General features: G+C 57.5%; 104 protein-coding genes and 2 tRNA genes (2 of these 106 running past the window's edge). 36 read left to right on the top strand and 70 right to left on the bottom strand.

Going from position 1 to position 115,343, the window contains the following annotated elements:
• The 4 genes in view from ACLI1L_RS09765 to ACLI1L_RS09780 are tightly spaced (at most 9 nt apart) and all read right to left on the bottom strand, a layout consistent with a single transcriptional unit that may run on beyond the window.
• Nucleotides 1-38, bottom strand: partial view of a sulfite exporter TauE/SafE family protein gene (locus ACLI1L_RS09765; RefSeq protein ID WP_086587984.1) — the start only. The gene continues 1,012 nt to the left of window position 1, outside the view; the window shows 38 of its 1,050 coding nt (coding positions 1-38); it begins with the start codon at nt 36-38; its stop codon lies off the left edge, out of view.
• Entirely contained in the window at nt 32-718 is a 687-nt protein-coding gene (locus tag ACLI1L_RS09770) for a sirohydrochlorin chelatase (protein ID WP_086587983.1), read from the bottom strand. Before ACLI1L_RS09770 ends, ACLI1L_RS09765 begins: the two co-directional genes overlap by 7 nt.
• Before the next feature lie 9 nt (nt 719-727).
• Entirely contained in the window at nt 728-979 is a 252-nt protein-coding gene (locus ACLI1L_RS09775) for a hypothetical protein (RefSeq protein ID WP_023020766.1), read from the bottom strand.
• A complete protein-coding gene (locus ACLI1L_RS09780) occupies nt 976-2,652 on the bottom strand; it encodes a nitrite/sulfite reductase (protein WP_411707462.1) in 1,677 nt (558 codons plus the stop codon). The genes ACLI1L_RS09775 and ACLI1L_RS09780 overlap by 4 nt, the downstream gene beginning before the upstream one ends.
• A 251-nt stretch (nt 2,653-2,903) precedes the next feature.
• Between ACLI1L_RS09780 and ACLI1L_RS09785 the strand changes: the two genes are divergently transcribed.
• The gene (locus ACLI1L_RS09785) at nt 2,904-4,259 is read left to right on the top strand and encodes an FAD-dependent oxidoreductase (protein WP_411707463.1); all 1,356 of its coding nucleotides are present in this window, start codon (nt 2,904-2,906) and stop codon (nt 4,257-4,259) included.
• On the opposite strand, the gene ACLI1L_RS09790 is transcribed toward ACLI1L_RS09785, so the two are convergent.
• Entirely contained in the window at nt 4,256-5,623 is a 1,368-nt protein-coding gene (locus ACLI1L_RS09790; protein ID WP_340439817.1) for a phosphomannomutase/phosphoglucomutase, read from the bottom strand. The two genes, ACLI1L_RS09785 and ACLI1L_RS09790, sit on opposite strands and share 4 nt — an antisense overlap.
• A 54-nt stretch (nt 5,624-5,677) precedes the next feature.
• Entirely contained in the window at nt 5,678-6,145 is a 468-nt protein-coding gene (locus ACLI1L_RS09795; protein ID WP_086587979.1) for a DUF3499 domain-containing protein, read from the bottom strand.
• Between the two features lie 95 nt (nt 6,146-6,240).
• Between ACLI1L_RS09795 and ACLI1L_RS09800 the strand changes: the two genes are divergently transcribed.
• A complete protein-coding gene (locus tag ACLI1L_RS09800; protein WP_023020761.1) occupies nt 6,241-6,711 on the top strand; it encodes a metallopeptidase family protein in 471 nt (156 codons plus the stop codon).
• 80 nt (nt 6,712-6,791) lie between these two features.
• On the opposite strand, the gene ACLI1L_RS09805 is transcribed toward ACLI1L_RS09800, so the two are convergent.
• The 3 genes from ACLI1L_RS09805 to ACLI1L_RS09815 all read right to left on the bottom strand — a co-directional run bounded on the left by ACLI1L_RS09805 (nt 6,792) and on the right by ACLI1L_RS09815 (nt 9,702).
• Entirely contained in the window at nt 6,792-7,040 is a 249-nt protein-coding gene (locus ACLI1L_RS09805; RefSeq protein ID WP_005528147.1) for a WhiB family transcriptional regulator, read from the bottom strand.
• A 567-nt stretch (nt 7,041-7,607) separates the two neighbouring features.
• Nucleotides 7,608-8,702: a sugar phosphate nucleotidyltransferase gene (locus tag ACLI1L_RS09810; RefSeq protein WP_086587978.1), complete on the bottom strand. Its 1,095-nt coding sequence runs from the start codon at nt 8,700-8,702 to the stop codon at nt 7,608-7,610.
• A 100-nt stretch (nt 8,703-8,802) separates the two neighbouring features.
• Complete coding sequence (locus ACLI1L_RS09815) at nt 8,803-9,702, bottom strand: glycosyltransferase family 2 protein (protein WP_086587977.1); 900 nt, start codon at nt 9,700-9,702, stop codon at nt 8,803-8,805.
• A 124-nt stretch (nt 9,703-9,826) separates the two neighbouring features.
• On the opposite strand from ACLI1L_RS09815, the gene ACLI1L_RS09820 reads away from it, so the two are divergent.
• The 7 genes from ACLI1L_RS09820 to ACLI1L_RS09850 all read left to right on the top strand — a co-directional run bounded on the left by ACLI1L_RS09820 (nt 9,827) and on the right by ACLI1L_RS09850 (nt 16,872).
• Entirely contained in the window at nt 9,827-11,458 is a 1,632-nt protein-coding gene (locus tag ACLI1L_RS09820) for an LCP family protein (protein ID WP_086587976.1), read from the top strand.
• A 25-nt stretch (nt 11,459-11,483) separates the two neighbouring features.
• Complete coding sequence (locus ACLI1L_RS09825; RefSeq protein WP_086587975.1) at nt 11,484-12,149, top strand: TIGR03089 family protein; 666 nt, start codon at nt 11,484-11,486, stop codon at nt 12,147-12,149.
• Nucleotides 12,150-12,192: 43 nt separating this feature from the next.
• The gene (locus ACLI1L_RS09830) at nt 12,193-12,930 is read left to right on the top strand and encodes a sulfite exporter TauE/SafE family protein (RefSeq protein ID WP_411707464.1); all 738 of its coding nucleotides are present in this window, start codon (nt 12,193-12,195) and stop codon (nt 12,928-12,930) included.
• A 503-nt stretch (nt 12,931-13,433) separates the two neighbouring features.
• On the top strand, nt 13,434-14,825 hold the full coding sequence (locus ACLI1L_RS09835; RefSeq protein ID WP_086587973.1) for a hypothetical protein: 1,392 nt from the start codon (nt 13,434-13,436) through the stop codon (nt 14,823-14,825).
• A gap of 89 nt (nt 14,826-14,914) precedes the next feature.
• Nucleotides 14,915-15,043, top strand: a complete 129-nt coding sequence (locus ACLI1L_RS09840) for a glycine betaine ABC transporter substrate-binding protein (protein WP_394286332.1) — start codon at nt 14,915-14,917, stop codon at nt 15,041-15,043.
• A 161-nt stretch (nt 15,044-15,204) separates the two neighbouring features.
• On the top strand, nt 15,205-16,524 hold the full coding sequence (locus ACLI1L_RS09845; protein ID WP_394286333.1) for an amino acid permease: 1,320 nt from the start codon (nt 15,205-15,207) through the stop codon (nt 16,522-16,524).
• Nucleotides 16,525-16,581: 57 nt separating this feature from the next.
• A complete protein-coding gene (locus ACLI1L_RS09850) occupies nt 16,582-16,872 on the top strand; it encodes a YrhK family protein (protein WP_394286334.1) in 291 nt (96 codons plus the stop codon).
• Between the two features lie 258 nt (nt 16,873-17,130).
• Here ACLI1L_RS09850 and ACLI1L_RS09855 read toward each other — a convergent pair whose 3' ends face one another.
• The 3 genes from ACLI1L_RS09855 to ACLI1L_RS09865 all read right to left on the bottom strand — a co-directional run bounded on the left by ACLI1L_RS09855 (nt 17,131) and on the right by ACLI1L_RS09865 (nt 21,892).
• Nucleotides 17,131-18,450, bottom strand: a complete 1,320-nt coding sequence (locus tag ACLI1L_RS09855; protein WP_086587972.1) for an MFS transporter — start codon at nt 18,448-18,450, stop codon at nt 17,131-17,133.
• Between the two features lie 399 nt (nt 18,451-18,849).
• Nucleotides 18,850-20,124, bottom strand: a complete 1,275-nt coding sequence (locus ACLI1L_RS09860; protein ID WP_411708373.1) for a threonine/serine exporter ThrE family protein — start codon at nt 20,122-20,124, stop codon at nt 18,850-18,852.
• Nucleotides 20,125-20,674: 550 nt separating this feature from the next.
• Complete coding sequence (locus ACLI1L_RS09865; protein ID WP_086587971.1) at nt 20,675-21,892, bottom strand: amidohydrolase; 1,218 nt, start codon at nt 21,890-21,892, stop codon at nt 20,675-20,677.
• A gap of 259 nt (nt 21,893-22,151) precedes the next feature.
• On the opposite strand from ACLI1L_RS09865, the gene ACLI1L_RS09870 reads away from it, so the two are divergent.
• The 6 genes from ACLI1L_RS09870 to ACLI1L_RS09895 all read left to right on the top strand — a co-directional run bounded on the left by ACLI1L_RS09870 (nt 22,152) and on the right by ACLI1L_RS09895 (nt 29,068).
• Nucleotides 22,152-23,132, top strand: a complete 981-nt coding sequence (locus ACLI1L_RS09870; RefSeq protein ID WP_244169512.1) for a carbohydrate ABC transporter permease — start codon at nt 22,152-22,154, stop codon at nt 23,130-23,132.
• 26 nt (nt 23,133-23,158) lie between these two features.
• Entirely contained in the window at nt 23,159-24,004 is an 846-nt protein-coding gene (locus tag ACLI1L_RS09875; protein WP_034656258.1) for a carbohydrate ABC transporter permease, read from the top strand.
• Between the two features lie 80 nt (nt 24,005-24,084).
• Complete coding sequence (locus ACLI1L_RS09880; RefSeq protein WP_049359450.1) at nt 24,085-25,407, top strand: ABC transporter substrate-binding protein; 1,323 nt, start codon at nt 24,085-24,087, stop codon at nt 25,405-25,407.
• 47 nt (nt 25,408-25,454) lie between these two features.
• Nucleotides 25,455-26,576 (top strand): ABC transporter ATP-binding protein, encoded by a 1,122-nt coding sequence (locus ACLI1L_RS09885; RefSeq protein ID WP_411707465.1) that lies wholly within the window; start codon nt 25,455-25,457, stop codon nt 26,574-26,576.
• Between the two features lie 175 nt (nt 26,577-26,751).
• Nucleotides 26,752-27,369, top strand: coding sequence for a hypothetical protein (locus ACLI1L_RS09890; RefSeq protein ID WP_411707466.1), 618 nt, complete (start codon nt 26,752-26,754; stop codon nt 27,367-27,369).
• 625 nt (nt 27,370-27,994) lie between these two features.
• The gene (locus tag ACLI1L_RS09895; protein WP_239206889.1) at nt 27,995-29,068 is read left to right on the top strand and encodes an IS30 family transposase; all 1,074 of its coding nucleotides are present in this window, start codon (nt 27,995-27,997) and stop codon (nt 29,066-29,068) included.
• Nucleotides 29,069-29,111: 43 nt separating this feature from the next.
• Here ACLI1L_RS09895 and ACLI1L_RS09900 read toward each other — a convergent pair whose 3' ends face one another.
• A complete protein-coding gene (locus ACLI1L_RS09900; RefSeq protein ID WP_086588296.1) occupies nt 29,112-29,690 on the bottom strand; it encodes a TetR/AcrR family transcriptional regulator in 579 nt (192 codons plus the stop codon).
• Between the two features lie 331 nt (nt 29,691-30,021).
• Here ACLI1L_RS09900 and ACLI1L_RS09905 point away from each other — a divergent pair, with 331 nt between their 5' ends.
• Nucleotides 30,022-30,864, top strand: coding sequence for a DNA adenine methylase (locus tag ACLI1L_RS09905; protein ID WP_023020956.1), 843 nt, complete (start codon nt 30,022-30,024; stop codon nt 30,862-30,864).
• Entirely contained in the window at nt 30,857-32,209 is a 1,353-nt protein-coding gene (locus tag ACLI1L_RS09910) for a type II restriction enzyme (protein ID WP_411707467.1), read from the top strand. The genes ACLI1L_RS09905 and ACLI1L_RS09910 overlap by 8 nt, the downstream gene beginning before the upstream one ends.
• Here the strand turns inward: ACLI1L_RS09910 and ACLI1L_RS09915 are convergent.
• The 23 genes from ACLI1L_RS09915 to ACLI1L_RS10025 form a co-directional block, all read right to left on the bottom strand.
• On the bottom strand, nt 32,206-32,853 hold the full coding sequence (locus ACLI1L_RS09915) for a LysE family translocator (protein ID WP_411707468.1): 648 nt from the start codon (nt 32,851-32,853) through the stop codon (nt 32,206-32,208). The two genes, ACLI1L_RS09910 and ACLI1L_RS09915, sit on opposite strands and share 4 nt — an antisense overlap.
• Nucleotides 32,850-33,239, bottom strand: a complete 390-nt coding sequence (locus ACLI1L_RS09920; RefSeq protein ID WP_411707469.1) for an ankyrin repeat domain-containing protein — start codon at nt 33,237-33,239, stop codon at nt 32,850-32,852. Before ACLI1L_RS09920 ends, ACLI1L_RS09915 begins: the two co-directional genes overlap by 4 nt.
• A gap of 10 nt (nt 33,240-33,249) precedes the next feature.
• Nucleotides 33,250-34,227 (bottom strand): DNA polymerase III subunit delta, encoded by a 978-nt coding sequence (gene holA, locus ACLI1L_RS09925; protein ID WP_411707470.1) that lies wholly within the window; start codon nt 34,225-34,227, stop codon nt 33,250-33,252.
• A gap of 1 nt (nt 34,228) precedes the next feature.
• Nucleotides 34,229-35,641 carry a ComEC/Rec2 family competence protein gene (locus ACLI1L_RS09930; protein WP_411707471.1) on the bottom strand — a complete coding sequence of 471 codons (1,413 nt, stop codon included), beginning with the start codon at nt 35,639-35,641 and terminating at the stop codon, nt 34,229-34,231.
• An 18-nt stretch (nt 35,642-35,659) separates the two neighbouring features.
• On the bottom strand, nt 35,660-36,346 hold the full coding sequence (locus ACLI1L_RS09935; RefSeq protein ID WP_411707472.1) for a helix-hairpin-helix domain-containing protein: 687 nt from the start codon (nt 36,344-36,346) through the stop codon (nt 35,660-35,662).
• Nucleotides 36,347-36,445: 99 nt separating this feature from the next.
• The gene (locus ACLI1L_RS09940) at nt 36,446-37,321 is read right to left on the bottom strand and encodes a DegV family protein (RefSeq protein WP_411707473.1); all 876 of its coding nucleotides are present in this window, start codon (nt 37,319-37,321) and stop codon (nt 36,446-36,448) included.
• Nucleotides 37,321-38,019: a histidine phosphatase family protein gene (locus ACLI1L_RS09945; RefSeq protein ID WP_411707474.1), complete on the bottom strand. Its 699-nt coding sequence runs from the start codon at nt 38,017-38,019 to the stop codon at nt 37,321-37,323. The genes ACLI1L_RS09940 and ACLI1L_RS09945 overlap by 1 nt, the downstream gene beginning before the upstream one ends.
• 6 nt (nt 38,020-38,025) lie before the next feature.
• On the bottom strand, nt 38,026-38,469 hold the full coding sequence (gene rsfS, locus ACLI1L_RS09950) for a ribosome silencing factor (protein ID WP_179387589.1): 444 nt from the start codon (nt 38,467-38,469) through the stop codon (nt 38,026-38,028).
• A 146-nt stretch (nt 38,470-38,615) separates the two neighbouring features.
• Nucleotides 38,616-39,233, bottom strand: coding sequence for a nicotinate-nucleotide adenylyltransferase (gene nadD / locus ACLI1L_RS09955; protein WP_023020946.1), 618 nt, complete (start codon nt 39,231-39,233; stop codon nt 38,616-38,618).
• 9 nt (nt 39,234-39,242) lie between these two features.
• Nucleotides 39,243-40,184, bottom strand: a complete 942-nt coding sequence (locus ACLI1L_RS09960) for a cutinase family protein (RefSeq protein ID WP_411707475.1) — start codon at nt 40,182-40,184, stop codon at nt 39,243-39,245.
• Between the two features lie 11 nt (nt 40,185-40,195).
• Complete coding sequence (locus ACLI1L_RS09965) at nt 40,196-41,464, bottom strand: glutamate-5-semialdehyde dehydrogenase (protein WP_411707476.1); 1,269 nt, start codon at nt 41,462-41,464, stop codon at nt 40,196-40,198.
• 72 nt (nt 41,465-41,536) lie between these two features.
• Entirely contained in the window at nt 41,537-41,848 is a 312-nt protein-coding gene (locus ACLI1L_RS09970) for a hypothetical protein (protein WP_411707477.1), read from the bottom strand.
• Nucleotides 41,848-42,753 (bottom strand): D-isomer specific 2-hydroxyacid dehydrogenase family protein, encoded by a 906-nt coding sequence (locus tag ACLI1L_RS09975; RefSeq protein WP_411707478.1) that lies wholly within the window; start codon nt 42,751-42,753, stop codon nt 41,848-41,850. The genes ACLI1L_RS09970 and ACLI1L_RS09975 overlap by 1 nt, the downstream gene beginning before the upstream one ends.
• A complete protein-coding gene (locus ACLI1L_RS09980) occupies nt 42,753-43,682 on the bottom strand; it encodes a D-isomer specific 2-hydroxyacid dehydrogenase family protein (RefSeq protein ID WP_411707479.1) in 930 nt (309 codons plus the stop codon). The genes ACLI1L_RS09975 and ACLI1L_RS09980 overlap by 1 nt, the downstream gene beginning before the upstream one ends.
• Nucleotides 43,683-43,715: 33 nt before the next feature.
• On the bottom strand, nt 43,716-44,948 hold the full coding sequence (gene proB, locus ACLI1L_RS09985; protein WP_086588279.1) for a glutamate 5-kinase: 1,233 nt from the start codon (nt 44,946-44,948) through the stop codon (nt 43,716-43,718).
• A 60-nt stretch (nt 44,949-45,008) separates the two neighbouring features.
• A complete protein-coding gene (gene obgE / locus ACLI1L_RS09990; RefSeq protein WP_411707480.1) occupies nt 45,009-46,541 on the bottom strand; it encodes a GTPase ObgE in 1,533 nt (510 codons plus the stop codon).
• Between the two features lie 84 nt (nt 46,542-46,625).
• On the bottom strand, nt 46,626-47,498 hold the full coding sequence (locus ACLI1L_RS09995; protein WP_411707481.1) for a class C sortase: 873 nt from the start codon (nt 47,496-47,498) through the stop codon (nt 46,626-46,628).
• 65 nt (nt 47,499-47,563) lie between these two features.
• The gene (locus ACLI1L_RS10000) at nt 47,564-48,985 is read right to left on the bottom strand and encodes a hypothetical protein (protein WP_411707482.1); all 1,422 of its coding nucleotides are present in this window, start codon (nt 48,983-48,985) and stop codon (nt 47,564-47,566) included.
• Nucleotides 48,986-49,129: 144 nt separating this feature from the next.
• Nucleotides 49,130-50,626 (bottom strand): SpaH/EbpB family LPXTG-anchored major pilin, encoded by a 1,497-nt coding sequence (locus ACLI1L_RS10005; protein WP_086588275.1) that lies wholly within the window; start codon nt 50,624-50,626, stop codon nt 49,130-49,132.
• A 438-nt stretch (nt 50,627-51,064) separates the two neighbouring features.
• Nucleotides 51,065-56,977 carry a DUF5979 domain-containing protein gene (locus ACLI1L_RS10010; RefSeq protein ID WP_411707483.1) on the bottom strand — a complete coding sequence of 1,971 codons (5,913 nt, stop codon included), beginning with the start codon at nt 56,975-56,977 and terminating at the stop codon, nt 51,065-51,067.
• A gap of 575 nt (nt 56,978-57,552) precedes the next feature.
• Nucleotides 57,553-57,831 (bottom strand): 50S ribosomal protein L27, encoded by a 279-nt coding sequence (gene rpmA, locus ACLI1L_RS10015; RefSeq protein ID WP_005324079.1) that lies wholly within the window; start codon nt 57,829-57,831, stop codon nt 57,553-57,555.
• 42 nt (nt 57,832-57,873) lie between these two features.
• Nucleotides 57,874-58,179, bottom strand: coding sequence for a 50S ribosomal protein L21 (gene rplU / locus ACLI1L_RS10020; RefSeq protein WP_005324077.1), 306 nt, complete (start codon nt 58,177-58,179; stop codon nt 57,874-57,876).
• A 226-nt stretch (nt 58,180-58,405) separates the two neighbouring features.
• Nucleotides 58,406-62,242, bottom strand: a complete 3,837-nt coding sequence (locus ACLI1L_RS10025; RefSeq protein WP_411707484.1) for a translation initiation factor IF-2 N-terminal domain-containing protein — start codon at nt 62,240-62,242, stop codon at nt 58,406-58,408.
• 202 nt (nt 62,243-62,444) lie between these two features.
• Between ACLI1L_RS10025 and ACLI1L_RS10030 the strand changes: the two genes are divergently transcribed.
• Entirely contained in the window at nt 62,445-63,212 is a 768-nt protein-coding gene (locus ACLI1L_RS10030) for a hypothetical protein (protein ID WP_086588272.1), read from the top strand.
• Here the strand turns inward: ACLI1L_RS10030 and arsB are convergent.
• On the bottom strand, nt 63,209-64,273 hold the full coding sequence (gene arsB / locus ACLI1L_RS10035; RefSeq protein WP_086588271.1) for an ACR3 family arsenite efflux transporter: 1,065 nt from the start codon (nt 64,271-64,273) through the stop codon (nt 63,209-63,211). The two genes, ACLI1L_RS10030 and arsB, sit on opposite strands and share 4 nt — an antisense overlap.
• A gap of 122 nt (nt 64,274-64,395) precedes the next feature.
• Between arsB and ACLI1L_RS10040 the strand changes: the two genes are divergently transcribed.
• Complete coding sequence (locus ACLI1L_RS10040) at nt 64,396-64,746, top strand: metalloregulator ArsR/SmtB family transcription factor (protein ID WP_411707485.1); 351 nt, start codon at nt 64,396-64,398, stop codon at nt 64,744-64,746.
• A gap of 268 nt (nt 64,747-65,014) precedes the next feature.
• On the opposite strand, the gene ndk is transcribed toward ACLI1L_RS10040, so the two are convergent.
• From ndk to ACLI1L_RS10070, 6 genes are all read right to left on the bottom strand, one after another.
• Nucleotides 65,015-65,425: a nucleoside-diphosphate kinase gene (gene ndk, locus ACLI1L_RS10045; RefSeq protein ID WP_005324068.1), complete on the bottom strand. Its 411-nt coding sequence runs from the start codon at nt 65,423-65,425 to the stop codon at nt 65,015-65,017.
• 76 nt (nt 65,426-65,501) lie between these two features.
• On the bottom strand, nt 65,502-65,813 hold the full coding sequence (locus tag ACLI1L_RS10050) for a hypothetical protein (protein ID WP_086588270.1): 312 nt from the start codon (nt 65,811-65,813) through the stop codon (nt 65,502-65,504).
• Between the two features lie 46 nt (nt 65,814-65,859).
• Nucleotides 65,860-66,342 carry a DUF4233 domain-containing protein gene (locus ACLI1L_RS10055; RefSeq protein ID WP_049361638.1) on the bottom strand — a complete coding sequence of 161 codons (483 nt, stop codon included), beginning with the start codon at nt 66,340-66,342 and terminating at the stop codon, nt 65,860-65,862.
• The gene (gene folC, locus ACLI1L_RS10060; RefSeq protein WP_411707486.1) at nt 66,339-67,874 is read right to left on the bottom strand and encodes a bifunctional tetrahydrofolate synthase/dihydrofolate synthase; all 1,536 of its coding nucleotides are present in this window, start codon (nt 67,872-67,874) and stop codon (nt 66,339-66,341) included. Before folC ends, ACLI1L_RS10055 begins: the two co-directional genes overlap by 4 nt.
• The gene (locus ACLI1L_RS10065) at nt 67,874-70,594 is read right to left on the bottom strand and encodes a valine--tRNA ligase (RefSeq protein ID WP_411707487.1); all 2,721 of its coding nucleotides are present in this window, start codon (nt 70,592-70,594) and stop codon (nt 67,874-67,876) included. The genes folC and ACLI1L_RS10065 overlap by 1 nt, the downstream gene beginning before the upstream one ends.
• An 80-nt stretch (nt 70,595-70,674) precedes the next feature.
• Complete coding sequence (locus ACLI1L_RS10070; RefSeq protein WP_411707488.1) at nt 70,675-71,625, bottom strand: malate dehydrogenase; 951 nt, start codon at nt 71,623-71,625, stop codon at nt 70,675-70,677.
• A 369-nt stretch (nt 71,626-71,994) separates the two neighbouring features.
• Between ACLI1L_RS10070 and ACLI1L_RS10075 the strand changes: the two genes are divergently transcribed.
• Complete coding sequence (locus ACLI1L_RS10075) at nt 71,995-72,759, top strand: TetR/AcrR family transcriptional regulator (protein WP_023020926.1); 765 nt, start codon at nt 71,995-71,997, stop codon at nt 72,757-72,759.
• A 16-nt stretch (nt 72,760-72,775) separates the two neighbouring features.
• On the opposite strand, the gene clpX is transcribed toward ACLI1L_RS10075, so the two are convergent.
• Nucleotides 72,776-74,071: an ATP-dependent Clp protease ATP-binding subunit ClpX gene (gene clpX, locus ACLI1L_RS10080; RefSeq protein ID WP_023020925.1), complete on the bottom strand. Its 1,296-nt coding sequence runs from the start codon at nt 74,069-74,071 to the stop codon at nt 72,776-72,778.
• Nucleotides 74,072-74,297: 226 nt separating this feature from the next.
• Between clpX and fabG the strand changes: the two genes are divergently transcribed.
• Nucleotides 74,298-75,065, top strand: coding sequence for a 3-oxoacyl-ACP reductase FabG (gene fabG, locus ACLI1L_RS10085; RefSeq protein WP_411707489.1), 768 nt, complete (start codon nt 74,298-74,300; stop codon nt 75,063-75,065).
• Between the two features lie 98 nt (nt 75,066-75,163).
• On the opposite strand, the gene ACLI1L_RS10090 is transcribed toward fabG, so the two are convergent.
• From ACLI1L_RS10090 to ACLI1L_RS10115, 6 genes are all read right to left on the bottom strand, one after another.
• Complete coding sequence (locus tag ACLI1L_RS10090) at nt 75,164-75,418, bottom strand: hypothetical protein (protein WP_411707490.1); 255 nt, start codon at nt 75,416-75,418, stop codon at nt 75,164-75,166.
• Between the two features lie 170 nt (nt 75,419-75,588).
• Complete coding sequence (locus ACLI1L_RS10095) at nt 75,589-75,879, bottom strand: hypothetical protein (protein WP_023020922.1); 291 nt, start codon at nt 75,877-75,879, stop codon at nt 75,589-75,591.
• 3 nt (nt 75,880-75,882) lie between these two features.
• Nucleotides 75,883-77,181, bottom strand: a complete 1,299-nt coding sequence (locus tag ACLI1L_RS10100) for an inorganic phosphate transporter (RefSeq protein WP_023020921.1) — start codon at nt 77,179-77,181, stop codon at nt 75,883-75,885.
• A gap of 321 nt (nt 77,182-77,502) precedes the next feature.
• Nucleotides 77,503-79,005 (bottom strand): peptide MFS transporter, encoded by a 1,503-nt coding sequence (locus tag ACLI1L_RS10105; protein ID WP_200288730.1) that lies wholly within the window; start codon nt 79,003-79,005, stop codon nt 77,503-77,505.
• A 235-nt stretch (nt 79,006-79,240) separates the two neighbouring features.
• Nucleotides 79,241-79,864 carry an ATP-dependent Clp protease proteolytic subunit gene (locus tag ACLI1L_RS10110; RefSeq protein WP_005324052.1) on the bottom strand — a complete coding sequence of 208 codons (624 nt, stop codon included), beginning with the start codon at nt 79,862-79,864 and terminating at the stop codon, nt 79,241-79,243.
• A gap of 20 nt (nt 79,865-79,884) precedes the next feature.
• Nucleotides 79,885-80,484 carry an ATP-dependent Clp protease proteolytic subunit gene (locus tag ACLI1L_RS10115; RefSeq protein ID WP_049361647.1) on the bottom strand — a complete coding sequence of 200 codons (600 nt, stop codon included), beginning with the start codon at nt 80,482-80,484 and terminating at the stop codon, nt 79,885-79,887.
• Between the two features lie 138 nt (nt 80,485-80,622).
• On the opposite strand from ACLI1L_RS10115, the gene ACLI1L_RS10120 reads away from it, so the two are divergent.
• The 6 genes from ACLI1L_RS10120 to ACLI1L_RS10145 all read left to right on the top strand — a co-directional run bounded on the left by ACLI1L_RS10120 (nt 80,623) and on the right by ACLI1L_RS10145 (nt 86,087).
• Nucleotides 80,623-81,303, top strand: a complete 681-nt coding sequence (locus ACLI1L_RS10120) for a metal-dependent transcriptional regulator (RefSeq protein ID WP_308767234.1) — start codon at nt 80,623-80,625, stop codon at nt 81,301-81,303.
• Between the two features lie 115 nt (nt 81,304-81,418).
• On the top strand, nt 81,419-81,886 hold the full coding sequence (gene nrdI / locus ACLI1L_RS10125) for a class Ib ribonucleoside-diphosphate reductase assembly flavoprotein NrdI (RefSeq protein WP_005324049.1): 468 nt from the start codon (nt 81,419-81,421) through the stop codon (nt 81,884-81,886).
• A gap of 50 nt (nt 81,887-81,936) precedes the next feature.
• Nucleotides 81,937-84,132: a class 1b ribonucleoside-diphosphate reductase subunit alpha gene (gene nrdE / locus ACLI1L_RS10130; protein WP_086588263.1), complete on the top strand. Its 2,196-nt coding sequence runs from the start codon at nt 81,937-81,939 to the stop codon at nt 84,130-84,132.
• A 52-nt stretch (nt 84,133-84,184) separates the two neighbouring features.
• Nucleotides 84,185-85,210: a class 1b ribonucleoside-diphosphate reductase subunit beta gene (gene nrdF, locus ACLI1L_RS10135; RefSeq protein ID WP_023020918.1), complete on the top strand. Its 1,026-nt coding sequence runs from the start codon at nt 84,185-84,187 to the stop codon at nt 85,208-85,210.
• An 85-nt stretch (nt 85,211-85,295) separates the two neighbouring features.
• The gene (locus ACLI1L_RS10140; RefSeq protein WP_005329175.1) at nt 85,296-85,466 is read left to right on the top strand and encodes a hypothetical protein; all 171 of its coding nucleotides are present in this window, start codon (nt 85,296-85,298) and stop codon (nt 85,464-85,466) included.
• Nucleotides 85,467-85,505: 39 nt separating this feature from the next.
• Nucleotides 85,506-86,087: an NADPH-dependent FMN reductase gene (locus ACLI1L_RS10145; RefSeq protein ID WP_005324045.1), complete on the top strand. Its 582-nt coding sequence runs from the start codon at nt 85,506-85,508 to the stop codon at nt 86,085-86,087.
• A 173-nt stretch (nt 86,088-86,260) separates the two neighbouring features.
• Here the strand turns inward: ACLI1L_RS10145 and tig are convergent, their stop codons facing one another.
• The 3 genes from tig to ACLI1L_RS10160 all read right to left on the bottom strand — a co-directional run bounded on the left by tig (nt 86,261) and on the right by ACLI1L_RS10160 (nt 88,733).
• Nucleotides 86,261-87,619, bottom strand: coding sequence for a trigger factor (tig, locus tag ACLI1L_RS10150; RefSeq protein WP_411707491.1), 1,359 nt, complete (start codon nt 87,617-87,619; stop codon nt 86,261-86,263).
• 90 nt (nt 87,620-87,709) lie between these two features.
• Nucleotides 87,710-87,783 (bottom strand) — tRNA-Pro (locus ACLI1L_RS10155).
• A 134-nt stretch (nt 87,784-87,917) separates the two neighbouring features.
• On the bottom strand, nt 87,918-88,733 hold the full coding sequence (locus tag ACLI1L_RS10160; RefSeq protein ID WP_200288728.1) for a DUF1542 domain-containing protein: 816 nt from the start codon (nt 88,731-88,733) through the stop codon (nt 87,918-87,920).
• A gap of 122 nt (nt 88,734-88,855) precedes the next feature.
• On the opposite strand from ACLI1L_RS10160, the gene ACLI1L_RS10165 reads away from it, so the two are divergent.
• Nucleotides 88,856-88,930 (top strand) — tRNA-Gly (locus ACLI1L_RS10165).
• A 122-nt stretch (nt 88,931-89,052) separates the two neighbouring features.
• Here the strand turns inward: ACLI1L_RS10165 and ACLI1L_RS10170 are convergent.
• Entirely contained in the window at nt 89,053-90,264 is a 1,212-nt protein-coding gene (locus tag ACLI1L_RS10170) for an IS1249 family transposase (RefSeq protein ID WP_411707357.1), read from the bottom strand.
• Between the two features lie 225 nt (nt 90,265-90,489).
• On the opposite strand from ACLI1L_RS10170, the gene ACLI1L_RS10175 reads away from it, so the two are divergent.
• From ACLI1L_RS10175 to ACLI1L_RS10185, 3 genes are all read left to right on the top strand, one after another.
• The gene (locus tag ACLI1L_RS10175; protein ID WP_200288727.1) at nt 90,490-91,182 is read left to right on the top strand and encodes a nitroreductase family protein; all 693 of its coding nucleotides are present in this window, start codon (nt 90,490-90,492) and stop codon (nt 91,180-91,182) included.
• Between the two features lie 179 nt (nt 91,183-91,361).
• Nucleotides 91,362-91,994 carry a hypothetical protein gene (locus tag ACLI1L_RS10180; RefSeq protein WP_200288726.1) on the top strand — a complete coding sequence of 211 codons (633 nt, stop codon included), beginning with the start codon at nt 91,362-91,364 and terminating at the stop codon, nt 91,992-91,994.
• Between the two features lie 18 nt (nt 91,995-92,012).
• The gene (locus tag ACLI1L_RS10185) at nt 92,013-92,846 is read left to right on the top strand and encodes an aldo/keto reductase (protein ID WP_086588476.1); all 834 of its coding nucleotides are present in this window, start codon (nt 92,013-92,015) and stop codon (nt 92,844-92,846) included.
• 86 nt (nt 92,847-92,932) lie between these two features.
• On the opposite strand, the gene ACLI1L_RS10190 is transcribed toward ACLI1L_RS10185, so the two are convergent.
• Entirely contained in the window at nt 92,933-93,406 is a 474-nt protein-coding gene (locus tag ACLI1L_RS10190; RefSeq protein ID WP_023020911.1) for a ribose-5-phosphate isomerase, read from the bottom strand.
• Nucleotides 93,407-93,522: 116 nt separating this feature from the next.
• Between ACLI1L_RS10190 and ACLI1L_RS10195 the strand changes: the two genes are divergently transcribed.
• Nucleotides 93,523-93,927, top strand: coding sequence for an MFS transporter (locus ACLI1L_RS10195; protein WP_411707492.1), 405 nt, complete (start codon nt 93,523-93,525; stop codon nt 93,925-93,927).
• On the opposite strand, the gene ACLI1L_RS10200 is transcribed toward ACLI1L_RS10195, so the two are convergent.
• Nucleotides 93,924-94,547 (bottom strand): disulfide bond formation protein DsbA, encoded by a 624-nt coding sequence (locus ACLI1L_RS10200; RefSeq protein WP_411707493.1) that lies wholly within the window; start codon nt 94,545-94,547, stop codon nt 93,924-93,926. The genes ACLI1L_RS10195 and ACLI1L_RS10200 overlap by 4 nt on opposite strands.
• A 98-nt stretch (nt 94,548-94,645) precedes the next feature.
• On the opposite strand from ACLI1L_RS10200, the gene pepN reads away from it, so the two are divergent.
• A complete protein-coding gene (pepN, locus tag ACLI1L_RS10205; RefSeq protein ID WP_411707494.1) occupies nt 94,646-97,162 on the top strand; it encodes an aminopeptidase N in 2,517 nt (838 codons plus the stop codon).
• On the opposite strand, the gene ACLI1L_RS10210 is transcribed toward pepN, so the two are convergent.
• From ACLI1L_RS10210 to ACLI1L_RS10240, 7 genes are all read right to left on the bottom strand, one after another.
• Nucleotides 97,159-97,938: a GntR family transcriptional regulator gene (locus ACLI1L_RS10210; RefSeq protein WP_411707495.1), complete on the bottom strand. Its 780-nt coding sequence runs from the start codon at nt 97,936-97,938 to the stop codon at nt 97,159-97,161. The two genes, pepN and ACLI1L_RS10210, sit on opposite strands and share 4 nt — an antisense overlap.
• Nucleotides 97,939-98,012: 74 nt before the next feature.
• Nucleotides 98,013-98,723, bottom strand: a complete 711-nt coding sequence (locus ACLI1L_RS10215) for an SDR family oxidoreductase (RefSeq protein WP_394287055.1) — start codon at nt 98,721-98,723, stop codon at nt 98,013-98,015.
• Between the two features lie 55 nt (nt 98,724-98,778).
• Nucleotides 98,779-99,996, bottom strand: coding sequence for an alkylhydroperoxidase domain protein (locus ACLI1L_RS10220; protein WP_411707496.1), 1,218 nt, complete (start codon nt 99,994-99,996; stop codon nt 98,779-98,781).
• A 30-nt stretch (nt 99,997-100,026) separates the two neighbouring features.
• On the bottom strand, nt 100,027-101,649 hold the full coding sequence (locus ACLI1L_RS10225) for a dipeptide ABC transporter ATP-binding protein (RefSeq protein WP_411707497.1): 1,623 nt from the start codon (nt 101,647-101,649) through the stop codon (nt 100,027-100,029).
• Complete coding sequence (locus ACLI1L_RS10230; protein ID WP_411707498.1) at nt 101,649-102,461, bottom strand: ABC transporter permease; 813 nt, start codon at nt 102,459-102,461, stop codon at nt 101,649-101,651. The genes ACLI1L_RS10225 and ACLI1L_RS10230 overlap by 1 nt, the downstream gene beginning before the upstream one ends.
• A complete protein-coding gene (locus ACLI1L_RS10235) occupies nt 102,458-103,465 on the bottom strand; it encodes an ABC transporter permease (protein ID WP_086588467.1) in 1,008 nt (335 codons plus the stop codon). Before ACLI1L_RS10235 ends, ACLI1L_RS10230 begins: the two co-directional genes overlap by 4 nt.
• Nucleotides 103,466-103,468: 3 nt before the next feature.
• Nucleotides 103,469-105,124 carry a TIGR04028 family ABC transporter substrate-binding protein gene (locus ACLI1L_RS10240; RefSeq protein WP_167371303.1) on the bottom strand — a complete coding sequence of 552 codons (1,656 nt, stop codon included), beginning with the start codon at nt 105,122-105,124 and terminating at the stop codon, nt 103,469-103,471.
• 202 nt (nt 105,125-105,326) lie between these two features.
• Here ACLI1L_RS10240 and ACLI1L_RS10245 point away from each other — a divergent pair, with 202 nt between their 5' ends.
• Nucleotides 105,327-107,195: an FAD/NAD(P)-binding protein gene (locus ACLI1L_RS10245; RefSeq protein ID WP_411707499.1), complete on the top strand. Its 1,869-nt coding sequence runs from the start codon at nt 105,327-105,329 to the stop codon at nt 107,193-107,195.
• Between the two features lie 50 nt (nt 107,196-107,245).
• Here the strand turns inward: ACLI1L_RS10245 and ACLI1L_RS10250 are convergent, their stop codons facing one another.
• Complete coding sequence (locus tag ACLI1L_RS10250; RefSeq protein WP_086588464.1) at nt 107,246-108,403, bottom strand: cystathionine gamma-synthase; 1,158 nt, start codon at nt 108,401-108,403, stop codon at nt 107,246-107,248.
• A 142-nt stretch (nt 108,404-108,545) separates the two neighbouring features.
• On the opposite strand from ACLI1L_RS10250, the gene ACLI1L_RS10255 reads away from it, so the two are divergent.
• Both ACLI1L_RS10255 and ACLI1L_RS10260 read left to right on the top strand, forming a co-directional pair.
• A complete protein-coding gene (locus tag ACLI1L_RS10255; protein ID WP_086588463.1) occupies nt 108,546-109,556 on the top strand; it encodes a mechanosensitive ion channel family protein in 1,011 nt (336 codons plus the stop codon).
• Nucleotides 109,557-109,940 (top strand): globin, encoded by a 384-nt coding sequence (locus ACLI1L_RS10260; RefSeq protein WP_086588462.1) that lies wholly within the window; start codon nt 109,557-109,559, stop codon nt 109,938-109,940.
• A 101-nt stretch (nt 109,941-110,041) separates the two neighbouring features.
• On the opposite strand, the gene ald is transcribed toward ACLI1L_RS10260, so the two are convergent.
• From ald to ACLI1L_RS10290, 6 genes are all read right to left on the bottom strand, one after another.
• Nucleotides 110,042-111,133, bottom strand: coding sequence for an alanine dehydrogenase (gene ald, locus ACLI1L_RS10265; RefSeq protein WP_411707500.1), 1,092 nt, complete (start codon nt 111,131-111,133; stop codon nt 110,042-110,044).
• Between the two features lie 290 nt (nt 111,134-111,423).
• Nucleotides 111,424-112,062 (bottom strand): hypothetical protein, encoded by a 639-nt coding sequence (locus ACLI1L_RS10270; RefSeq protein ID WP_086588460.1) that lies wholly within the window; start codon nt 112,060-112,062, stop codon nt 111,424-111,426.
• 42 nt (nt 112,063-112,104) lie between these two features.
• Nucleotides 112,105-112,521: an acyl-CoA thioesterase gene (locus ACLI1L_RS10275; RefSeq protein WP_411707501.1), complete on the bottom strand. Its 417-nt coding sequence runs from the start codon at nt 112,519-112,521 to the stop codon at nt 112,105-112,107.
• Between the two features lie 25 nt (nt 112,522-112,546).
• On the bottom strand, nt 112,547-114,217 hold the full coding sequence (ettA, locus tag ACLI1L_RS10280; protein WP_204611117.1) for an energy-dependent translational throttle protein EttA: 1,671 nt from the start codon (nt 114,215-114,217) through the stop codon (nt 112,547-112,549).
• 119 nt (nt 114,218-114,336) lie between these two features.
• Nucleotides 114,337-114,978, bottom strand: coding sequence for a single-stranded DNA-binding protein (locus ACLI1L_RS10285; protein WP_086588458.1), 642 nt, complete (start codon nt 114,976-114,978; stop codon nt 114,337-114,339).
• Nucleotides 114,979-115,160: 182 nt separating this feature from the next.
• Nucleotides 115,161-115,343, bottom strand: partial view of a cytochrome c oxidase assembly protein gene (locus tag ACLI1L_RS10290; protein WP_411707502.1) — the end only. It continues 1,869 nt past the right edge of the window; 183 of the gene's 2,052 nt are visible here — the last part of the coding sequence; the start codon falls outside the window, past its right edge; its stop codon occupies nt 115,161-115,163.

The raw sequence follows: 115,343 nt of genomic DNA on the forward strand, positions 1-115,343 counted from the left end.
GCCGCGCCGGCGAGGGCGATAAGAATGAGAGTTAGCATGGCGCGAATACCTCCTGTGCGCCGCGGCGTGCATGATGAAAACGGTCTGCGACGAGGCCTGAAAGATCAGTGCCGAGCGGGTGTTCAACGGTCGCGGGAACACCCGCCAATCGGTCTAGGAGCAGCCCCTCGGTGACAAAGAGCGGTATGACGCGCACGCGCTTAGGTGCCGCATGCTCGCGGCACAGGCGCACGATCCCCTCGCGACCACCACGGGTAGCAAATTCCACCGTCGCGGGTACGCCGGTGAGCGCGAAGGTGCGGTGGGCGAGCTCACGGATGGCATCATTCGCCGCTGAATCGGAAGAACCAACGGAATAGATGACCACGTGGGCGTCGCCGGGCCGGGTACGTGAGGCGAGCACATGGGCGAGGTCCTCGCCAGTGCCGAGGCCTGCGGCGAGGTGGAGGGACAAGTGTGAGGTCTGGGAGGCTGCGGCAAGCGCGCGCGGAACATCAACGCGCTGGTGGTAACCCTGGGTGAAAAGCAGGGGAACCACAATTGCCTCGGTCTCCCCCACCTGGGCAAGCTCGAGCGCGGCCGCGGTGAGGTCGGGCTCGTTGAATTCCAGGTGCGCCGCACGAGCTGGACGCAGGCCCGTGGCCTGGGTCAAACGCTCAATTCCGGCCGCAGCACCCGGATGCCGTGAACCGTGAGACAGGGTAATGAGTGCGGGCATGGGGCATCCTTAAGCCTTTGGCGCCGTGGTGTGGCCGCGGCGGGCAAGCGAGCGCTTCAGTGCTTCGTTGGAGGACACGGCCGGTGCAGGAGCTACCGGGGCATCGTCCTGGCCGTGGAAACGCACGGAGAAAATCCGCAAGCATTCCTGGCATTTCCAGGCAAAGTCGTCTTCCTCGTCCGGAAAGAGGTCGGTTCCGGCGCAATACGGGCAGAAGCTGGGATGGTTGCGGTTGGGATTGGGCTGGCGGCGAAAATTCACTGCAAGTCCTCCTCAGCTGCGCGCAAGACCCAGTGGCGGAACTGCTCACCTTCCTCGCGCTGTTCCTTGTATTTGTTGACCAAGCGAATGACGTACTCAGGCACCTCATCGGCCACGACCTTGTGGCCACGCAGCTTGCGGCCCCAGTCCGGAGACAGGCCAAGGGCGCCGCCTAGATGGACCTGGAAACCCTCGACGCGGTTGCCCTCGGAATCAGTGACAATCTGCCCCTTCAGGCCAATGTCTGATACCTGCGAACGCGCACAGGCGTTGGGGCAGCCATTAAGCGCGATCGAAATCGGCACATCCAGATCACCCAGGGTGTCTTCCAGGATGTCCACCAACTCGATGGCGCGGGCCTTGGTGGTCACGTGCGCGAGCTTGCAAAACTCCAGCCCAGTGCAGGAGATGACGCCACGACGAAACTCGGATGGCTGGGAATACAGGCCGGTCTCGTCGAGCGCACGGGATAGGCTCGGGATGTCCTCTTCATCGACGTCGAGGAAAAGCAGCTCTTTCATCGGGGTAGTGCGAATACGGCTAATCCCGAATTTCTCAGCCACGTCTGCGATAGCGATGAGCTGTTCGCCGGTGGCATGGCCCACGGTAGGCTTCACGCCCACGTAGAACTTGCCGTCCTTTTGGCGGTGCACACCAAGATGATCGCGGGAGCCGGACTCAACCTCCAACGGAAGGCCATCCAATAGCGGCCTATCTAGGTATTCCTCTTCCAACACCTGGCGGAACTTTTCAATGCCCCACTTAGCCACCAAGAACTTCAGGCGGGCGCGGTTACGATTACGGCGGAAGCCGTAGTCACGGAAGATGCCGACCACACCGGCCCACACCTCAGGCACACGCTCTAGGGGAACCCATGCACCAAGGGACTGCGAGAGCATCGGGTTAGTGGAAAGGCCCCCGCCAACAAAGCAATCGAATCCGGGGCCGTACTCCGGATGATTCACGCCTACGAAGGCGACGTCTTGAATCTCGTGCGTGACGTCCTGACGGGAGTTGCCAGAGATGGCGGTTTTGAATTTGCGCGGTAGGTTATGGAACTCCTCACGCGGCAGGTAAGTATTTTTGATCTCTTCAATGGCCGGGGTGGCATCGATAATCTCGTCCTCTGCCACGCCCGCGACAGGCGAGCCCAGGATAACGCGGGGCACGTCGCCACACCCCATAAGCGTGCTCAGCTCCACCGACTCAAGCTTGTCCCAAATGGTGGGGACATCCTCGATGCGAATCCAGTGCAGCTGGATATTTTGGCGGTCGGTAAAATCCGCGGTGGAGCGGGCATAATCGCGCGAGATTTCACCCACGGCGCGCAGCTTGGCAGGATCGGCGCGGCCGCCATCGAAGCGCACGCGCATCATGAAGTACTCATCCTGCAGCTCAGCGTTAGAAAGCTTAGCGGTCATCTCGCCGCCCAAGTTCTGGTTGCGCTGGGTATAAAGGCCCAACCACTTGAACCGAGGAGCTAGGTCATCAGAAGGGATCGAGGAAAATCCTTGTTTGGAATAGATATCGATGACGCGCTGCTTGGCAGAAAGCCCACCATCCTCCTGCTTAATTACCTCATCGTTATTGAGGGGCTTGGTACCGTCAATCTTCCATTGGCCTTCGGGCTTCTTGGCGCGGGGTGTGCGCTTGGTATTAGTCGCGGTGGTCATGGTGTAGATCTCAACCTGCCTTTCCTAAGTATTGAAAGACAACCTACCTGTCTAAATCAGGCAGACAAAGCGGTCTTTTTTATTTTCAAGTAAAAATCGCCATAACCTGCACAAAAGTCAGAATATTTTTAGAAACTAATTCATAGCCTTGCCGCAACCTAGACCAGACGGTTCAATTGCCAGAAGAATAAGGCAAAGAAAATGAACCCAGCGGTCTAGCCCCGCAGGAAAGAGAAAGGCATTCGCGTAGCATGAATCAGCCCTTAAAAGTAGCCGTTATCGGTGCCGGCCCGGCCGGCATCTATGCCTCCGACATCTTGGTAAAAAAGACCGGTGGTGAGGTACAGATTGACCTCATTGAACAGATGCCCGCCCCCTTTGGCCTCATCCGTTACGGCGTAGCACCGGACCATCCGCGCATTAAAGGCATCATTAAATCCCTCCACCGCGTACTCGATACGGAGCAGATTCGCCTGCTGACCAACGTGCACATCGGCCGGGATATCACCGTCGATGAGCTGCAGCAGCATTATGATGCCGTGATCTTTGCCACCGGCGCCGTGGGCGACCGCCACCGCGATATCCCCGGCGCGGACCTCGACGGCGTACATGGTGCCGGCGAGTTCGTGGGCTTCTACGATGGCAACCCGCGCTTCGAGAGGGACTGGGATCTTTCTGCCAAGGAGGTTGCAGTCATCGGCGTGGGTAACGTGGGCCTTGATGTCTCCCGCATCCTGTCCAAGACCGGTGACGAGCTCAAGGTGACCGAAATCCCCGATAATGTCTACGATTCCCTGGCCCAGAACCAGGCCGAGACTGTGCGCGTCTTCGGCCGCCGCGGCCCGGCTCAGGCCAAGTTCACCCCGCAGGAGCTCAAGGAGCTGGACCATTCCGAGTCCATTAATGTCGTGGTCTCCCCCGAAGACATTGACTATGACGAGGCTTCGCTAACCGCGCGCCAAGAAAGCAAGTCCACTGACTTGGTGTGCCAGGTGCTCGAGCAGTACGCTATCCGCGATCCGAAAAAGGCACCGCACACCCTGCAGATTCACCTTTTTGAGCAGCCGGTGGAGATTATGGGTAAGGACGGCAAAGTCAGCGGGATTAAGACCGAGCGCACCGCCCTTAATGGAGATGGCAACGTGCACGGTACCGGGAAGTTCACCGAGTGGCCGGTCCAGGCGGTCTATTTCGCCACCGGCTACCGCTCCGATGCAGTCGATGGCGTGCCCTTTAACGAGGACAAAAACGTCATCAATAATGATGGCGGCCATGTCATCGATGCGGCCGGCGAAGTAGTTCCGGGCCTGTACACCACCGGGTGGATTAAGCGCGGGCCAGTGGGGCTCATTGGCAATACCAAGTCCGATGCCACGGAAACGATTGGCATGCTGCTTGCCGACGCCGCCTCCGGCACCCTCCCCTCCCCTTTCAGCGCCGCAGATATCACCGAGGTTCTTAGCGAGCGGGGAATCGAATACCTGACGTGGCAGGACTGGCAGCGTTTGGACGCGGCCGAGCGCGCACTGGGCGAACGCGAGGGCCGCGAACGCAAGAAGTTCGTGGAGTGGGAGGACATGGTCTCCCACTCGCGCGCCGAGGTTTAACGGCGGATGATGGCGAGGACTTCGTCGACGATGGACTGAACCTCGTCGGCGGTCTTTGCCTCCACATTAAGACGCAGCAGCGGCTCCGTATTGGAGGCACGTACGTTAAACCAGGCCTCGGTTCCCTTGAGCTCGACAGTCACACCATCCAACTCATCGACGGACTCAATTTTATCCGCCAGCTCATCCAGCACTGCCTGGGTAGCGGCCTTCTGGTCCTCCACGGTGGAATTGATCTCACCAGAGGCTTCATAGCGGGAGTATTCTGCCATGAGCTCGCTCAGCGGTTTATCGGACTGGCCGAGCGCTGCCAGCACGTGCATAGCGGCAAGCATGCCGGAATCAGCATTCCAAAACTCTTGGAAGTAATAGTGCGCGGAATGCTCACCGCCGAAGGCGGCCTTGTGCTCAGCCATCTGGGCCTTGATGAAGGAGTGACCCACGCGGGTGCGCACTGGGGTGCCGCCCTTTTCCTTGATGAGCTCCGGCACGGTCTTAGAGGTAATCAAGTTGTGGATGATGGTAGCGCCGGGGAACTTATCCAAGTAGCGCCCTGCCACCAACGCGCAAATGGCAGACGGGGAAACCGGCTGGCCTTTTTCATCCACGACGAAGCAGCGATCCGCATCGCCATCGAACGCCAAGCCAATGTCGGCTTTCTGTTCCACGGTGAACTTCTGCAGATCCACTAGGTTCTTCGGGTCCAGCGGATTAGCCTCGTGGTTCGGGAAGGTACCGTCAAGTTCGAAGTACAAATCGCGAACCTCGAAAGGCAGGCCATCGAAGACAGCCGGCACGGTGTGGCCACCCATACCATTGGCGGCATCTACAGCCACGACGAGAGGCTTGGAATCCTCCAACGGCACCAGCTTGCGGAGGAAGTCCGCATAGCCAGCCAGGATCTCCTGCTCTGCAATCGCACCTTCAGTGCCGGTGTACTCCGGGGTGCCTTCAATAAGCATCTGCTTAATCTGCCCCAAACCAGTCTCCTGGCCCACAGGCACTGCGCCGGCACGACAGAGCTTAATTCCGTTGTACTTGGCTGGGTTGTGGGAGGCGGTAAACATAGCGCCCGCGCACTCCAGGGAACCAGCGGCGTAGTAAAGCTCGTCGGTAGAGGTCAGCCCCAACAGGGTCACATTGAGCCCCTGCGAGGTCACACCCTCAGCGAAGGCGCGCGCCAAAGACGGTGAGGAGGGACGCATATCGTGGCCGACGGCCACGGTATTTTCGCCTTCCTCACGCAAGATGGCGGCAAACGCAGCGCCCGTATCGCGCACGAAGTTTTCATCGATATCTTCGCCCACCACGCCACGGACGTCATAGGCCTTAATTACTGCATCAAGCTGCTCACGAGTTCGCATACCCAGCAATAGTACTCTCGCCCGCAGGGAAACTACCGCACTGCGGGGTCCGTGTCAGTCCAGTTCCGATTCCGCCGGCGTTGTTTCATCGGGTACAACCGAAAGGTGGGCACGGCGGGCCTTTTTGGCATAAGCCACGCGACGGGTACGAAAGACCGGGTGATTCGAATTAGCTGGGTCAGCGCCATCAAAGGTCGCGGAATAGTCGATAGGGTCTGCCCCCGAACCGGCGCTACCGTCATCGACCAAGCCGGTGGTCACGCGGCCGTCTTCCTTGACCGCCTCTGCCAGGGCCATCAAATCGTCTTCCTCATCCAGCTCGATGCGATCGACGCGCACCAGCTCCCAGCCCACCGGAGCCGAGATGCGATCGCGGTGCGTGGCGCACAGGTCCCAACTGTGCGGGTTCTCTTCTTCCGCCAGCGGGCCGACCACGGCCGTCTGGTCCGCGTACGCATAGGTCAATGTCGCCACGGCGGGGCGGCCGCAGCCTGGGCGGGAGCAATGGCGAGAAATAGTCACAGCGCATAAGTCTAAACCCTTAGTTGAGATTTAGATAGTCTTCGCCCCGGCGTGGCTCCGCTAAATCCAGACCACCTGCGACTTAGAATCAGGGCATGACCGCCGCTCGCCCGCATATCCGCCCCGCCCGCGACCGACACGGCCACGGCATGCGCGGACCCCTCCTCCCCCAGCAGACCCCGCGCTACCGCAGCGCGCGCGAGCACTTCGACATGGCCGTCTTGGAGGCCTATGCCCCCATCCAAAACTCCTTCGCCCCGCAATTGCGTGGCCTCGACCTAGCCGTAGACACCATTCCGCGCATGCGACTCTCACCCGATATGACCGTGCTCCCGGATGAGATTATCGCCGATGGGCCGGTCCCCCTCGGGCGCGTGGTTCCTGCCGGCGTAGACTCCGCAGGCCACCCCACGCGCGCCCGGTTGGTCATTTTCCGCATGCCCATCGAGCAGCGCGCTTCCACCCCGTCCGAGCGTTCTGAGCTTCTAGGTACGGTTATTACCGCGCTCGTGGCGAATTATCTCAACTTGGATCCGGAGGAAGTGGATCCACGCTATAGCTGGTAGCCACCTTCACGATATGACCTAGCAGAAAGGCCCCGGGCCGCACGTCATGTGCTTGCCCGGGGCCTTTCTGGACACCTTAATTATCCAATCTCGCGCTTGAGGCGGCGGCGCTCACGGTCCGAAAGCCCGCCCCAAATACCGAAGCGCTCGTCGTGCTCCAGCGCGTACTCCAAGCATTCATCACGCACCGCGCAGGCCTGGCAAATGCGCTTAGCCTCACGGGTAGAACCTCCCTTTTCAGGGAAGAATGCTTCAGGGTCCGTCTGTGCGCACAGCGCTTGGTCCTGCCACTCCTGCTCGACGGCACCGAAGAGTTCATCGAGTGACATCTCTGCAGCAGCACCGCCACGGAGAATGGCGTTGTTATTAGCCATTTTGTCCACGCCTTTTCCTTTCTCCGAGGTTGGGTAATTCTAATCAGTGCAACCGACCGTACACCACATTCCCTTTGGGTAACCCCGCCGGGCCGGTGTGGAAGTAACGGCGTCGGCCGCTGTTTCTTTCACTGATGTAATTTCACACCGGATCACTAAATATCGTCAACCCGAATTAGTGGCTTCTTCGCACTTTTCAGCAAAAACGCAGCACACGATCCCCACACGTCACATCTGTAACAACTACGCCCCACCGGGGGTGTGGGTAGGGGGTACTACATGTAGTGGTACCCCGTTTTTCTGTCAACAATTTTCAGAAAATTCCGGCGTGTCGCGCGCACAATCTCTCAAAGAAGGGATCTACGTACTCAGCAACGCTGCACAGATTTCGCATTATGGTGGCAACCTTAGAAGGACGGACTGAGTAATTCCGCATGAAAAAGGCCGAACCAAAGACGCATTGTCCTCAGTTCGGCCTGTCCTGGTTGGACTTATCGCAGTGCCTAGCCCACGGCAGGAGCGTTAAGCATCGGAGCTAAAACGCACTCCAGCGTCCGGGATGGAAACGCCGGGGAAGACACGCATGCCGTCGAGAAGCTCGCAGCGCGCTCCGATGTGGGCACCCTCGCCAATGACGCAGTTTTCAATGACCGCGTTGGCGCCAATATGAGCGCCGGAGGCAATAATGGAGTTATGAATGATGGCACCTGGCTCAATGCGCACGCCATCGAAGACGACGGTGCCCTCGAGGCGAGATCCGGCGCCTACCTCGGAGCCACGGCCCACGGCAGTACCGGACAGCAGCAGCACGCCACCAGCGATGCCGGCCGAAGGATCCACCAACGACTCGCCGGTCTTGCCTTCAATCAGCGGGGAAGGCGCAATGCCGCGCACCAAGTCCGACGATCCGCGAGTGAAGTCATCTGGGCGGCCCATGTCGCGCCAGTAGGAGTTGTCCACGTGACCGACGACGAGGCGGCCTTCTGCCAGCAGTCCCGGGAAAGTCTCGCGTTCGACAGAGACGACGCGATTGGCCGGAATAGACTCGATGACCGAACGCTTGAATACGTAGCAGCCGGCGTTGATCTGGTTGGTCGGCGGGTCCTCAGTCTTTTCCAAGAAGGCGGTTACCCGTCCATTGGAATCGGTAGGCACGCAGCCGAAGGCCCGAGGATCAGCCACGTTGAGCAGATGCATGGTGACATCGGCATCCTTGTCATGGTGCGTGGTGAGGATTCCCTCCAGGTCCATGCCGGACAGCACATCGCCGTTGAAGACCATGACGGTGTCATTGCGCAGCTTGTCGTAGACATTACGGATACCGCCGCCGGTACCGAGTGCGGTCTCTTCCACCACGTACTCAATCTCCAGGCCGAGGTCCGAACCGTCGCCGAAGTACTCCTCAAAGACCTCAGCCTTATATGAGGTAGACATGACCACGTGCTCGATGCCGGCGGCCTTGATGCGGGCGAGAAGATGCTGCAGGAACGGATAGTTGGCCGTCGGCAGCATCGGCTTCGGTGTACCGATGGTTAGTGGACGCAGGCGGGTACCGCGACCGCCAACGAGAATCACTGCATCCGTGCTGGCACCGTGGGTGGTGACTGCTTCAGTCATAGTCTTCCTTATGTATGCGGACAGTTTTATTCGGTGATTTTCTGAGGGACAGTGTAGAGCTTAAAAGCGCAATCTAGGTCAACGGCACGCGCACCGCGGCCTAAGAACCTGCCGATGCCGAGGCAATTAACCCACGCACCCGCAGCCCCAGCCACAGTGCACCACGCAATGGGGCCTGCCACCAGGCGGGGTGGCGGTCTGCTTGGAAGCGATAGGCGGAGTTGTGGTGAGCGCGTAGCATGGCGCCGGCGTGCGCTTGTGTGGAATGTCCCTTGGCGTGACTGATGACTGCTTCTGGGCAGAAAATGTTTTGGTAGCCGGCACGCGCGAAGCGATCGCCTAGATCTACATCTTCGAGGTACATGAAGTAACGCTCATCAAATCCGCCGATGGCCTCGAAAGCATCCCAACGCACAAGAAGGCAGGAACCAGATAACCAACCAGCCGGCCGCTGCGTAGTCATATCGGTTTCATTGCGATAAGCGCGCGACCACGGATTAGAGGGCCAGATCGAGGAAAAGAGGGCGTGCCCAATGCCGGTCGCTACGGTGGGCACGGCACGCGCAGAGGGGTAATTGGTGCCGTCCGGCTCTACTATGCGCGGGCCCACGGCCGCGGCGTCCGGCCACTGGCGGGCACACTCGATGAGCCGATCGATAGATCCCGGTCTAAAAGCAACATCCGGGTTGGAAATCAGGAAAAATTCCTCATCTACTCCGCCGCGCTCGCGGGCAAAGCGGGCACCGGCATTCATGCCAGCGCCGTAGCCGATATTCCCGCCGGTATCGAGGAAATCTACCCCGGCGCGCTCGCGGGCGGCAGCCTCGGGAACACCGTCGGTAGAGCCATTATCCGCAAGCACCACCTTGGTGCCGCGGGCGTACGCACTCGGCAGGGAGTCTAAAAAACTACCGAGGTATTGTCCGGGACTATAAGTCACGGTGATCACGGCCAGAGGGAGTTGAGTTGGAGTAGTCACAATGGCCACGAGCTTAGTCACAAGCACTCCTCGCGCTGGGCAGGGACACTGCCCGAACACGCGAAATCGGACGCGGATCACTAATTTTTTAACGTTCTGCCCTAAACTGTCTCCAGATCCCCACCAATCTAGAAAGCCTCCACTTGTGACTTCTGAGAACACTCGCCGGGCGCGCACCATTCAGCCGGCGCCCTCTGCCGCTAGTGCGGTAAAGCAAAAAGGTTCCACGGCCATAAAGACGATCGTTGCCCTGCTATCCGCCCTTATCCTGGTGGTATCTGGCGTGGGTTATGCCACCGTCGGCCGGCTTGATAATGGTATGTCTTCTGCCAAGGACTTGTCCTTAGGCGGCAAGGGGCTTTCCGGTGACTCACTCGATGGCGCGGTGGATATCTTGCTGGTGGGCAAGGATTCGCGTACCGATGCAAAGGGCGATCCCCTCTCCGATAAGGAACTAGCAGACCTGCACGCCGGCGTGGCCGATGGTGAGGAAAATACCGACACCATGATGCTCATCCGCGTTCCGGAGGATGGTTCCCGTGCTACCGCCGTGTCCATTCCGCGCGATACCTATGTTAAGGATCCGGAGTACGGCAATATGAAGATGAATGCTGTCTTCGCCTCTCACAAGAACGCCAAGGTGGACGAGCTCAAGCAAGAAAACGCAGAGGCTGAAGCAAAGGGCAAAAAGAAGCCGCACTCGGATAAGGACATCGAAAAGCAGGGCGTCGAGGCCGGCCGCGAAGGGTTATTGGCCATGGTGCGGTCCTTGACCGGTGTGTCCATCGACCACTACGCGGAGGTGGGCCTGCTGGGCTTTACCCTGCTTACCGACGCCGTCGATGGTGTCGAAGTCTGCCTCAATGATGACGTCAATGACGATATGTCTGGCGCTAAGTTCAGCAAGGGCAAGCAGACCCTCGATGGCGCCAAGGCCCTAGCCTTTGTGCGCCAGCGCTACAACCTGCCGCGCGGCGACCTCGACCGCATCGTGCGCCAGCAGGCTTTTATGGCTTCCCTGGTCAATAAAATCCTGGACAATGACACCCTGGCTAATCCCTCCAAGCTTTCCAAGATTGCCAAGGCGGTGGAACGCTCCGTAGTCATCGATGAGGGCTGGGACATCATGGGCTTTGTTACCCAGCTTGCCGGCTTGGCGGGCGGCAATGTCACCTTCACCACCATCCCGGTTACCTCCATCGACGGCCAGGGCGATTATGGCGAATCTATCGTCACTATCGACGCCGCCGAGGTTCACCGTTTCATGGACGATTTGGCTAAGTCCCACGATGAAGCCACCGATGAGGCCAAGGCCGAGGATAAGGACAAGCAGAAAAAGGCGGACAAGGACAAGGACGTCGATCCTAATATCAATATCCACGTCCTCAACGCCGGCAATATTGACGGCCTAGCTTCCGGCATCGGCTCTTGGCTTGAGGGCAAGGGCTATACGGTAGAGCGCTCCGCTAACGCGCAACCGGGCATCTACAGTGAGTCGCAAGTGGTAGCCGCTGATCCGACGAGCAAGGAGGCGAAAGCCCTAGCCAAGAAGCTGGGTGGCCTGCCGGTGGCAGAGAACCCGCAGCTCGATAATGACACCCTCATCGTCGTGGCTACCGATGACTACCAGGGCCCCTCCGATAAGGAGGCCAGCGCCCAAGAGCCGGAGGAAGACAAGTCCAGCCAGCCGGTAGGCACCCCGGGCGATGACTTCGGTACCGCCAAGGTTTCCCCAGAAATCGACGCCGGTGGCGATGGCCCGCGCTGCGTGAACTAGCACTTCTCCCCTACGATGGGCGAGTATGGAACTACTCGCCCATCTTCTGCATGCCGATGCCGCCTCTCCGCGGCTTACCGTATATAACGAGACCACCGGCGCACGCATGGATTTTTCCGGGCAAACGCTCGACAATTGGGTAGCGAAAATCGCCAATATGCTGGAAGAAGAGCTCGACTTAGAGGCAGATTCCACCATTGCCATCGATCTGCCCTCCTCGTGGCAAGCGGCCGTTGTGGCCTTAGGTGCGCTCGCCTCCGGCCCTTCCTATAGCTTTGGCGAGTCTGCCACGCTTGCCGACGTCGTTTTTACCTCCCCCTCCCGCTACCCCGCCGCCCATGAACGCCAACCCCAAGCCGATATCGTGCTCATCAGCGAGGACCCCTTTGGCCGCGGCGTCGTAGAATCCGGCGGCGATCTACCCACCGGCGCTATTGATTTCGGCCCCACCGTGCGCTTCTACGGCGATCAGTACTTTGGTGAAACCCAGCCACTGCCGCAACTCGTCAATACACCTGCGAGCGCCGAGCGCCTGCTATCTACCGGCTGGTCTGATAATGAGTCTTTTTCCCGCGCCGTGCTCGAGCCCCTCGCCGCGGGAGGTTCCGCCGTCATCGTTGCCGGCGTGTGCCCAGCAGAGCGGTTGGAGGAAATCGCCTCCAATGAGAAAGTGACAGCTCGCCTTTCCTAGGTTTAGCCGGCAGGATTGAGCCCAGATACACTTAGCACTCGTTATGTTTCTGGGAATCTCCGCGGACGCATGGTCCTATATCTTCATCGGCCTCCTCATCCTTGCCGGCACCATCACTCAAGGCGCCATCGGTTTTGGTTTAGGGACCATTGTCACACCCATCATCGCGCTCATTCGACCTGAGCTCCTACCCACGCTCATTCTGTTGCTCGCGTTGTGCATTTCTAGCTATACGTTATCGCGCTCCTACCGCGAGACTTCTTGGCGCGTGGTGGGAATCTCTTCTCTTGCCCGCATCCCCGGTTCCTTAATAGGCGCTTGGGCAATCGCGAGTCTGTCCCCCGATGGATTATCCATCTTCATCGGTTGCGCCGTACTCTTTGCCATGACCCTATCCAGTTTGGGATGGAGCCCGCGGCCAACCACCCTCAATACGCTCATCGCCGGCGTAGCCTCCGGTATCCTGGGCACCTCTACTTCCATAGGCGGCCCGCCCATGGCGTTGATTATGAAGCGTTTTGATCCGAACCGTACCCGCGGCACTTTGGCGGGCACCTTCGTCCTCGGAACCTTAATTTCTCTTATAATTTTGACGCTCAATGGACAGATCAGCAGCACCCAAGTAACCGCTGCGGCGGCCTATTTCCCCCTTATTGTCATTGGACTTATCGCAGCGAACTACCTCAACCGATTTATAGATAGGAAACTGCTCAACCGCATCGTCATCATTGTGGCCATCTCTGCAGCCCTCATGCTCATCATTGAAGCTGCCCTAATCTAGCCCTGCTTCTCACCCCTCAGCGGAAGGCCCCAATAAGCTCCTGTTGCGAAACACTCCAACCTCTGCCATGTAAACACCTATAACGTATGTCACGTAACATTCACGCGCAGGCATTTTATAACCCCCTTTCACCCGCTTAAATGCAGCGTACGACGCATATAGTGGCACGCCCATAATTTCACCACAAGACTCGCACGTCACTTTAGAAAAGAGTCAAATACCCCCATATAGGGGGTATTCCAATTCGCGCCAAATAGGCAATGTATAGACATCTATCCATCAATAATTTTTGACGCACTATCGGCCGCTTAGCGGGGACAAGATCCAATAAACCACTTAGTCTATATAAAAAATACCTACCTTCCAGCAGCGCAGATATATAGACATCTAAGAGATGAATTAACTCTAAGCCTGTTTTAGCGTTTTCTTAGCGCAACATCGAGAGTTGCTGGATTTCATTCATAAGTTCATTCATTTTCTACCTGCATTAGGAGAAGTTCTATATGTCGATTCGTCGTCGCATGACCGGCCTGACCGCCGGCCTCATCGTCGCCGGCACCGCATTCGCGGCACCGCTGGCTGGCGCCACCACCCAGACCGAGTCCTACCCGGAAACCCCGGCGCTGAACCCGGATCTGCCAATCATCCACACCACCCACGGTTCCGACCACATGAAGGCGAACGTTCTGAACCCTCGCCCGGTATGTAACCCGTGGGAGGACCACCGCACCGTGGTCTACAAGGTTTCCGATCGCTTCCTGCCGGCCGGCACCATCTCCACCACCAACCAGACCAAGAAGGACATCCCGCTACAGCAGAATCTGTCCAAGTCCCAGTCCATCTCCGTTTCCGTCAACGGTGACCGCACCGAGACCACGTCCATGAACCTGGGCGGCAAGGGCTCCGGCAAGAATGCCGAAGGCTCCGCAGGCATCTCCCACGAGATCGCAACCAAGATTGGTGCTAGCGCCTCCTACTCCCTGTCTTGGGAGGCTGGCCAGTCCATCGGACCTTACGACGTTCCGCCAAACCACACCGGTGAAGCTACCTACGGCTTCCGCGTGCTGAACATGACCGGTACCCAGCAGTACTGCAAGCCAAACGGCACCTGGTCCACCCCGACCGCTTGGAATGCAATGCAGCCGGTTAAGAACGAAGTTCGCGTCAAGCTGTACGACAAGCTGTCTGACTCCTACGCTCCTAACAAGGACGCCCAGAACACCACCGACGTCAACGACCCGAAGGTTGTGGAAGAGGACAAGAACCTCGAGGCTGACGCTGAGGTAATCAAGGACTCCGAGGGCAACGCCAAGGAAGCAACCGAGAAGGTATCCGAGGCAGAGGGCAAGAACGAAGAGGCTGCTGACAAGAAGAAGCAGGAAGAGGTTGATGCCAAGGAGGACAAGAAGGACTCCAAGCACAAGCTCGACCTCGAGCCTTACATGACCGTTTCCGGCGCTAAGCACGCTGGCTTCGCAGGCACCGTTGCAGTCCGCGCCAAGAACGTTGGCTCCGAGCGCTACTACGGTGAGTTCCCAGCTACCCAGTTCCGCGTTGATGTAAAGACCGCTAAGGGTCCGAAGGGCGTTGACCGCCTCATCACTCCGCGTTCCTCCAACGGCGCTCACATCCGTGACCTGGGCTTCAACGAGAAGACCTCCACCCGCTCCTTCGAGGTAACCCTGGCTAACCCGATTAACGCTGGCGAAGAGGCTCGCATTGCGAACCTGGACTTCGGCGATGGCAAGACCAAGGAAGGCCGCCTCATCAATAACATCGAGGTAACCCAGACCTCCCGCATCAAGGGTGATGACTCCAAGCACAACGACCAGAACGTTGACTCCCGCGAGCACACCTTGAAGGACACCGGCAAGAAGGCTGAGGGTCTGTTCTAAGAACTCCTACTTCTTCCCTAGGAACATAGTTTCCTAGCCAGTCTCAAAGAGAAGGCCGCTGCACCACTGATGGTGCGGCGGCCTTCTTCTTGTTCGTTTCACAGCTGCTTAACAACGAAAAGATGCAGGAACTCAATGCCCGCGTCGACGTCGGCGGTGAGGACTACACCACCGTGGCACTCGATTTTTTGAAGGAAGAAAACCTGATCGCGGACTAGTTGCCAAGCCTTAGCAAGATTCCCAAAGACCGTTACACCACCCTCGGTGCGGCGGTCTTTAATATTTATTTAACTTAGATCACACTTTTACTTTCGTTCGCCAAAACCCTCAGATAGATTGTTTATGTTGTCTTATTCACACGTACTGAAGGATGAATTCTATGTCTCACACGACTGCGAATGCGCCTGCTTCACCGGCCAGTTTACCCACTACCGGCGGCGCAGACACCCCAAGCGGCAGCCAGGTGACTACCAATAAGGCCGTCAATAGCCAGTGGACCATCACGCTCTTCGGCACTGCCGTGGGCGCAGGTATCCTCTTCTTGCCGATTTCCGCCGGCAGCTTCGGCTTCGTCCCGCTACTGGTAGCCACCCTGCTCATCTTCCCGATGACCTACCTGGCCCACCGTGCTTTCTCCTGGATCATTAGCTATTCGCCGCTGCATGGCGAAGACGTCCTTGCAGTACTCACCCACTTCTTTGGCCGGGGCAACGGCATCATCCTCGCGATTATCTACTGGTTCACCATCTTCCCGGTGGTGCTCATTTACGGCGTATCGATTACTAATACGGTCGATAGTTTCATCGTCAACCAGCTAGGTGGGCCGGAAATTTCTCGCTATATCTTGGCACCGCTGTGCGTAGGACTGATGACGCTGGCACTTGCCTTTGGCAATGCCATCATGTTGAAGATTGCTCAGTTCGTGGTTTATCCGCTCATCGTGGCGCTGGCAGCAGTATCGCTCTACCTCATTCCGCAATGGGACCTCGGCTCCTTCATGGAGGCCGGCGATCACACCGCTGGCGGGGTTATCAAGGCCATTATCCTTATCCTTCCCGTCTTGGTATTCTCCTTCTCCTTCGTTGCTGCGATTTCCCAATTCTCGCTGGGCATGGAAAAGGAATACGGAGCGGACCACCACGCACAGTCCGATAAGGTTATCCGCAATTCCGCCATCTTGCTGACCGTCTTCACCATGTTCTTTGTCTGGTCCTGCGCACTGGCCATGGGCGCAGACGGCATGCAGGAGGCAAATGACAAGAACCTGCCGGTACTTTCCTACTTCGCCAACGAAACCGGCACCCCATTTATGGCCTACATGGCACCCATCGTGGTTATTTGTGCAGTGGCTTCTTCCTATTTCGGCCATGCCCTTGGCACCATCGAGGGCACCCAGTACCTCTTCAACCTGGCCGCGCCGAAAGCCACAAAGAAGATGTCTGCCCGCACGCTTGACCTATGGACCTACCTCTTCATCTTCATCGCCACGTCACTGGTAGGAATTTTCAACCCCTCCATCCTGGACATGATTTCTGTCGTGGGCGGCGTCTTCTTCGCCTTCATGACCTACCTGCTTCCCATCTGGGTCATTTACCGAGTGGACGCCCTAGCCCGCTTCCGCGGCAAAAAGACCAACTATTTCGTGGCGGTCATGGGCTTTATCGTGCTCTTTGCCACCATCTGGGGAATGTTCCAATAATCCCACCAAAAGGTGGTTCGACAAGGACTTTTCCTGTCTGACAAGGTGGGAGGCATCATGTCAGAACAGGAAAAGGACCCCGACCTAAAAATCAAGCTCGGGCAGAATAACGAAATCAAAATTAAAAACAAATACGAGACGTTTTCCATCGCCAATGACATCGCCATCTCCGTGGTGTTTATCCTCGGCTCGGTGCTAACGCTTGCCGGCTTGTCGATGGTCGCTACCGTCTTCTACCTCCTGGGCAGCCTCGGCAGGGCAGCCCGCCCGGCCATCCGCTTAAAACGCCGCACACACCTGCAACGCATTGGCGCAGATGCAAATACTGCCGAAAGTTATGACTACTAAGCCACAAATGGGCTAGCAGTAAACTTTCAGCAACTAGCAGGGACCTATCAGGCACAATCCATTGTGGTAGCAGCCCCGTGCCCCATACTTAAATCATGCGTTTGAGAGAGCGCATACGAGAGAGATAGAGAGAACCCCTCAGTTTCCAGAGGGCGGCTAAAGCCGATACATGGAAACACCTTGTAGAGAGACGCCTGCGGCCCTCGGTTCCTTCCGGTTCCGAGGGCCGCAGGCGTTTTATCCTTTTATAGCGAAACGCTACTGGTGCAGCTTATTCTTTTTCGACGCGAATAGCACCGCGGTTCCAGTCACCAGCGCCGCAGCCACCAAATAGAAAGCAGGGGCAAGCTGCAGACCAGTGACATCAATAAGCCAGGTGGCAATCATCGGAGCGGTACCGCCAAAGATAGCATTGGCCGTATTAAACGTCAGCGCGAAGCCGGACAGGCGCACGTGCGTGGGGAACTGCTCGGAAAGGAAGGAAGGCAGGACGCCATCGTTAAGCGCCAGCACGCCACCCAAGCAGACTTGAATGATAATGACGAGGAGGATTCCGGCGCCGTCGAGAAGCATAAAGGCCGGAATGATAGTCACGCCCATAAAAGCTGCGGCGCACAGCATGGTCGTGCGGCGGCCCAGGCGGTCCGAAAGCATGCCGGTAAGCAAGGCAAAGCCCACATAAAATGCGGAGGCAACAGAGGATGCTATAAACGCCGGGGTTGCGGCCATACCCAGCTCTTCTGAGAGGTAGGTGGGCAGGTAGGTCAAGATGACGTAGAAGCCAATGGCGTTGAGCACCGCACCAGCAAAGGCAATGGCCAAGGCCTTGGGGTACTTGAGCACCTCACGCAGCGGAGATTCTTCCGGTTCATCCTGATCCTCAAAGTGGGAGGACTCCTCCGTATGACGGCGAATCCACAGACCGTACATGCCCAAAGGCAGCGCAATCAAGAAAGGCACGCGCCAGCCCCAGGAATCCAAGGCAGCATCGTCGAGCACGCCCGTCAGAAACGCCGCAATGAGCGAGCCCAGCAACAAGCCGGAAGCCGTAGCGGACGGCACCACCGCGGAATATATGCCGCGCTTGCCGGCCGGAGCGATCTCGGCCAAGTGCGTGGCCGCGCCTGCATACTCACCGGCTGCCGAAAAGCCCTGCACCATGCGGCACAGCAGCAGCAAAAGGGACGCGGCGAAGCCGATGGTGACATAGCCGGGAAGGAAACCGATGCACGCGGTAGCCAGGGACATCATCACAATGGAGACCGTTAGGGTCTGGATGCGTCCGTGTTTATCACCGAAGTGACCCCATACGATGCCACCCAAAGGCCGTACCAAAAATGACAGCGCAAAGAGTGCAAACGTCATAATCAGGGCACGGCGGCCTTCCATCTCTGGGAAAAAGACCCGGGAGATAATCGCGGACATATAGATATAGGCCGCGTAATCGAACCACTCAATGAAGGTGCCTATAAACGCTGCCTTTATGGCCGAGCGATGCTGGCGTTTTGTTTCTTCTGTATCTTCCACCTGTGCCGGCACGGCATCATTGGCTGGGGGTTGGGAAGTGAGAGGAGACATGCTCCTCACCTCAATTCTGTAGCTATACAAGCAGTTGAAAACGGCGCAGGCCCGCTGCGCGCATGCCCTCAACCCTACAGAATCAACTTATGGTGTACGTCACTTTTATGCGCCAATATTGCGCTCCCTCACAATTGTTACGCTTGTCAGCGCCTTATCCATCCTTTCCCAGCCATTAACAGCCACCCAACAGCCGAGCCTCATGGAGGCTACAGCACAGTGCCCCATACTGAGATCGTGCGCTTGAGAGAGCGCATACGAGAGAGATAGAGAGAACCCCCTGCAGTTTCCACAGGGCGGCACATGCCGATATATGGAAACAGTGAGAGAGACGCCTGTGGCTCCCAGTTCCGAAAGGAAGTGGGGGCCACAGGCGTTTTCCCAGTTAAGACCCTAACTTCATGCTGTAGAGGGCTTCTGCGGAATCTTTTTATCAAAATCAATAAGTCGGCCCAATGCCCAATCCTTATCAGTTAGCAGGCGAGAAAACACCAATCCGGCGCCAATGGAGCCAACCACCATCATTCCTGTCGCAACGTTTGCCAAAGCTTGATCCATTTGACCGTCATTCAAATAAAACACTGCTCTAAACATTGTCACCCCCGGAATCATGATCACTGCAGCCGGAACGGTCGTTGTAATACGAGGAAGGCGGGCCTTTTTAGAAGCAACCGCACCTAGCAGCCCAATCAATAGCCCTCCCACGAATGCCGCAAAGAAAATAGTTGTACCAGCGTGAATGAGGATCAAACGGAGCTCGTTTGCCACCGTTCCGACACACGCTGCGACCAAAACCATGCGGCGGGAAGAGTTGAAAAGAAAGGCAAAGCCAGCAATTCCCAGAAAACTTGCGACCGGCGCCAACAAAAACCACCTCATATCCTGTGCAGGGGCGGGTGGATCAGGGGTAAGTTGTGTCAACCAGCTAACCATCGAGACCGTGAAAGTCGCTGTAAATATAACAGTGAAGGCGTACCCTAACCTGACTATTCCTGCGTCCAAATCAAAACGCGCAATATCGATCAAAGCAGAGAAAAGAGGAAATCCGGGAATCAAGAATAAAACCGCTGCTACCACGCCCGAGGACAATTCACTCGGATCCACTGAGCCTATCGCGCCAAAAAATTCCGTTAAAAGGAAGAAAACGATACTTGCCGTTGTCCCGCCAGCAATTACTCCCCCGATTTGATGGACGTGCCGGTGGAGAACCGTGTACCGCACAAACTGGCCTGCAAACGCCGCTAGAGCCACCAACCCCACCGCTTCTAGCGGGAAAAAGTTAAGATACGCAAACGCCGCGCACGCGATCGCGGCGGCAAAAGAAAGAACTAAACCACTCCAGCGCTTTTTGACACCAAACTCAATAACATCCAGCATTGCCGCCAGCTCTTGGGCAGTAATCCCTGCATAGAGACGATTATGGGTCAGGTCTTCTAAGGCTTCTATCCGCGAAGCATCAACCGCAGGAGAATGTTGCCGGGCAATCACTGTCCTGAAATATTCCCCGCGGTGGAACGTACAAGTAATCTGCGTCAAACCCACTGTGGCATCTAAGTGGTCAAACCCCAAAGCTCGCGCACTGCGTTTCATCCCCCTTAAAACACGGTAGCCAGAAGTGCCGGCACCCATTAGGAGCATTCCCACCCGCAAGACAACATCCGCTTCCACGCCCATTTGCCGGTGCAATTCTGGATCAAATTGTTGCGACACATCTCCTCCTCTGACACGGTTTTAGCGCCTATTTAAAGGCTTCTCGACCCCAACCGAAGCCCGAGAACACACTTTTAGTTTTACCTAGAATCCTACGCAGAACCGCACCCCTATGAATAGTTCTTCATCGGCCTAGAGGTCGCCGCCTTTTACACCGTGGGCGGGTTTGCGCGTCTATTAGCCGATTTCCACCCCATTACCACAATACTCACAGGTAAAACGCAGGCCTGTAGCAGGCTAGGGAGTTATCTTAAGTTCATGCGTTTGAGAGAACGCAAGAGAGATAGAGAGAACCAGTTCCAGCGCCCTGCGGCCCCAAGTGAGGCCCGGGCGTTGGAGCTGTTTTAGGGGTCTGCCGGTTAATTGCACTAAGAAGCGCGGTGAACACAGGAATACCTTGCATAGAGAAAACTCACCAGACCTGGCGGCTATGTACTACTCCCCCACAGCCCGGATGCCAGCAGCATTGGCCGCACATCTTTTAAAAACCGTGCGGCCATGTACAGTTTCCCGCTTAGTCGTTGCCCAAATAGCTCAATGCAGCGGCAGCAAGTGCTTCGGTGCCAGTGCGCAATGTGGGTTGGAGCCGTGGGGCGAAGTGCGGGCTGTGGTTGGGAACATCCTTTCCTTCTTCGCGGCCGGAAAATACCCAGAAGCAATAGGGAACCCCATAGGCTCGCGCAATGGTGGAGAAATCCTCGCTGGCTGTTAGGGGCTCTGCGGTGAGAACGCGGTCGGCGCCGAAGTAGGATGTGAAGGCTTTCTGGAGCCGCGCCGTGGTCTCGTCATCATTGCTGGTAAGCGGGTAGGCATCGTGATAGTTAAATTCAGCAGGCTGAGGGCTACCGGCAGCCTGGCACTCAGCGTTGACGATGCGCTCGATGGCGTCGGAGATTTTGTCGCGTACTTGCTCACTATAGGCACGCACGTTGATCTTCAGGTTAGCCTCAAAGGGAATGATATTTGCCTTCGAACCGGCATTGATAGCACCCACGGTCAACACACCAAACTCGGAAGGGCTTAGTTCGCGGGAAATGACTGTCTGAAGGCGCATCACAATGGAGCTGGCCAGCACCACTGGATCGACGCTGAGGTGTGGCATGGAGCCGTGCGAGCCTTGGCCATAAACCTTGACATCCAGACTTACCGCGGTGGACATGAAGGGTCCTGCGGCAAGAGCAACGGTGCCAGCAGGAAATTGGCTAGCAAAAACATGTTGACCTAGGACAACATCGGGAGTTGCTACCTTATCTACCAGACCGTCATCCACCATGGACTGGGCACCGGCGGCGATTTCCTCGCCCGGTTGGAAAATTAGTTGCAGGGTGCCGGACCACTGGTCGGTGGCCTGCGCCATGAGCGCACCCATGCCCAGCAGGCTGGCCACGTGCGAATCGTGACCGCAGGCGTGCATGACGGGTATGGGGTTTCCATCCGGGTCAAGGGCGGTATCGGTGGAGGCATAATCCAGGCCAGTGTCCTCCTTGACTGGTAGGCCATCAAAATCCGCGCGCAGCATGACAGTTGGCCCGGCACCATTTTCTAAAATGCCAACCACGCCACCGCCTACATCCACTTGTTCAAACCCGAAGTCAGCAAGCTTGCCCTTGATGATGCCAAGCGTGCGCTCCTCCTGCATTGATAGCTCTGGGTGCTGATGCAGGTCCTTATAAAGTGGCTCCTGCCAAACTTTGACGGAGTCATAGTTACTGCAGACAGTGCGGACAGACATTGCTTCCTCCTTGTGGAATCGCGGTGGAATATGGGTGCCAGTGTAGAAGGGTGGGAGGAAGGTGGGCGTCGGCAAGCAAGGCATTTTTGTAATGCCAGCCATAGTTTTATGGTAAAGAGACAGACGCCATGGCCCGCTGAGCTGGAGTTTTTTAAAGGATCAATGACGCATCCACTTTTAACCCATCGGACATTAATAATTCACTGATTGTTTGTTTTCCATGTATCTGGGCTTCACCCGTCCACCCTAGATTGACCGGGTGACCTTTCAGGAAGACTCTCTCAGTGGCGGCAACTCAGGCACTACCATCGCCCGTCCCGCCCACACGGAAAACCCCAGTGATTCTGCGGCACTGGTGCGCAAAGCAGCGCGCAATCGCCACAAGGAATGGCTGCTGGCCGCAGCGCTATTAGCACCGAACCTGATCCTGCTGGCTGTGTTTACTTACCGGCCGCTGCTAGATAATATCCGGCTATCCTTTTTCAATTGGAATATTTCCAGCCCTACCTCCACCTTTGTAGGCTTGGACAATTATGTGGAGTGGTTTAGCCGCGAGGATACGAAGACCATCGTGCTCAACACTTTGGTATTCACGTTCTTTGCGGTCATAGGCTCCATGGTCATTGGTCTAGCGCTGGCATTACTGCTCAACCAGAACATTAAGGGCCGCAACTTTGCACGCTCGGTGGTCTTCGCGCCCTATGCCATCTCTGGCGCGGCCATTGGTATCGCCTTCCAATTCGTCTTTGACCCGAACTTTGGCCTCATCCAGGACATGCTGGGCTGGTTCGGCATCGACTCCCCGAATTTCTATGCCGTGCCAGGCTGGGCGATGTTCATGGTGACGTTCACCTTCGTGTGGAAAAACCTTGGATATACCTTTGTCATTTATCTAGCCGCGCTCCAAGGCCTAGACAAGGAACTGGATGAAGCCGCCGCTATCGACGGCACCGGACGCTGGCGCAAATTCTGGCGTGTGACCATGCCGCAGCTGCGCAATACGACCTTCTTCCTTTCCATCACGGTGCTTCTTAACTCCGTGCAGGTCTTCGACATCATCAACGTCATGACCCGTGGCGGCCCGCAGGGCAATGGCACGCAGACGTTGGTTTTCCAGATTTATAACGAGACCTTCGTCAACTTCCGCGCCGGCTACGGTGCGACTGCCGCCACCATCTTGTTCCTGATCCTGCTCATCATCACCCTGATCCAGGTACGCATCATGGATAAGCGAGGTTAACCCACATGGCTACTTCAACCCTTCACATGGTCACGGATGAATCCCCCACCACCCGTCGCGCGAAGCTCGTAGGCGGCTATTTGGGCATCCTCGCGGTACTGCTCCTTATTGGTCTCCCGCTCTTTTGGATCCTCATGACCTCTTTCAAGGCCAAGGGCGATATTTATACGGATCCGGTTAACTGGCTGCCGCCGGTATGGGAGACTGAGAATTACTCCGATGCCACCACCCGCGTGCCTTTCTGGACCTACCTGCGCAACTCGGTAGTAATTACCGCAGTGCTGTCCATCATCAAGATTGTGCTTGGTGTCATTTCTGCCTATGCGCTGGCCATCCTGCGCTTCCCAGGCCGCCATCTGGTGTTCTTATTGGTCATTTCCTCACTCATGGTGCCCAGCGAGATCACCGTCATTTCTAACTACGCCTTGGTCAATTCCTTGGGCTGGCGCAATACCTTCGTGGGCATCATCGTGCCGCTGGCCGGCGTGGCTTTCGGCACCTTCCTCATGCGCAACCACTTTTTATCCCTGCCCTATGAGCTGGTGGAAGCCGCCCGTATGGACGGCGCCGGCCCCATCCGCCTGCTCACCAAGGTGCTCCTGCCGGTCTCTTGGCCAACGCTGACCGCGTTTTCCGTCATCACCATGGTCAATGAATGGAATACCTACCTGTGGCCATTCCTCATGGCCGATACTGAGGACGTTGCCCCACTGCAGGTGGGTCTGACCATGCTGCAAAACAACGATGGCGTAACCAACTGGGGTCCGGTTATGGCCGCCACCATCCTCACCATCATCCCGATGGTGATCATCTTCCTAGCCTTGCAAAAGTACATGATTCAAGGCCTGACCACTGGCGCCGTCAAGGGATAGAAGGACTTCTACCCCACCCACGCTCGCCGTTTCCACATATTTTATTTCCCCCCTTAACCAGGAATTTTCAGGAGAACTACATGCTACGCCGCACATTCCTCGCCCTTGCTACCACAGCCGCATCTGCTACCACTCTCGCCGCTTGCGCCGGCACCTCTTCTACTAACCCACAAGGCGGTAAAGACAAAGGCGGCGATGGTGAAGTCACCGAACTGACCTGGTGGTCCAACCACCCGGGCACGTCTAAGGACATTGAGAAGGAAATCATCTCCCGCTTTGAAAAGGAGAATCCTGATATCAAGGTCAACCTCGTTGATGCCGGCAAGAACTACGAAGAGGCTGCACAGAAATTCAACGCCGCGCTCACCGGCCAAGATCTACCGGACATCGTGGTGCTTTCCGACGTCTGGTGGTACAACTTTGCCATCAACGGCCAGATCGCCAACGTGGATGACCTAGCGAAGGAAGCCGGCATCGACCTGTCTACCTATGTGCAGCCCCTCTACGAGGATTACAACTACGACGGCGGCCACTTTGCGCTTCCTTTCGCTCGTTCCACGCCGTTGTTCTACTACAACAAGGACGCGTGGAAGAAGGCCGGTCTGCCAGACCGCGGTCCGAAGTCCTGGGATGAGATGGACGAGTGGTCCAAGAAGCTCGCCGCGGCCGATTCCAAGATGAAGCCATTTGGCTGGGGCGATGCCGTGGACTACCTGGGCTGGATCTTCCAAGGCCCACTGTGGTCCAAGGGCGGTGCCTACTCCGATGAGTGGGACTTGAAGTTCACCGATGACAAGACCATCAAGGCCGTCGAGTGGCTCAAAGACATCACCGATGAAAAGAAGGGCTACTCCTACGTGGGCAATGACATGGCCATGGAGTTCGGCACCGGCCGCGCAGCCGCGACTGTGCTGTCCACCGGTGACCTGGCAGGCCTGACCGATACCGCTAAGTTCGAGCTCGGTACTGCCTTCCTGCCTAACCCGACTGGCGACGGCGCCTGCCCCACCGGTGGTGCTGGCCTTGCCATCCCAGCTGGCATCAGCAAGAACCGCCAGTTGGCTGCAATTAAGCTCATCGACTTCATCACCAATGAGGAAAACACCTGCTACTGGTCCCAGAACGTGGGCTATATGCCGGTGCGCTCCACCGCGGTAGACAACAAGGACCAGAAGAAGTTCATGGAAGAAAACCCGAACTTCGAAACCGCCATCAAGCAACTTCCGGAGACTCGCCCGCAGGATAATGCCCGTGTCTTCCTGCCCGGCGCGGACCAGGAGATTGGTGGTGCTTTCGAAAAGATTGTCACCAACCGCGATGACGTCACCAAGGTGCTTACAGACCTGCAAAAGACCCTGCAGTCCATTTATGACAACCAGGTCAAGACCGTCATCAATAAGTAGGCTCCCCTAGGCGCCCTCCTCCCCTCACTACATTCTGAAAGGTAACCATGGCTACTGTCACCTTCGATGGCGCAAGCCGCATCTACTCCAAGGATGCTAAACGCCCCGCCGTTGACCGCCTCAACCTCGATATTGCTGATGGCGAATTCTTGGTCCTTGTCGGCCCCTCCGGCTGCGGTAAGTCCACCAGCCTGCGTATGCTCGCCGGCCTCGAGCCCACCGACCGCGGCTCTATTCGTATCGGTGGTAAGGACGTCACTGGGGTGAGCCCCTCGGACCGCGACGTGGCCATGGTCTTTCAAAACTATGCGCTCTACCCCAATATGTCCGTAGCGCAGAACATGTCTTTCGCACTGGAAAACCGCAAGGTTCCTAAAAGCGAGATTAAGTCTCGCGTGCAAGAGGCCGCGAAAATCCTGCAGATGGAAGATCTGCTGGACCGCAAGCCCGCCAATCTTTCCGGCGGCCAGCGCCAGCGCGTGGCCATGGGACGCGCCATCGTGCGTGAGCCAGCCGTATTCTGCATGGACGAGCCCTTGTCCAACTTGGATGCCAAGCTGCGCGTATCCACCCGCGCGCAGATCTCTAACCTGCAGCGCCGCCTTGGCACCACCACCGTCTACGTCACCCATGACCAGACGGAGGCGATGACCATGGGTGACCGCGTCGCAGTTCTCAACGCCGGCGTCCTACAGCAGGTGGATACCACCCGTACCATTTATGACCGCCCGCAGAACGTCTTTGTCGCCGGTTTCATTGGCTCCCCGGCGATGAATATCTACGACCTCTCCCATAACTCCTCGGAGCTGCGTATCGGCTCTACCCGCATCAACTTGGCCAATTACAACTTCGATGGCGTTGAGACTGTCACCGTGGGCATCCGCCCTGAAGACTGGCAGCTAAGCGATACCGGCAATGGTGGGGCGAAGTTCACCGTCGCGCATATCGAGGAGCTGGGCAACCAGACCTACGTTTATGGCGACCTTAACGACGCCGCGGGCAGCAGCTCCGCCGATGGCATCCTTAAGTCCTCTACCCGCATGGGCGGTCAGACCGGCATCCTGGTCAATGCCCGCGGCCGTTACGCGGTGGGCGATACTTTCTATGTTTCCCCCGACCCGGACCGAGTGCATCTGTTTGGCACCACCACCGGGCAGCGCCTGAACTAGAAGCAGCGAATAGGCAGCTGACACCTTAGATTCTTATTTTTCCCTTTGCAGAAGATAAGAAACTGATATATGCTCGCACGCATAAGATGCCCATGCAGTGCCGTTTACCACGGATATTGCTGGGAATATTGCACTCAGCGAACCTTAAAATCAACCGAAAGGTAATTCACTGCCTATGCCTTCTTTCAAGAAGCTATCTGCCGCCACTTTGGCTGCAACAGCCATCCTCGGCACCGTCGCCGCACCGGCCGCCAGCGCCAAGAGCGACCCAGTTCGCTCCCTCATTTCTCCAGGCACCTGCAAGACCATCACCAAGTTGGCCAACGATGGCAAGCCAGTCCCGGATCCTTCCATCCTCCACGATGAAGACTCCGTAAAGCCGTACTTCAAAGATGGCGTGCTGGAGTACAAGGTGGTTGAAAACTTCCCGTACCGCAAGCAGCTGGATGCCGCGGTTGCCGAGTGGAACAAGGCCCTCAAGGGCAAGGCTTCCCTGAAGGAAGTTAAGCCTTCTGAGGCTGACGATGACACCATCGCCATCATCTTCAAGCCCGACCCAAATGGCTACGTCCAGGGTGCCGCTTACCCGGATCACAAGATGGTCTTCATCAAGATTCCTAATGCCCAGTACCCAGAGGCAATCCAGGGCACCATCGCTCACGAGCTGGGCCACATGATGGGCGCCGGTCACTCCTGCGCCGGCGCGCTCATGGCCGGTGCTAACCAGAACCCCATCTCCTACCACGTGACCCCACTGGATGCGGCGGCCATTATCCAGGGCCAGTTCGACTAAAACCCTGACGTCTCCTTTCCCCTAGGCCCAGTACGGTGCCTAGGGGATTTTTCTGTCTTCATCCGGCTTGATTTCTAGTGGTCGTGGAAACACCTGACATGGGTTAGGTGATTGTGTGGAGTCGAAATGGGTTCCGGATTCTGTTGTTGTGGCGCGGTTTGCGTCGTTGGTTCGGGCTGGTAGTTCAATACGGGCGGCTGCTGGGGTGGTTGGTTTAGCGCGTTCGGTGGCGTATCGGCTTGCTGGTGAGTTGGACTTGCCGCGCAAGCGCCGCAGGACTACTAGCTCGGATGACAGTCAGGAAATAGCTCGCCTGTGGCTGGAAGGTGTGGCACCGATGGATATTGCGCGCCAGCTTTCTATAGGCTCTTCTCCGGTGTACCGCATCGGTATTGAGCTTGGTTTGTGGAAGCGCAATCCATATGGCCGCAAAGCTGCGGCAACAACTGGCCGATGTAGCTATCTGCAACTGCGTGCGAATGCTTTAGGGCGCAAAGATGCAGCTTTAGCCTGTGGCATTCATCCGCGTAATGCTGCTGATATAGACAAAGGTGTCATTAAGCTTTCTACCGGGCGTGTGCCTTTTGTCCCGGCTGGCCCGGATGTGGCGCTGTATAACAGGCTTATGCAGGTAATTGAGTACGTTGATGGTCGCCAAGCAGTTCCAGTCCAGGTTATTCCGCAACAGCGTATCGATAGGCGTATTTCTTCGCGCTACTTGTCGGTAGAAGAGCGCGAGCTCATCTTTGATCTTGACCGGCAAGGCAAAGGCGTACGTGAGATAGCTCGGCGTCTTGCCCGCTCTGCTGGCACTATCAGCAAGGAGCTTAAACGCAACCGGGATGAATTTGGGGTGTATCTTCCCACGTATGCGCACCGTAAATCGGTGTTGCGTAGGTTTAGACCGAAAAAGCGCAAGATTGATGCCAATCCACGTTTGCGCACGGTGGTCTGGGCGATGGTGAAAGATAGGTACTCGCCAGAGCAGATTTCTGGGAGGTTGCGCAGCTGCTATCCCGGTGATGAGACTATGTACGTGTGTCCTGAAACGATTTATCAGTCTTTGTATTTCCAGGCTAAAGGCGAGTTGAAAAAGGAAGTCGCTGCTGCACTGCGTCGCGGTCACGCCCAACGTCGACCTCGTGGCACGCGCAGTGCCCGCAAGCGGTTTGTTGACCCTATGGTGATGATTTCCGACCGCCCAGCAGAAGTAGACGACCGGGCAGTACCAGGTCATTGGGAAGGCGACCTCATTCTAGGCGCGGGTAATAAGTCCGCAATTGGAACGCTAGTAGAGCGAACCACGCGCTATGTCATCTTGCTGCATTTACCGAATGGGCATAGTGCTACCGAAGTAAATGAAGCACTTACAAAAGCGATTGCTACCTTGCCAGATCATCTCAAAGGATCACTTACCTGGGATCAGGGAAGTGAAATGGCCTGCCATAAGGCCTTTTCTGTAGCTACAAACTGTCCCGTGTTTTTCTGCGATCCTGGTTCGCCGTGGCAGCGAGGCACCAATGAAAACACCAATGGACTACTAAGACAGTACTTCCCTAAAGGGACAGACCTCAACGTCCATAGTGCAGCGGACCTAGAATTCGTCGCCATGCAACTCAACCGCCGACCCCGCAAAACCCTGGGCTTTCAAACACCAGCCGAGAAAATGGCCGCACTGATAAACTCAACCGAAACATAGGAAGTGTTTCCACGACCACTAGAATCTGCCCGAGCGGGGAGGCTTAGGCCAGTTCGTCGTTGAAGTAATCTTCGAAGATGGCACCGGCGTTGCGGAAGGCTTCACTAAGCGAAGTTCCACCACGGGTTTCCACAAAAATCTCGAAGGCGGTCAGGAACTGGGTGTGGATGATGTTGACGGTCGGCGTGAGGCGCGAATCGGAGGATTTCCAGCCCTCACGGGCTTGCACGGCTTGGCGGAGGCGCTCAATAGTGCGGCTATTGCGCTGGTAATACAGGGCACGCAGCTTCGTATCCTTAGCTAGCGCCTGGGCCGTCAGCTGGGAAATTTCGGGGAAGAACTCATCACCCACGGCGCGGTCAAATACGGCTTTGGCCACGATTTCAGAATCTTCGCGCAGGCTTCCGGTGGGCAGTCCGGCGGCGAAATTCTGAAATTGGTGCTCTAGTTCCTCCGAAAATTCGGGACCTAAAACTGCCGATTCTTTGTCTTTTATGTAATTAAAAAGGGTACGGCGGGAAACGCCTACCTTTTGGGCGAGTTCCTCCATAGTGAACCCGCCGTATCCGGCTTCGATGACGAGGTTGAGCGCAGCGACTCGGATTTGTGATATACGCGGCATAAATGCCCCTTTCTGTCCCGACGCTCTAAGGGCCTTACTTTCGTTTTCTAAACCCTTAAATCTTTAGGTGAAAATGGTATTTCCCTACAAACTAAGGCGTTTGGGGTGATTTTATTACCTCATATTCAACTATGGAAACAGCCGTGCGCACGGGAAGAATTTACTACCGGCACGGCCGTACGTTTAGGCCCGTCATAGAACTATTTAACAAAGCTGTGATGTTAGACAACCACAGTATCTGTGCGGCCAGCCATCCGCTCCAATTATCCGCCCGCACGTTCGAAAGCCCAATGGTGCTCGTGTCGGGTAGGGCCGCTAAGATGAGTCAACGATGAAAAACGTTAAGCCACTGGTGAAATGGGCGGGCGGGAAGCGCCAGCTCTTGCCACATATCCACGCCGCCCTACCGGCGGATGTCCCGCGGCGGTTTTATGAGCCCTTCATCGGTGGCGGCGCGGTGCTTTTCTCTCTCCAACCAGCCAGCGCACGGGTCAATGATCTCAATGCTGAGCTCATCAACCTATATGAGGTGGTACGCGGCGGCGTCGACGAGCTCATTGCAGAGCTCGTGAGCTATCCCAATGAGGCGGAGTTCTTCTATGCGCTGCGCGCAGTGGACAGGGATGCGAAGCGGTTTGCCGCCCTCTCCCCCATCGAGCGTGCTGCACGAACGCTGTATCTCAACCGCACCTGCTATAACGGCCTGTATCGCGTGAATACGGCAGGTCAATTTAATGCGCCGTTCGGGCGCTATAAGAATCCCACCATTTGCGATGAAGACACGCTGCGTGCGGTGCACCGCTATTTTGCGGAAAATGAGGTGATCTTTTCCCAAGGCGATTTCGCCGCGGCGGTGGCAGAAGCAGGCGAAGGCGATTTTGTCTATTTCGACCCGCCCTATGACCCCGTCAATGTGACGAGCTCGTTTACCGGCTATCAAAAGGGTGGCTTTGACCGCGCGGAGCAAGAACGGCTCAAAGAGGTCTGCGATGAGTTGGACGAACGCGGGGCAAAGTTTTTGCTGTCGAATTCGGCCACCGAGTTCATTCGAGAGCTCTATGCGGATTATGAGGTAGGCATCGTGGGAGCAACGCGGGCGATCAATTCCGTCGCTTCGAAGCGCGGCAAGGTCGATGAGGTACTGGTGCGCAATTATGAGGTCAGTGGTGACTAGCGGACCGAAGGCGCACGCGGGGCGGGAGCTGCAGGAGGAGCTGCGGGCACGTTTTGGCGTGCCGGAGTCGGTGAAGCTAGGCGTTAATGACTGGGGTTGGCTGCGCATCTTGGCGGCTGGCTACGGCGAAGAATTGGAACGGCGAGGGTATTTTTTCATCAGCGCGCGGGAAGTGGAGAAAATCTCTGCTCGGCAGCCACGGTTGATGGCCAAGCATGATTTTTCCACCTCGCGGCCTTGGATCTTTCAGCGCCTACAGCTCGGCATCGTGCCGGTAAGCCGCAGCGAATACTTGGTGGGCCGGTTCAACCTCTACGAGAAGTTTCCGCAGGCACAGCGCGGGGAGGTACGTACGCTGCAGCTGCCAGCGGGTCTAGATACCCTCTCGTTGGAGGGGGTGAGCTCGGAGGCGGTGGCGTTAAATGGGGCGTCGGCAAGCGGGATGCTAGAAGACTTTCTGGCCTGCGGGCCTTTGCAAGCTACGGTGGCAGGCCGCATGTCCACGCGCGAGATGCAGGTGCGGCTGCCAGACCTGGGCGTGGAGGTGGCGGTGGACCGCGCACAGATGGAAATCGACGGCGGATTTGAATCGCTCGAGCATCTAGTGCTGGTGGAGGCGAAAAATCATCTCTCGGATGATTTCAATATCCGGCAGCTATATTTTCCCTACCGGCGCTTCCAACAGCGCCTGGCCAAGGAAGTGGTACCGGTTTACCTGGTGTATTCCAATGGCATTTTCCACCTATACCGCTATGAATTTAGGGATCCGGCCGATTTTCGCAGTATTGCGCTGGTCGATAGCGCCCGCTACGCACTGTCGGCCTCGCACCTTGATGCGCAGGCGGCTCTGGATATCGTTCGGGCAGTGGAGCCTGTCGTCGAGCCGGAGGTGCCCTTTCCGCAGGCCAATAACTTTGAGCGGGTGGTCAACCTCTTGGAGCTCATGGCGCTGCAGCCGCTGAGTAAGGCAGAGATTACTCAGCGCTATGATTTCGATCCGCGGCAGGCGGACTATTATGCCAACGCCGCGCGCTACCTGGGGTTGGCGGTGCAGGTGGATGAGGCCTGGGAGCCCACCGAGCGCGGGAGGAGAATTATCGAGCAGCCGCAGCGCGATGCCCGAAATGCGGCGCTCATACGGACGTTGGCGGCGCGGCGGGTATTTCGCGAGGTGCTCGAACTCAGCTTGGCTCGCGGCGCGGTCGCCAGCACCGCGGAAATTATTGCGGCGATGGAGGACCTGGGCCTGAGCTTGGCGACGTCCCGGCGGCGCGCCTCCACCGTCGCCCGCTGGATCCAGTGGGTGCTCGATACGGTGGCGGAGGGAATGCCGCGGCTGTTTTAGTGCATTAGGTTCTGCGCACCGGAGACGATGAGGACGATGCCGGCGACAAGGAAAAACAGGCCCGAGCCGATATCGATCCACGGACCAGCGGCGATGAGCTTGCGGCGCACGGCGTTGGTAGAAATTACCGTGGCAACGACGAGGAAAAAGAGGAAGGCCGAAAGCGATAAGGACAGCGTCAGCCCGATGGCCAACCAGATGGGCGGGCTGGCGGGAAGCAGCGGGGCGATCATCGCGGCGAGGAAGAGCACAATTTTCGGGTTGGACATATTCGTCGCCAAGCCGACCTTGAAGGCAGAGCGTAGGCGCCCGAGTTGCGCGGCGGCGTCTTCCAGATCCACCGGCGGGTTGGCGCGCTGGGCGATGCCACTGCGCAGCGCGCGAGTGCCCATAAACACGAGGAAACAACCGCCGATGGCCTGTACCGCGCCGAGGATTTCTGGGAAAGCCGTCAGCAGCGCTGCGGCGCCGAAAACGGTGGCGGTACACCAAAAGAGCACGCCGATTTGGATGCCGGCGGCTGCGGCTATGGCGTGGCGCCGCGAGCGGGTGGCGTAGCGGGTCACCAAAATAATGTCGGGTCCGGGCGAAGCAACGCCCACCAGATTCATCAATAAGAGGGTGAAAAAGGACGTCCAGGTCACTCCCCTGCCTCGCTTTCTAGGCGCGGGATGAGGTCCTCGCGGCCAAACATGCGGGCGGAATCCAGCGCGGAGGGATGGCCAGCGGCAGGGTCGGCGTGGGCGGCCAAGAGGGCGTCAATTACCGCATCTTCCTTTTTGAAGATGGCACCGGCCAGGGGTGATTGGCCGCGGTCATTGAGCAGATTAACGTCCGCGCCGGCGCGAGCAAGTGCGGTAACCAGCTCGGCGTGGCCGTGATAGGCCGCGAGCATGAGAAAGGACTGGCCGTCCTGGTTCACGAGGTCAATATTCACGCCGTGGTCGATATAGGCCAGGAGGTCCAAGCTGCCCTCGCGTGCCATGTCAAAGAGCCGACCGGCGAATTCCTGCACTTGCGTCTCAGACATAGCTTCTAGCTTATCGCGCCAGTTCCGCGACTCGTTTGACGGCCGCCTCTATGGCGAATTCGGGCTCACCGCCCTGGCCTTTAACGGCGGCATCAAGTTCCGAAACCAAGATGACGGCCCGGGTGACATTATTGGCGGACCAGCGGCGAGCGACCGGCTGGGTCATCTTGATTACGTAGGGTGCTAGGCCGGTTTGGCTAGCTAAAGAATACTGGTCCCCGCGGGCGGAATACAGGCGGGCTACGGCTCCGACCTTATTGGCTAGCGCCGCGGCAATCGCCACGGGACTGGCGCCAAGCTGCAGGGCACGGCGGCAGGTGGACACGGCGGCTTCGACGCGGCCGGCAACAGCGGCATCGGCAATATCCCAATTGGCAACCTCGGCCACGCCGACGTAGTAGTTCTGCACGGCCTCGCGGGTGACGTTGCCGCCGGTATCGGACACCAACTGGGAGATGGCAGAGGCCAGCTCGCGCAGGTCAGAGCCCACACCTTCGAGCACGGCATGGATGACGTCCGGGGTCGGGCGCACACCATGGGAGGAGAATTCGCGGGTGGCCCACTGCCCCAGCTCATTGGGATAGAGCGAAAAGACTTCGTGAACCTCGGCAATCTTACGCAGCTTAGCCACCAGTTCAGGCTGCTTCTTCTTTTTCTTTAGGGTCTTGGCCGTCACGGAGTAAATGATGACCATGGTCATGCCCGGCGCGGGGTTCGCGCAGGCACGCAGGATGATATCGACTACTTCCTTGCCGGCTCGCTCGCAGTCACTGATGACGATGACGCGGCTATCTCCAAAAAGAGAGGGGCTAGTGGCCTCAAGGATTTCGCCCTCGGAGACTTCGGAAGCTTTAAGCTTGGTCAGCTCGGGGCGAGCACCGGTTGGGCCGCTCTCCTCGGCCGCGGCACGCTGAATCTGCAGGCGGGCGCGTTCGGTGAGGAATTCATCGTCGCCGAGGATGAGGTGTACTGGAGGCATGCCCGCCATTCTAACCTGCCGCCACACCGAGCCAGGCGATGCCCGCTAGCGTCAGCGCCAGAGTCAGCCAAGGGCGCTGATAGAGGAGGCCGGCAATGATCCAGGCGTAGGCCAACAGCGTAAAAAGCGGGTTGGCGGGGATGGTGACCACCGGAAGGTGGGCCACGCCGTGGGCGATGGTATTTATCCACCACGAAAAGGGTTCTATAAGGCGCAGCAGGCCCGCGCCTAGCACATCGAGCGGACCGAGCTGGGCGAAGACGGCGGCGATAAGCCCCACGATGGTAATTGGCACGGTGGCAGGCTCAACCAGGATATTGGCCAACACGGAGACCACGGAGACCTCGCCGGACATAAGCGCCACCAGCGGCAGGGTAACGATATCGGCGGCAATGGCCACAGCGACCACGCGCAGAAAGATGGCAGGCCAGCCGGTTGTGGCCAAGTGTTTATAGATGAGCGGGCTAAGCGCCACGATGCCGAGCGTCGCCGCGCAGGAAAGGGCGAAGCCAAAGTGCACGGCGAGGTCGGAATCCACGAAGAGCAGGGCGATGATGCCGAGGCTTAAGGCGTGGATGGGCTCCATGCGCGTGGAATTGAGCACGGCGAGCAGGCCCACCAGCCCAGTCACGGCCGCGCGCTGGACGGAGGGTTCAAAACCCACGAGCACAACATAGGTGGCCAAGGCACACAGAGAGGCAGCCACGCGGGCGCGTGGCCCCAGCGCGAAAGCGGCGCAGACCATGGCTGCGGCGGAGCACACGATGGCGACATTGGCACCGGAAACTGCGCTTAAGTGCGAAAGACCGGTGATGATATACAGGTCGCGCTCGGCGGAGCTTTGCAGCGCGGTATCGCCGAGCACCATGCCGGGTATGAGCCCCTGGCTGGAAGGGCCGACGGTATCTACAACCAGCACGCGAAATGTGTCGGACACGTGGGCCGCCCAGCCGGCTAGGCCCTCAGGCTCACCGATTACCTGCACATCCGTGGCAGTGGCGCTGAGCTTTCCGACGCCCACCCTATCCGACTCCCCCACCTTCACCCTGGCCGTGAGTTCGGCGCCTGCGGCGGCTGGGACCGGTTCCGAGCTAAAGACCGGCAGTTGAGTCGGATACCCTGGCACCTTGAGCTTGAGCAGCCAGCCGCCCGTGCTGGTCTGCGTCGGCGCGGTGATCAGGCGGCCGGTAACCTCGGTGCCGAGGTCGAACGCAGCGGCGCGGGCCTGGCGCACCGCGGCGACCAGCGCCGCGGCTGTCGCGACCATTCCGGAAAATAGCGCTTGGCCCCATTGGCGAGCGATCAGGCAGAACCCGACGACCGCCGCAATGATAAAGATTGCCCAGCCACGGCCGCCTAGCAGCACAGCGATGACAGCCAGCCAAGCGGTGGCCGCGCCGGGGACGAGCCGCAGTTCTCGCATCGCGCGCTCGTACTCAGCCTAGAGCTGGACCTGGTCTTTAAGCTGCGCTAGCTTTGCCGGTCCGATGCCGGAGACCTCGAGTAATTCCTCGATATCCTGGAAGCCGCCATGCTCCTCGCGGTAGGCCACGATAGCTTGCGCGGTCACCTCGCCAACGCCCTTGAGTTCTGTAAGTTCCTCCGCGGTGGCGTTATTCAGGCTCACGCCGCCGGTACTGATGCCGTTGCCGCCGGCTGGGGCTGGTTCGCCAGGTGCGGGAGGTGGGGCGGCGCCGGAGGGAAGGATGTGGAGCTGCTGGCCGTCGGAAAGCCGCTGGGCATGGTTGAGCGCGATTGTGTCTGCACCGGGAAGGGGTTGAGCGGCGTCGAGGGCATCGGCGACGCGCGCGCCGGGCTCGAGGGTCTGCAAGCCGGGCTCGGCCACCTCGCCAATGACAGAGACGATGATTTCGCTGGGCTCTGCACTGGGTGCGGCGCCGGATTCACCGCTTATTGCCGCGGGCTCGGGCATGCCCGAGGATTCATCGGAGCGGGCGTTGATGCCAAGCCACGCCACCAAGCCGACGACGAGAATGACCGCCACCGCGCAGGCTTGCCAAGGGCTGATTCGCAATCGCGGGCGCGGGTAATCGACGGAGAGGAGCTCTTCCTCGCCGGTGGGTTGAGTAAATTCGCGGAGTCGTTCGCTGATTTTTGGTGCCGCCATGGCGCTGAGACTAAGCGCAAGCGCACACAGGCGGTAGGTAGTGCGGAGTCTGGCTGTGGATAACTTGTTGTAGGCGTCAAAGAACCCGGCGTGGTAGGGCTAGTTATCCACAGAACGGCGCGGTGGGAAGGCGCGGGGTCGACCGCGCGTGTGAAGATGCGCCGGTTCAGCGGGCGGCGCGGAGCTAAACACGGCGGATACACCGATGGCGGAGGGGCCGGTGTGGACCGAGAGGACGTCGTTAAGCGGGGTGCAGATGAAGGACGAGCCCTGCGGCAGGGCTGCTGCAAGGAGCTCTTCCAATTTGGCGGCCGCGCCTTCAACGTGGCTGTGCTGGATGGCGACGAAGGCCGGCTCCCCGTTGGCGCGGGAGGCGATGAGGTCCACCAGCTTGGTAAAAGCCTTGGTCTGGGTGCGGGTCTTGCCCACCAGCTCCAGCTTGCCCCGGGTAATCGACATGATCGGCTTAGTAGCCAACAGCGCCGTAGACAGCACTGCCGTGGCCGGCGAAAGTCGGCCGGATCGGCGCAGATCCTCCGTGGAGTGCAGGTAAACCCAGGTAGCCGCGCGTTTGAGGGTATCGATGGCCGCGGCGTAGCACTCGTCCAAGCTGGCGCCGCGCGAGGCGAGCTTCGCCGCGGACATGGCGGCCGCCCCCATGGCCATGCCGGCCGTGCCGGAATCAATGACCCGCACCGTGTGCGGAAAAACGCCGGAGGCCGATACCGCGGCGAAATAGGTGGAAGATAGCTCTTTGGACAGGTGAATGGCTACCACGCCATCATCTTGGGCGCGCTCCATTTCGCGGCCGTAGGCGGCGGCCAGCTCCAGCGCGCTCAAGCCCGAGGTGGAATGTTCCAGACCATCCTTGCCGTGGCTTTCCATGAGGTGTAAGTCAATGACGGTGATGGATAGCTGCTCCGCCAACTCTGGCGGCAGGCCCGCGGAGGAATCCGTAATGACGCGAACCGTCACTAGATATCCGCCCCGCCGTCCCCGGTGACCTCGCCGCCCATATTCCAGCCGTCGAAATACCACTGGGCGCTGCCCACATTCTCTGGGGTGAAATCCAGCGAGGACAGCGGCGTCTCCGGGTTGAAATCAGGGCGGGCCGTCAGCTGTGACCAGTGGGTATTTTTCAATCCGGAAAGGATTCCGTACTGCGCATGGTCAAGGCCCAGCAGGTGGCAGGTAAGCGCCGAGATGGCCCCGCCATGGGCCACGATGAGGACGGGGCCGGCGTCCCAGCCGGCAAAGTCTTCCATGAGCTCATCGATGACGGGTCGGGCACGCTCAGCCACATCCACGCGAGACTCCCCCTCCGGTGGGGCCCAGGTGGGATCGTGGCGCCAAATGGCGCGCGCTCCTGGAAACTCCGCATCTACCTCAGCAGAGGTTCTGCCCTGCCACTGACCTAAGTGGGTCTCGCGCAGGCGGGCATCCGTGGTGAAGTCCACGCCAAGACTTTCAGCGACAACGCGGGCGGTTTCCCGCGCGCGGATGAGATCGGAGGCAACGATTTTAGAAACGCCCTGATCCTGCAGCAGGCGCGCGGCGGCGCGGGCCTGCTCATAGCCCAGCTCGGACAGCTCGGTATCCAAGTGGCCTTGCATGCGGCCGGTGGCGTTATAGGTAGTTTGTCCGTGGCGGATCAGGATCAGGCGGCGACTCATATGGGTTTAAAGCTCCTCGTCCTCACCTGGGACCTTATCGGCCAGTGGGAGCTCGTCGATGGAATCTACCTCACGCGGGTTGACGCCATTGGTCCATTCACCCGGGCGCTCCGGGGCTTCGATGCCCTCAATCTCCAGTGCCGGGCAATCATGGTAAAGGCGGTCCAAGCCGTAGAACTCGCGCTGGTCATTGCGCTGGACGTGGACGACGATATTGCCGTAATCCAGCAGCACCCAGCGATTTTCGCGGTTGCCTTCACGGCGCTGCGGTTCAAAACCCTGCTTGGTCATCTCATCTTCGACTTCATCCACAATGGAGCCCACCTGGCGCTCGTTATCTGCAGAAGCCAGCACGAAGACCTCAGTAATTGCGAGGACATCGGAGACATCAATAGCCGCGATATTGGTGGCTAACTTTTCTTGCGCCGCGTGTGCCGCGGTTTCTGCCATGCTGCGGGCGAGATCAGAAGTAGACAATGTGTATAAATTCCCTTTTCGCGTCTGAGTGCATTCGATATGGACTATCTCTAGTGAGAATCTATTCTTGCACGTTTAGCAGGCCCGTGCCCAAAATCCGGGAAAGGCCGTGAAAGTTTCTACAGGGGCTTATCCGGATTGGGACCGTAGAGATTGTTTTTGGTGATGTACTGCACCACCCCATCCGGTACGAGGTACCACACTGGCTGGCCTTGGGCAGAGCGCTCGCGGCACGCGGTGGAGGAAATGGCCATGGCGGGGATATCGATGAGGTCAATATCCTCTTGCGCATCGGCGGGCAGCATATCAGCGCTTAATTCGTATCCTGGGCGGGTAACCCCCACGAAGTGGGCCATCTCCAGCATCTCTTCCCAGTTATGCCAGCTCATAATAGAGGCCAGCGAATCGGCGCCGGTAATGAAATAGAACTCCGCTTCTGGGAAAAGCTTACGCAGATCCCGCAGCGTATCGATGGTATAGGTAGGCCCCTCGCGGTCAATATCTACCCGCGAGACGGTAAAACGCGGATTGGATGCGGTAGCCACCATCGTCATCAAGTAGCGGTGCTCGGCCGCAGTGACCTCGCGGTGAGACTTCTGCCAAGGCTGACCTGTGGGCACAAAGATGACGCTATCGAGGGCAAAGCGATGCGCGGCCTCACTGGCGGCTACCAAGTGACCATTGTGGATGGGGTCAAAGGTGCCACCCATGATGCCGATGCGCTGTGGGCTAGTCATGGGTGGTGATTATAGTCCCCCGGCCGAGGAGGGAGTGAGCAAAGTGGCGAGGGAGTCGGCAAAAGCGGCGTCGCCAAGCGAGGGCTCTACAAAATAAGAAGCATGGCGAGCCGCCTTGGTAGCCAACGCGTCGTGGGCGGAGGCGAGGTTCAGGTCGCAAACAAAGTCTCCGTCCAAGCAATAGTTAAACCGGCGCGATTCCGGCAATGCCGCAGGTTGTAAGAGCAAACGCTGCGGTAGCCAGCCCGCCATACCGTGGGGACGGCTGAGGGGATTACCCAGGTAAACTGCCCCCGCGAGCTTGCCTCGTTGTGCAAGGTAGCGCTCCGCGCTGGTAGCGACAATGGCGCCTTGGGAGTAGCCAGCCGTAATATAGCGCGGCTGGCAGCCTGTTTCGCGCTCATACTTTTCCACCACGCGCGGAGCATTGGCCATGCCGGTGCGCAAACTATGTACAAAACCAACGGTGACCGAATACGCCAGCTCGTGCAACGGATGCTCCATCACTACCCCACCGAGGCGGCGAATAAGCTGGAGCGGATTCAACTGCTCACCTTCCTGCGCCAGCGGCGGCAGGTTCATTGATGCCGGGTATGCCTGGGGGTCAAGGGCGAGGACATGGACTTTATCCATCGTGCCGGGATGGCGTTTTTCCACTAGATGAAAAAGCGCGGAGAGGTTTGCCCCTTCATAGCCATTCGACGGCGCGGCATGCGGCGAATACTGCTGCGGTCCGAAATACTCGCCGTATTCCTCATTCTGGTCGGAGCCACGAGCAGCCAAAACGACGAACTCGGGACACCCAGCAGGCTGCGGCGATGGGGCGGATTGTGCCGCTGCCTGGGGCACGACGGGGGCAGCATTCGCGGTGGCGGCGGGGGCTATAGAAACGGCAAGCGCCGCCGAGGCGCTTAGGGCGACGGCGGTACGGAAGAAAGCAGATCGAATCATGGCGGGGAGAATTATGGACGGGTCTGACCGGTACCCTGCAGGATCCACTTAGAAGAGGTGAGCTCCGGCAGCGCCATTGGGCCACGGGCGTGCAGCTTCTGGGTGGAAATGCCGATTTCGGCGCCCATGCCGTAGACCTCGCCATCGGTGAAGGCGGTCGAGGCATTGAGCATCACCGCGGCGGCATCCACCTCGTTGCCGAACTTCACTAGGACATCGGCGTCTTGCGCGGCGATGGCCTCGGTGTGGCCAGTGGTGAACTCGGTGATATGCGCGATGGCGCCATCTACGCCGTCGACCACCTTGGCGCAGATATCCATAGATAGTGACTCCTCGCGCCAGTCTTCATCGGTGGCCTGCACGGCATCCTTGACGCCGAAGGCCTCGAGCTCGGCGACGTCGCCGTGGATGGTCACGCCAGCATCCTGCAGCGCGGCGATGATGCGGAGCTTGACGGAGTCATCCAAAGCGGCGTCGATTAGCACGCACTCCGTAGAGTTGCACACGGAGGTGCGGCGGGTCTTTCCGTTGATGACCATGTCGATGGCCTTCTCAATGTCTGCAGAAGCATCCACGTAGAAGTGGCAATTGCCGGTGCCGGTCTCAATGGCGGGGACGGTGGCGCCGGTAACGACGGCCTCAATAAGCTTTGCGCCACCACGCGGAATAACCAGGTCCACCAGACCACGGGCGGTGATGAGGTCCTGGACGGAATCGTGCGTCTCGCACGGCAAAAGCTGCACGGCCTCGCGCGGCAGGTCAAACTCGGCGAGGGTATCCTGCAAAATTTCTACCAGCTTGGCGTTGGAGTTGCGGGCGGACTTGGAACCACGCAATAGCGGCACATTGCCGGACTTGATAGCCAGACCGAAAGCATCCACGGTGACGTTCGGGCGGGCCTCATAGACCATGCCCATGACACCGAGCGGCACGCGCACCTGTTTCATCTGGATTCCGTTATCCATGGTGCGGCCCTGCAGGATCTCCCCTACTGGGTCCTGCAGGCCGGCTACCTGGCGCAGGCCGCCGGCAATGCCTTCCACGCGCGCGGCGTCGAGAGACAGGCGGTCAATAAGGGACTCGGACATGCCGCGTTCGCGGCCGGCATCGATATCCTGCTTATTGGCGGCGAGAATGGCTTCGGTGTGGGCAATGAGGTTGTCGGCTGCGCGCTGCAAGATCTCATTCTTGCGCGGCGTGGACAGCTGCGCCACGACGGGCGCCACTTCCTTGGCAGCACGGGCTTTGGACAGAACTTCTTCGCGTTCAGTGTTGCTCATGCCATACCAGCTTAACGAAAGGCCACGCGCATTTCAGCCAGTTGGGCGGCAAGCACCCGCACGGTGGTCTGCTTATTGGCCGAGCTCGCGGCGGCGCTTCTCGTCCTTCCGCTCGAACATGAGGTATTCCTCTTCGTAATAGCTCAAGTTATAAACGTGGCGGGCTCCGGCCGAGCATATAAAACAGAAAATCGGGATAACCCAAAAATAGGACCAGTGGAAGAAGAAATAGCCGAGCACGACGGAAAGGATGGTGGCCGCCCAGGCAGCATAATCGACCGCCTGTACCTTCTTCCGGCGTTCCTTCATATCCGCGACCTCGGCTTCGGTGGGATTAAAAGAGCTCCCTTGATAAGAACCGTCTTGTGAGGCGGCGTTGTCCATTAATAACCCGCCTGAATATCGACTTCCGTGGGGATTGCTTCACCTGCGGAGTAACGCTCCATGACCTGTACTGTATGCGAGCCGATGCGCCGGCGCACCGAATAGGGAGGGTTGGCCAGGTGCGGGGTGATGACCACGTTAGGCATGTCCCACAGTGGGTGCCCATCGGGCAGCGGCTCGGGGTCGGTAACATCCAAGCCAGCGCCGGCGATATGGCCGGCACGAAGAGCGTCAACAAGGGCCTCGGTGTCCACGAGCGGACCGCGGCCGACGTTAATTACCACTGCGTGGTCGGGCATGGCGCGGAAGGCAGCAGCATCGAAAAGCTGGTGGGTCTCTTCCGTTAGCGGCGCAAGTGCCACAAAATAATCGGCGGCCGGCCACACGCGCTCAATATCGGTGGTGGCAAAGGTTTCATCGGCGCCTTCCACTGGATTGCCGGAGCGATTGACCGCGATTATGCGTGGTCCGAAGCCTTCCAGCATACGAATAAGCCGCTTGCCGATGCCCCCGGCACCCACCACCGCTACTGTCCTATCTTCAAAAAGGAAACTGGTGTGGGCCTCAACCTCATCGCGGTTATCCCAGCTAGTCCCTACGCGCTTATGCGCATGCAAATGGGCGAGCAGGAGCGCAATGGTGGATTCCGCCACGGTGGCGTCATACAGGCCGGCGGCATTAGACCAGCGGGCGGTGGTATCACGCATGACGTCGAGCAGGTGATCCACCCCAGCGAAGGGGACCTGCACCAGGCCCACGCTCGGTGGCAGGGGCCGTGGGAAATCATCTGGGCCGCCGTTGAAGATGAGAACCTCGGCATCTTCCAGTGGGGCGCGCTCGTGACCCGCTGCATCGAGTGCCTGCAGGGTTTCCTCCCACGGGGTGGGTAGCATCGCGTACTTCATTAGTAGCCCGCCTCCACATCGACGCGGGTAGGCATCGCCTCTCCCCTCTCCCACGCCGCGGCATTGGCGTTGAAGATAGCGCCCAGGTGGTGCTGCGCTACGTGCGCGGAGGCAGCCATGTGCGGCGTCATGGTGCAATTGGGCAGGTCATAGAGCGGATGGCCATCAGGCAGTGGCTCGGGATCCATAACCTCCAGCCCGGCGCCAGCGATCTCACCGTCGCGCAGGGCCGCCACCAGATCATCGGTTACTACGGTGCTGCCACGGCCAACGTTGATAAAGATGGCGGAGGGTTTCATCGCGCGGAAGGCGGCGGCATCGATTAACCCCTCGGTGTCCTTGGTCGCAGGCAGGATACAGAAAATGAAATCGGCCTCGACCCACACGTGGTCGGCCTTATCCATGGGCACGACCTCATCGGCGCCTTCCACCCAGCGGCCGGAGCGATTGACCGCGGTAATGTGCACGCCAAACGGTTTCAGCAGCTTAATAAGCTGCTTGCCGATGCCCCCAGCGCCGAAGATGGCTGCCCTCTTCGGCCCTCGCTGGTTATAAAGCCAGGCCTGGGACTCGTCCAGCTCCTGTGCTACCGACCACGAAGCGGCCTGGGCGAAAGCTTTGTGGTGGTGCGCCTGTGACAGGGCCAGGCCAAGTGCAGATTCGGCTACCGGCTGGGCAAAAGCGCCGGCGGAGTTGCACCATGGCACGCCGTCTGGGGTGATGACCCCGGCATCAATGAGCTGATTTACGCCGGTAAAACAATGCTGCACCCAGCCAATATTCTCCGGCATCTCGGGGATGCGGCGCGGGTTCGGAGCATTATTGATATAAACCTCGGCCTCTTCAATGCGCTCCACACGTTGGTGCCCGGCAGCCTCGATATCTTCTACCATCGGCTGCCAGGTTTCCGGTCCCATGAAATATTTCATGCCCCAACCATACGGGCAATCTCGCACCTAGGTTTAAATACGCGAGGCGAAGTTGGAGAGGTAGTCCGCGTGAACAACGGAACGGCGCTGTTCCTCGGGCAACTCCTCCATCTTCTTGCCCTTAATGGTGTTTAACTCCTCAGAGTCGAAGCGGACTTCACCGCGGCCGATGACCTCGCCGTTCGGGCCGAGGATATCGATGATTTCGCCCTTATTAAACTCGCCTTGGACATCGGTAATGCCGACGGCAAGCAGCGAAATGCCGCCCTTGGTCACGGCCTCCTTGGCGCCTTCATCGAGGCGGACGGCTCCGCCGGTATCGGCGCAGTAGAGTGCCCAGAACTTCCAGGCGGAAAGCTGGCGTTCCTCGCGGGTGTGGAAGACGGTGCCCACAGAGGCGTCGGCAAGCGCGGGGCCAATATTATCCGTGGAGGTCAATAGCACGGGAATGCCACCGCGGGTAGCCAAGCGGGCCGCAGACACCTTGGTGGCCATGCCGCCGGTGCCGACCTTACCGCCATCACCAGCGACAACGCCCTTCAGGTCCTTGCCGGTGCGCACCTCATCAATGAACTTGGCATCCGGCTCGGCCGGGTTCTTGTCGTAGAGACCATCCACATCGGAGAAGAGGAAGAGCGCATCCGCGCCCACCAGGTTGGCCACCAGCGCGGAGAGGCGATCGTTATCGCCGAAGTGCATCTCCGAAGTAGCCACGGCGTCATTCTCGTTGACGATAGGAATGGTACGCAGCTGGCGCAGGCGATCAATGGTGCGCTGCGCGTTGCGGGCGCGATCGCGGTGACCAGTATCTGACGCAGTCAACAAAACCTGGCCGATGGTGCGCTGATAGCGAGCAAAGGACTGGCCCCACACATAGGCCAAATGCACCTGGCCTACAGAAGCGGAGGCCTGCTTGGTAGCCAGATCGGTGGGACGCTGGTGCAGCCCGAGCGGCCCCATGCCGGCGGCGACCGCACCCGAAGAAACGATAATGACATCGGAGCGGCCCATGCGCGCATGAACGGCATCGACGATGTGATCAATCTTTTCCTGCGAAACACGGAAATTTTCATCCGTGAGGGAAGAGGAACCAATCTTGACCACGACGCGCTTAGCGTGCGCGATATCGTGGCGAAGCTCCGATTCAAAACCGGAGGCTACCGGGTTCTCATCGAGCGATTCTGGAAAGGGAGTATCGGCGGTAGGCCCAGCAAAAGGCTCTACCGGAAGTGGAAGGATGGACTCTTTCTGTTCATCAGAAGACATGCCAACCGAGTCTACAAAGCGCCCCCTCTTATACACCCCAAGAAGAGGGGGCCTACCGAACTAGCCTTGCCACCTATCCCGATTAGCACCCTCGCGAGTGACCTCTTCATCGGTGCCGTAATCGTATTCATCGATAAGACCACGGCGTGCCTGAGAGGCACGCTTGCGCTCGGCGGCGGAAACGCGGCTAGTGCCCTTCAAACGGGCGTCCTCGCCGCGGCTGGCCATCGTCGGATCACCGCCAGTCATAGGCTCCCACTCGAAGGTAATACCGCCGATCGTCACCGGACAGCCTTCCACGGCACCCTGCGCGCGCAGCTCATCCTCCACGCCGGCCTTGGCCAGACGGTCAGCCAGATAGCCCACGGCCTCGTCATTTTCGAAGTCGGTTTGGGTGATCCAGCGCTCGATTTTCTCGCCCTCGACAATGAAGCCGCCTTCGACTTCCGGATCGCGGGCGATGGCGAAATCAGCGAAGGAACCAGTGTTCTTCTTGTGCGCCTGTGCCTTCGGATGAATGATGCTGTGCTTCGGATCGCGCTTTGGCTTCGGCTGCGCTTTATAGTGTTCCGTCACCATCTCCATGAGCTTATACTTCAGCGGATCCAGCCCCTTGCGGGCCGCCGCGGAGATAATGAAGACGGGCCAGCCGAATTTCTCTTTGAGGTCATCCTTAACGAACTCCGCCAGCTCTTCCGCTTCTGGGACATCCGCTTTATTGAGAATAATAATGCGTGGGCGCTCGCGAAGATCGCCAAGACCGGTGTCTTCCTGGAGAGCTTCCTGATACTTAGCCAGCTCGTTTTCTAGCGCTTCGATATCGGATTCCGGATCACGGCCCGGTTCGATGGAAGCTGTGTCGACCACGTGAGCAAGCACCGCGGTGCGCTCGATGTGGCGCAGGAAATCCAGGCCCAAGCCCTTGCCATCGGCTGCGCCGGGGATAAGGCCTGGCACGTCTGCGATGGTAAAGGAACTATCCCCCATATCCACCACGCCGAGATTCGGTTGCAAGGTAGTAAACGGATAATCGCCGATCTTTGGCTTGGCTGCCGAAAGCACCGAAATCAGCGAAGACTTACCTGCCGAGGGAAAGCCCACCAGTCCGACATCTGCCATGGACTTTAACTCGAGGATCAGATCGTGCGCTTGACCTGGCTCGCCTTGAAGAGCAAACCCCGGGGCCTTGCGATTCTTGGAAGCCAGCGCGGCATTGCCCAATCCGCCATAACCGCCTTCTGCAGCAACGAAGCGAGTGCCCGGAATGGTGAGATCCGCTAGGGTCTCCCCTTTTTCCGTGCGCACCACAGTGCCGGCGGGAACCTCTAGAATCAGGTCTTCACCGCGGGCACCGTTGCGCATATCGCCGGCACCGTTGCCGCCGCGTTGCGCTTTGATGTGCGGGCGGTAGTGGAAGTCCATCAAGGTGTGAATCTGCTCGGAGACTTCGAGGATGATGTCGCCGCCGTGGCCGCCATTGCCGCCATCAGGTCCGCCCAAAGGCTTGAACTTTTCGCGGTGGACGGACACACAGCCGTGTCCACCATCGCCTGCTTGCAGGTGCAGGACGACGCGGTCAATAAAACGTGCCATGAACTGCTCTCTCCTCGAATTTTGTTGAGACCAAAAGTCTATCAGTTACCGTCTGAATTCAAACTAAACAGCGGCTAGCGAGGCTTAGTGCCCAGCATCAGATCCACCTTCAACTGCAGGCTGGTTCTTCTTCGCGGCTTCTTGTTCTTCCCGCTCTTTGCGCTTCTTTCGTCTGCGCCGGTTCTTCCACAAAATGAGCAACAGGGTAAGTAAGACGATTAATACGACGGCAATCATCCACCATGACCAACCGAACCCCGCAGGCGATGGTTCCGGATTCCCAGGATCCAATGGATATCGCTCCGCATGAACCAATAACCTATCGGTATTGAGCCCATATGGGGTACACGTAATGAGCGTGATTTTATCGTGCCCTGGTTCATAAGTAACGGCTTCGTAATCATCGGGTTTAACTACTTCCCGGCTGGTCATTTTGTACCGCAAACGTTCCCCCATTACGTCGATGAAGATATCATCGCCTTCTTTAAGGGTGGGCAAACGGTCAAACATAGCTGCATTAACCATGCCGGTATGCGCCGACAGCACCGCATTGGTCCCATCCCCGCCCACCGGCAGGGTTGAGCCAAACATGTGACCAGCACCCTGATACAGCACCTTTGGCGCGGTGGTATGGAACACCGGCAAATCCACATCAATCGATGGAATGCGTATGCGGGCAATCATTCCCTGGGGGCCATCCACATTCAGCTGCGACATATAGTCTTCCATCCCGGGATCCGTGTTCACCGGTGGCCGCGCGTGCGGACCTTCTGCCAAAAGACGGTCATTGTATTCGTGGGCCCGCTGTAGCTGCCGTTCCTTTTCGTCTTGGCTTAAATCAGCGACCTTTCCACTATAGGCTTCTGTTTGGCGCATCAGCTTATTGTGATTCGCCAGTGTTGATACCACTGGATACAACAGCAACAAAGCCCCCAGAAGCAGCGCGATGATAGACACTGCATTGCCCTTCTTGCGCTTCCTTTGCGTCGAGGCCGGCCTATCTTTCGCGCTTGTTGTCACAATTAACCCTCGTCCTTTTCGGTTGCTGTGGCTGAATCTTCCTCGTCATCTCGGCGCCGGATCAACAAAATGATACCTGCGAGAATCAGCAACACCGCTAGAACTGTCACTCCAATAACGGAAGCACCCGTGGAAGCGAGACTGCCTACAATACCGCCATGTTCTCCAGATTCATCGCTAGTTTCGGGATCGCCTTCTTGGGGCGTCAACGGCCCTGTGTGCCCATCTTCATCTGGGGGCGTGGGGAAGCCTGGAATGTCACTTGGCTTATCTGGGTGTGGCTTTGAGGAGCCTTGTTCCGCAGGTTCAGCGGAAGGTCGCGACGCGGAAGGCGCCGAAGCGGAAGGCTCCGGCTCCGTATGCTGCGTTACCGCCGGAGTGGTTTTTGAAGTGGTGGTGCTTGACTCAGAGGGTGGAAAACACGATTCAAATTTATAGATAGGAACGTCGGTGCTTGCCGACGTCTCTACCTCACTGCGCTGTGCATCCATGCCGTCCGCGGCTAGTGTAGTTGTTGCACGCAGCTCTCCCGTAGCATCTTGCCTAGCCCGTGAACGAAGCGTGACCTTAACTGCGGTATTAGGGTCTAATTCACGAAGCTGCGCCAACCTATCTAGGGCTTCCTTTTTAAGTTCAATAGTGACGCTGCCTTTTTTCTTTTCTACGGTGTAGCTCTTCGCATCAAGCTCGAAAATCTCGCCTGCACCAACAAGACGTACGGACTCGACTTCAACGAAGGAAGCTGGCTCTGACTGAACCGAGTCCGTGCCACCATCCTGTGCTTCATGCATGTCCGATAACTCTGTGGTGAGCCGATAATGGCCAATCGACCCATCCGTGCTCGTATTCGGGGTAGCAGCAGAAATCTCGTATTTCACCACACCGCCAGGGGCGACCGCATAATGCTCACCAGGAATTAAGCACGACGTCCGCGGAATAATACTGACGTTGAGGACTTGTGCTTTCAATTCCACCCGATGCTCTTCACCATCACCAGTAATAGCTATAACAAAGGGAGCATAGGACACGCTCGGATCTTGGGAGCCTGGGTTGTCTGCGATGTCAATCAAATAGATCCCGGGCTTAACACCGCGGAAGGTGGCCTTGCCATCGGCAGTCACAGCCTCATCTATGCGGACGAAGTCCTCCGGGCTGTCTTTGAGCAACCGGGGAACATCCAGGGCCGGAAGATCCTTAGTGCCCACGCCATTGATGCGCGAAAGCACCAGTTTTCTATCTCCAATTTTCCCAAACCACTCGGCACCCACTGACTCAGTGAGATCAACGTGCACGTCGCTGGCTCGGCCGTTCAACGTTTGAGCAGCTGCTACCGCGGTTTCTCCTGTACCGAAAGATGGCGCTACCAATGGTTGCGCCGCCAAGCCCGTTAAAAGGCTAGCCGCAACGACTCCCGCGCGAAACATGCGGGGCCGTCGTTGTCCTTCACCCACCTTCAAGACCTTCCTTCGACAGGGCGTCCAAGGGCACGCCTAGCCACGAGCCCTTGCTGCTCAAAAACTATTCCGACGCCGACTCTAGGCCGCGCCGGAATAGACAATAATCGCAGGCTAAGCGTTACGACGCTTCAGCTGATAAGCAGCACCACCGATGAACAGCAGGGCGCCAAGGCCCAAGATAATCAACATAGTGCGCATACCGGTGGCCGGGAGCTTGCCCCAGATATTATCCTTCACGTCATCCACAGTGGCGGTAAAGATGACACGCTCATCACGTTTGTCCTGCGAAGCCGTCAGGTGCTGTGGGTCTGGGTTCACCAGGTAGCCTGCCGGCGCCTTGGTCTCAACCGCACAGTAGTCCTTTTCCGGATCAAACTGCAGGAAGTAGCCGTTTGCTACCGCTGCCTTGGTTTTATCGGCACCTACAGCCTTGAGGGTGGCGTCCGCAGCAGCTGTACCTTCAGCGTTGGCGCCCTTAATCGGGGCAGCACCATCAGCTACCGTCCACTTTCCACTCTGTTCGGTACATTCAAAGACCTGAAATTCAGCGCCGTCACCATTTTTACCGTCTTCGGTAGGATTACCATTCAGGTTCTTAGTAATGGAAACATCGTTGTAGTGGGTGACCGTCGGCCCGTCTGTCTTATCAGTCGGCGAGGTATTGATGTCATTTCCGTTGATATGCTCAACAGCGGTGTTGGTGATCTGACCATTGGCTGGAATTTTCACAACTTTCGCATCGAACTTAATCTCCACTGCCAAATCTGGGTGATCAGCTCGCGCCTGCGCCAGCTTTTGAAGTCCCGAATTCGTGAAATCGACGGTCAGATTCTTCCCAGAAATCTGTACGGTGTAGTCATCGCCACGAACAAGATCGACACCCTTGACTGCAACGGAAACTTGGTCTGCAGTGCTTGCATAATCGAGGTATTCGGACAGATCATCCGTCACCTGCAGCTTAGGCAGGGTACGCGCACCACTCTTATCGACGTCGCCAGCGGGAACCGGTGCGGTGATGGTGTAGCCAATATTATCTCCCACGTTGGCATTGTTATTAGTGGAAGTCTTCTTTGGCTGAATGAGCTGGTTCTTTGGCGATACAGTCGGATTGTAATTAATAGATCCGTCTTCCTGGGTCATAGGAATAGTGACCAAGAACGGCGAACCAACGGTGTACTTGGAGCCTTCTACTGGAACCTCAGTAACCTTGTACAGTCCTACTGGAAGACCATCAAACTTAGCGGTGCCGCTTGCATCGGTGGTCAGCTCTTTAGCCTGAAATCCGGAGTCAATCGTTGCCTCACCAGGACCTGCAGCGACTTTTTCTCCGGCTTCCTTCCAACCTGCAGCGGTATCGAGAGTATTGTCCATTTGAACTTTCTCGATCTTGAACTTCATGCCCGCGAGCTTGTTCTCGGAGCCTACTTCACCACTACGCTTGTCAATCGTAAGGGAACCCGTTGCTTTGGCATCAATGGTTTGGCGGGCCGAAGCAGAAGGAGCGGCAGCGGTTGTGGTGTCGCCAGGTGCAGCAAATGCCGCAGGGCTAGCAGCGGCCAATCCGGCGGCGAGTGCAATAGCGAAAGTCTTGGAAACAATACGAGACATATAAGGGTTATCCTCTCGTTAATACCCATTTCGACTTTTCCAAATGAGCCGACAGAGTTGAGTGAAGGAAATTCTGAACAGAGTATATGTGAATACATAACCCCAGCACAAGCGGGAGAACCATTAAATCTACGCATCGCAAAATAGCATCGAACAAATATCGATTCCAGGTCCTCGCACGGGCGCTACTACCCATGGAGATACTTATTGCGAAGCTCCTTCCGCTGGCAAAGTTTTGGGTTATATTTCAGTCTTTCGCAAACTAATCCCCCTTTAATAGGACTGCTATTAACCGAGATTGGCTCTAATTGCGCGAAACCTCCTGAATATAAAACACGCGCTCTAGCCGCTCATAGACCGATAAGCACTGCGTCTTAAGGGCCCTGCCCCACTGTTCCCGCTCCTTTACTTCAAGGAGCGGGAACAGTGCGCGGCGCTTTAATCTTGACCGGTTGGACGATCTTCTTCGCCATCTTCATCTGGACGACGTAGATAGCGCCACAAGCCGAAGCTTAAGAGGATCAACCCAAGTACCAGTACCCACACCAAGGTCTGCATTCCGGTTTCTGGCAAAAGACCTCCGATGAGCCCAGAAGGTCGAAGCGCTCCGTGAGAATCACTAGCTGAGGTAGTGAACTGATGTCCGCCCTCAGAGGCCTGCGCGGTCACCTTAACTTCAGGCTGGCCTGAATCCGGATAGCGATAGGTCTCGTCCTTGTCTGCTGGAATTACGACGTCGAAAGAGCAAGTGAAAGGTTCTCCCCTAGCCAGGGACTGTGGCGGTGCACATACGCTCGACGGAACGACTCCATCTTTGCCTACTTCTACCGATGTGCCGTCCTTAACCAGGGTTAGTCCTGCAAGAGAAGCATCTTGGATTCGGAAGTCGGACAAATCATACGCGCCATCATTGGCTACCTCGTAAGACATACTCATCTTCTCGGCCTCAGCAGGCAACAAGGTGGTTCCAAAGAGATCGCCGGTCAGGTTGCCCAAAGGCGTGCCCTCAATCGACTTCGTGACGCTTATGCCCGCGAATTTATTATCGGCGGTCAGCGTCCAACGGTCACCAGAGCGAGAAGTATCTTTCCCGTCTGTCACCGGCCGAACCGTGAACGATACCGGTCGAATCGGCTCAGAACCATTTTCCTTAGGGTTGCTAGGAATAGCCGCAGAGTGTTCAGTATCTGCTTCTATCAAATCGCCATGCTGCGAAATATGGAAAATCGAGTCATTGTTCTTCACACCGTCATCTACTTCATTAACGGTGCAAGGACTGTTCACCGGAATGTTCTTAATCGTATAACTTTGTCCTGCCTTAAGCGTGAAAGCGTTGCTCTGCGAAGAATCGCTCAACGCTGGATCGCTACACGAGTGCTCGAACCGGAAAGTAGCATCCTTGCCCACGGCCCCATCTGCAGTCTTGGTAAAGGTGGCATCATAATGAGCCCTGGGGTGGTAAATATCCACACCGATTACTAGCTCCGTCTTATCCGAAGGAAGATTTCCAGCCGTAGCGAAAGAGTACTTGAGGTTCTTGTTTTCGGCAGATACGTCTTCGGTAGGAATATCCGAAAGTGATCCTTGTGCACCCTCACGATCGCCTTGTGACCACTTGGTGTACTGAGTCAACGGGGTTCGTTCGCCGTTCGTCACCTCAAGTTCGCCGCGGGGCTGCAGTGCTGGGCCACTGAGCTCCAATTCACAGTCACCGCCCACTGGCAGCTCCACAGTTTGGCCATTTGCTGGAGCCTGGTCCGATTGGGAAAGCTCCGTAGCAGCAATAGAAGCTAGTGGGAATTGTTGAGAGGCCGCCGAGTCTGCGGGATCCTTGCACACAACATTAGCTTCATATCCTTGGGAATCGGCGCCCACTAGGTAACCAAAGTTACTCAAGACTAGTTTCACAGGAGCAGTCCGTCGCTCAACGCGATTGACAAAATGCAGGTCCTGAGCGTCACTTGCGTCTGGGGCTGGCGCATACGCAGTCACGGTTCGCTCGTCTGGTGTAATCCGTAAAGTCTGCGGAGTGCTAGAGCTCTCTTCTTCAGCGAACCTGCAGTACGAACCAGCAGGGACGATAGCTTCGTCCGAAGCGAAGGACAAGATGGACTCATCACCGCTTGAACCAGTGCCGTTAAATTCCGATTTCTTCAACGTCGACGGCAAGATATAACTCGACTGTGGACGCAGCTTCTTTGGAATAAAGGAGGTCTCGCCAATATTATTTGTCTGATAGCCAATGGCCTTGCACTGCATAGTGAAATTGAAAGGATAATCCTCCGGAATTTCCTTCAGGTTGCCATCTTTGCCTACTAGATCCTTACTGATCTTTACCTTTGAGGTTTCGTACTCATAATGGTTGTCGAGTCGAATCTTATTGTCATTCGGTTCATCCGCGGTAAGGAATGCTGGCGAGGTTGTCTTTTCATTATCCAGCTTCTGATCTGGGTAAGCGTTTCCACCTTGCCTATCCACCACCCAGTCAACATAGGCGGGCCGTAAGTACGCATTTAGATCATCGCTGCCATCGTTCATGGTCAGCTTTAGGGAGCCAAAGTGGTCACCAGTAATTTGGCAATCCGCACCCACTGGGACACCTGTAAAGGTAGTCTTGCCTTCGCCCTTAATGGATCCGCTTTGGCTCTGCAGTACTGCCTCGTCTCCCGTTTCCGGATCACGGCATACTAGATCAAAATGGTGATCATAAAGCGCATCCTGCAGATCCTTATTGGCATTCTTGTACTGATCACGAATGCTGTCGCTCGGCAAAATTGCCTTTTTGCTGAGCTCAATATACGTGGTTCGACGGGAATAGGTATTTACGAAAGTTACGTCGACACTATCTGAATTGCCTACGGTAAACTTCGCCGTTCCTCCCTCTGTGGGGGTTCCATTGACATTAATCGACTTGTCTAGGGTGATGCCCACCGCTGTGGTTGTTTCTCCCTCTGAGGCAGTACAGTCAGAGCCCACGTTGACCTGGATAGGTTCGCTCTGAACTCCTTGTTGAACGGTCGTTGTGACGTCAATGCCTGCGGAGCCATCTGGGTTAGTACATTTCAATTCGACAGGGAAGACACGCTCCGACTTAATCTTGCGGCGTGCATCAGAAATCAAGGAATCAGGGTCGTTAAACTCCACCTGTTTGGAGTCTTCAACCGAAGCTTGGACGAAGTCATAGTGATGATGCACGTCCATGGTTGATTGGTCACCAATAGTGAACTGTGCCCCGTCGCCAATATCGTTACCTTCATTATCGTCTGCGGCGTACAAGTATTCTGAATCATTGCGAATCGGATATTCGTTGCCGCTTTCAGAGGTCCGTTTATCTGAGTCACCTGACTCTTTTAGCGAACAATTAGTGCCCTTCGGAACTTTCTGGGCAGGAATGACTGCCTGATCGCCGGATTTAAGGTCAAAGTTGGTGTTATAGCCATTGTCACAACGCAATGAATACGACAGCGATTCAGGCGCAAGAGTGCTCCGCCCGCCGGTACGCAAGGAAACCGTAAGGCCTTTTCCGGCAGCGGTGAATTTATTGGTTACCGTTGCGGTATTGTTCTCGGCGTTGACCGTAGTCTTTGCGCTATCAACATCTGTGCTGAAGATAATTCCACCAGCAACATTTGGTGTCTCTTCAGTGAAGGTGCAGTCATTGCCATAGGGAACGCCCAACTTTCCACCTTGGCTATTTAGCTTCGAGGCAAGGGTAGGATCATCAGATTCCAACCGCGTCGTTCCATCAGCTGGCACAACTACCTTACCGCTTAGCTCAACAGGAAGAGCTTTACCGTTATCTCCCGCAATGTTTCGGGTTCCACAGCGATACGTAAACGTATAGGAATCGGGCAGCCCCCCTTCGACCTGTGAATCCACAACCTTATGCAGATCCACGGTTCCCAGTTTTGGATCGTAGATGTTTGAGACCGTGACAAGGTTGCGGTCTGTGCCAGTAACCTTTCGAATAGTCGCTACTTTTTGAGATTTTGCGTCGGAATTATCCAGTTCCGTTACCTTGTCGCTAGCATCCGAGGCGCGAACCCGGGCACCTTGAAAATGCGTATTGGTGGTATCTCCTGGTTCATTTTCCCAGACTAAACAGTCAGCGCCAATCCGTACTTCGCCAACGCTCTTTTCGCCGTCGGTTGCGGCGATTGTAGTTCTACCCTCACTTACGGTTTGTCCCTCAGAAGAGCAACGATAATTAATATCAAAGCTTAGTGCCTTTAGATCGTCGTTACCCGCGGCCAAACCTGTTATCTCTTTGCGGATAACTAGGGGCGAAGTTAGATAGGAATAGCTAGTTTCGAAGTGGAGTTCCTTTGTTTCACCTTGCTTGCCCAAGGTGAAGTGAAAGCCATTATTTCCATCAGGATCAAGGTGCTGGCCGTTTAGGGAACCATCGCGCTTGTCCAGTTTGATCGTTTGGCGTTGCTGCTCGGTGAGGTCGGTCAACGGGGTTAAGACGCAATCGCGCCCCACTGGAAGATCCGAAATCGTCACTGCGTTGGTGGGGCTGGCTTTTGTTAGATCAAAGGAGACTTCTCGCTGCCCCAGATTGGTGCCCTCGCACCGCACGCCGAATCGGTAGGATCCTCCTACCTTCCCGTTACTGACAGGTTCTCCCAAAATGTGCTTGCTCAGTTTCAGCGAAGCTTTTTGATAGTCATACTTGTTTAAGGCCTTGGCTGAACCCGCAACGACACCACTGGTGTCTCCTGCTGCAGGATTAAGATCAACCTTTACTGGGCTATCAATGTTTCCTGTGGCTTGTTGACCATTCCAAGACAGGCTGAAATCGATGCCTGCACTAGGCTGAGCACCTTCCGTCAACTTCTCAGTTACAGTACAACTAGCGCCCTGAGGCAAACGGTCGATTACGGTGTTCGTACCACGCTCGAGCTTTACGTCATCTTCCAGCTTGATGTCTGGGTATGCAGTTGTGAACCCAGCAGGCGCAGTGCACTTATAATGCAGCGTAAATTTTTGTAGCTGCACATCACTAAAGTTCGCAGCTGAACCCTCTACGTTTTTGCCCAGAGTCAGAGAAGCGGGCTTAAATTTTGACTTCCATACAACGCTACAGTTAGGTTGTCTTGTTTCGCTTGACGGCAAAAGCAGCCGAGACGTTCCACTCGCGGTATCTTTTTCAAGAGAGTATCCGTCAGGAACGCTACCGCCTTTAATTACCTTGGTCTCGCTAGCTCCATCGGAGGAACTCAGAGTACAGGTCCATACGGGATCATACCGATCGAATGCCTTGTCCGTGGGATTAGTCTGCGAGCGAAAACCAATCCGATCCTGCGCTGTACCCGTCGTGTCCAACCTACGCATCGCGGTGGTATAACCATTTTCTGGTGCCGGCAAATTGGTATCCGTGTTCCCGTCACGAAGGAACGGAGTATAGCTAGCAGTTCGGGTTTGACCGCTCAGCTTTTCCTCGGTCGTGGATTCTACTTGGGCGAAATCCTTGGCGGAACCGAAGTTGATTCGGCTCAATGCAACGCCCAGGGCAACTGCTTGAGTACCGTTTGAGTACGACCCCATACTGATTTGCATCTTCTGAGGCTTATCCACTCCTACGATCCAGGAGGCGTGACTGCCGGTTTGCTTTGAATGGCAGACAAAGCCGCGGCTCCTTCCATCGGCCATTGGACCCCACCGATTGTCCACAGGCTCATTACCCGCACCAAACTTGAGTTCGCAGGCAGGTTTCTCACCGGTTCCTGATTTCAGCTCGGTGGGTGCGCTTACTTGCCCTCCGTCTACGCTGATCATTTCACCGGGACCGCCCGCACCGGTTGCCTCCGCATCGGCGACTGCGAACCTATAATTCGATACGGGGGAAGAGCTTTCCCCTCGTTTGACCACTATGTTATCCAAGGTAAACCTAGTAAAGCTATTGTTGCCGCCCGTCATTTGCAGGACGTCCTTGAGGTTTTCGCTTCCCTTTTCAAAGAAGCCAGGCTTGCCAAAGACAGCTAAGTTCCACGAAGGATTGGGTTCTGCAGTATATTTGGTCGCCGAGTCTTTAGCATCAATCGAGAGATCAAACTCAATGGTGTAGTCGCCAATCTTTCTGGTCTTGTGACCAGGCGTGGTCATGTTGCTAACATCCAACCAACAAATTTTGCTCGCCCATGGCTCGGTTACGCCAGTTCCCTTTCGGAAGGTGCAGTCCCCAAATGGCGAGCCAGTGGTCGTTGAAGTAGTAGCGGCCTCAGCCTGAGGCTCATTGTGAGGCACTACTAGGAGCGCGAGCCCGACTAAAAGGATCGTTACACAGGCCATCAACCGCACGGTGAGCGGACTATGGAAACGATGCTGGCTATTGGCAGAAAAAGCCATATTTGCGTAATCCTTCCGGTTACAAAACCGCCGAAAACAATATGATCCGTTTACCGCATAAACACACAATCTCAGCACTATTCCCAAAGTATGTTACTCGGTAAATTGAACCTTTCCAACCGTGTGACAAGGCTAAATGAAGAAATTTTTGGGTTTCCGTCCAGCTAAAATCAAGGAATTTATTGACCCATAGAATCTATTCCTCCAAGTGCTCCATCACTGGCGAGTTGGAGGAAGCGTTCTGCACGCAAGCCGGTTCTTGAGAAGCAAAACTTGAAGCATTCTGAGCGAAATTACGCCATAGCTATTCCAATCGCTCAACTACCCCGCAGCCACCGCATCCCTTGATATTCGCACATGCGACGCGGTGTCACCTGGGTGATGCCTACCAGACTCCTAAAGCTCTGCATCGTAGAGGCAGCTTATTTGTCCTCCCCCAAAAGCTCACGTGAGAAGGGAGCGGTCTGTGGCTCCCCGGCACCACAACCAGGATCGCTTATAAAACAAAAATATCCCCGAACCACTCCCACTTTAAGTAAGAGCTTGTTCGGGGATGTTTTCTTAGTCGGCCTTAGTTAGGCAGTTGCTTCTGCAGCAACCTCCTCAGCCGGGACGATGTTGACCATACGACGGCCACGCTTGATACCGAACTCAACGGAGCCAGCTGCAAGCGCGAACAGGGTATCGTCGCCGCCGCGGCCTACGTTCTCACCTGGGTGGAACTTGGTACCGCGCTGACGCACGATGATCTCGCCGGCATTAACCTGCTGACCACCGAAGCGCTTGACGCCGAGACGCTTGGACTCGGAATCGCGACCGTTGCTGGAGCTGGAAGCACCCTTCTTGTGTGCCATGTGGTTTTCCCTCCTTCAGGGATAATTACAGCCGGTTAAGGCTTACTTGATACCGGTGATCTTCAAGGTGGTCACAGGCTGACGGTGGCCCTGACGCTTCTTGTAACCAGTCTTGTTCTTGTACTTCAGGATATCGACCTTCGGGCCCTTACCCTGCTCAACGATTTCTGCGGAAACAGAAACCTTCTCCAAGTCGGAAGCCTTGGACTTAACATCGGCGCCATCGACGAGCAGAACCGGGGTGAGAGCTACGGCAGAGCCTGGCTCACCCTCGATCTTCTCGACCTTGACGAGGTCACCTTCAGCAACCTTGTACTGCTTGCCGCCGGTCTTGACGATCGCGTACATAGAGGGTTACCCCTTATCTAAACTCGCTCGGAAGCAACCGGGGAGGTCGCGTTCCGAATGGACACTTACATATTGCGTTTAGTTCCCGCGCGAACATGCCCGCACAACTCACTGAGTGAGTGTCGGACTGATCCAGCGCTGTGAGTACTAAACAGCGACTGTCAAAGACTACCCCGTAGCGGGCACAAAATACAAACCACGCTTTTCGTGCCCGCGTGGCGTAGCCCTAAGACTTGCTTCGCCGTGCTACACGGCGCCGCCCGCGCCCAGATTTAGCTGAGGCTTTTTCAGGGTGGACTCCGCTCGCCGCAGACTGCTTCTGGGCACCGTTATCCTGTGCCTTTGGGGCCCTCGCTCTTGCCGACGTCCCCTTTTTGCGCACCGCCCTCTTCTTGCCACGGCGCAAGACCTTGGAATCGCTCGAGCCCGCCCGGTTCCCAGAACCGGTGCGCTCCGGCGAGCCTTCCTGTCGCCTAGAACGGCCCGACTCGGCCTTCGTTGCCTTCGGGTTCTCTGCTACGGCTTTCTTAGGGGCAGCCTGACGCACGGCACGGCGACGCCCGCGGCCGTTGCCACCGGTGCGCCCCGCACGCGTGGTGCCAACGGCCTTTTCATGGCGCTGCTCGGCCGAGCCACCCTCCTGCTCGTGCTCCTGCGTTTTCTCCTTTACCTCGTGTGGCAGGCGCGAGGAAACACGGCTTTGGGCTTGTTGAGTGCGCACCGTGCGACGGCGACCACGCCGGCGACCCTTTTGCTCCCCGCGCGAGTCCTTCTGCCCCTGTTGCGCTGCGGTCTCGCTTGCGTTATCGCCATCGGATGCGGGTACCGCCTGATCGGCCTTGTGTACGGCAGATTCCTGTTCACCGGCGACTGCGAATTCCTGCGGCTGTGGACGCCTATCAGAACGCGAATTGCCGCGTGTGCGGCGCTTGCGGCGCGGGGAAGCCTCGAACTCGGCCACAGCCTCTTCATAGGTCTTGCCTGCTGCAGACTCCGTGGCTTTCTGCTCGCTGCCTGCGCTAGCGCGTGTGGCCTTAGAGCGGCGGGTCGCCCGGCGCTGCTTCTTGCTGCGTTTGGAGCCCTCCCCAGCATCTGGGTGGGCCTTAGCGGCGGCACCCGAGTCCGCATCCGTATCCGCATCGGGGACGTAGGAATTAAATTCCTGTACCTCGTCGCTCTCCGCAGCATTATCCGCCGCAGCGTATGCGATGGCCTCGATATCGGATACTTCAGTCTGGGTGTGCTTGCGAGCCCGACGGCGCCCACGGCCGCGTCCGCGCTCCTTAGCCCTGTCTCGGTCTCCGCTGTGCGTGTTCTGATCAGCGTGCGGCTCGTCCGCACCGCGCTCATCCACAACGACGTTGGCTACGAGATCCTCCAACGAAGTCTTTGCAGATTCCCGTGCGGTGTCTTCGTGCTCGGTGCCGTAGACCGGCGCCTGCGTTTTCTTAAAGCGCTTGGGCTTGGAATCACTTTCGGGGGCATCATCAAGCTCGTGCTTATGCATCGCCACCGCTGCCGGGTGCTGCTGCGGATTGTGATGCTGCTTCTTATGCGACTTGGCCTTGCGACCAGAGTGCTTCGAGTGTTGTTCGTCGTCAGCTTCATCTACTGGGTACTGGTGAATGATGATGCCGCGGCCGTTGCAGCACTCACACTCCGTGGAGAAGGTTTCCACGAGGCCGGTGCCCAAGCGCTTGCGGGTCATCTGTACCAAGCCCAGCGAGGTAACCTCAGAGACTTGGTGGCGGGTGCGGTCGCGACCCAAAGCCTCCTTCAAGCGGCGCAGGACTAGGTCCTGGTTTTCCGGCAGGACCATATCGATAAAGTCCACGACGATCATGCCGCCCAAATCGCGCAGGCGCATCTGGCGCACGATTTCTTCTGCCGCTTCGAGGTTATTGCGGGTAACCGTTTCCTCCAGGTTGCCTCCGGAACCGGTGAACTTTCCGGTATTGACGTCGATGACGGTCATAGCCTCGGTGCGGTCAATAACCAGCGTGCCGCCGGATGGCAGCCATACCTTGCGCGAGAGCGCCTTATGCAGCTGCTCATCAATGCGGTAGGCCTCGAAGGCGTCCTGCCCGCCGTGGTCTTTGGCACGGTAGCGCACCACACGGTCTGCAAGGTCCGGCGCCATGGAATCGACGTAGGCGCGGACGGTATTGAACGAACGCTTGCCATCAACGATGAGCTCGGTGAAGTCTTCGTTGAAGAGATCGCGCACCACCTTGATGAGCATATTTGGCTCTTCGTACATGGTCACCGGCTTGGCGCCCTTGGAGGACTTTTCTTTCTTGGCGTGGGCGATGATGTCCTCCCACCGGCTGTGCAGGCGGTTGACGTCGGTAGCGATCGCCTCTTCCGAGACATTTTCGGCAGCGGTGCGGATAATCGCTCCCCCATCGCCCGGCACCACGCGACCCAGGATATCCTTCAAGCGCTTGCGCTCTGGGGCGGGCAACTTACGGGAAATGCCCGCGCTGCGGCCGCCTGGCACATAGACCAGATAGCGGCCGGCAAGGGAAATCTGGGTGGTCAGGCGCGCGCCCTTGTGACCAATTGGGTCCTTGGCCACCTGAACCAATACCTGATCGCCGGACTTCAGAGCATTTTCTACCTTGCGGGCCCGCCCATGCAGCTTGGTCTTGCGCCAATCGATTTCACCGGCGTAGAGCACGCCATTTCGGCCCTGCCCGATATCCACGAAGGCCGCCTCCATCGACGGCAGCACGTTTTGGACGCGTCCTAGGTAAATATTGCCAATCAGCGAAGCCTGGGACTCGGTGGTAACGAAGTGCTCGACCAGCAGGTCATCTTCTAGCACGCCCACCTGCGTGATGATTCCGGCACCATCCTCGCGCTCCTTATCGCGCACCACCATGGTGCGCTCCACGGCTTCGCGGCGGGCAAGAAACTCTGCCTGGGAAACAATGTGCTGGCGGGTGCGGCCCTTTGCGCGCAGTTCCGCGCGGCGGCGCTTTTGGGCCTCGATGCGCGTGGAGCCACGGATGGCCTTCGGCTCGTCAATATACTCGGACTCGGTGGCCTGATCCTCACGGTTCGAGCTAGCGCCGCGTCCGCGGGAGGCGCCGCGGCGACCTCGACGGCGAGCCTCGGATTTACCAGAACTACGGCCGGAGTCCGGCTGCTCACTCACTTCCTCGGCAACATCGTTGCTTTCGGAGTCATCGCCGGAGAAATCTTCCTCCGCAGCGTCTGCAACTGGTGCGAAGGGCGCTGCATCATCTTGCTGTGGGGCCATGAAGATCGGCGCAAAGTCATAGTGTCCGGATTCTTCCTCAGATTCGGCGCGCGGGACAATGTGCGGGGCGTAGTAGTCATCCTCGAAATCCTCGCCGGCCTCCGCAAGCGCTTCATGCAGTTTCGCCGCATCAACTGTGCCGGTATCGAGTGCACTCGCCGGCGCTTCTTCCACCTCATCCGTGGATTCCGCCGCTGCGGCGTCTTCGGCAGCTGAGTCGGTATCGGCTGCGGCCTTGGCGAGTGACGCTTCTACCTTGTCTTCGATTTGGGAGATCTCATTATCCACGTTCTTGCGCACGCGGTGGCGCAAGCGTTCTTCGTCTTCTGCGGGCTGCTCCCCCGCTGCGTCGGTCTCAGCCGACTCTTCGGACACTGGGGCTGCGGTTTTGCGAGTGGCCTTGCGTGCGCGCTTGGCGCGCTTCTTCGCCGGCTTCTTCTCGGGCTGCTTGCCTGAATTATCTTCCGGCTGTACAGCAGCCTTGTCTGCGGGCTCATTGTCCGGTGCGGCGGTGGAGGCTTCGCGGGTATCGCCAGAGGGGGCATCGCCAAGCGCCGCGGCTTGAGCCACAGCATCGAGCACCTGGCCTGCTTCCTCACGGGTGAGGGAGCTTTGCGCGCTCTTTTTTAGCCCCATCTCTTTCAGCTGCGCCACCAGATCGCGCGAGGCAAGCCCCAACTGTTTGGCAAGGGCATAAACGCGGACCTTGTCTTTGAGCTGGCCACGGTCCAAGTTCTGGGCCAAAGACGCCGCCGCCTTGAGGTTTTCAGTTGTTTCTTGAGAGTTCTGTGCCACCATGTTCGGGCTTACTCCTGTACATCGTCCGTATTTGGCGCTACCTCGGGCGCAGGCACAGCCATGGACTGTACCGCCGCCGCGCGAGGCATTTAGCGCGCTATAAAAGTTTGTGGGTATTAAGTTATTACGCGTCTCGTACGCGCTAATTACCATTGTGTCACAGAAACGCAGCCAGGCTGGCAGGCGGTGTTATGTTGACAGGGTGGCAGAACTAGCACGAATCCCCGCCCGCGAGCTGGCGCAGTATCGGCAGCGCAACGAGATCCCCGCACGCTCGGCGCTTTACTTCGGCGTACCGGCCGGCTTTGCCATTGGATTCGCCAACACCGGCGTGGATTATATGCTGGTAGGAGCCGGTATTTTTGCCATCTTTGCGGTGCTGGGGTTAGTGCACCTCATCCGCAACTACCCACGCGGCATCAACGCCGCGCGGGAGGAGTATCGCGAGGGCGACTATCCCACCATTGCCTATATCGCCCCGCTAATCCCCATCGCCGCGCCGCTGGCCATGGCCCCACTGAGTGCAGCCGGGCTGGTGCCGGAGATAGAACTTGCCCCGCCCATTGCCGGTGTCCTGTCAGGGGCGTGGTGGGCATGCGGCTTGCCTTTGGGACTGTGGGCGATGTTTTCCCAATCCTTTCGGATTGGTCGGCGGCGCATCAATAAGATCCTGGAAAAAGATCCGCTCGAAGGAGTAACCGAGGCTCGCCTAGAGCTTGCCGACGCCCACGTGGACACCCTCACCGCCCTCATAGCCGCCGGCGCGGTGCAAGGAAATACGGTCTCCGCTAGAGCCCTGTCCAAATTCATGCAGGTTGATCTCGACCTAGTATGCGAGAACCTTGATGAATTGGCAAAGGCAGGACTAGTAAAACTTGACCGCATCGCCCTGCGCTCTGCCCCCAAGGATTGGAAAAACACCGTCACACCGACCGGGGTTCGTTGCCTCTACCAATTGGGCAAGCGTTAACGCGGCAAGCTTTCGTCTCCCGGAAATAGCTTCGGCCCTATCCAGAGCATTACGTAGACGAGTCCGACGAGTACCGGAATTTCAATAAGCGGCCCGATGGTGCCGGCTAGAGCCTGTGCAGACGCCGCGCCAAAAGTGCCAATGGAAACCGCAATGGCCAGTTCGAAGTTATTGCCTGCTGCAGTAAAGGCCACGGAAGCAGATTGCGCATAGTTCATTCCCACTGCCTTTGCCACGCCCAGAGCTAGGAAGAACATTCCAACGAAGTAAATGACCAACGGAATCGCAACCTTGATCACCGCCGTGGGCTGCGCTACCAACTGTTCTCCCTGCAGGGAGAACAGCAACACAATGGTATAAAGCAAGCCGATCATCGCCAAGGGAGAAACTGCCGGAAGGAAGCGGTTTTCAAACCATTCGCGGCCTTTGGCTTTCTCACCCCAGACCCGCGAGAGGACGCCAAGCAGCAGTGGCACTCCCAAAAATACGAGAACCGCCGTGACGATGGACCAGAAAGAAAAATCAGCAGAGGTGGTATCCAGGCCTAGCCAGCCAGGAAGAACCTGCAGGTAAAACCAGCCCATAACGCCAAACATAGCTACTTGGAAAACGGAATTAATAGCTACGAGAACAGCGGTGGCCTCTCGGTCAGCACAGGAGAGGTCGGACCACACCAGGACCATTGCGATACAGCGGGCTAACCCAACAATAATCAGGCCGGTTCGTAGCTCGGGCTGGTCGGCAAGAAATATCCACGCCAGGGTGAACATCAATGCAGGCCCCACCAGCCAGTTCAACACAATCGATACCACCATCAACCGGCCGTCGGCAGCAATGTCTCGGGTCTTTTCGTAGCGAACCTTAGCCAGGGGCGGATACATCATGACTAGCAGACCCAGTGCAATGGGAAGAGAAATACCGCCAACCTCTAGAGCCGACAGTGCTTCTCCAATGCCTGGCAGGAAGTGGCCTATCAATAGCCCCACAGCCATAGCCATGATGATCCAGATGGGAAGGAATCTATCGAGAAATGACAACTTTGGGCGTTGCGGAATAGCCATGATTCTCCTTGCACGACGAGGAATTCACATTTCAAGGCAGTACTTTAATCGCCCATATTGATACTCGTCAATATAACGGAGTGGGAAGCAGTTTCCTTATGCCGTCTCCTTATACTGTGTACATGGACTCCTCCCCTAGCAATGCCGATAACACCCCCGACGGGCAGTGCTGCTCCCTGAGCAGTGGCCCGCTCAGCCAGAGCGATTCCTTGCGCTTTTCCCAGCAATTTAAAGTCCTTGCTGACCCAACCCGCCTTCGCCTGCTATCCATATTGTGCGATGAGGGCTGCGGCCCGATGAGTGTTACGGAGTTGACCGCGCTTTCCGGTCTCAGCCAACCGACGGTATCCCATCACCTCGGCAAGTTAAGGGAATCCGGCCTTTTAATCAAGCAACAATCGGGCCGTACCGTTACCCATCGAGTGCAAAAGGAAGCCTTCAGCACACTGCGCCAATTGCTTTCCTTCGATTAGGAGAGCTCCAGTCCTAGTCTGCGAAGTGAATGACCTCGCGTGCAATATCCTCAGCAATGATCTGCCGCGATAAGCACCTTCAACCCCAGAACAAGGCCCCTCCTCAGCCCCTGCCTCTTTAGGCCTTTGCAGCTTGTCGTTTCAATGCTTATTCAGTGTAGGGGCGGATACTCGGTATGCGACTCTCCGCCGGGGTCTCTGGGTCAAGCAATAAATAAAGCCCGAGCCTGCAGGCTCGGGCAGAATGATGCGCTAAGTGCGCAGAAATTTAGAGGTTCGGGAACCAGATAGCGATCTCGCGCTCTGCGGACTCTGGGGAGTCGGAGCCGTGCACGATGTTCTCACCTACGGTCAGGGCGAAGTCACCGCGGATGGTGCCCGGGGTGGCCTTGGAAACTGGGTCGGTGCCACCGGCCAGCTGGCGCCAAGCCTCAATGGCGCGCTCGCCCTCAACAACACCAGCGATAAGCGGTGCGGAGGTGATGAACTCGACGAGGTCACCGAAGAATGGCTTATCCTTGTGCTCCTCGTAGTGCTTCTCCGCGGTCTCGCGGTCAGCAACGCGCAGATCGAGCTCGGCCAGCTTCAGGCCCTTACGCTCGATTCGGGAGATGATTTCGCCTACGTGGCCGTTCTTTACGCCGTCCGGCTTGATGAGAATCAGTGTACGTTCAGTCATGCCCCACACTGTACCGAAACCACCCGACTGCGTCGCGCGCTGGGGTATATCTTGGGGGAAGAACGTGGATCGGGCGCTAAGTAAGCTGCTTGACTATCTCTTCGGCGCGATCCTGCGAGGTGCCCCTAAACCACAGGCGCACTTGCCCGACTGCAGCGCCGAACTGGCCATTAGCCAGCAATCGCTTAATCTCCGCGCGCTGCTCCTTATCCAGATCCTCCAGGGTGGCTTCCTGTGTCGGCTGGAAATAACTGCGCAGCGCCAGAGCAAGAAAGAGGCCACCAATCAGAAGGGCAACTAACGGCAGCCATGGTGTTCCGGTGGCAGCGCGGGCTACCACCGCGGCAACACAGGCGAGTGCAGCAAGGACGAGATAGAGAGTGCGCATGGCCGTTAGTCTATCGCGACTCCCCTGCCCACTGGAGTTAACTGGGCTATTTCTCGTTGAGGTGCTGCGTGGTGAGGTAGCCACGCTTCATGCGGGCGATGAGGTTACTGCGCAGGTAAACGGCCAGCAGCCACTCCAAGCCGAAGATGATGAAGATGGCGGCTACGGCCCAGTGCACCATAAAGCCCAAGATGACGCACAGCAGCTGTACCCACACGATGACCGTTAGCGCCCACTTCTTATTCATGAACGCGATCATCACGAGGTGGAAAGCAATGGCAGCAAGGACAAAGCAATAGTTGAAAGGCGTCCACAGGGTGCCGTCATAGAGCTTGTACAGCATTGGTAGCGAGAAGGATAGGGCGAGAGCTTCCATGGTCAAGGAGCTGGCAATAACCATGCCGTTGAAGCTTTTTAGCGGATCCTTGACGGGGGCTTGGCCCATGCCGAGGGGCCCGATCTCGCTTTCTGGGATCTGTTCCTCGCGGGTGCGACGGCGCGGGTGCGGCCGGTGCTTATCGCTGCTCATGCAGGTTCCTTTCCAAACATCGCGCGGGCGTCACCGGCAGTGACGACCGAGCCGGTGATGATAATGCCGGAGCCGGATTGCACCTCCGCGTCTTCAGCAAGTTCAACGGCTTGGGCATAAGCGCCGGGAAGATCCTCGGCAACGTGGACGCGTTCCTCGCCGTAAATATCGCGTGCAGTCTCGGCTAGATCATAAGCGTCGCGGGCCCGCGGCGAGGAGTTTTGGGTAATGACTACCTCGGTCAGATACGGCTCCAACGCGGTGAGAATGCCAGTTGCGTCCTTATCCGCAAAGATGGACAACACACCGATGAGGCGGGCGAAGTCGAAATCGCGGTCCAACGCTGCGCCTAAAGCCTTGGCACCGTGGGGGTTATGCGCGGCATCAATAAACGTCGTGGGCGAGGTACGTACGCGCTCGAGGCGGCCGGGCGAAATCGCCTGGGCGAAGCCATTGCGCACGGTAGCAACGTCCAATGGGTGGCCGGCCGAAGCCCCAAAGAAAGCCTCTACTGCTGCAAGGGCCACGGCAGCATTCTTGGCTTGGTGCTCGCCATGGAGGGGCAGGAAAATATCCTCGTATAGGCCGCCGAGGCCTTGGATATTGACCTGCTGGCCGCCGACGGCAATGCGGGATTCGAGGGCCGCAAATTCGGAACCGGAGCGGGCCACGCCCGCCTCGACATCGACGGCCTGCTGCAAGATGACACGCATGGCTTCTGGGTCCTGTTCCGCGATGACGACAATGTTTTCATTCGGGGTCAACGGATCATCGGCATCCTCGCGCGGCTTAATAATGCCAGCTTTTTCACCTGCGATTTCGGTGATCGTATCGCCCAAATAATCCGTATGGTCCATGCCCACTGGGGTGATGACGGAAACGTCTGCAGTGACCACATTGGTGGCGTCCCAACGTCCGCCAAGGCCGACTTCGACGACAGCGACATCTACGGGGGCGTCGGCAAACGCAGCATAGGACAAGCCGACAAGGACCTCGAACTTAGACATAGGCACGTCCGATTGGGCATCGACCATTTCCACAAACGGCTTGATCTCGTGCCAAATGCGCACGTAATCGCGCGGGTGAATGGGCTGGCCATCGATGCCGATGCGCTCAGTAACCCGCTGCAGGTGTGGGCTAGTTACCAAGCCCACTCGGCGGTGGAAGGCACGCAGGAGCGAATCAATCATGCGCGCGGTAGAGGACTTACCATTGGTGCCGGCAATGTGGATGACATCAAAAGAACGCTCCGGGTGACCGAGCAGATCCATAAGCAGCTCGATGCGCTCGAGGGAAGGCTCAATCTTGGTTTCGGGCCACCGCTCATTGAGTTCTTCTTCAACCTCCGCGAGGGCGCGTAGCTCCGCGGCGGAAACCTCCTGTGGGGCGGCCTCGTTGTACTCATCCTCGCCGCCCATGCCCAGATTGAGCGTCAGGCCGGACTCGGTGATTTCCACCGGGCCGCCATCGGTTCCTTCTTTGAGGGCATCGACGATCTCAAAATCCTCTGTGCCCTTGTCCTTTTCCGCCACTACTTCAGGCCTTCCAAACGGCTGGTAATGCGTTCAACCTCTTCGCGAGCGATCTGCTGGCGCTGCTTAATTTTATTAACCACTTCTTCCGGCGCCTTGGACAGGAAGTTCTCATTGCCAAGCTTCTTGCCGGTTTGCTCCAATTCCTTATTGGCTTTGGCCAAGTCCTTTTCTAGGCGCTTGCGCTCAGCTTCCACGTCTACAGCGCCGTGGGTATCTAGGGTGACCTCCACGGTGGCCTGGGAAAGGCGTACCTCAATGGAGGCGGAAGGATCGAAGTCTTCGGCCGGAGCGGTGGTATTGGCCAGATTGCGCACCAGTTTCTCTTGGCCGGCGAGATCCGCTGCGGCAAAGTCGAGGCGGCCCGGGACCTTCTGGGAAGGCTTGACACCCTGGTCAGAGCGGAAGCGGCGCAGCTCGGTAATGAGCTTATCCGCGTCCGCAATGCGACGGGCGGCCACCTCATCCTTGGTAGCGCCACCATTGGTATCGGCAACGGTAGGCCACGGTGCCACGACGATAGACTCGCCACCAGTCAAAGCCTTCCAGAGCACCTCGGTCACGAAAGGCATGGTTGGATGCAGCAGGCGCAGGACGACGTCTAGGACGCGTCCCAGGACAATCTGGGTATTGCGGCCCTGTTCACTGACACCATCACGCGGGATCTGGGTCTTTGCAATCTCCAGGTACCAGTCACACAGCTCGTCCCAGGTGAAGTGGTAGAGCAGCTCGTTTGCCTTAGCGAACTGGTAATCATCCAGGTATGCATCCACCTTGGCGCGGACCTCTTCGGCGCGGTCGAGGATCCACCGGTCGGCGTCGCTAAGCTCGTCACGGTTGGGCAACGTAGCTACGCCGGCACCATTCATGAGGGCAAACTTGGTGGCGTTGAAAAGCTTGGTGGCGAAGTTACGGGCGGCCGCTGCAGCATCAGAGCCCAAAGGCAGGTCCACACCCGGGTTGGCACCGCGAGCAAGGGTAAAGCGCAGGGCGTCTGCGCCGTAGTCACGCACCCAATCCATCGGGTCAATGCCGTTGCCCAAAGACTTAGACATCTTGCGGCCCTGCTCATCGCGAACCAAGCCGTGCAGGTAAAGATCCTTAAATGGAACCTGCGGGCGACCATCGGTGCCCTCCCCCAAAAGCTCTGGGGTATGGGAGCCAGCGAAGGTACCAAACATCATCATGCGGGCCACCCAGAAGAACAAAATGTCATAGGCGGTGACCAGCACGTTGGTGGGATAGAACTTCTCCAGATCCGGGGTCTTTTCCGGCCAGCCGAGGGTGGAAAATGGCCACAGCGCGGAGGAGAACCACGTATCCAGCACATCAGGATCCTGCTCGTAGCCTGCTGGGGGCTCTTCATCGGGGCCGACGCAGACAATGTCTCGCTGGCCATCTTCGCCTTCCGGCCCGTACCAAATAGGGATGCGGTGACCCCACCACAGCTGCCGAGAGATGCACCAATCGTGCATATCATCGACCCACTCAAAGTAGCGCGGCTCCAGCGACTGCGGATGTAAGGTGGTATCTCCCTCGCGCACAGCAGCACCAGAGTCCTTGGCCATCTTTGATACGTCTACGAACCACTGCAGGGACAGGCGCGGCTCGATGGGTTCCCCAGAGCGCTCGGAGTGTCCCACGGAGTGAACATAAGGACGGATTTCCTTGACAATACGGCCCTGCTCACGCAGTGCCTCGCGGATTTCCACACGGGCTTCTTCGCGGGTCAGGCCGTCGAAGCGGGTGCCAGTATTGGCAATATGGCCGGTGGTATCCATGACGGTAGGCATGTCCAAGTTGTGGCGGGTGCCCATCGCGTAGTCATTCGGATCGTGCGCCGGGGTGATTTTCACCGCGCCGGTACCAAACTCCATATCGACGTAATCATCAGCGATGATCTTGAGCTTGAGGTCATCGCGGAATGGGTGTGGCAGCTCCTTGCCCACAAGATCGGCATAGCGTTCATCGTCTGGGTGAACGGCAATGGCAACGTCACCCAGCATGGTCTCTACACGGGTGGTGGCCACGATGAGGTGCGGTTCATCATCATTAAGCGAGCCATAGCGAATGGAAACCAGCTCGCCCTCGACGTCCTTGTAGACAACCTCGATATCAGAGACGGCGGTCTCCAGCACCGGCGACCAATTGACCAGACGGTTAGCCTGGTAAATCATGCCCTCATCATAAAGGTTCTTAAAAATGGTCTGCACAGCGCGCGAGAGGCCATCGTCCAAGGTGAAACGCTCGCGAGACCAATCTACGGAGTCACCAATGGCACGCATCTGGTTCTGGATGGTGCCACCGTACTGTTCTTTCCACTCCCAGACCTTGTCAATGAACTCTTCGCGCTCGTAGTCCCAGCGCTTTTTGCCCTCGGTCTCCTTGAGCTTGGCCTCGACCTTGGTCTGGGTGGCAATGCCGGCGTGATCGGCACCCGGCAGCCACAGGGTGGCGTAGCCCTGCATGCGCTTGCGGCGGATAATGGAATCAATCAGCGTGTGGTCCAAAGCGTGGCCCATATGCAGCTGACCGGTCACATTCGGCGGCGGCAGCACGATGGAATAAGGCTCGGCCTCCGAATGTGCGTCTGGGGTGAAGTAGCCCTTTTCTACCCAGCCCTCATAGAGGTCCTTTTCTACGGCCTGCGGCTCCCAAGACTTGGGCAGCGCATCAGCGCGGTTGGTACCAACTAATTGCTCATTATTTTGCTCAGTCACCTGGCCGATTCTACCTTGCACGTCAACCGGCTCATCTAGGCAGGGTGCGCACCGAGTATGTGGTGCGCACCGAGTGGGTTTTAGAGCAGGTCTGCTACGGCTTCGCGCTCCTCACGCAGCTCGGCCACAGACGCTGCAATGCGCTCCTTTTGGAACTCGCTAAGCTCTAGCCCCTGCACGATTTCCCACTTTCCATCACGGCAGATGGTGGGGAATCCGCAGATGAGGCCCTTGTCGACGCCGTAGGAACCGTCCGAGGGCACCGCCGCGGTGCGCCAATGCTCGGTGCCATGAATCCAGTCATGCATGTGGTCCACGGCTGCCGACGCCGCCGATGCGGCCGAGGAGCTGCCACGCACCTCAATAATCTCGGCACCGCGCTTCGCTACCTTGGGGATCATCTCTTCGCGGTACCAATCCTGATCCACCTCGGCATTGGAAAAGGTGATGTCTGGGAACTGGCTTGCGGAGTGATTGCCCCAGACTGCCACCTTGGTGAAATCGGTGGTGGACTTGCCGCTTTTCAGCGCTAGCTGGCTCAAGGTGCGGTTGTGGTCCAAGCGCATCAGAGCATTGAACTGAGAATCGTCCACATCCGGGGCATTATTCGCAGCGATGAGAGCATTGGTATTTGCTGGGTTGCCCACCACAAGCACGCGGACATCGCGCGCGGCATAGTCATTGATGGCCTTGCCTTGCTTGGTGAAGATGGCACCATTGGCTTCCAGCAGATCCGCACGCTCCATACCCTTGCTGCGCGGGCGCGCGCCTACGAGGAAGGCAGCAGAGGTGTTTTCAAAGGCCTCCTTTAGGTCATCAGTTACCGTAATCGAGTTGACCAACGGCAGGGCGGAGTCATTGAGCTCCATGGCCACGCCCTGGGCCTTGCCCACCGCAGCGGGGATTTCCAGCAGCGCTAGATCTACCGGGGTGTCCTTGCCATAAACATCGCCGGCAGCGATGCGCCACAGCAGCGAATAAGCAATATTGCCGGCGGCACCGGTGACAGTGATTTTGACGGGCTGAGTCATGGTTAAAAGCCTCCTCAATGGCTGCGTCAAGGGCGGCACACGCGAGCCAGGCTGCTCGCACCGCCACGGAATGTACCCATCCCCGAGCTTAGCCCCACCGCCGCCTCTCGCGCTGTGAATCTGGCCCCCTCTTTTGGAGGGGATATTCGCTGAGGTTGCGCTAAATTACCCCCATTTACCTCCAAATTAACGCCCCCAATGGATAAGAAGCTCCCGCAACGGGTGACTAATCGGGCATGATGGGAAAAGGAAAAGCGGGGCTCTCCCCCACGCCACGCACACAGATTGCATGGGGCCTATCTACTCCCGCACTATTAGATATCAGTTGACCGCGCCACCGCTGCGCCGCAAGGATTAAGGACTTACGCCATGAGCACTGAGAATACTGATGCACTGCAGGCTGCAGGCCAGGCGGATTCTCCTCACGCTGCCCACGCGGAATCCGTCAGCATTGACTCCGTGGTGGACGTAGCAATCAAGCACTTTTCCCGCAGTGGTTTCGCAGAAACCAAGCTGGAGACCATCGCCCAAGAATCGGGCATGTCCAAGCGCATGATCCACTACCACTTTGGCGATAAAAAGGGCTTGTACCTACGTGCACTCAGCACGGCCGCGCAGCGGCTTAATCCGCCGCAGGACGCTCTGGAAATCGATACCGCGGTTCCGGTCGAGGGCGTGCGCAAGTTGGTGGATTGGCTCTTCCGCGAACGCGTGGCCAACCCGGATGCTATTCGCATGCTGGTGTGGGAGAGCAATCAGCAGATTGTGGACCCAGCTCAGCAAGCTATTGCCGACGTCGCCGGGGTCGCCCTCCACCTCGACCGCCTGCTGCTCTTGGGCCAAGACGCCGGTGCTTTCCGCCCAGGCATTTCCGCCAATGACATTTTCACCCTGATTTCCTCGTTGACCGTCTACCGCGTAACCAACCAGGTGATGGTGGAAAACATGCTGGGCGTGAACTTCAATACCCAAGAAAATATCGACGGTATGCATAGGCTTACCGTCGATGCTGTGCTGGCGTTTTTGACCGCCAATATTCCAGACTCGGGCCACGAGTCCTACCTCACCTCCTCCTCGTTCGATACGAAAGAGGGAGACGAGGCCTCACCACAGGATATCTACAGCGAGGAGTAGTCGCGCCGGCAGGCGCTTAGGCAGATTCCTTCGCCTCGTCCTTATAGCTAAACTGCGGCTCCGCGCCCTCTGTCACGCACTCTGGGGTGATATGTACCGCGGCGATATCCTCGCGGTCCGGCAGATCATACATAACTGGCACCAGCAGCTCTTCCATGATGGCGCGCAGGCCACGTGCACCTGTCTTACGCTCCAAGGCAAGCTCCGCGATGGCATCCAACGCCGCCGGCTCGAATTCCAATTCGCAGTCATCCATCTCAAATAGGCGACTGTACTGCTTGACCAAGGAGTTCTTTGGCTCGGTAAGCACTTTGACCAAGGATTCACGATCCAAGTTATCCACCGTGGCCACGACGGGCAGGCGCCCGATGAATTCTGGAATCAGGCCAAACTTCACAAGGTCCTCAGGGCGTACCTGGGAAAAGAGGTCGACCTTTTCGCGCTCATCCTTGGTATCCAAGTTGGCACCAAAGCCCACGCCCTTTTTGCCCACTCGATCCGCAATAACCTGGTCGAGCCCAGCGAATGCGCCGGCAACGATGAACAAGATATTCGAGGTATCTAGCTGGATGAATTCCTGATTCGGGTGCTTGCGCCCACCCTGCGGTGGAATGGCCGCCACGGTACCTTCTAGGATCTTCAGCAAGGCCTGCTGAACGCCCTCACCGGAGACATCGCGGGTGATGGACGGATTCTCGGACTTGCGGGAGATCTTGTCCACTTCGTCGACATAAATAATGCCGCGCTGGGCACGCTCCACATCAAAGTCTGCGGCTTGCAGCAGCTTTAACAGGATATTTTCCACGTCTTCACCCACGTAGCCGGCCTCGGTGAGGCTAGTGGCATCGGCGATGGCAAAGGGGACGTCGAGAAGCCGGGCCAAGGTCTGTGCCAAGTAAGTCTTGCCGGAACCAGTAGGTCCCAACATTAGGATATTGGACTTAGAGATCTCCACCTCATCGCCCTCGGCCTTTTTGCGCCGTGCTTCCAACGCGGCAGACTCTTCCGCCTTGATGCGCTTGTAGTGGTTGTAGACCGCCACAGATAGCACGCGCTTGGCTTTGTCTTGGCCAATGACGTATTTATCCAGGAAGGCAGAAATCTGCGAGGGCCGAGGCAGGCGCACCTCCGCGTCGGAGGATTCCTGCGCCTGTTCTTGGCCCAGTTCCTCTTCGATGATTTCATTGCATAGCTCGATGCACTCGTCACAGATGTAGACACCGCCGCCGGCGATGAGTTTTTTCACCTGTTTCTGACTCTTGCCACAAAAGGAGCACTTGAGCAGGTCAGCGCTTTCTTGCATACGTGCCATTAAGTTCTTTCACACTCGCTTTTCGTACCGCTATCCACAAATGGAAGGATGATTCTACCCTTCCGAGCGGCTTAATCTTCATCTATTTCTACCTTAGTAAATCAACCCGACAGGCCCTTCATTCATTCCCTTCCGCGTGGCGAATTTCCCCGACTTTTCTTGCTCCTGCGACCTAAGCTAAAAGGTGAAACGACCTTCATTCCGCCCCGTTAGGAACAGGAGAATTATGTTCGATCTCACAGACCGCGTAGCCATTGTCACCGGCGGTGCTTCCGGCATTGGCCGCGGCATTGCCGCTTCACTTAGCGAGGCCGGCGCCTCTGTCATCATTGCTGATGTCAACCTTGAGCACGCCACCGCTACCGCAAAAGAGCTAGGCGCCAGTGCGATTCATGTGGATGTCACCGACCGTACTTCTGTACAAGAAATGTACCGCCACGTTGTTGCCATGCATGGCGGGTTCGACATCGTCTGTTCCAATGCCGGCGTCTTTCCCAATTGCCCATTAGCAGAAATGACCGATGAGCAGTGGGAGGCCATGTTTGCCATCAATACCCACGGTACCTTTAAGGTGGTCCAGGAAGCACTCCCCTACCTCCAGGAACGCCGCTATGGACGCATCGTAATTACCACGTCCATCACCGGCTCGCACACGGGCTTTCCTGGCTGGGCCCACTACGGCGCCTCCAAATCCGCCCAACAAGGATTTATGCGCTCAGCTGCGCTTGAAGTCGCTCGCGATGGCATCACCATCAACGGTGTTCTTCCCGGCAATATCCTCACTGAGGGCCTCAAGGCCCAAGGCCAAGAGTATCTCGATCAGATGACGCGATCGGTGCCACTGCATCGTCTCGGCACTCCGCGCGATATCGGCAATGCGGCGGCTTTCCTTGCCTCAGAAGAGGCAGGCTTTATTACCGGCCAGACCCTCATTATTGATGGCGGCCAACTCCTGCCCGAAACCCCGGAGGCCATCTTGCCGCCGCGCGATTAGCCGCGCTTACCGAAGTCCACCGAGTCCGGCAAAGCACGAGGCCCCTTGCTGCACAGTATGCGGCAAGGGGCCTCGTGGGGATTTCATTCAGTAGCTGCTTACTGCAGCCAGTCGAAGTCGAGCAGGAAGAGTTCTGCGTCGAGCATCTCAACTTCATCCGGTGCATGACCGGTGACGGCTTCTAGCGCTTCTGCTACGTCTTTAGTCTTAGCAGGAGTCTTATCAGCGTCAAGCAGGGTTTCTGCCACCAAAGCACGGACCGGAGCTTCCGAAATGGTGTCCAGGCCGGTACCAGTGGTGGAGCCCTTGAACGCATCAGCGATGCCGTCCATCAAAGAACGCATCTTGTTCATTTCTCACACCTCCATGTGGCTTTCTCTCTGTCTGATACAGAAGAATATACGTGACACAGCCCCGTTAGGCAACCCATAGGTCGCTTAAAGTTAACCTTTTGTTAACTTTCGGAGAATGTGCCACGCATCACTTGGAAGGTTGACTTCCCTCTCAGGAAGGGAGGGATAACTTAGAGGTCACCGAACGGCGCGAAGCCGAAGTAATGGTCCAACGTATCGCGAGCAATCCACATGATGGCCACGAGGATAACTACGGCTAGCACTGCGTAAACGGTCCAACCAAGCACCTTCATCTGAGTGCTTGCCGGAGTATCCCCTACGACAACACCGTTGTCATCACGAATGGGGTCACCGGTCATACAACGCATACCCAGGGAGAAAAGGAGCGGAATGCCAGCGCCAAATACCAATGCCAGGCCGGCAACATGGAGAAGAGACTGGAAGATTTCTGCAGCAGTCATGGTTTAGCGCTCCTCTTGAGCAGTAGACGACGCGGAGGTGTCCTCCGCCTGGGTTGCAGCAACTGGGGCGGCGCCGGCAGCAACCGGCTCCTGACGGTTGGACTCAGCTCCCATGGAGGAATCCACGGACTCGGAGTTTGGATCCCAATCGTTGTTCACGTTGGAGGCATCCACTGGGTTCATGCGGGAGCGGATGACGATAAGTCCGGCCATGGCCAGCAGCAAGACAAAGTCAACGATGGCGCCAGTTGCCACGTTAGTAAAGGAGGAAACACCGTGTGCCAACCACCACGTAGCAAAGCCAACAAACGCAGCGCAGGGCAGGGTGATAAGCCACGCGGAAACCATACGCATCGCAACACCCCAGCGAACCTCGGCACCGCGACGGCCCAGGCCGGTACCCAAGATGGAACCGGTGGACACGTGAGTGGTGGACAGCGCCATACCACCGGTGGCGGAGGTCAAAATGATTGCCGCGGAGGTAGCTTCAGCAGCCATACCCTGCGGGGACTCAATCTCCACCAGTCCCTTACCCAGGGTGCGGATAACTCGCCAGCCACCGGACATGGTGCCGGCTGCGATTGCTACGGCACAGCAGACGATGACCCAGGTGGGGATGCGGGAGTCAGCAACCGCATGCCCGGAGGCAACCAGCGCTAGGAAGATAACGCCCATGGTCTTCTGCGCATCGCCAGCACCGTGTGCCAGCGACACCAAGCAAGCGGTGACAATCTGGCCATGGCGGAAGTGCTCATTCTTAGCCTTATTCGGAATGGTGTTGGTAACCCAGTAGACAAGGAAGGTGGCACACGCGGAAACTAGCGCCGCAATAATCGGCGAGGCAACGGCCGGGATAACGATCTTGCCAGCGATGGAGGACCACTCAACGCCGGACGTACCCATCGCCGCGAAAGCAGCGCCGATAAGGCCACCGAACAGCGCGTGGGAGGAACTCGACGGCATACCCAGCAACCAAGTGAAAAGGTTCCAAATAATGCCGCCGATAAGACCGGTAAAAACCACCATCAGCAGTGCTTGGCTGTCAGTGTCTGCTGCGGCGCCGGACAAGTCATAGGAATCGAGGTTAACAATGCCTTTCGCTACGGTCGCAGCAACATTGACCGAAAGGAAGGCACCAACCAGGTTAAGGACTGCGGAGATTGCCACCGCAGTAAATGGCTTCAAAGCACCGGTGGCAATGGACGTAGCCATCGCGTTGGCAGTGTCATGAAATCCGTTCGTAAAGTCAAAGGCAAGGGCGGTAACCACCACAATGCCGAGGATGATCAGAGTCGCTGTCACAGCGTTGGCCCCTTGGAAAGAAAAAGATGAACACGGTACGTATCTACGGCGCCTTCACGCGTCGCGGACGAAATGCAGAATACTCCAGCCCCGGACCATAGACAATTGCTTTTCTTTAACGTTTTCTTTGGTTAACCTTTAGTTAACCTACCGCAGCATAGAACCGTGCCTTTTGGGGTTTCCACCGGCTTAGAAATGCCCTGCTTAGAATACTTATATTCTTTTACCCCCACCGCTTAGCTTGAGTGATAAAAAACCACTAAGGGAGGCATGTCGCAGTTGAATCGACATACCTCCCGTTTCGGGGTGCTTTAACTTCCCTTAGCGGAAGCTAGAGAACTTCTTTACTACCCAGCGGCTGAGGACAAGCAAGATGCCGCCCAACACGATAGATACAACGCCAAGGGAGATAAAGAAGGTATTCTCCGCGCCTGCATCATCTGGGTTGTAGAAACTAGCCAAAGAGCCAGCCAGGGATGTGCCCATTGCCACTGCCATCATCCATACCGCCATCATGCGGGATGGGAATGCCTCTGGCGCCACCTTGGTAGCCAGGGCATTGCCCACCGGCGAAAGGAGGAGCTCCGCCATGGTGAAAAGGAAGAGAATGAAAATGATGACATACATCGGGGTGGAGTTCGCTTCCGCACCCGAGAAAGGAAGGAAGAAGAACAAGGAAATGCCGATGACGATATTGGCAGCGCCAAACTTTACCGGGGTGGACCACTGCCTATCCCCTAGCTTCGTCCACATCGTTGCAAAGACCGCGGAGAAAATAACAATGAAGATTGGATTAATGGACTGGACGAGCGATGGAGGGATTTCCCAACCAAACATGTGACGGTCCAAGCGCACATCCGAATAAATCGTCATCACGGTGAACTGCTGCTGGAAGATGCCGAAGAACAAAACACCGGAAATGAACATCGGGATAAAGCCCAGCAGGCGGTTCTTTTCTTCGCGAGTCACCAACTTCGAGGTATACATCTGAACCCACAGATAAACTGCAGCCAGAAGTGCCACCGCGGTAACAATATTAGAAAGCCAATCAACCTGAATGGCGCCGGTTGCCAGTGCCACTACCATGACCACAATGATGGCCACTACCGCCAACACGCCCATAAGCAATTGCTTGGGGCTCACCGGGTTTGGAACCTCATGCCCCGCGTCTTTAATGGTGGTCTTGCGCATGAGCGAATACTGAATCAGGCCGAGCGCCATGCCAATTGCTGCGATGCCAAAACCCCAGTGGAAACCCTGCCAGCCCCACAGGGCGGTGGTAAGCAGCGGACCAACGAGTGCGCCAATATTGACGCCCATATAGAAGATGGAGAAGCCACCATCGCGGCGCGGGTCATCGCGACTATACATGGAACCAAGCACAACCTGTGCGGTGGTCTTAACACCGCCGGAGCCGATGGCGATAAGAACGAGGCCAATGGCCAAACCAGTTATTGCGGGAATAAACGCCAAAGCAATGTGACCAAGCATCACCATGCTGGCCGAGTAAAACAGTGTGCGTTCTGCACCCAAGACTCGGTCAGCAACAAGAGAAGCCAACAAGCAGGCCATGTAGACCAAGCCGCCGTAGGCACCCACAATAGACGTCGCGTCCGCCCGGTCCAGGCCAAGGCCACCATCGGTAGTGGCGTAATACATGTACAGCAAGACAAGGGCTTGCATGCCATAGAAGCTAAAGCGCTCCCACATTTCCACGCCAAAAAGGTTGGCCAAACCCCAAGGGTGCCCAAAAAATGTACGTTCGCCGCTCTGCGGCGTGGGCGCAGCGGCCTGAGCCGCCGCGTCGGATGTGTGTTTCTCCATAAAAATATATGACCACTTAGAGGTGTAAATCACAAATCGACCATTATGGGTTTAGTGTCGCACGATAGAAATTCACCTAACGACCTGCAGAAATTGTATGAAGAGAGATACCCCATTCGGGTGCAGCGCGAGCCAACAGGACACCCCCTTCCCTGCTTTAAAAGCAGAAAACCCCTGCCATGCAACCGGAGTGCCGGTTGCATGGCAGGGGCCACGTGGAAAGCGTTATTCCAAATTATGCATTGAGCTTGCGGTAATCAAAGACCGTATCGATGATGCCGTATTCAACGGCTTCCTGAGCGGTCAGAATCTTATCGCGATCCGTATCAATGCGGATCTGCTCAGCGGTACGACCGGTGTGCTCAGACAGGGTGGTTTCCATCAGCTTGCGCATGCGCTCAATCTCGGCGGCCTGGATCTCCAAGTCAGAAACCTGGCCTTGGGTACCCTGGGTCGCCGGCTGGTGGATAAGCACGCGGGAGTTTGGCAGCGCTGCGCGCTTGCCCGGCGCCCCCGCAGCTAGGAGCACTGCTGCTGCGGAAGCAGCCTGGCCCAAGCACACGGTCTGAACGTCAGGACGCACGTAGCGCATAGTGTCATAAATAGCCATCAGCGCGGTAAAGGAACCACCCGGCGAGTTGATGTACATGGTGATGTCACGGTCCGGGTCTTGGCTTTCCAGGACTAGCAACTGCGCCATGATGTCATTGGCGGAAGTATCATCCACCTGGGTCCCCAGGAAGATGATGCGCTCTTCAAAAAGCTTGGAGTATGGGTTGGTTTCCTTAGTGCCCTGTGCGGACTGCTCAATGAAGGACGGCAGAACGTAGCGGGAACTTGGCATCTGGGACTGATTCATAGTGATTTTCTCCTTATTCCCTAGTTGCTCAACGGGCCGTTGACGGATTCAATGACATGGTCAACAATGCCGTATTCCTTGGCCTGCTGTGCGGTCATCCAACGGTCGCGATCGGAGTCTTTGGTGATCTGCTCAAAAGTCTGGCCGGTGTGCTCTGCAATGAGCTCGGCCATCTCGCGCTTAGTCTGAGCGAACTGCTCAGCCTGGATGGCGATATCCGCAGCGGTACCACCGACACCAGCGGAAGGCTGGTGCATCATAATGCGAGCGTGCGGCAGCGCGTAGCGCTTACCCTTGGTACCGCCGGAAAGCAGGAACTGGCCCATGGAAGCTGCCAAGCCCATACCGTAAGTGGCGATATCGCACGGCGAGTACTTCATGGTGTCATAAATAGCCATGCCCGCAGTGACAGAGCCACCCGGGGAGTTGATGTAGAGCGAAATGTCGCGAGTGGGGTCCTCGGCGGACAGCAGGAGGATCTGGGCGCACAGCTTGTTCGCAATCTCATCATCGACCTGGGTTCCCAGGAAGATAATGCGCTCGCGCAACAGGCGCTCGTACACGCTATCGCTCAGATTCATACCCGTAGACGACGAGTTCATTGAAATCTTCTCAGACATTAGTGGTTCTCCTTCAAGTGAAGAATGCTTTAACTGGCCCCACCTTACCGGCATTCCTCTCAAACTTGGCCTCTGTTCGCTATGAGCGTTGGGCCACAGCGCCAAAGGCGCACACGGAAGCTGGGTTAACATTTACTCATGTCTGTTTCCGAGCTGTCCACCAGTACCCAGAACTATTTGAAAGCTATCTGGGGGCTAAAGGAATGGTCATCCGAGCCCGTTACCGCCACGCTTATAGCGAAACAGCTGGGACTCAAGCTCTCCTCGGTTTCCGATGCAGTGCGCAAAATGGCGAAGCAAGGGCTCGTGTCACACACGCCCTATGGCTCTGTGGAGTTAACCGAACTTGGCAGGCAGTACGCATTGGTCATGGTGCGCCGTCACCGATTGCTTGAGTCTTTTTTGGTTCAAGCATTGGGCTACACCTGGGACGAAGTCCATAATGAAGCCGAAGATCTCGAACACGCGGTGTCTGACATGCTCATAGAACGTGTGGATAAGTTCCTTGATTACCCCACTAGGGATCCGCACGGCGATCCTATCCCTACGGTTGATGGACAGATCACCATCCCCAGTGCGCATCGCCTCACCGACAGCGGTGCACAATCGCAGGTGACCGTGGAACGCATTTCTGATTCCGACCCACAACTGCTGAAGTTCCTTGAAGAGCGCGGCATTGTCACTGGGGCTGTTCTTAGCACGCGCGAGGGAGCGCCCTTTTCAGATTCTCTCGAAATACAGGTGGCCGGCGGCACTCAGTGGGTAGTACTTGGACGCCCAGCTACCGACGCAGTGTTTGTAGCACACCACAACCTTTAGACATTCCCCTTTGCATTAATCCTGCTCTCACCTGCCCTTTTCAAAACTACGTTAGACCGTAGTTGCAACTACGGCATTGCGTAGTTAGTCTTTTCGAATATCACCTACCCCACTTATGGCTAAGGCCAGGATGAGCAGGATTGCCATGTCAGACTCACCAGATTTGGTGTACTTTTCCAGCGTTTCAGAGAACACGAAAAGATTCGTCGAACGCTTAGATAGACCCGCGGTGCGCATTCCACTGCGCCCCAAGAAAACCGGGATGATCCAGGTTTCACACCCGTACGTACTCATCGTTCCCACCTACGGCGGCGGCTCGCTCAAACGCGCAGTCCCCAAACAGGTCATCGACTTCCTCAATGACCCAATCAACCGCTCCTTTATCCGGGGCGTTATTACCTCAGGGAATACCAACTTCGGAAGTGCTTACTGCGTCGCCGGACGCATCATTTCCGCCAAGTGCCACGTACCGGAGCTGTATCACTTCGAGCTTCTCGGCACCCAGAAGGACATCGCCGCCGTAAAGCAGGGCCTTCAGAAGTTTTGGGAGCAGCAAAAGCAGCTAACGATGACACCCCATTAATCCCCCACAAGATGAAGAACACATCCGCATCACACAGATTGGAAAACACAATGTGGCCTCTTGATGCCACCCCCACACAGACTATTGGCGCTACGCCCCGCACCGCTTCAGCAGACAATGCCGGCGGTGTCGGCAAGCGCAAGAGCTACCACGCACTCAACGCGCAGCTGAACTTGTTCGACGCTTCTGGAAAAATCCAGTTTGACAAGGACATTCAGGCAGCACAAGACTATGTCACGCACCATGTCGCTCCCCGCATGCATCAGTTCGATTCCACCAAGCAACGCTTGGAATGGTTGGTTGATAACGAGTACTACGAGCGGGATTTCCTTGAGCTTTATGATGACGCCTTTCTGTGCGCCATGTACGACAGAGCACATCGAGTTAAGCATCAGTTCCGCACCTTCCTCGGCGCATTTAAGTTCTTCACTTCATATGCACTGAAAACCTTTGATGGCTCCCGATTCCTAGAAGGCTACGAAGAACGCGTCGCCACCACAGCTTTATACCTTGCACAGGGCGACGAAGAGCTCGCAGAAAAGCTGGTGGATGACATCATGACCGGACGCTTCCAGCCCGCCACCCCTACTTTTCTCAACGCAGGCAAAGCCCAGCGCGGCGAAATGGTCTCCTGCTTCCTCCTGCGAATCGAAGACAATTTGGAGAGCATTGGCCGCTGCGTGAACTCTGCACTGCAACTATCAAAGCGCGGTGGTGGAGTGGCCCTGTTGCTGAGCAATCTGCGCGAATCCGGAGCCCCGATCAAAAAGATTGAGAACCAGGCTTCCGGCGTAGTCCCAGTCATGAAGATTCTCGAAGATAGCTTCAGCTATGCCAACCAATTGGGCTCCCGGCAGGGCGCTGGAGCCGTCTACCTGCATGCGCACCATCCAGATATTCTTCGCTTCCTGGATACCAAGCGGGAAAATGCCGATGAGAAAGTCCGCATCAAGACTCTTTCGCTGGGGGTTGTTATTCCAGATATAACCTTCCGTCTGGCCAAAGAGAACAAGGATATGCATCTTTTTAGCCCGTATGACATCGCTCGCGAGTACGGCGTAGCCATGTCTGACATGTCCATCACCGAGTACTACGACGAGCTGGTTGCCAATCCGCGAATCTCTCACACGACCATTAAGGCCCGCGAGTTTTTCACCACGCTGGCTGAGCTTCAGTTTGAATCCGGATACCCCTACATCCTCTTTGAGGATACGGTCAACCGCGCTAATCCCCTCAAAGGACATATCAATATGTCCAACCTGTGTAGCGAAATCCTCCAGGTCAACACGCCATCGACCTACGGAGCTTCGGGTGACTACACCACCGTTGGCCAGGATATTTCCTGCAATCTAGGTTCGCTCAACATTGCGAAGGCTTTTGAATCGCCGGACTTCGGGGAGACCGTCGAAACCGCAGTGCGTGCCCTCACGAAGGTTTCAGACCTGACGAATATCGAAGCTGTTCCCTCCATCGCTCACGGAAATGCTTCCATGCATGCCATTGGACTGGGCCAAATGAATCTCCACGGCTTCCTTGCTTCACAGCGTATTCCTTATGGCTGCGCCGCGGCACTGGACTTTACAAATATCTATTTCCTCACGGTGACCTACCATGCGCTCCGCGCATCCCATGCACTCGCGGTTGAAAAAGGTCAACGATTCACAGGCTTCGAAGAATCCACCTATGCCACTGGCGCCTACTTTGACAAATACATCGACCAAGACTGGGCGCCAGCCACTGAACACGTAAAACAGCTCTTCCACGAAGCAGGCGTGCAGATCCCTCAACGCGAGGATTGGCTACGGCTCAAGAATCAAGTGATGCAAGACGGCATCTACAACGCCTACTTGCAGGCAGTTCCACCCACTGGATCAATTTCCTACATCAATGACTCCACCGCGTCCATCCACCCAATTGCCTCCAAAATTGAAATACGCAAGGAAGGCCGATTGGGGCGCGTGTACTACCCCGCGCCGGAAATGACCAACGACAACCTGGAGTATTTCGATGACTCCTACGCCGTGGGATACGAAAAAATCATCGACACCTACGCCATGGCCACCCAACACGTGGACCAAGGGCTTTCCCTGACCTTGTTCTTTACCGCTGATACCACCACGCGGGACATCAACAAGGCACAAATCTATGCCTGGAAAGCCGGAATCAAGACCCTCTACTACATCCGTTTACGCCAATCCGCGCTCCAAGGAACCGAGGTCGAAGGCTGCGTCTCCTGTGCTTTGTAGGAGCACGGTCCTCCCCCTTGTCCACAACCATTCACTCAGAAAGAAAGAAGCTATGTCGTCAACATCGAATAGTGCTGAACTAACCAGCATTTCAGTTACTCCGCCGAGCTACCGGCATGATCCTTCAGCCCGCATCCGCGCCATCAATTGGAACCGGGTGAGCGATGACAAGGATCTTGAAGTGTGGAACCGTCTAACCGCCAACTTTTGGTTGCCAGAGAAGGTCCCGCTTTCTAATGATCTCCCGGCGTGGCAGAAGATGACACCCGAGGAACGCAACCTCACCATGCGGGTGTTCACAGGACTCACCACCCTGGATACTGTCCAGGCCACCGTGGGTGAAATCTGTCAGATTCAAGATGCCCGCACCGAACACGAGGAGGCCGTGTATACCAACATCGCCTTCATGCAGTCAGTCCATGCCCGTTCATACTCTTCAGTGTTTTCTACCCTGAGCAGTACAAAGGAAATTGATGAAGCATACCGCTGGGCGGTGAATAACGACCTTCTCCAGGCACGCGCCAAGAAAGTTCTCGCGCACTATTTTGGGCCGGATCCACTCAAACGCAAGGTGTCATCGACGTTGCTTTCCTCGCTGCTTCTCTACGCGGGTTTCTATCTTCCCTTGCACTTTTCTGTCCACGCCACCCTGACAAATACGGCAGACATGATCCGCCTCATTCTGCGTGACAAGGCAGTGCACGGCTACTACTCGGGTTACAAATATCAGCGCGGTCTGGAATCCACGACCCCGCTACGGCAGAAGGAGATGCATGATTTCACCATTTCTTTGCTCGAAGAGCTTTATGCACTAGAGCTGGACTATTCCGGCGAGCTATATGAGCCTTTGGGACTCATGGATGATGTAGCCGTGTTCGTTCGCTATAACGCCAATAAGGCACTCATGAATTTGGGCTACCCGGATTATTTCCCGCCCGAAGAAACGGAAGTGAACCCAGAAATCCTCGCGGCCCTAGCCCCCGGAGCAGATGAGAACCATGACTTCTTCTCCGGATCTGGTTCCTCCTATGTCATTGGTACTGCTGAAGAAACGAGTGATGATGACTGGGATTTCTAAACCTTTTCCGCGACCGGACCAAGGAAGCTGGCTTGAGACCATCGCGCTGTTTGAAGCCATCCGCGAAGGAAACCAACCCGCAGCCATGCGGCTGTTGAATACATCCGCCGCACGAGAGGCCGTCCTCGGGGGGCTTCTAGGACTCATCGAACTGTACTTCCGCCATGAAGAAGGAGACAAAGTAGATGGCTTCCTCACCGCCGCCCACGCTGCCGGCCCACCACCGGCCTTTGGCTGCAAGCCTTTTCTCCCTTGACCACGTCTCCCTACACCCAACTAAGAAAGAAGGTTTACCATGACCACCCCACGTATCAGCGTTATCGTCGGCAGCCTGCGCCGAGAGTCATTTGCACGCAAGATTGCACACGAGGTGCTCACGATGATCCCTGAAGGCTACGAGGCAAACATCGTGGAAATCCGTGACTTGCCGCTCTATGACTTCGACTACGATGACCCCGCCGTCACGGACAAGCCCACTCCGGCTGAGTACACCACCTTTCGCGAGACCATCAAGAACTCGAGCGGGATCCTCTTCATTACGCCAGAGAACAACCGCACTATCCCTGCCTGCCTCAAAAACGCAGTGGACATCGGCTCTAAACCCAACTCAGATGTGGCGTGGAAGAACCTTCCCGCAGGTATCATTAGCCACTCTGTAGGCCGCATGGGCGGCTACAGTTCACAGAAGAACCTTCGCCTCGCTCTGTCCTACTTCGACATGCCGCTCCCTGGTCAGCCCGAAGTATTTCTGGGCCAATCCCCCACCCTTTTCGAAGAGTCCGGACATCTCAATCAACGTACCGCAGACTTTGTCAAGGATTACGTTATGCGCTTCCTGCAGTTGACCGACGAGGCCTTTAGAGCCAAGAACGGCTAGCGGTATCCCCAGCCAACACACATCACGCCCTCTTCGAAGTACTCAAAGACTCCTAGAGGGCGTTCACAATGACACAAACCCCGGATTCAGGCTCATCCTTGAGTTACCTGAATCCGGGGTTTCATGCGCGCTCGCCACCACACATGTGGCAGCAGCGCGTTACAAGCGGGAGATTACTTCTCCTCGGAAGCTTCTGCAGCGTCCTCTTCTTCGATTTCACCGAAGTACTGGTCAACGTCAACCTTATTGCCCTCTTCATCCTTGACGGTGGTGCGGCAGATAGCGGCAGCCAGTGCCTTGCCACGGCGCACGTCAGAGAAGAGGTTTGCGATCTGGCCGTTGGACTGCAGCTGCTGGATGAACTGGTTCGGGTCCATGCCGTAGGACTGAGCGGTGAACAGGATGTGGTCGGTCAGCTCCTGCTGGGAAACTTCCGGCTCTTCCTTCTCTGCTACAGCGTCAAGGAACAGCTGGGTGCGCACGGACTCTTCTGCCTGCTCGCGAGTCTGCTTATCAAACTCCTCGCGGGAGGTGCCCTGTGCCTCAAGCAGCTGAGCCAGTGCCTTCTCATCGTGAGCCAGCTGGCCCAGGATCTGGTGCAGCTGGGAGTGAGCCTGCTCGTCCACTACGGACTGCGGCAGTTCGAATTCAACCTCGGACAGTGCGGACTTCAGAACCTCATCGCGGATCTGTGCAGCCTGCTCAGCCTTCTTGGTCTCCTCCACCTGGGTCTTGGTGGATTCACGCAGCTCGTCCATGGTGTCGAACTCAGAAGCCATCTGAGCAAACTCATCGTCCATAGCCGGCAGCTTGCGCTCCTTGGACTGCTGGACATGGACCTTGATGGTGGCCTCTTCGTCCTTGTGCTCACCGGACTGGATGGTGGAGGTGAACTCGTTATCCTCACCGGTCTTCATGCCGCGCAGGGCAGTGTCCAGACCCTTGATGAGGTCATCATCGCCGATACGGTAAGACAGACCCTCGGTGGAAGCGTCTTCGATCTTCTCGCCGTCAATTTCAGCGGTAATGTCGATGATGGCGTAGTCGCCGGTCTTCATCTTGCGCTTGGTGTCCTTGAGCTCACCAAAGCGCTCTGCCAGCTCCTCTAGAGCCTTGTCGACGTCATCCTCGTCAGCCTTCAGGGCTGGGACGGTAACGGAGATGTTGGAGAAGTCCGGAATCTCGAACTCAGGACGGATATCAACCTCTGCGGTGAACTCCACGAAGTCCTTGTCCTCGATCTTGGAAATGTCAACGTCCGGCTGGCCGATCACCTTCAGATCGTTTTCCTTGACTGCCTGCTCGTAACGGGAAGGCAGCATGTCATTGACAACCTGCTCCAGGATGGGGCCGCGGCCGAAGCGAGCGTCAATAAGCTGGCGCGGTGCCTTGCCCTTACGGAAACCTGGAATAGAAACCTGCTGCGCGATTGCCGCGTAAGCTTGATCGATTTCCTGGTCCAGCTCCGCAAACGGAACGTTGACGGTGAGCTTAACGCGGGTATCGCTCAGCTTGTCTACGGTGGTCTTCACGAGTGAATCTCCCTGGCTTCATTGTTTTACGTACATAAACTTAAAGGGGGTCCGGAAATCCTTATTAGGGCATTTCCAGACCCCCATACGTCGGGGCGACAGGATTTGAACCTGCGACCCCCTGCTCCCAAAGCAGGTGCGCTACCAAACTGCGCCACGCCCCGTATGTAGGCCACCAAGTTGCCTTGGCTGCGTTGCATACCTGAGACAGTGTACCGTGTCCGTTTTAAATCTCCTAAACGGACCCCCACTTAACGGAATCAGCGCAGCACAGAGGCCGATTTTGACAGTGCTTCAGCTAGAAATCGAAATCAAACATTCCATCAAAGAAGCCGTCACCGTCGCCGTCAGTTAGACCATCGAAGAAACCGCCGCCATCATCGCCGCCACCAACGTCGCCAGCATCACCGGCGTCACCACCCAAGTCGCCAGCATCACCCATACCATCGGGACCGCCCCAATCGCCGCTTTCTGCAGCGGCCGCAGAGTAGCCAATGCCTGACATGCCAGAGAATAGGGCATTAAACATCATGGAGTAGCCCACCATCCACACGCCGGTTTGCAGCGCATCGGCCCACCATGGACGGGAGTACCAACCTGCCGGAACCGGACGCCCTGCCACGATTCCACCTGGGTAGTAGTTGGGAGTATTCGCAGAAGCATATGGTGAGGCCGTAATCTCCTGGCCATTCGCTTCGACCGTACGCTCTTCCGTCACCTTGCCAGCCGCACGCTGCCCCTCCAGCGGCGGGAGCTCTGGGCCTGGGTTCATGCCCATAATTTCGCGCGCGGCATTCACATAATGCATGCCTTCCAGGGCCGACTCGCGCGCCAAATTCGCCTGCTTGGCGGTAGTAGCACGCGAAATCGCCGCGTTAGCTGCAGTAAATCGCTCAGAAGCATCAGCCATCGCTTGCTTGGAGGCAGAATCTGTGCCAGAAATCTGCATTACTTGGCCACCTAGCCGTTCAATCCACCGGCGAGCATCAGCCTGTGCATCGGCCAATTGCTGTGCCTCACGTTCTTCCCGACGTTTGTGAGAGCTACGGGAGGAAATAAACCAGGCGCCTCCACCAATTGCCAGCGCAACGAGCAAAATTCCCACTATGATCATCGCTTTCTATAGATAGGTCCGTTCCTCTTATAACAACGGCTCAGGCGCCAGCCTAGTTCCCTATTTTCTTTTTTGGCCGCGGTTGCGCTAAAGTATGGCCCAGCGTTGAGATAGCGCGCTGTGGGAATGTCGTATAGTGGCTAATACCTCAGCCTTCCAAGCTGAAGACGCGGGTTCGATTCCCGTCATTCCCTCCAGTTTTCGCCCACCTCTAGGTGGGCGATTTTTCGTTTTCCACCCATCATCATTGGATGTTCGGCTTAAGGGACATTTCGTGTGGATTTGCGGCGTGTCGCGTTAAGGGACATTTCGTGTGGATTTAGGCGCGTCCGGCCCAGCCTTTTCTTATGCCTAAGCTGGGGTTCCATTCGCTGTCGATGTGGGTGTCGTATGTGGCTGGTCGCCCGTCTGGGTGGCCGTGTCGTTTAAGTTCTTCTTTCGCCCAGGCTGCGCGTGCGGCTTTTTCTCCTTGGCGTCCGAAGTCTTGTTGCTTGGCTATATCCAGTGGCGGTACAGGGTCTTCGGTGTGGGTGAAAAGCCACCAGTCCATGGTGATGCGCTGATGCTCATCGAACATGCCACGATGATTGCCTGCTAAGTCTTTAAGTTGTTTGTTGATGCCGCCTTCCAGCAGGTTCGTGGTGGCTTTTAAGTCTTGGGTGACACCATCAGGCGGGGTAAGAAAGACAAATAGTTGTTTTGCGTGGATGAGTTTTTCTAACCGTTTGAGGGCCCTGCGGGCGTTGCGGTGGGTGTACCACCATTTCTGGTTAGGGCTGACCCATTTGGGTACTTGGCCTGGCGGTATGGTGCTGCGATAGGTTCGCTCTTTAAGCCAATCAGCAAAGGTGATGCGAGTGTGGTGGACTGCAGTGGTAAACCGTGCAGCATCGTCGGGACTGTGTACCGTAACGAGCATGTAGCCCAGTTTCCGGATTGCTTTATGTGCTGGATGAATCGGATTGCGACTGATGTCGGCGAAGGTGTTGCGCTGGACGTGAACAAGACACCGCTGAATGGTCACATCGGGCCATTTAGCCCGTAGTGCTTTTAAGGCTCCACCTGCCCCGTCGGTGGTGACAACGAGTGGTTGCGCGATTTTGTCGAGCAGTTTCAGGTACTCATACGAGCTTTCGCGCAAGCACCAATGCCAGGCGATGACGTGTGTTTGGGTGCAGGCTACAAGCAGGCATTTCTTGTGAAAGTAGGTGCCGTCGATAAAGACTTGGTCATACACGCGATGCGGATCTGTTGCTGTTGGCACGGTGATAAACCACAGCAGTGTGAACCACCGGGTTAAAGTGCGCCGTGTTACCCCGAGACGTGTGGTGAGATGGTCTGCGGATTCGCCGGACAGGATCCAGTCGATAAAGATGTTAAAGTGCCGAATCTCGCTGGTGTGCGCGCGAGTATTAATCGACGATGCTTGGCACTGCGGGCACAGCCAGCGTTGGGTTCCTGCAGCTGTCTTGCCGTTCTTAACCAGTCCGTGGCCGCACATGTCACACGACGGCCGGTTCCTATTAGCCATAGAAACTGGCTTTACCGCATCAGTAGCAGCTTTCTTACCACAGACCTAGGACTGCCTGGTGTTAATTTCACCGATCAGGCTGTTGGAACCAAATCAAAAACAAGATCGCGGCATCGCCCAAGGCTGCCCCAGGAATCCGCATCGGGTTATCCACACGAAATGTCCCTTAAGCCGGATGTTCACGGTATACGGCGAGCACATGCGAAGAAGTGTAGGGTGGCGCGCATGACTTCAACCAATAAGTATTCTGAGTTTATTCGCAGCCGCCATTCGCCCCGAGCGTTCCTGCCAGAACCCATGCCGGTAGAAGACATCAAGCAGGTTTTGCTGGATGCTCAATCCGCACCGTCCAACTCCAATACTCAACCGTGGGACGTGCATTTGGTGGGTGGAGAAAAGCTCAAGGAACTAAGCGCCGCGCTTATTAAGGAATTCGACACCAACGGGCTCAGCCCAGACTTCACCACCGATTATGGTGAGGGTATCCATCCCAAGCGCTCCCAAGAGCTAGCCGCCAAAATGTACGGCCTCCTGGGCATTGAGCGCGAGGACAAAGCAGGTCGCGTGGAATTCGTCCGCGAAAACTTACGCTTCTTTGGCGCACCCCATGCGGTACTTCTCTTTATCCCGCCGATGGGTGACCGCATTCGCGCCGCCTTTGACCAAGGAACCTATACCGAAAACTTCCTGCTTTCTTTGGAAGCACACGGCTACCACGGCATCCCACAAGGGATGATTTCCTTGATTGCGCCAACCGCGCGTGAATTCCTCGGTGTAGACGAGGACTACAAGCTGGTCACCGCCATTACCTTTGGTAAAGCTGATGAATCCAGCCCGGTCTTTAAAACGAATCCAGGCCGCGCGCCACTTTCGGAAACCGTGACAGTTCACGGCATCGATGGCCTCGACCTCGATTAGCCCCCGCCCCATCAGGAAGCTACTTTCAACGATTTCGTCCATCTAAAACACCGCAACCGTCGACGAGACAGGCGATCTGTGGGGACGAAATCGTTGAATCGCCTCGGCAAGCGTCCGCTCAGCAATGTCACTGAGCAAAGTTCACCGAAGGGAGCGTCGGCAAGCCTAGAATTATGGCTATGGATATCACTCTTGCCACCTTTGACCATGCACCTGAGACTGCACTGCGGGGCGTGCGCTTCAACAACACGTGGGTACCGTCGGAAACGTACGCTGACTCCCGCCGCGGCACGCTGACCGGGCAATATCCGCAGCGCCAAGCCACCACGCGTATTAGCGAGGTTTTCGCGGGCGTGGGTTATGAGGTGCGCGAGGATACGCAGCCGGCCGGTAGCGATGTCTTTCGCTTGCTAGAGCAGCCCAGCCTGGAAGAACTCAACGAAGTCAATGGCGTCATCGCCGTCTGCTCGCTACTAGGTGGAAATTCGCCTATGTCCGTGTTGTGGCCGGGTGTAGCCGAAAGCGGGGAGAATAATGAGTTGGTCTCCCCTATTGACTTAGCGCCTACGCTCGCTGCCATTGCCGGCCTCGACGTACGCCCTAATGCACAACTGTCCTTTGATGGATTGAACTTGGTACCGGTGCTGCGGCACGGCGCCTCGGGGCACGCAGCGTTGTTCTTTGACAATGGAGTGCGCATGATTGATGCCTCGCTTATCGACGGCACCGCTACCCCGCCCCATGAGCGTGCCCGCCTGCAGGATGAGTGGGAGACGTGGAATAAATTCATCACTCTCGGCCCGCTGCAATAGATAGGTAGTCTGGGGCGCATGAGCGTACCTAACATCACCCTTAATGACGGCAATACCATCCCGCAGCTGGGCTTTGGCGTGTTCCAGATGGATCCGGAGCAGACCGAAGATCTGGTAGCTGAGGCCCTGCGCGTGGGTTATCGCCATATTGATACCGCCGCTATCTACGGCAATGAGGAAGGCGTAGGACGGGCTATTGCCAAGTCTGGCATTCCCCGCGAGGAGCTTTTTATCACCACCAAGCTGTGGAATGACCGCCAGACCGATGCTGCTGCAGCGCTCGATGAGTCCTTGGAAAAGCTCGGCTTGGAGTATGTGGATCTTTACCTCATCCACTGGCCTACACCGGCAAAGGGCACCTATGTTGAGGCTTGGCAGCAACTCATTGATCTGCAGAAGCAGGGCAAGACAAAGTCCATCGGCGTCTCCAATTTCGAGCTGGAGCACCTGGAACAGCTGGAGCTCAAGACCGATATAAAGCCAGCGGTCAACCAAGTCGAGCTTCATCCTTATCTGCAGCGCTGGAGGGAACTGGACGCCTTCCGCGCCCACACCGTGGCTATCGAGGCATGGGGCCCGCTGGGGCAGGGAAAGAGCGATATCTTGGATGCCCCCGAGGTCACCGACGCCGCTGCAGCGCACGATGTCAGCCCAGCGCAAGTCATCATTCGTTGGCACCTACAAAATGGCGTCATCCTCTTCCCCAAGTCTGCGACGCCCTCGCGCATTGCGGAAAACTTTGATGTCTTCGGCTTTGAACTAACCGAGGAGGAGATGGCTGCCATCACCGCCTTGGACGAAGGCGAAGAGGGACGCGGCGGCCCGCACCCGAATGACATGAATGATGCCTAAGGCTTAGCGCCTTGGCTATGCCTGGCCGAAACACAAAGAAACGCCGCGGAACCACCTTTGTTCCGCGGCGTTAATTTTCTCAAGGCTTAGGCCTCGGGCAGCTCTGGGGCGATACCGGTGCGCTCGTACTGCGCCAAGATGTCGATGCGGCGCTGGTGGCGCTCCGCACGGGACCATTCTTGATCCAGGAAGGCATCGACGATTTCCAGTGCCTGCTGCTCGGTGTGCATGCGGCCACCAATGCCGATGAGCTGGGCATTGTTGTGCTCGCGGGCAAGGCGGGCGGTCTCGGCGGACCACGCTAGTGCACAGCGGGCTCCCTTGACCTTATTGGCGGCAATCTGCTCGCCATTGCCGGAGCCGCCAAGCACAATGCCCAAGGAACCCGGATCATTGACGGTGCGTTGTGCCGCTTCGATGCAAAATGCCGGGTAATCATCCTCAGCATCGTAGGTGTGGGCGCCGCAGTCAATGACTTCGTGGCCCTGTTTAGTGAGGTGTTCAGCGATCAGGTTCTTGGTTTCAAAACCTGCGTGGTCTGCTCCTAGATATACGCGCATGGCCCTTATCCTACCGGCCCGGCGTGCGTTGAGAAGGCTTAGCGCCCGCCCTGTTTCGCATTACAAATTCCTGATAGGCTCGCGGACAAGCATTTTCGCGATAAGAGAGGAAAGCCATGCCTATAACCAAACCGGTCCTCACGCTATACGGCGGGCTCCTTCTAGCCTGCCTCATTATGCTCGGCGTTCAGGTTTCCGGAGGCGGAGGCTTCCTCCTGCCGCTTATCGCCAGCACCCTCGCAACGTTGGCGCACGTGGGCTTAGGCGTGTGGTGGATTGCGCAGAAGGTGCGCGGAAATCCGCGGGCCAACGGGAGCGCTATTGCGGCCGGCATTATCGCGCTTCTTGCCGGCGCCTCATGGGCTTCCTGGGTACTTGTTGCGTGGGAAGACTTTCGAGCCGGCATGGCGCTGCCCGCTATCAATATCGCGGGCCTTCCGGCATTCATCTTGACCCCGCTGACCATCGCGCTGTGCGTCGGCGCCGCAATTCAACTGCGCCGACGGGAAAAGAGCGCTTAGTTCTCCTCTACCTGCGGCATCTCGGTGCGGGAGCGCTTGAGCTCGAAGAAATAGGGGTACTGGGCAAGGCGCAAGGAGGCGTCGAAAAGCTCGCCCGCTTCTTCACCGGTAGGGATGCGGGTAATGACTGGGCCGAAAAACGCGGTATCACCCAGCTTGATAACCGGGGTGCCGACCTCATCACCCACGGAAGAGATGCCATTGTGGTGGTACTCGCGCAGCTTCTCGTCATAGTCTTCGGTATTGGCTACCTCGGCGAACTCGGCCGGAAGTTCCACCTCAGCTAAAGCCTGTGCGATGATGTCATCATAAGCGCCAAATCGGGTGCGCCCGCCGTTGCCCTTGGCGTGAACCAGGGTGCCCATCGCGGTGTACAGCTCGTCTACCTTCTCCGGACGCTCGGCCTTTACCTTGGCAAAGACGCGGGCTGGGCCCCAGTTAGCCTTCATCATGTCCATGTAAGTGGGGTCTAGATCGCGGCCATCGTTCAGCACGGACAGGGACATCGGCTCGAACTCGACCTCAATATCGCGTACCTTTTCTACTTCCTTGATCCACCGCGAGGTGGCCCAAGCGAAGGGACAAGATACGTCGAACCAGAACTTTACTGCGTCAGCCATGATTGCTCCTTTGATTGATAAAAGTTTGCCCCACCAGCCTAGGCACGCGACTACTGTGGATGCAGAACTATTTTCGGCACAGAAGGAGAATACAGGCTATGACCTCCGTAAACCTGACCCGCACGGAAGCGGTTGAGCGCTCCCGAATGATTGAGGTAGGCCACTATGATGTCACTTTAGACCTCAAGTATTCAGATACCCATTTCCTTTCCACTACGAAGGTGAGCTTCACCTCGCGCGAGATTGGCTCCACCTTCATCGATCTGCGCGCCGAGGAAATCCAAGAGGTGCGCCTCAACGGCAATCCGCTGCCCACGAATTCTTATAACCCCACCTACGGCATTCCGCTTTCCGGCCTCCAAGTGGCCGACTACACGCTAGAAGTCACCGCGAAAATCCCGTATTCCCGCACCGGCGAGGGCCTGCACCGTTTTGTCGATCCCGCCGATGAAAAGGTCTACCTCTATACCCAATTTGAAACCGCCGATGCCAAGCGGGTCTTTGCTTGCTTTGACCAGCCGGATATGAAGGCCACCTACGCGCTGCATTTCAAGGCACCGGAGGATTGGACCGTCATTAGCAATGGACCAGTGAGCTGGGAAGGAGACGTGGCCAGCACGGCTATAGACTACCCACTATCGACCTACCTGGTAGCCCTGTGCGCCGGTCCCTACCACGAGGTCACCGATACCTGGCGCGGCGAGCTGACCGCACACCCAGAGGGCAAGCCGGCCCAAAAGCTCGAAGTACCGCTGGGCATCTACTGCCGTGCTTCGCTCGCCCATGCTTTAGATGCTGAGCGCTTATTTACGGAGACCAAGCAGGGCTTTGATTTCTACCACCGCAATTTCGGTTTCCCCTACCCCTTTGGCAAGTATGACCAGATTTTCGTGCCGGAGTTCAACGCCGGCGCGATGGAAAATGCCGGCTGCGTTACCATCCGCGATGAATACGTCTTTACCTCTCAAGCCACGCATTATAAATACGAGCGCCGTGCCGATACCATTTTGCATGAGTTGGCCCATATGTGGTTTGGTGATCTCGTCACCATGCAGTGGTGGGACGATTTGTGGCTCAATGAGTCCTTCGCCACCTGGTCAGCGGCCATTTCCCAAGCGGAAGAGACCGAATACGATACCGCGTGGGTAACCTTTGCCAACGTAGAAAAGTCCTGGGCCTACCAGCAGGATCAGCTGCCTACCACCCACCCGATTTCTACCGATGCAAGCGATATCGAAACCGTCGAGCAAAACTTCGATGGCATCACCTACGCCAAGGGTGCTTCGGTGCTGAAGCAGCTACAGGCTTATGTCGGCCGCGAGAACTTCCTGGCCGGCGTGCGCCGCCACTTCGCCGCCCATGCCTGGGGCAATGCCACCTTTGATGATCTGCTTGGCCACCTGGAACAGGCCTCCGGCCGCGATCTTTCCTTCTGGGCTCAGCAGTGGCTTAAGACTTCCGGCATCAACACGCTGAGCGTGGCGCTCAATGCGGATGAGTCCGGCACGATTACCCATGCTTACCTCACTCAGGGCGGCGATACCCTGCGCACCCACCGCGTGGCGGTAGGCCTGTATAACCTGCAGGATGGTCAGGTGGTGCGCACCGATCGCATCGAGATGGATGTCGATGGATCCTCCACCGAGATTCCAGAGCTCATCGGCCGCCAGCTAGCAGACATTGACTTCCTGCTGCCCAATGACGATGACCTGACCTACTGCCTCATCGAATTGGACGCGGGTTCCCTGCAATTCCTGCTGGATAATATCGATAAGTTTGCTGATCCTATGGCCCGCACCCTGTGCTGGTCCACCGCCTGGGAGATGACCCGCGCCGGAACTATGCGCGCCCGCGATTTCATCCAACTAGTGGCCCGCGGTATGCAGGCTGAGACCGAGCTTGCCGTCCTCGAACGCATTGTTTTGCAGGCCTCGAACGCGCTGAAGAACTATGCCGATCCACGGTGGGCCGCGCAGAGCACCCTGCTTGCCGACGCCCTCCTCGACGGTGCCCACAGCACCGACGCCCAGCGCTCCATCATCTGCACCCAGGCGCTGGCGAAAATTCGCCTGCACGATAGCGCGCGTGACTACCTGCGCGGCGTACTCGAATCCTCCGAGGATGCAGGGCTGCGTTGGTCCGCGCTCGCGGCACTTGCCGCCGATGGAGCAATAGAGGACGTCCCCGCTGCTGCAGATGCGCAACTGGAGCGGGATAATTCCGCCACCGGCTACTACTCTTCGCTGCGCGCTCGCGCCGCGGTGGCAACTGCGGAAAACAAGCGTGCGGTATGGGAAGAGATCGTGGCGGGTAACCTCACCAACCGCGAGCTGACTTCCAAACTTGAAGGATTGCTCTATCCGCATGGCGATGCGTTCCTTCCCACCGCGGAGTTCTTCGATATCGCGGAAAAGGTGTGGGCTTCCCAATCCTCCGAGGTGGCTCTGACCACAGTTACCGGCCTCTTCCCGTCCTGGGATATCACCCGCAAGGGCTTGGACCGCGCCGATGCCTTCTTGCAGAAGGACCTGCCCGGTGGTCTGCGTCGTACAGTCACCGAGCAGCGCGACCGCGTGGCCCGCGCGCTACGCAACCGCCAGGTGGACGCTGGCTAAGCCGGCTTTCCTGCGCCGCCGTCCCGGGTTTGTACGGGTTGTGGCGCAGGATCCTCGCCCAAGACCACTTCTACATTGGCGATATCAGAGCGCAGCGACTCTTCGATATAGGCAAAGACCACGCCGGTCTCATTCTTCAGCAGCCGTACGAACCGCAAAAGCGGGTGCGATCGGCTCACGCCCAAGAGTTTCTGTTCTTCTGTGCGAGCGGTAGCGGCGCTCATACTCTCGCGTTTGAAGACCGGCTGGAGGTCATAGCCTGCCAGTATGTCTAGGATGGGCTCGCGCAGGTCGTGCTGATTGAGCTCGGGAGCCATGTCCACTGGGATGGTGTAGCGCGAGACGATGACGGGCTTACCATCGACGATAAAAAGGCGTTTAATATCCCACGCATAGGTGGCATCATTCACGCCTAGGGCCGCTGCCACGTGTTTGGGCACATGGGTTTTATTCACGGAGACCACCCGCACGGTGATTTCGTGCCCACGCTCGCGCAGTTGAGTGGCGATACTGCCCTTATTGGTCAGGCTCAGTGTAGGGGGAACCGTGCGCACGTAGGTGCCGCCGCTGCGCCCACGGCGGCGATCAATAAGGCCTTCATCTTCCAAAATGTCTAAGGCATGGCGCACGGTCATGCGCGCGACATGAAATTCTCGGACCAATTCGCGTTCGGTAGGAAAACGCTGACCAGGCTCTAATTCATTGCGCTCGATCTTGTCACGTAGGGCATCTGAGATAAGGAGATAGGCGGGCCGTTTTCGGCTTTGGGAAGTCACAGCCCTCGAGTGTAACGGGCGGGCCGAAACCAACCCCCATCACTGCATGATGAACCTTAATTACACTTGATTTATTACTTGCGCAGAGATAATTCGATTCGCGGCCTGACCTGGATTTCCGTCAACTGAGTGGTCGGCCCCGCCTCTACTACGGTGCGAATGGCGCGGGCTACCTCAGCCGGGGCAATGACCTGTGAGGGGTCATAATCCTGCAGTCCCTGCAGCATCGGGGTATCGGTAGGGCCTGGCGCCACCGTGGATACGCGAATCCCCGGCTCGGAGATACGCAACCCGTCGGCCAGCGCATACAACGCGTGCTTCGTGGCCGCATAGATGACGTTATCGCCATAGCTGTGGCGGCCAGCACCTGAGTTAATAAAGACCACTGTGCCTTCGGCTTTACGCAGCTGCGGCAGCAAAACGCGGGTCACCTCTGCGGGGGCGTGCACGTTGAGGTCCATGTGCGCGCGCCAATTTTCCGGAGTGGCTTCCTCCACGGAGTACTTGGTAGCCCGTGCGGCGGCGTGCACGAGCACATCTACGCGATCCAGCTCCGGCAGCGCCATACCTTCATCGAGGCCGGCTACTAGGTCGATGGCAACCGGCGTGATGGATTCCGATTTAGGCAAGTCCGCCGCGCTCCGTCCCAGGGCGTACACGTGGTAATCACCGGCCAAGTCGGCGATGATTTCGCGGCCCATGCCTCCGGTGGCGCCGGTGACGACAGCGACCTTTTGCGGGACTGCGGCATCTGAGTGTGTGGCGAGATTCTTAGTATCAGTCATGCCGCCCCATCATAGGGATCCTCCGCTGTCGTTGCCGCACCAACCCAATCACCACCTATTGGCGAAAGCGCTTGGGCACATCCGGCTGTCCCAAGGTAAGCATCAAGCGATTGGCCCAGTTAAAAAAGGACGAGGCGTAGATGAGATCCAGAATGGACTGATCATCGAAACCGGCGTTGCGAAGGTCGGTGCATAGCTGCGCATCGAAGGCGAAGGGAGTTTCGGTCAACGCCACAGCTGCGCGACGGATAAGGTCCCACTCTTTAGAACCTAGGTCGGCGTCGATGCCTTTATCCAAAAGGCGGTCTACAATTTCACGGTCGCCGCCTTCCTGGACGCACCGCGCCTGGTGCACGGAGGCACAGTACTCGCAGCCGTTGTAGCGCGATGCCACAGTGGCGGCAAGCTCGCGGTCCGCACGGGAGAGCCCACCTTCGGTGTTATAGAAGATGTCCAGGTCAGTCAGCGTACGCGCCTTCAAAGCCGCGGGATCGCGGGCGAGCAAGCGGAAGTACTCGGAATCAATGCGCTCTGGTTTGATGAGGGCGTCGGTATGCGCTGCGGTGAAGTCCTCTTTCGCCAGTGCCTCTACCCAAGGCTTCCAGCCCAGGGAGTGGTTGACAAAGTGGTCCGGCAGCACGGTATCGGGTTGCAGGGTATTCGCGGTAACCTGCCAGCCTGGGTCAGCTACCCCGGCTGTACGCTCGGCAGCGGGACGTGCAGCGCTCTCCTCGCCAGAGAGCACGCGCAGACCGTGGACCACGCGCAGCTGGAAAGCCAAAAATGCCACCAGCTGAGACAGGCTGACAATATCGGTAGCCGACCACCCGGCGGCGTCGAGGTGTCCGATGGCCTGCGGGGAGGCATCCTTGGGGTGGAAGGCCAAAAGGTGCGCCCAGTCAAAGGCTGCGGCTAGGCGCTCTCCGAGCGCTGCCTCCGCAGCGGTATCGCCAAAAATAAGGAAGTCACCCTGGTTGTAGGGGCCGGTAGACACGCCACGCTGGCTTGCGGCGCGCACAGCGGCAACAAGGTCCGCATCGGCCTCATCACCCAGCAGGTCGAAGTAGAAATCTGCTGCCTCGCCCGCCTGGTAGACCGCAGCGCTAAAAGCCGCGACGGCATAGCGCTCTGCATAGGTGAATTCACCTGCCTCTGCAGGCTCAAGCAAAGCGCTAAAGCTCAGCTGCGCATTGTCCTGCGCCTCTTGGCGCGCGCGGCGCAGTTGCTGCACCTCGGCAGAAGCGTGGGAGAGCTCGTTAATAATGTCGGTCATATTCTCAGTCCAACCTTTCTAGGGCTCGGTTTATAGCCCCAAGTTTAGGTCTCCAGCGCGGTAGCGGGAGCCTGGGATGGCGTCAATTAGCTGACGGGTGTACTCGGTTTCTGGGTGCGCAAAGACCTGCGCCGTAGGCCCTGACTCCACTTGTGTGCCGTGGGAGAGCACGGAGACGGTATCGGAAATCTGGTTGACTACCGCGAGGTCGTGAGAGATGAAGATATAGGTAAGTTCCAGCTCGCGCTGCAGCTCATCGAGCAGGCGCAGGATCTGTGCCTGTACCGTGACGTCGAGTGCAGAAACGGCCTCATCGAGCACCACAAGATCGGGTTCAATGATCATGGCGCGGGCGATAGCCACGCGCTGGCGCTGGCCGCCGGAGAGCTCACGGGGACGGCGGGCTGCCATGGAAGAGTCCAAGGCCACCAAATCAAGAAACTTTTGTGCTTTCGCGCGTGCATCGCGTTTCGAGGCCCCGATAAAGTTGCGCACCGGCTCAGCGATGGTATCGCCGATACTCAATCGTGGATCGAGCGAGCCAAAGGGATTTTGATAGACCATCTGGATAGAGCGGCGCAGCTCCCGGCGGCGCTTGCCGCGGGCGGTGCTGATATCTTCCCCCGCCAAGCGAATACTTCCCGAGGTAGGCGTGCTCAACAGAGATATGGCGCGGCCGGTAGTTGTCTTTCCGGAGCCGGACTCCCCCACCAAGGCATGGGTAGTGCCGCGGGCTACGGAAAAGTTGATGCCATCTACCGCGGTGAAATCCCCGAAGCGCTGGGTGAGCCCCTCGACTTCGAGCAACGTCTCCTGCTGGGCGGGCGTACTATTCCGCACCGGAGATGCGCTCTGGGAGGAAGTAGGGGCGGTGAGCGAGGGGGCGTCGGCAAGCAGGCGCTTGGAGTAGGCATGCTGGGGATCGGTGAGGACACGGGCGGCTACGCCCGACTCGCGGACGGTGCCCTTTTCCATCACCACGATGTTATTGGCACGGTCACCCGCCACGGCCAGATCATGGGTAATAAAAAGGATGCCCATGGTGAGCTCTTCGCGCATTTCATCAAGGAGATCCAGGATGATTTTCTGCACGGTGACATCGAGTGCGGACGTAGGTTCATCGGCGATGATGAGCTCTGGCTCCAGTGCCACAGCGGCAGCGATGAGCACGCGTTGCTTCATGCCGCCGGAAAGCTCATGCGGGTACTGATGATAACGGCGCTGTGGATCATCAATGCCCACGCGCTCCAGCAACTCCAGAGCACGCTTCTTCCGGGACTCCTTATCGCCCTGCTGGTGGATGGCCATGCCCTCTTCCACCGAGGCTCCGATGGTCTTGAGCGGATTGAGCGAGTTATTGGGATCCTGCGGAATCAACCCAATGCGGCGGCCACGCAGGGTGCGCCATTGTTTTTGGGAGAAATGGGTGACATCGTGGCCGTCGAAAGTAATGGTGCCGGAGACAATCGAGGCATTGTCTGGCAGCAGGCCAATGGCGGCCATAGCGGAGGTGGACTTGCCGGAGCCGGACTCGCCCACGATGGCGGTCATTTCCCCGGGGTTCACCTCGAGCTCAATGCCGCTGACCGCTTCCATCTCACCTTGGGCGGTGCGGTAGGTAATGGATAGATCACTAATGCTAAGCAGGGACATTAGGCCGCCTTTCGCAGTGTCTGGCTGAGGTGGTTGGCCGCAAGAACCACGGCGACGATAACGATGCCGGGGGCGATGGTCAACCAGCCGGCGGTGGCAATATAGTCGCGTGATTCAGAAATGAGCAGGCCCCATTCCGGGGTTGGGGGCGGGGCGCCGTAACCAAGGAAGCCAAGGGTAGCTAGCTGCAAAATGGCCAGGCCGAATTGCAAGGCGGCTACGGCGAAGACTGCGGTGAGTGAATTGGGAAGGATATGGCGCACGAGCACCTGGAAGGCAGAGCCGCCGGAGCCGTAGGCGGCCTCGACGAAATCGGAGCCTGCCACACTGAGCACCTGGGAGCGCGCGAGGCGCGCAAAGGTTGCTACGGAGGTAATGCCCACGGCGATGGCGGCATTGAAGATGCCGTGTCCGAGCACGATGATGACGGACAGGGAGAGCAAGAGTCCAGGGATGGACAGCAGCACATCCACGATGCGCATGATGACGGCATCGACCCAGCCGCAGCGCACTCCGGCGATGGTGCCCAAGACGGTGCCGACGATCAGGCCGAAAAGTACCGCCAATAGCGCGCCGAGTAGGGATTGGCGCGCGCCATAGACCACGCGGGTATAGAGATCGCGGCCCACGGCATCGGTGCCGAACCAGTGTTGGAAACTGGGTTGCAGCAGCGCTGTGGTGTCACCGCCCTGGTTAGGGTCTTGGGAGGTAAATAGTTGGGGGAACAGTGCGCAGAGCACCGCCAGGCCCAGCACAATAAGCGAGATGATGGTGCCCGGGGTGAGCTTCAGGCGTGTGGATTTAAGCTTCATGCTTGGACCTTCTTCTCGTTCTTTGCGGGAGTATCAGCGGTGGCGGTGGTGTTGCTGCGTGCGCTATCGTGGCTGCCCTCACGCAGGCGCACGTCAAGCACTGGGTAGAGCAGGTCCACAATGAGATTGATAAGAACAAAGACGGCCGCGGCCAGCACCACGATTGCGAGCAATACGGAGGTATCGCGGTTGGCCACCGCATCCACGGTCAGCGCGCCAATGCCGTGGCGGGCAAAGACCGCTTCCGTCACCACGGAGCCGCCAACGAGCTCACCAAAGGTAAGGCCGGCCATGGTCAGCGCCGGCAGCAACGCATTGCGCAAAACATTGCGCCACAGCAACCAGGCACCGCTAGCACCCTTGGCACGCACTACCTGCACGAAGGACATTTCCATTACTTCATCGATGGAGCGCAGGAGCACCTGTGCCAGCGGTGCGGCCACGAAGATGGCCAAGGTAATCACCGGCAGGATAAGGCTTTGGGCATCGCTCGCTCCGATGACCGGCACCCATCCCAAACCAAAGGAAAATATCTGGATCAAAATGATGCCGATCCAGAAGGTGGGCAGGGAAACCATCACGGAAGGCAGGCTACGGAAGAAGCTGCGCAGCCAGGAAAATGGACCAAAGGTGGAGGCGATGGCCACCGCGAAGGCCAAGACTACGCCTACGAGAAAGGCGAGGACGGCCAGCTCCAGCGTGGAAGGAAGGGCGTCCGCCAACATCTCCGATACGGCAGTGCCGGTAGCAACGGAAAAGCCGAAATCACCGGTGAGGAATCCACCGAGCGCGCTGAAGTAGCGGCTCAAGATCGGTTCATCGGCACCATAAACCTCGCGGATAGCGGCCAATTGCTCGGCGTTGAGCCCTAGGGTGGGGTTGTCATAGCGAGTCGCGACGGCATCACCAGGCAGCGCCGCCAAAAGGATGAAAGAAAGGGTGAAGGTAGCCCAGATTACGAGCAGGGCTTGGCCGATGCGTAGGGCGATAGATTTCAGGCTCATGGATTAGTCCTCCCCTTCTGCGGTGTTGATGTCTACCGCATAAAACGATGGACGGCCGATGGCCTCGGTGCTAAAGCCCTCGATATAAGGCTGGAAACCATATACCTGTGGCTCTTCGAACATGGGCAGGATATAGGCCTGTTCGGAGAGGTAGTCCTGCATGCGGCCGGTCATGGCCAGGCGGTCCTTTTCGCTGCTGAGGTCGAAGTACTCGTCCACCAATTTCTGCAGCTTCTTATCGCCGAAGCTATCGGTCTTTTCGTCATAGTTGAGGAAAGAATTGCGGCCCGTGCCATCTAGCCACGTGGCCAAGGTATCCACATTGGCGCGGCCGGTCATGGTGTGGCGTACCTGCACGGTGTCTTGGTCCTTCATGGCCTTCTGCTGCGCGGAGCGGTCGCCCGGGTTGAGGTTGGCCTCAATGCCGACGTTCTTGAGCATCTCTTGGGCCTTGGTGAACATCTCCTTAGAGCGCGGCTGCGGGACTGCCTCATTGAAGGTCACGGACAGGCGTTTGCCGTCTTTCTCGCGGATGCCATCTTCTCCTTCGCGCCAACCGGCTGCATCGAGCAGGCGCTTAGATTCCTCTGGATCGAAGGCATAATTCGCTGATTGATCCTTATAGCCAATAGCCGTCTTGGCCAGGATCGATGTGCCTTTGGGATAGGAATCGGAAAAGAGGGTGTTCAGGATATTGTCGCGGTCGATGGCGTGAATGATGGCCTGACGCACGCGTTTATCCGCCAAGAGTGGGTGGCGGAAGTGGAAGTGGAAGCTATTGTTTACGCCACGGGTGGGCGCGGCGAAAATCTCCAGGTTTTGATCCTTGAGGTGCTTCTCATCGGGGGCTTCGATCTGGCGAGCAATATCGGACTGTCCGGCCACGAGCGATCCCACGCGCACGGAATCCTCGGCTGCGAGAACAATATTGATGCCCTCAATATCGGCCGGCCCTTGGTGGTCCTTGCGGGCCGGCGGTGCCCAGTCATAGTCCTCGCGCTTTTTGAGCACCAGCTTGGTGCCCAGCTCTTCTTCCTCGATGACGAAGGGGCCAGAACCAGAAATCGCGGTGGCGTTGCCCGGCGCGAAGCCGGTGTCATCTAAATCCAGCGTGGCATTAGAAAGCAGGCCCTGGTTCATCACGGAGGTGGACTGAGGAAAGCCTGGGGAGGGCTCACTGAAGTAGAACTTCACCGTGTAATCATCAATAACCTCGGATTTTTCATAGTTGGGCAACTGCTCCGAAGGTGTGAGCATGCGGTCCTCATCGCCTAGGGCGTAGAGGTCATAGTTCTTCTTCACGTTCGCGGCATCCAGGCGGGAGCCATCAGAGTAGGTCACACCCTTGCGAATCCTAAAGGTGAACTCGGTATTGTCCTTGTTCGCCTTAGGCATCTCCTCCGCAATCCACGGGTGCAGCTCGAGGGTATCCGGGTCCTGCCAGAGCAGGCGGTCCGTGATGTTATTGAGCACGCCACCGTTGGGGTAATAGCCGCCGGAGGGGGGATAAAGGTTATTGAACATATTGGGCTCGACGTAGGTGACCATGCCATCTTCCGCGGCGTGGGAAGTAGAGGCGCAGGAGGTTAGCGAGAGAGCTAGCGCACCGCTGGCCAAGACCGCGGCCACTGGTCTCAGGAGCCGAGAAAGTTGCTTCATAAAAGCTCGAGTTCCTTTAATTCTTAAGTAGTACTCGCCCATTAGAGCATATCCATACCCACAATTACAAGACTGGACGGTCTACCCTATTACCTGCCATAACAAGGGAAAAGAAACTTTTGGATAGACTGATTAGTCTATTTAAATACCACCGCCGGGTTCGATGCTCCTGGAAGGGTCTGGATGTGGCACGATAGGTAGTATGTCTACTCCAGCAATCGCAATCGTCGGCATGGGCCCACGCGGCATTTCCATCTTGGAACGCCTCTCCGCCCGCATGGACGATTCCAGCGACCCCATAACCGTCCACCTCATCGATGATGCCCAACATGGTGCCGGCCGCATCTGGGAAACGGACCAAACCAAGACCCTGTGCATGAATACTCGCGCCGGCGCTGTCACCCTTTTCACCGAGCCCGACTCCACTGTGGACGCCCCCGTGCTCGAGGGGCCCATCCAATACGAGTGGATTCAGCTACTGCGCGGCGATGGCGACAATGTCTCCGCCGCCAAGCGTGAGCTTTTTGAGCAGCATCCTCCGGCCGCACATATTGCGCAGGACTACCGCGAAGAACTTGCCGCTACCCGCCCCGAATCCAACCCCTCGCGCGCGCTGTATGGCGAGTACCTGCGCTGGGTCTATGACGTGGTCATTGCACGTCTGCCTAAGAGCATTTCCACCGTGAACCACTTCAGCCGTTTGGAAACCATCAGCGAGGATGGCCACGTAGACGTGCTCCGCTTGGCCGATGGCTCCGAGGTGCGCACCGATGCCACCGTGCTGGCCTATGGCTGGATGGTTCCGGAGTACAACGAGCAGGAAAAGCAGCTGGCGGCTTCCGGCCTGAACTGGATCGCTCCCGATAGCCCAGTGGAGCAGGACTACGCCGCCATCCCCGGCGGTGAAGACGTGCTGGTACGCGGGCTGGGCATGGGCTTTTATGACATCATGGCGCTGACCACCATCGAGCGCGGCGGCACCTTCGTGGAGGATTCTTCCACACGTTCCGGCCTGCGCTATGAGCCCTGCGGCGACGAGCCCAACTTCATCATTTCCTCCGGCCGCGGCTATCCCTACCACCCCAAGTCCGAATACGGTGAGCTGCCGCCTACCATGCCACGCCGCCGTCTGAAGAAGGTCATTGCGGAGCTCAGCGGCGCCCATGACATCGACTTTGACGCCCAGGTTTGGCCCGCTATCGCCCGCGATAGCTACGAGGCCTATATCACCACTTTGGAGCGCGTGCGCCCGGATTCCTTGCTGCGCCCGCGCGCAGACATTCTCGAGGTCATCGATGCCACCGCCCCGGATGAGCTAGGCGCGGCTATTGCGCCCATGGTTACCGAGCCGTGGGACATGAACGATCTCATGTACCAAATTGCCGGGTTTACCGGGGACATAGATGAGCTCACCGAGCATATTGCCCAGTCCATGGAAAGCGATATCCGGGAAGCCGCCGCCGGCCACGACTCCCCCATCAAGGCCGCGCTATGGTCGCTATCGCAATCGCGCAAGCCCGCCTCCATCCTTGGCGCGGAGGGCCGCTATACCCGCGAGTCCCGCACCGGCCGCTATGCCCAAGTAATGTCCTTTGGCCAGATGATAGGTTCCGGCCCGCCGCTCTTCCGCGTGCGCCAGCTGCTCGCGCTTGTTGACGCCGGCTTGGCCCACTTCCTAGGCGATCACCCCACCCTGGCCATCGAGGCAGATCACTTCACCCTAACCTCCGGCCCACGCTCGGCTTCTGCACCCACGCTTGTCGACGCCTTTATGCACCGCCCCGATATCCGCACCGCCGGCGATTCCATGACCCGCTGCCTGGTAGATTCCGGCCGCGTTCGCCCCTTCCCCGATCACGGACAACCCACCGGTTCGCCGGAAACGGATGGGGCCACACGCCGCACCGTTCACCCGGACGGTGAGTTGGATGCACGCCTGCACATCGTGGGCATCCCCACCTATTCCCAGTGGCCGGACACCACCATTTCCCCCATGCCGGGCACGGACCCGCTCATGCTGCAGGAAACCGATAAAACCGCCGGTTCCCTCCTCGCCGTGGTGCGCTCCTAGCCACCACCGCGCTAAGGGCTCGGTCCCGGTCCTGGCCCCGGTTCCGCGGCCTATAGCGCGTCGAGGGCCTGCTTCAAGTCCGCGAGCAGGTCATCGATATCTTCGATTCCGATTGAGATGCGCACCATATCATCTGGCGGCACCAGCTCGGATCCTTCCGCGGATACGTGCGTCATATTCTTCGGGTGCTCGATGAGCGATTCCACCCCACCCAGCGATTCCGCTAGACAGATAAGCCGCGTATTGAGGCAGATCTGCTGGGCATGCTCCGCGCTATGGAAGCGCACGGACATCATGCCGCCGAATCCGCGCATCTGCTGTGCTGCCAACTTATGCCCTGGGTGATCTTTCAGCCCTGGGTACAGCACCTGCTTTACCTCGGGGCGGCCCTGCAGAAACTCTGCCACCTTCTGCGCATTGGCGCAGTGGCGGTCCATCCGCACCGAAAGGGTCTTGATTCCGCGGGCCGTAAGGTAGGCGTCGAAAGGCGAGCTCACCGCACCCACATTGCCTTGGAAGTAGAGCAGGCGCTCGTCCACGTGGGCATCATTAGTAACCACCGCACCACCCAGTACATCGGAATGCCCACCCAGGTACTTGGTGGTCGAGTGCAACACATGGTCCGCACCGAGCTCCAATGGGTTCTGCAGGTATGGCGTAGCAAAAGTATTATCCACCAGGACCCGCGCGTTGCCCTTAATCTTGGCCACCGCGGCGATATCGGTGATATTCAACGCCGGATTGGTGGGCGTTTCCAGCCAGATAAGCCTGGTATTGTCCCGGACCGCCGCAGCTACTGCGGCGGTATCGCTGGTATTAACGATGGACATCTCCACGCCCCACTCAGTGAAATCATTCAGTAGCCGGTAGGAACCACCATAGGCATCATTACCCAAAATGACGTGATCCCCTGGGCGCACCAAGATCCGAATCAGCGTATCGGCGGCGGCCATGCCGGAAGAGAACACGCGGGCATACTCAGCGCCCTCTAGCGCCGCTAGAGTGCGTTCGAGCGAGCGCACGGTGGGGTTTGCCACGCGTCCGTATTCGAACCCGCCGCGCAGCTGCGCTAAGCCATCTTGCGCAAACGTGGTTGACGCATAGATCGGCACATTGATAGAGCCCATGTGCGGGTCTGGGTGGTAGCCGCCATGGATGGAACGGGACGTAAAGCCTTGAGCGAGGTTCTGCGTGCTGCGTTCTGTCATAGTCACACAGTCTAGACCAAGCTGTTCACTTGCTAAGGAAAGATAGGTATTTATTTTCACCCACCTACCCCCACCACTCATCGCGTTTTCAGGCTCGGCCTTTACAATGGGCGCGGTTCAATTTGTCCTCGACTTAGAAAGAATGATGAATACTCAATTCTTAGCCTCAGCCGCTTCCACCAAGGATTCGGCCATCGAGTCCGTCTCCAGCTTTTGGAACGACGAAAAGGTGCAAAGCTGGCTTATCGAGCGCCCCATTCGCATCGCCGTCATCCTTATCCTGGCCGTCGTTGCCCACTGGCTCCTCCACCGCATTATCAACAAGGTGGCCGAAAACAGCATCAAATCTTCCGGGCTGGATAAGCAGCGTTTCCGCGGAAAATTCAAGGGTCGAGCCAACCGCCCCGAACCGACCCAGCAAGAAGAGGCCATGCGCCATACCCGCGAAACCCGGCGCGCCTCCCGCATTAAGACGCTAGCCGGAGTGGCCCGTTCCGCCGCCGCTATTTTTGTCTGGGTATGGGCCGTTATTGCCATCTTGGATGAACTAGACGTTAACGTGGCACCGCTTATCGCCTCCGCCGGAGTTATCGGCGTCGCCCTTGGTTTTGGCGCCCAAGCGCTGGTGAAGGATTTCCTCTCCGGCATCTTCATGCTCATTGAGGACCAATACGGTATTGGCGACGTGGTTGACCTTGGCAACGGCGTCTTTGGCGATGTCGAGTCCATCTCCTTACGCATCACCACGGTCCGCGATATTGACGGCGCTCTGTGGTACGTGCGCAATGGCGAAATCCTCCAGGTAGCTAACCACTCCGATGAGTACTCCGTTGCCCGCATCCAGATTCCTGTGGGCCTTTCTAATGACCCAGAGCTCGCCGGCGAGGTCATCGAGGACGCGGTGAAGGAAGCCGCGCAGGACGATAAGATACGCAAGCTCATCCTCAGCACGCCTCGTGTGGATGGCATGTCCGGTTTCGAACCGGATTATGTTTCCTTCCGCGTGTCTACAAAGACCCTGCCGGGCAAGCAGTGGGACGTCCAGCGTTTCTTGCAATCCCGCGTGCTCAATGTCATGCACACTAAAGGCATTACTACCCCCTACCCGCACGGCATCGGCATTCCCGATCCCCGCAAGGAAGAAGAAGAGTAAATGGATTCTGTTTATGAGGCTATTGGCGGTATGGAGACCTTTGAGCGCCTCGTCCACGGCTTTTATTCGCAGGTCAAAGAGGACGATGTCATCGGTCCCATGTACCCCGATAATGACTGGGAAGGCGCCGAGCAGCGCCTTACTTGGTTCTTGGCGCAGTATTGGGGTGGCCCGCAGCTCTTCTCTGAAAACCGCGGCCATCCGCGCCTTCGCATGCGCCACGCCCCCTACCCCATCGATATAACCGCGCATGACCGGTGGCTAGAGCTAATGGGTAACTCCCTCGCGGAAATCGACGAGGAAACCATTCCACCGGCCTACCGCGAAATGATCTGGGATCATATGCAGCGCGTGGCCGCCATGATGATCAACAAGGCACCATAATCGCACCGTCTTGCCCCGCCCAAGAGACAAGCCCGGCTCCCGCTATTTAGCGAGGAACCGGGCTTGTGGTTTATCTAGCCCACACTATGGGGACCTGATGCTTAGTCTTCCCAGTCAAAGGCATTACGTACAGGCTCGGAGACCAAACGGCCACCACGAGTCATTACGCCACCCTCTAGGCCCGGGAAGCGCTTGATGGCGGCATCCAGGCTGTCATTGGCTACCGCGCGAATGTAGGGCAGGGTTGCGGAGGACAAGGCACGGGTGGAGGTATTGGCTACCGCACCCGGCATATTCGCCACGCAGTAGAACAAGGTGTCATGGACCTGGAAGGTCGGGTCATCGTGGGAGGTCTTCTTGGAGTTCTCGAAGCAACCACCCTGGTCGATGGCGACGTCCACGAGGACGGCACCCTTCTTCATCTTCTTTACGGTCTCCTCACGCACCAGCTTCGGTGCAGCGGCGCCTGGGATGAGTACCGCGCCAATAACGAGGTCAGCTTCCTGCAGTTCCTTATCGATGGTGGCCGGATCCGAAATCAAGGTGCGCACGCCACCGGCGTACTGATCATCGAAGCGCTGCAAAACGTGCGGATCAAGGTCCAGCACGGTGACCTCGGCACGCAGACCGTGGGCCATGGCAACGGCGGACGCGCCAACCTGGCCACCGCCGATCACGACGACGCGTGCTGGCTGGGTACCTGGAACACCAGAAACCAGCAGACCGCGGCCACCCTGCGTGGACAGCAGGTGGTGGGTGCCCTCGATTGCGGCAAGGCGGCCTGCCACCTGGGACATCGGGGTAAGAAGTGGCAAGGTACCGTGGCGGTCAGTAACCGTCTCATATGCAATGGCCGTGGTATTGGCGCCAACAAGCGCCTCAGTCAAAGGGCGGTCCGCGGCAAGGTGCAGGTAGGTAAAGACGGTAAGGTCCGGACGCAGGTACGGGTACTCAGACTCGAGCGGCTCCTTGACCTTCAGCAGCAGTTCCGCCTGTGCCCAAGTATCCTCCGCGGTGCCAACGATGCTGGCACCGGCGGCCTCGTACTCGGAATCTGGGAAGGATGCGCCTTCACCAGCACCGGTCTCAATGAGGACCTCATGACCGTCGTGAACGAGGGTCTGAGCGCCGCTCGGGGTGAGAGCCACGCGATTCTCGTTATTCATGATTTCTTTAGGCACAGAAATACGCATTACACAATCTCCTTGTGGGTGGAGTAAATTACATCGACCACGTAAGGGTAACGCAGGACACGTTTGCGTGCGGCACTATGTTCCTGAATTCACAAAGCGGGGGTAGCAACACAGCGATCCATATTGTAAATGTGCAGTTCAAAAGAGTATCGCCCCCACTTGGCCAGAGTCCCCCTCCCCCTAAGACGGACCGCTTTTCGGGCAAAAATCTCCAAAGCAGGGCGCGTGCGCGCCGATTCTGTTGAACAGAACCGCTACGTGGCAGGCCGGTTTTTCGCGAGCGAGCGAAGTTAGAACAGCGACAAGCGGGTGGAACGGTAGATGCTGCCAAAGGGGGCGTCGAGGCGCACCCACCTGCCTAGCTGAGCCACCCGCAGGTGCCGCGGCACGTCCATGGGTGCGGAAAAACCAGGGATCAAACCCAAATTGGTGCAGGCAAAAATCATGCGCATGGGGATTTCCACCGTGGCACCTTCCGCCTCCACCGTGACAACGGTCTGGTTCAGCAAGCTGGATGGCGGACCCATGGGGCCAGAAAATTGCCGGGTCAGCTGTTGGCCCTTATCGGAGAGCTCGCGTACCACGGTAACCGGCAAGGTATCGACCACACTGTAGCCAGTGGCCGGCGGAAGCGCTCCCGGCCACGACGCATCGTGGGCAGGTCCCAAATCTAGCGTTCCGCTCGATTCGTGCTCCTTGAGCTGTTCGGCCAGGGTAGCCGCAGAAACCACTGCCCCGTCGCGGGAAACGACGCCCTGCACGCGGCGGGCGGCAACCACCTCGAAAGGTGTGGTGACAAAGACATCGACGACGTCGTCAGTCAGCTGGCGTAGCCGCACCGAAGCACCCGAATCCAAGCCAACCGCGCGCGTGACAAGGGCCCGAAGGCCAGGTCCACCGCTTCCAATTTCTAGAGTTTCGGTGACCATGCCTTCGGGCCCTGCCTTTCTCATCTTCGCTCTGTTCCGCGGTTAATTAGCCACGGTATTTTGCAGAATATCCTTTTCCTGTTCCGTCAGCGGACGAGGAGTCTGCTGCTGACGATCAATGACTACCTGCACGCACTCCACGGTTGCCGCGACTTCACCCTGGTCATCCTTGACCTGCTGGGTGGTGGTAAACGAGGTGGTGCCAATCTGCGAAATGGTAGTTTCTACCTCCACCGTAGTGGTGTCCTTAAACTCCATCGGGCGAAGGAAGTCCACATCGAGGTGGCGCACGAACGCAATGAAGTCAAGGCCTTTGGAATAGATATGTTCCTTCGCAAAGGCCAAGCGCGCCTCCTGGGCAAGCTCGATGTAGTTTGCATTCATCATGTGGCCGTACATATCAAAATCCGACCAGCGGGTTTGAATACGATACGTGTGCACACTTGGGGTTGCCATCATTCTCCTCAGTAAAGGCTTCAGCTACTTAGCGGGTCAGCTTGCGGTGGGTCACGCGAGAAGGACGGGCTGCCTCTTCACCGAGGCGGTCGACCTTGTTCTTCTCGTAATCGCCGAAGTTACCCTCGAACCAGAACCACTGGCCTTCTTCCACATTGCCTTCCCAGGCCAAGATGTGGGTACAGGTGCGGTCCAGGAACCAGCGGTCGTGGGAAATGACCACGGCGCAGCCCGGGAACTTCTCCAGCGCGTTTTCCAGTGAGCCGAGGGTTTCCACGTCCAAGTCGTTGGTCGGCTCGTCAAGGAGGATCAGGTTGCCGCCCTCCTTCAGGGTCAGCGCCAAGTTCAGGCGGTTGCGCTCACCACCGGAAAGCACCTTGGATGGCTTCTGCTGATCCGGGCCCTTGAAGCCGAAGGCGGACAGGTAAGCACGCGACGGCATCTCGTTTTGGCCGACGTGAATGTAGTCCAGGCCGCCGGAGACAACCTCCCAAACGGTTGCCTCGGGGTCGATGTTTTCACGGTTCTGGTCCACGTAGGACAGCTTGACGGTATCGCCCACCTCGACGGAACCGGCATCCGGCTGCTCCAGGCCAACGATGGTCTTAAACAGGGTGGTCTTACCCACACCGTTCGGGCCGATAACGCCCACGATGCCGTTGCGCGGCAGGGTAAAGGAGAGGTCCTTAATCAGGACGCGGTCATCGAAGCCCTTCTGCAGGTCCTTGACTTCCACGACCTTATTGCCCAAGCGCGGCGGGGTAGGAATCTGGATCTCTTCGAAGTCGAGCTTCTTGTATTTCTCGGCCTCGGCAGCCATCTCCTCGTAGCGCTCCAGACGAGCCTTGTTCTTGGCCTGGCGGGCTTTTGCACCGGAGCGAACCCATTCCAGCTCGTCCTTCAGGCGCTTGCGCAGCTTCGCATCCTTCTTGCCAGCAACCTCCAAGCGCTCCTGCTTCTTATCCAGGTAGGTGGAGTAGTTGCCCTCGTACGGGTAGAGCTTGCCGCGGTCAACCTCACAGATCCAGCCCGCGACGTGGTCAAGGAAGTAGCGGTCGTGGGTCACGGCCAAGACAGCACCCGGGTAATCGGCCAAGTGCTTCTCCAGCCACTGCACGGACTCGGCGTCCAGGTGGTTCGTAGGCTCGTCGAGCAGCAGCAGGTCCGGCTCGGTGAGCAGGAGCTTAGCCAGCGCTACACGACGGCGCTCGCCACCAGAAAGGTTGGTCACTGGGGCATCGGAAGGCGGGCAACGCAAAGCTTCCATTGCCTGCTCGATCTTGGAATCAACCTCCCAAGCATCGGCGGCGTCCAGTTCCTCCTGCAGCTTGCCCATCTCTTCCATGAGCTCGTCGCTGTAGTTGGTGGCCATTTCCTCGGCGATCTGCTCGAAGCGCTGCTTCTTTTCAAAGATATCGCCCAAGCCCTCTTCGACGTTGCCGCGTACGGTCTTCTCGTCATTGAGCGGCGGCTCCTGCTGCAGGATACCCACGGTGGCGCCCGGATCTAGGAAGGCCTCGCCATTGGAAGGCTGGTCCAAGCCGGCCATAATCTTCAAAATGGAGGACTTACCGGCACCATTGGGGCCGACCACACCAATCTTGGCACCTGGGTAGAACGCCATTGTTACATCGTCAAGGATGACCTTATCGCCAATTGCCTTGCGCACGTTTTTCATCGTGTAGATGAATTCGCCCACTTTTACCCCTTTGCAAAAATTTGGGAGACGTATTTATCTACACAAACACTACATCAGAACCACCGCTCGAGTGCCTCGGGTCAGGTACACCCGAGGCGATCAAGCAAGGGGCGAAACGCTTAAGCGTTGACCGTTGCGGACTCCCCCTCGGCAGCTTCCTCTTCCACCTCGGCGTCGAAGGCCTCTTCTTCTCCACCGCGAGCAGCTGCGGCTTGTGCAGCTAGATAACGGTCAGCCGCGGTATCTGCAGCGGTATCTCCAGCCCCTACCTGTTGTTGCGGCAGGCTGTGGTCCACGTCTGGTTCGATAGCATTGTCCCCCAGCTCTGGGACCGCGATATTTTCCTGGTTGTACTGCGGGACGAGGCGCTTTGTACCGATAACGTGACGGTTCAAGTCCAGGCCCACGTACTGCGCCTTAATATACGTGCGGAAATGATCGGCGCCCTGGTCATCGCGCCATTGTTCGGTAACGAGAGACCCCACGATGACTAGAGGCATGCCTTTTGCCAGGGATTTGCGCACGTTGATGGCGAATTGATTCCACATCTCGACGTCGATATAAAGATGATCCACGTCACGCCACTGCGGCGCCTTGGTGTTGTGTCCTTCCGTATTGTCCACACCGGCATCGGCTTGGCGGTCCGGGATCCGGCGCGAGGAGGCGACGCGCAGCTTGGCTTTATAGGCCCCAGTGGAGGTTTTGGTCAAGATTGGGTCGCGAGTAAGGCGACCGGTCAAGGTAATTGGGTATTGGGACATGGTGCTAGAAAATCCTTTGCTGGATAGTTGGGTTGGCGAGTGTGGTTTTCCTCGCTCGTTTCCACATCCTGATACCCGCGCACAAGCCACACCATGCCGGCGACCCCAACCCTGTGAATAACTTGTTGTATCCGTCAACGAAGGACAGAGTTTGGGGAGATTTTTAACCGGTTATCCACAGGCTAGCGCCCGCGGAAGCTCGATTCATCGCCGTGTCCCATATCCTGCAGCATCGCGTTATAGCGTTCCAATTCGGCATCATCGTCCGCATCCGCCTGCATATCATGGCGGCGGGCGGTAGCACGGTCATCGCCCAGCCAATCCAGGAAGAGCTTGCCAAAGACGATGACCAGCGGGAACTGGCC

Source organism: Corynebacterium sp. LaCa117 (genome assembly GCF_046717765.1).
In the GTDB taxonomy this organism is placed as follows: Bacteria; Actinomycetota; Actinomycetes; order Mycobacteriales; family Mycobacteriaceae; genus Corynebacterium; species Corynebacterium kefirresidentii.

Excerpts from the sequence above, each read along its gene's own strand:
- ACLI1L_RS09770 (WP_086587983.1), bottom strand. The coding sequence starts at position 718 with ATGCCCGCACTCATTACCCTGTCTCACGGTTCACGGCATCCGGGTGCT.
- ACLI1L_RS09780 (WP_411707462.1), bottom strand. The coding sequence starts at position 2,652 with ATGACCACCGCGACTAATACCAAGCGCACACCCCGCGCCAAGAAGCCC.
- ACLI1L_RS09785 (WP_411707463.1), top strand. The coding sequence starts at position 2,904 with ATGAATCAGCCCTTAAAAGTAGCCGTTATCGGTGCCGGCCCGGCCGGC.
- ACLI1L_RS09790 (WP_340439817.1), bottom strand. The coding sequence starts at position 5,623 with ATGCGAACTCGTGAGCAGCTTGATGCAGTAATTAAGGCCTATGACGTC.
- ACLI1L_RS09800 (WP_023020761.1), top strand. The coding sequence starts at position 6,241 with ATGACCGCCGCTCGCCCGCATATCCGCCCCGCCCGCGACCGACACGGC.
- ACLI1L_RS09805 (WP_005528147.1), bottom strand. The coding sequence starts at position 7,040 with ATGTCACTCGATGAACTCTTCGGTGCCGTCGAGCAGGAGTGGCAGGAC.
- ACLI1L_RS09810 (WP_086587978.1), bottom strand. The coding sequence starts at position 8,702 with ATGACTGAAGCAGTCACCACCCACGGTGCCAGCACGGATGCAGTGATT.
- ACLI1L_RS09825 (WP_086587975.1), top strand. The coding sequence starts at position 11,484 with ATGGAACTACTCGCCCATCTTCTGCATGCCGATGCCGCCTCTCCGCGG.
- ACLI1L_RS09830 (WP_411707464.1), top strand. The coding sequence starts at position 12,193 with ATGTTTCTGGGAATCTCCGCGGACGCATGGTCCTATATCTTCATCGGC.
- ACLI1L_RS09835 (WP_086587973.1), top strand. The coding sequence starts at position 13,434 with ATGTCGATTCGTCGTCGCATGACCGGCCTGACCGCCGGCCTCATCGTC.
- ACLI1L_RS09845 (WP_394286333.1), top strand. The coding sequence starts at position 15,205 with ATGTCTCACACGACTGCGAATGCGCCTGCTTCACCGGCCAGTTTACCC.
- ACLI1L_RS09850 (WP_394286334.1), top strand. The coding sequence starts at position 16,582 with ATGTCAGAACAGGAAAAGGACCCCGACCTAAAAATCAAGCTCGGGCAG.
- ACLI1L_RS09855 (WP_086587972.1), bottom strand. The coding sequence starts at position 18,450 with ATGTCTCCTCTCACTTCCCAACCCCCAGCCAATGATGCCGTGCCGGCA.
- ACLI1L_RS09860 (WP_411708373.1), bottom strand. The coding sequence starts at position 20,124 with ATGGGCGTGGAAGCGGATGTTGTCTTGCGGGTGGGAATGCTCCTAATG.
- ACLI1L_RS09865 (WP_086587971.1), bottom strand. The coding sequence starts at position 21,892 with ATGTCTGTCCGCACTGTCTGCAGTAACTATGACTCCGTCAAAGTTTGG.
- ACLI1L_RS09875 (WP_034656258.1), top strand. The coding sequence starts at position 23,159 with ATGGTCACGGATGAATCCCCCACCACCCGTCGCGCGAAGCTCGTAGGC.
- ACLI1L_RS09880 (WP_049359450.1), top strand. The coding sequence starts at position 24,085 with ATGCTACGCCGCACATTCCTCGCCCTTGCTACCACAGCCGCATCTGCT.
- ACLI1L_RS09885 (WP_411707465.1), top strand. The coding sequence starts at position 25,455 with ATGGCTACTGTCACCTTCGATGGCGCAAGCCGCATCTACTCCAAGGAT.
- ACLI1L_RS09890 (WP_411707466.1), top strand. The coding sequence starts at position 26,752 with ATGCCTTCTTTCAAGAAGCTATCTGCCGCCACTTTGGCTGCAACAGCC.
- ACLI1L_RS09895 (WP_239206889.1), top strand. The coding sequence starts at position 27,995 with ATGCAGGTAATTGAGTACGTTGATGGTCGCCAAGCAGTTCCAGTCCAG.
- ACLI1L_RS09900 (WP_086588296.1), bottom strand. The coding sequence starts at position 29,690 with ATGCCGCGTATATCACAAATCCGAGTCGCTGCGCTCAACCTCGTCATC.
- ACLI1L_RS09905 (WP_023020956.1), top strand. The coding sequence starts at position 30,022 with ATGAAAAACGTTAAGCCACTGGTGAAATGGGCGGGCGGGAAGCGCCAG.
- ACLI1L_RS09920 (WP_411707469.1), bottom strand. The coding sequence starts at position 33,239 with ATGTCTGAGACGCAAGTGCAGGAATTCGCCGGTCGGCTCTTTGACATG.
- holA (WP_411707470.1), bottom strand. The coding sequence starts at position 34,227 with ATGGCGGGCATGCCTCCAGTACACCTCATCCTCGGCGACGATGAATTC.
- ACLI1L_RS09930 (WP_411707471.1), bottom strand. The coding sequence starts at position 35,641 with ATGCGAGAACTGCGGCTCGTCCCCGGCGCGGCCACCGCTTGGCTGGCT.
- ACLI1L_RS09935 (WP_411707472.1), bottom strand. The coding sequence starts at position 36,346 with ATGGCGGCACCAAAAATCAGCGAACGACTCCGCGAATTTACTCAACCC.
- ACLI1L_RS09945 (WP_411707474.1), bottom strand. The coding sequence starts at position 38,019 with ATGAGTCGCCGCCTGATCCTGATCCGCCACGGACAAACTACCTATAAC.
- rsfS (WP_179387589.1), bottom strand. The coding sequence starts at position 38,469 with ATGGCAGAAACCGCGGCACACGCGGCGCAAGAAAAGTTAGCCACCAAT.
- nadD (WP_023020946.1), bottom strand. The coding sequence starts at position 39,233 with ATGACTAGCCCACAGCGCATCGGCATCATGGGTGGCACCTTTGACCCC.
- ACLI1L_RS09960 (WP_411707475.1), bottom strand. The coding sequence starts at position 40,184 with ATGATTCGATCTGCTTTCTTCCGTACCGCCGTCGCCCTAAGCGCCTCG.
- ACLI1L_RS09965 (WP_411707476.1), bottom strand. The coding sequence starts at position 41,464 with ATGAGCAACACTGAACGCGAAGAAGTTCTGTCCAAAGCCCGTGCTGCC.
- ACLI1L_RS09970 (WP_411707477.1), bottom strand. The coding sequence starts at position 41,848 with ATGGACAACGCCGCCTCACAAGACGGTTCTTATCAAGGGAGCTCTTTT.
- ACLI1L_RS09975 (WP_411707478.1), bottom strand. The coding sequence starts at position 42,753 with ATGAAGTACGCGATGCTACCCACCCCGTGGGAGGAAACCCTGCAGGCA.
- ACLI1L_RS09980 (WP_411707479.1), bottom strand. The coding sequence starts at position 43,682 with ATGAAATATTTCATGGGACCGGAAACCTGGCAGCCGATGGTAGAAGAT.
- proB (WP_086588279.1), bottom strand. The coding sequence starts at position 44,948 with ATGTCTTCTGATGAACAGAAAGAGTCCATCCTTCCACTTCCGGTAGAG.
- obgE (WP_411707480.1), bottom strand. The coding sequence starts at position 46,541 with ATGGCACGTTTTATTGACCGCGTCGTCCTGCACCTGCAAGCAGGCGAT.
- ACLI1L_RS10000 (WP_411707482.1), bottom strand. The coding sequence starts at position 48,985 with ATGTTTCGCGCGGGAGTCGTTGCGGCTAGCCTTTTAACGGGCTTGGCG.
- ACLI1L_RS10005 (WP_086588275.1), bottom strand. The coding sequence starts at position 50,626 with ATGTCTCGTATTGTTTCCAAGACTTTCGCTATTGCACTCGCCGCCGGA.
- ACLI1L_RS10010 (WP_411707483.1), bottom strand. The coding sequence starts at position 56,977 with ATGGCTTTTTCTGCCAATAGCCAGCATCGTTTCCATAGTCCGCTCACC.
- rpmA (WP_005324079.1), bottom strand. The coding sequence starts at position 57,831 with ATGGCACACAAGAAGGGTGCTTCCAGCTCCAGCAACGGTCGCGATTCC.
- rplU (WP_005324077.1), bottom strand. The coding sequence starts at position 58,179 with ATGTACGCGATCGTCAAGACCGGCGGCAAGCAGTACAAGGTTGCTGAA.
- ACLI1L_RS10025 (WP_411707484.1), bottom strand. The coding sequence starts at position 62,242 with ATGGTGGCACAGAACTCTCAAGAAACAACTGAAAACCTCAAGGCGGCG.
- arsB (WP_086588271.1), bottom strand. The coding sequence starts at position 64,273 with ATGGCTATTCCGCAACGCCCAAAGTTGTCATTTCTCGATAGATTCCTT.
- ACLI1L_RS10040 (WP_411707485.1), top strand. The coding sequence starts at position 64,396 with ATGGACTCCTCCCCTAGCAATGCCGATAACACCCCCGACGGGCAGTGC.
- ndk (WP_005324068.1), bottom strand. The coding sequence starts at position 65,425 with ATGACTGAACGTACACTGATTCTCATCAAGCCGGACGGCGTAAAGAAC.
- ACLI1L_RS10050 (WP_086588270.1), bottom strand. The coding sequence starts at position 65,813 with ATGCGCACTCTCTATCTCGTCCTTGCTGCACTCGCCTGTGTTGCCGCG.
- ACLI1L_RS10055 (WP_049361638.1), bottom strand. The coding sequence starts at position 66,342 with ATGAGCAGCGATAAGCACCGGCCGCACCCGCGCCGTCGCACCCGCGAG.
- ACLI1L_RS10070 (WP_411707488.1), bottom strand. The coding sequence starts at position 71,625 with ATGACTCAGCCCGTCAAAATCACTGTCACCGGTGCCGCCGGCAATATT.
- ACLI1L_RS10075 (WP_023020926.1), top strand. The coding sequence starts at position 71,995 with ATGAGCACTGAGAATACTGATGCACTGCAGGCTGCAGGCCAGGCGGAT.
- clpX (WP_023020925.1), bottom strand. The coding sequence starts at position 74,071 with ATGGCACGTATGCAAGAAAGCGCTGACCTGCTCAAGTGCTCCTTTTGT.
- fabG (WP_411707489.1), top strand. The coding sequence starts at position 74,298 with ATGTTCGATCTCACAGACCGCGTAGCCATTGTCACCGGCGGTGCTTCC.
- ACLI1L_RS10090 (WP_411707490.1), bottom strand. The coding sequence starts at position 75,418 with ATGAACAAGATGCGTTCTTTGATGGACGGCATCGCTGATGCGTTCAAG.
- ACLI1L_RS10095 (WP_023020922.1), bottom strand. The coding sequence starts at position 75,879 with ATGACTGCTGCAGAAATCTTCCAGTCTCTTCTCCATGTTGCCGGCCTG.
- ACLI1L_RS10105 (WP_200288730.1), bottom strand. The coding sequence starts at position 79,005 with ATGGAGAAACACACATCCGACGCGGCGGCTCAGGCCGCTGCGCCCACG.
- ACLI1L_RS10110 (WP_005324052.1), bottom strand. The coding sequence starts at position 79,864 with ATGAATCAGTCCCAGATGCCAAGTTCCCGCTACGTTCTGCCGTCCTTC.
- ACLI1L_RS10115 (WP_049361647.1), bottom strand. The coding sequence starts at position 80,484 with ATGTCTGAGAAGATTTCAATGAACTCGTCGTCTACGGGTATGAATCTG.
- ACLI1L_RS10120 (WP_308767234.1), top strand. The coding sequence starts at position 80,623 with ATGTCTGTTTCCGAGCTGTCCACCAGTACCCAGAACTATTTGAAAGCT.
- nrdI (WP_005324049.1), top strand. The coding sequence starts at position 81,419 with ATGGCTAAGGCCAGGATGAGCAGGATTGCCATGTCAGACTCACCAGAT.
- nrdE (WP_086588263.1), top strand. The coding sequence starts at position 81,937 with ATGTGGCCTCTTGATGCCACCCCCACACAGACTATTGGCGCTACGCCC.
- nrdF (WP_023020918.1), top strand. The coding sequence starts at position 84,185 with ATGTCGTCAACATCGAATAGTGCTGAACTAACCAGCATTTCAGTTACT.
- ACLI1L_RS10140 (WP_005329175.1), top strand. The coding sequence starts at position 85,296 with ATGCGGCTGTTGAATACATCCGCCGCACGAGAGGCCGTCCTCGGGGGG.
- ACLI1L_RS10145 (WP_005324045.1), top strand. The coding sequence starts at position 85,506 with ATGACCACCCCACGTATCAGCGTTATCGTCGGCAGCCTGCGCCGAGAG.
- ACLI1L_RS10160 (WP_200288728.1), bottom strand. The coding sequence starts at position 88,733 with ATGATCATAGTGGGAATTTTGCTCGTTGCGCTGGCAATTGGTGGAGGC.
- ACLI1L_RS10170 (WP_411707357.1), bottom strand. The coding sequence starts at position 90,264 with ATGGCTAATAGGAACCGGCCGTCGTGTGACATGTGCGGCCACGGACTG.
- ACLI1L_RS10175 (WP_200288727.1), top strand. The coding sequence starts at position 90,490 with ATGACTTCAACCAATAAGTATTCTGAGTTTATTCGCAGCCGCCATTCG.
- ACLI1L_RS10180 (WP_200288726.1), top strand. The coding sequence starts at position 91,362 with ATGGATATCACTCTTGCCACCTTTGACCATGCACCTGAGACTGCACTG.
- ACLI1L_RS10185 (WP_086588476.1), top strand. The coding sequence starts at position 92,013 with ATGAGCGTACCTAACATCACCCTTAATGACGGCAATACCATCCCGCAG.
- ACLI1L_RS10190 (WP_023020911.1), bottom strand. The coding sequence starts at position 93,406 with ATGCGCGTATATCTAGGAGCAGACCACGCAGGTTTTGAAACCAAGAAC.
- ACLI1L_RS10195 (WP_411707492.1), top strand. The coding sequence starts at position 93,523 with ATGCCTATAACCAAACCGGTCCTCACGCTATACGGCGGGCTCCTTCTA.
- ACLI1L_RS10200 (WP_411707493.1), bottom strand. The coding sequence starts at position 94,547 with ATGGCTGACGCAGTAAAGTTCTGGTTCGACGTATCTTGTCCCTTCGCT.
- pepN (WP_411707494.1), top strand. The coding sequence starts at position 94,646 with ATGACCTCCGTAAACCTGACCCGCACGGAAGCGGTTGAGCGCTCCCGA.
- ACLI1L_RS10215 (WP_394287055.1), bottom strand. The coding sequence starts at position 98,723 with ATGACTGATACTAAGAATCTCGCCACACACTCAGATGCCGCAGTCCCG.
- ACLI1L_RS10220 (WP_411707496.1), bottom strand. The coding sequence starts at position 99,996 with ATGACCGACATTATTAACGAGCTCTCCCACGCTTCTGCCGAGGTGCAG.
- ACLI1L_RS10225 (WP_411707497.1), bottom strand. The coding sequence starts at position 101,649 with ATGTCCCTGCTTAGCATTAGTGATCTATCCATTACCTACCGCACCGCC.
- ACLI1L_RS10230 (WP_411707498.1), bottom strand. The coding sequence starts at position 102,461 with ATGAAGCTTAAATCCACACGCCTGAAGCTCACCCCGGGCACCATCATC.
- ACLI1L_RS10235 (WP_086588467.1), bottom strand. The coding sequence starts at position 103,465 with ATGAGCCTGAAATCTATCGCCCTACGCATCGGCCAAGCCCTGCTCGTA.
- ACLI1L_RS10240 (WP_167371303.1), bottom strand. The coding sequence starts at position 105,124 with ATGAAGCAACTTTCTCGGCTCCTGAGACCAGTGGCCGCGGTCTTGGCC.
- ACLI1L_RS10245 (WP_411707499.1), top strand. The coding sequence starts at position 105,327 with ATGTCTACTCCAGCAATCGCAATCGTCGGCATGGGCCCACGCGGCATT.
- ACLI1L_RS10250 (WP_086588464.1), bottom strand. The coding sequence starts at position 108,403 with ATGACAGAACGCAGCACGCAGAACCTCGCTCAAGGCTTTACGTCCCGT.
- ACLI1L_RS10255 (WP_086588463.1), top strand. The coding sequence starts at position 108,546 with ATGATGAATACTCAATTCTTAGCCTCAGCCGCTTCCACCAAGGATTCG.
- ACLI1L_RS10260 (WP_086588462.1), top strand. The coding sequence starts at position 109,557 with ATGGATTCTGTTTATGAGGCTATTGGCGGTATGGAGACCTTTGAGCGC.
- ald (WP_411707500.1), bottom strand. The coding sequence starts at position 111,133 with ATGCGTATTTCTGTGCCTAAAGAAATCATGAATAACGAGAATCGCGTG.
- ACLI1L_RS10270 (WP_086588460.1), bottom strand. The coding sequence starts at position 112,062 with ATGGTCACCGAAACTCTAGAAATTGGAAGCGGTGGACCTGGCCTTCGG.
- ACLI1L_RS10275 (WP_411707501.1), bottom strand. The coding sequence starts at position 112,521 with ATGATGGCAACCCCAAGTGTGCACACGTATCGTATTCAAACCCGCTGG.
- ACLI1L_RS10285 (WP_086588458.1), bottom strand. The coding sequence starts at position 114,978 with ATGTCCCAATACCCAATTACCTTGACCGGTCGCCTTACTCGCGACCCA.